Origin of the sequence: Nocardia sp. NPDC058640 (genome assembly GCF_042716995.1) — a bacterium.
In the GTDB taxonomy this organism is placed as follows: Bacteria; Actinomycetota; Actinomycetes; order Mycobacteriales; family Mycobacteriaceae; genus Nocardia.
Window position 1 is genome coordinate 37,643 of sequence record NZ_JBHXRG010000004.1, and the last position, 111,472, is coordinate 149,114.

The following is a 111,472-nucleotide window of genomic DNA, read 5'->3' on the forward strand; positions in this document are numbered from 1 at the left end:
TTTTTAAAAAAAAAAAAACAAAAAACTTATTTTGCCCCAATATATCTCACCCCAACCACCGCGTTTTTTTTTTTTTTTATTGTTTTTTTTTTTAAAACTCGGGGGGGGGCCGCGGGGGGGGCCCCCCCCCGCCGGGTAGATCAGTAGCAGTAGGTGTGCCGGTAGCCCTGGTAGCAAGTGGGGGTGTACTCACGCCGGTCGGGCACATCGGAGTTCGGGATCGAGGCGCCCAGGACCCCACCGATCGCCGCGCCGCCGAGGATGCCGACGATCAGGCCGACCGGGACGGTGATGGGCAGCAGCAGGCCCATGGTGGCGGCGCCGATCGCGATGCCGACGATCAGGCCCGCGATGCCGCCCAGTGCGCTGCCGATCGAGGCGCCGGTCTCCGTGCTGCGCGACTTGGGCGAGGTGGTGCGCCAGGTGCCGATCGGATCGGCGGTGAGTACCTTGCCGTTCTCACTGACCTGCGGCTGCAAGGCAACCTCCCCACCATCGAATTCGACGGTCAGCGGCAGGCCGGCGATCTGCTTGCCGGCACCGTCGACCACGGCGATCGAATCGGCCGTCCGCACGAAGGTGCCACCGTCGAGCTTCGCGATCAGCGACGTGACGCCACCGTGCTGCGTCTGCGAAACCTCATACGCCACACCCTGATCCACGTTCTTGTACGTAGGCGCGGATGCCGGATCCGCGTAACTCGTTCCCCCGGCAACACCGAGCATGGCCACGGTGAGCAGCGCAGCAGCGGTGAAGGACTTGTACTTCATGTGATGAACCCCCGTTATCTGACGGACGCCTGATTGCGTCACGTTTGAGAACGCTAGCAATGGGTACCGACAAGTCCCGCAACATGTCTCGGCAACCGTGCAACCGACTCGCCCAGCCGGTGCAGCACCGCCTCGGCGGCCAGTCGGAGGTTCTGATCGGCGTCATACGCTTCCTTGCCGCCGATGATGAGGTGCGCTGCCATGTCGCTGAACAGACCTAGCTGCGGTGTTCGCTGATGTCGGGGCGACTGCGCGGATGTGTCGGTCAGAGGGGACGCGAGCGTCTGTCCATGGCAGGGCGCAGTTCCTCGAAAGCTGGGGCGAAACGCTTGCGCTCACTGGTCGAGATGCCGTTCACTGCGGCGACATCGACCCAATTTGCAGTTGCCGCCAGAACCTCACCGAGAATGTCGGCGGCGTCGTCGGGGGGCAAGTCGAAGGCGTCCGCAGCGGCCATCAGTGCCTCGACTTCGTCGTCGCGCCCCGTGACTCCGGCAATAGATGTAGTTCGGTGCTCTGCGATCTCAGGGTTCGGGTTCACGTCGAAAAGCGGGGCAAGGCGCCACCCGCCCGCGTTGCGGATGAAGCCATGATTGCGGAGGTGGTCGTCGGTGTTGTGGATGGCGACGCTGAAGGCGATACGGCGCCACAGGTCGCGTAGGTCCAGCTTCGCCTGTGCGCTGTGTTCAGGAATTGTCTCGGCGAGGTCGAGATAGTCGTGGCCCTGCCCGTCGCGTGCTTGCAGCATGGTCATGGCGCTGATGTAGCCGAGTCGCTGTCCGTGTACCCGATCGAAACGGTCGAGGATGAGCACTCCTCGACCGTCGATCCGGCGCAGAGTGCGAGCGGGGGTCGTGATGCCCGCGGCCTCGGCGAGGTCGAGAACGGTTTTCTCCCAGGCCATGACATCCCAGGAATCGGCGTGATGTGGAAACTTGGCGATACACAACCGGTCCTCGTCACGAACCGACGCTTTCGGGCGGGCACCACCCAAAGTCGCTGTTCCGGCGGCGAGCAGAATTTTTAGGTCGCTGAAGTCGGCATCATCTCGAGCGATGTGGTCCGAAGCCCTGAGTAGCGAGGGCAATTCGATCAATTTCGGGACAGTGGCGTCAGGATTCAGGAACTCGTCGGTATTCGGCTCGGCGAAGCGGAGTGCCCCTTGGCGGGTGAGGTCGCTGACACCCACCAAGAAGTCGACGGGTGTGAGCGCGCGGGGCATCGACTTGTTCGCCTGATCCAGTATCTGGAGGCGTCGCTTGACAAGGTTCTGCCCCCACCGGTCAGGTGCACAGTCAGCGAACGCACCGGGCAGACCGGACACGTGGTGCTGTCCTTGATACAGAGGCAGCGCGGGGTCGAGTTCGTAGGCTCCCGGCATCCGAAGGTAGTCGGAGCTGTATTGGAACGAGGTGGCGAGGCTGCCTCGGTGGGTGAAGTAGGCGGTGCCTGCCTGGATGGTCCGGCCGTTGATATCGACGGAGACGATCAGCTCGTCTGGCATCAGCGCACTCGCTTCGGGAGCTGCTGGTCTGCGCGAGCGCGGCCTAGATCGGTCTCGTACGGGTCGATGGCGGTGACGACGTTGTCGAGTTGTCCCAGTGCGCGCAGCACGTTGAGATAGGTATCCATCGAGACCCCCAGTTCGCCCTGTTCGAGGCGCCGGTAGGTGGATCTGGCGACGCCTGCCCGTTCGGAGACCTGCTCGGCGGTGAGGCCGAGAAGTTTTCGCCACGTGACCAGGTGTTCGCCGATGTCGCGTGCCGCTCGGGTGACCCGCGCGGGGGTTCGTCGCTTCACTGGCAGCTCCTGATAATGGCGCGTATATAAATCATTATAGGCTCCTATGGAGCAGATACGCTCCATTGAAGCGAGGCTATTTGATGAGGTAGGGGGAGACCGAGCTGCGGTGTTCGCTGATATCCAGGGCTTTGCCCAGTGGTGGGAAGGCTCGTTGGGGGCAGTGGGAGCGGACGCAGACTCGGCAGCCTGCGCCGATGGGGGTGGCGGTGGCTTCGCCGAGGTCTATGCCGTCGGCGTAGATGACGCGGGCGGCGTGGCGCAGTTCGCAGCCGAGGCCGATGGCGAAGGTTTTGCCGGGTTGGCCGTAGCGGGTGGCGCGGCGTTCTACGGTGCGGGCTACCCAGAGGTATTTGCGGCCGTCGGGCATCTGGGCGATCTGGGTCATGATCTTGCCGGGGTAGGCGAAGGTCTCGTAGACGTTCCACAGAGGGCAGGTGCCGCCGCTGGCGGAGAAGTGGAAACCGGTGGCGGACTGGCGTTTCGACATGTTTCCGGCGCGGTCCACGCGGACGAAGGAGAAGGGGACGCCGCGCAGGGTGGGGCGTTGCAGGGTGGACAGGCGGTGGCAGATGGTCTCGAAACTCTGCGAGAAGAAGGCTGACAGGCGTTCGATGTCGTAGCGGAAGTTCTCGGCGACTTCGTGAAAGTGTGTGTAGGGCAACACCATTGCGGCGGCGAAGTAGTTGGCAAGGCCGAGCATGGCGAGCTTGCGTGACGACTCGGACGCGAAATTGCCTTCGTCGACCAGCTTTTCGAGCAGAGTGTCGCATTCGAGGTAGGCGAGTTCGGCGGCGAGTTTGAAGGTGCGTTGGCCGCCGGACAGGTGCGGGGAGATCTCGAGCTGTTTGGTGTCGGGGTCGAAGTTGTGCAGCACCCCTTCGCCCAGGTCGATCCGCTCGCTGATCCGGACACCGTGCGAACGCAGCAGTCGCACGATCTCGGTGCTCACCTCGCCGCCGTGGAAGCGGATGCGGGCGGTGAGTTCCTCTGCGGCGGTGTCCAATTCGTGAATGTAGTTCTGCCGCTGATAGAAGTAGTCGCGCACTTCCTCGTGCGGTTTGCTGATCGCGGCACTACCGGAACCGTCGGCGAACCGGTCCTCGGTGGCGGCGGCCAGCTGGGCGCTGGTGTTGCGGTATCGGTTGTGCATGACCACCAGCGCGCGCGCCATCGACGGATGCGCGGAGACCATGTCGGCGATCTGCTGGGTGTCGGCCTCGATGCCCAGCTCGGCGTCCATCACGACTTCGGACAGCTCGGCGATCAGGCGCGTGTCGTCCTGGGCGGAGAAGAAGGTGGGGTCGACGCCGAAGACTTCGTTGATGCGGGTGAGCACCGGCACGGTCAGCGGTCGCACGTCGTGTTCGATCTGGTTGAGGTAACTGGCGGAGATCTCCAGTTTCTGCGCCAGCGCCACCTGGCTCAGCCCACGTTCGGTGCGCAGCTGACGCAGGCGCGCCCCGACATAGGTTTTGGCCATATGTCCAGTTTAGGGGCGGTTTCGCAACCTTGCCAAGCAATGCTTAACACCACGGACTTGTCACACCCCCGCGTTAGGGTCGACAGGTGCTGTTCAGCGATGTCGTGCACGCCTCCGAGGCCGTGCGAGCCACCCGGTCGCGCAAGGCGAAAACCGCCGCGCTGGCCGAACTTTTCGCGGCTACGGGACCGGCGGAGATCGGGACGGTGGTGGCGTGGCTGTCCGGTGAGTTGGTGCAGGGCCGGATCGGCGCGGGCTGGCGCACGGTAACCGGGCTGGATACCCCGCCCAGCAGCGTCGCGAGCCTGACGGTCGGCGAGGTGGACGACATCTTCTCCCAGTTCATCGGGCTGAGCGGCAAGGGCTCGATCCTGAAACGTCGCGAACTGCTGACTGCTCTGTTCACCGCCGCCACGCAGGACGAACAGCACTTCCTGATCCGCCTGCTCACCGGCGAACTGCGCCAGGGCGCGCTCACCGCGATCGTCGTGGACGCCCTCGCGCAATCCACCGGCATCCCCGTCGACGTGGTCCGCCGCGCCCACATGCTCTCGGGCCAACTCCCCGCCACCGCGATCGCCGCACTCGCGGGCGGCGAACAAGCACTAGAAGCCTTCCGCCTCGAAATAGGCCGCCCGATCGCCCCCATGCTCGCTTCACCCGGCGGCTCACTCGACCAGGCACTGGCCGAACTGGGCCCGCAGGTCAGCGTCGAACACAAACTCGACGGCGCACGCATTCAGGTGCACCGCGACGGCGACCAGGTCTGGGTGTTCACCCGAACCCTGCGCGACATCACCGAAGGCGTCCCCGAACTCGTCGAGCTGGTCAAAAGCCTCGACTGCGAAAGCGTTGTTCTCGACGGCGAAACCCTGGCGCTCACCGACGCGGGCCGCCCCCGCCCGTTCCAGGAAACGATGAGCCGCTTCGCCACCATCGGCGACCCGCGCCAGTTACACCCCTACTTCTTCGACTGCCTGCACCTGAACGGCACCGACCTCATCGACGAACCACTGCGCGTGCGCCGCGCCGCCTTGGCGCAGGTAGCAGGCGAACACAGCATCCCCGCCCTGCTCACTCCGACACCGGAGGAAGCCGCTGACGCCTACGACGACGCCCTCGCGGTGGGCAACGAAGGCATCATGGTCAAGTCCCTTGACGCCCCCTACGCCGCCGGTCGACGCGGCAAGGCCTGGCAGAAGATCAAACCCGCACACACCCTCGACCTGCTGGTGATCGGCGCGGAATGGGGTTCGGGCCGCCGCACCGGCTTCCTGTCGAACCTGCACCTGGCAGCCCTCGACCCGGACACCGGCGAACCGGTGATGGTCGGCAAAACGTTCAAAGGCCTCACCGACGAACTACTGCGCTGGCAGACCGAACAGTTTCCGCTCCACGAAACCCACCGTGACAACCACACCGTGTACATGCGCCCCGACCTCGTCGTCGAGATCGCGCTCGACGGGATCCAGACCAGCACCCGATATCCCGGCGGTGTCGCGCTGCGCTTCGCCAGAGTGGTCCGATATCGCCCCGACAAGGAGCCGGCGCAGGCCGACACGATCGAGGCCGTGCGCGCGTTGGGCTGAGGTCGCACCGGGTTCGGCGACTTTCCCGCAACAGTGCGCCGATCCGACGCGGGTATACGACACACTGTTCGGGTGAGCGCCGAACTAGTGGTCCTGTTGATCGTCATCGTCACCGCTCTGGTCTTCGACTTCACCAACGGCTTCCACGACACGGCCAACGCCATGGCGACCTCGATCGCCACCGGTGCGTTGAAGCCGAAGACGGCGGTGGCCATCTCGGGTGCGTTGAACCTGGTCGGCGCGTTTCTGTCGGTCGCGGTGGCGGCCACGGTCGCCAAGGGCATCGTGCGACTGGACGAAGTGCACGGGCAGGACCTGCTGGTGATCGTGTTCGCCGGACTCGTCGGCGGCATCCTGTGGAACCTGTTCACCTGGCTGCTGGGTCTGCCGTCGAGCTCCTCGCACGCGCTGTTCGGCGGCTTGATCGGGGCGACGATCGCCGCGCTGGGCTGGAGCGGGGTGATCTGGGTGGCGGGCACCGACGGGGTGCTGGTCAAGATCGTGCTGCCCGCCGTGCTGGCGCCGGTGGTGGCCGCGCTGGTCGCCGCGATCGGCACCTTCCTGGTCTATCGGATCACCCGCGGGGTCAGCCGGGACAAGACCGACGAGGGCTTCCGCTGGGGTCAGATCGGGTCGGCTTCGCTGGTCTCGCTCGCGCACGGCACCAACGACGCGCAGAAGACCATGGGCGTGATCTTCCTGGCATTGGTGGCCTACGGCTCGATCGAATCCACCGATCACATGCCGCTGTGGGTGATGGCCAGCTGTGCGTTCGCGATCGCCCTTGGCACCTATCTGGGCGGGTGGCGGATCATCCGCACCCTCGGCAAGGGGCTGGTCGAGATCGAGTCGCCGCAGGGGTTGGCCGCGGAATCGACCTCGGCGGCGATCATCCTGACCTCGGCGCACTTCGGGCTGCCGCTGTCGACCACGCAGACCGCGACCGGCGCGATTCTCGGCACGGGCCTCGGCAAGGGCGCGGAGGTGCGGTGGCCGGTGATGGGTCGCATGGCGGTGGCCTGGATGTTGACCCTGCCCGCGGCAGGCATCGTCGGCGCGATCTGCTGGGCGGTGGCGCATCTGATCGGCGGGCTACCCGGTGTGCTCGTGGTGTTCGCGGTGCTGATCTTCGGCGCGCTGGCCATCTGGTTGCGGTCCCGGCGCGACATCGTGGGCCATCACAATGTGAACGAGGAATGGGAATCGGTCGAACCGGAGCACACCGATGATCAGAACAAGACGGGTTAGGAGGCGGACCGGATGCACACACTGTGGCTGAATCTGCGCGAACTGTGGGACGTACTGATTGCCGCGCTGATCCTGGGCGCGGGCGTGCCGATGGTGTTCGCCTTCGCGGTGCGCTGGTGGGCGCACGCCGAGACCGTCGACGCGCAGGGGCAGGTGAAGCGCAATTACGTGGCATACAGCGGCGCGGTGCTGTGCATGATCTTGATCATCGCCGTGGTGGTGTCCGGAATCCTGTTCACCGCAAAGGCTTTCATCGCCCATCAGTTCGGAATCCACCTGTTCGGCCAAAAGTGAGCGAGGACCGATGACCGACCCCACACCCCCGGTACGCCCCACCCTGCTCACCCGGGTGCTGGGCTGGTTGCGCGCGGGATATCCGCAGGGCATTCCGCAATCGGACTACGTCGCGTTGTTCGCGGTGTTGCACCGACACCTCACCGATTACGAGGTGGTGGTGATCGGCGAGCGATTGGCCGAGGCCAGCCGTGAAGGCGAAAAGATCAGCGAGGCAGACATTTCCGCCGCCATCGCCGATTTCGCCAAGCAACAACCCGCGGCCGCGGACGTGTCACGGGTGGCTTCGCATCTGGCCGCCGGTGGTTGGCCGCTGGCCGAACCGCTGGACGATACCGAGCCCACCGCCGAACAGAATTGAACCGCAACCTTTTTCGACAATGGCGAATCGCCTGGCTGTGCGGGAAATGCGCGCTAGCATGCATCCGTGGTTCGGCGTGTGGATGTAACCGATAGTGGTCGTAGTTACGGTGGATTGTCGCGCCAGCAGCGAGTAGCGCTACGCCGCAACAGATTGACCGACGCGGCCCTGGAACTATTCGGCACCCAGGGATATTCGTCGACCTCGATCGAACGACTGTGTGCCACCGCGAATGTGTCCACGCGCAGTTTCTACGAAGACATCGGTAGCCGTGAGGCATTACTGATCGCACTGGTGGACCGATTGAACGCCGCGGCACTGCGACGCCTGGACGAAGCATTGGAACGCACCAGCGAACAACCACTGGTGGTGCGCGTGGTGGAAAGTTTCCGTGCGTTTCTCGCGGTGACCTGTCGGGATCGCCGCGCCGCCCGCGTTTTCTATGTCGAAGTCGTCGGTGTGAGCCCGGTGGTGGAGGAGTGGCGACGCGCGCAACGGCGGTCCATTTCCACGCTGCTGACTCGCGAAGCCCAACGTGCGGCGGAACGCGGCGAAGCGGAATCGCGCAGCCTGCACCTGTTCGGGCTGGCGGTGATCGGCGCGGTGAATTCGCTGGCGCAGGAAATGGTGCACGCCACGGTGCCCGGTGACGCGATCTCGGTCGACGAGATCTGCGACGAGATCGCCTACTTCATTCGGTCCGGACTCACCGTGCGCACCGCGATCGTCCCCACATAGAAAACGGGAGGCATCCAGTTCGGATGCCTCCCGTTTCAGGGGAAAATCAGATGCCCATGCCGGCGGCCAGCAGCGGCCACGACTCGTGCAGTGCCTGCTCCCAGTAGGGCCAGTAGTGCGTGCCCATCGGGGTGAACTGGTAGGTCGCGGGGATGCCCAGCGAGTCCAGCTTGGCCTTCAGGTTCTGGCTGCACGCGTTGGTGGCGGCCTCGATGCCGATGCCGAGACCCAGGTTGATCACGCCCATCGGGCCGGGCGAACCGTTGAGGTAGTACGCGGCGTCGGCGTTGGTGGGCATGCCGCTACCGCTGGAGATGTAGAGGTTGGTGCCACGCAGCTTCTCGGCGTTGATGACCGGGTCGTTCTCGACCCACGCCGGATCGTTGTCCGGGCCGTACATGTTCACGGTCTTGCCACCGGCCCAGGTCTCCACGGAGAACTTCACGGCCTGCTTGCCCAGCGGGTCGGCGATCTGCGCGCAGCCACTGTAGGCGGCCACGGACTTGAACAGACCCGGCTTGGCCTCGGCCAGCTGCAGCACCGAGGTGCCGGAGGTGGACAGGCCGGCCAGCGAGTTCAGGCCGGTGGAGTTCAGGGCGCCGTCCAGCAGCGACGGGAGCTCCTGCGTGAAGAAGGTGCTCCACTTGTTCAGGCCCAGCTTGGGGTCGGCCTGCTTCCAGTCGGCGTAGTAGCTGCCGCGGCCGCCGATCGGCTGGATCACGTTGACCTGCTTGTCGGCGAGGAATTCCAGCGCCTGGGTCTGCGCGGCCCAGCTCGCGGAGCCTTCGCCGCCGTCGAGACCGTTGAGCATGTAGAAGTTGGGGGCGGGCTTGGACTCGTCCACGGGACGCTGCACGTCGATGGTGATGTCCTGCTTCATCGCCGCCGAGTACACCTTCAGGTGCCACACGCGTCCGTCTTTGACGATGGACGACACGGCCGAGGCCTTCTCAGGTGCGGCGGACGCGGCGCCACCGGCGACAACGGCCACCGACAACGCGGCGGTCAGAGCCATGGCGGTGGTACGCAGCCCGGCCACGGTACGTAGTGCAGAAAGCTTCATCGAAAAGTCGGTCCCAGTCCACGGCCCTGTCGGGCACGTCATCGCAGTGCTTCCCCGGTCGTCGAGCAGCATATGTGCTCGACCCCCAATGGGCTGTCAGATCCTCCGATAGTCTATGTCCTCTCACGAGACAGAATCGTTACTGATTCAACTTTCTACGGTGACCTCGAGCACGCTGGAAGTTTGCTGGCGTGTCGGTTAACGGCAGCGCAATACAAGCCGCGATCAGGAAATGCCCCCGCAACCGGCCGCTCTTATGGTGACGAGCATGGGTAAGGAAATCCCCGGTAGCGTGACCACCGGGATCGAGATCAGCGGTTTGAGCAAGACGTTCAAGGTCGGCCGCACCACCGTCAACGCACTCGACTCGGTCGACCTGCATACTTCGCACGGCGCATTCCTGTCACTGCTGGGCCCCTCGGGCTGCGGTAAATCCACGGTGCTGCGGATTCTGGCCGGCCTCGACGATCCCACCGCGGGCACCGCGCGGATCAACGGCATGACCCCCGAACAATTGCGCGGCGGCCATCAGTTGGGAATCGCGTTCCAGGATTCGGCACTGCTGCCGTGGCGCAGCGTGGAATCCAATATCGCGCTGCCGTTGCAGGTGGCGGGGCTGCCCGCCGAACCCGAGCGGATCGCGGAACTGATCGCGCTGGTGGGGTTGGAAGGGTTCGAGAAGGCCAAGCCCGCGCAGTTGTCCGGCGGTATGCGGCAACGGGTTTCGATCGCGCGGGCGCTGGTGGTGCAGCCGTCGGTGCTGCTGCTGGACGAGCCCTTCGGTGCTCTCGACGACATGACCAGGCAGCGGCTGAATCTGGAACTGCTGCGGATCTGGACCGAGAAGCCCGCCACGACGCTGATGGTCACGCACGGCATCGGCGAAGCCGTGTTCCTGTCCGATGTGGTCGCGGTGATGAGTCCGCGACCGGGGCGGGTGCTGGAACTGGTCGAGATCGACCTGCCGCGGCCGCGCACGCCCGAGATGATGCGGACGCCGGAATTCCACAAGCTCTGCGATTACCTTTCTGAACTGCTGTTCGGGCGGGGTGGGGTGGCATGAGTACGGCTATCGCCGGGCGCATCGGCATGGGCCGGGCTGCGGGGGCGCTGGGCATCGTGGCGTTGATCGCGCTGTGGTGGGGTATGGCTGCCGCCGGAGTTGCGGGTGGGACGATTCCCACACCGTGGGTCGTGCTGTCCACCATGTGGTCGGACGGGTGGGGGCTGTACGGACCGAACTTCCAGGTCACCGCCATGGGCGCGCTGCAGGGCTTCCTGTGGGGGAACGTGCTGGCGATCGGGATCGCGGCGCTGATCATGCTGGTGCCGCGCATCGAACCGCTGGCCACCCAGCTGGCGATCCTGAGCTACTGCACGCCGCTGGTGGCGCTGGGCCCGATCATTCTGGTGGTTTTCGGCGGGCGCACCCCGACGGTGTTCCTGGCCGCGATGTACTGCTTCTTCACCACGATGGTCGGTGCGGTGAGCGGGTTGCGTTCGGCCGATCCGGCGAGTCTGGATCTGGTGCGCGCCTACGGCGGTGGGCGTTGGCAGCAGCTGTACCGGGTGCAAGCCATTGCGGCACTGCCGAATACGTTCGCGGCGTTGAAGATCGCCGCGCCGTCGGCGGTGCTCGGCGCGATCATCGGTGAGTATCTCGGCGGTGTCGACAGCGGTATCGGGGTCGCTTTGACTGCCGCGCAAACCGCGTACAACGTGCCGCGCACCTGGGGCATGGCGCTGGCCGCCGCGGCCCTGGCGGGGTTGGGTTACCTGCTGGTGGCGGGTGTCGCACGACTGGTCACGCCGTGGACGGCGACCGCGGAAGAGGGACGATGACAACCACAGTTCTGCGCCGGATCGGCCGTTTCCTGCTGCCGCTGGCGACTTCGCTGATCCTGCTCCTCGTCATTTGGACGCTGTTTCTTCGCATGTTCCCGCAGATCGGACCGCGGGTGGGCAAGACGCCATCGGACGTGTGGACCTACCTGGTGACCTCCGCCGGTGCGCCCAACGCGCGGCAGGCGATCTTCGACGACCTGGCGATCACCCTCGGTGACGCGGCATCGGGTTTCCTGGTCGGCATGTTCGGCGCACTCGGTGTCGCGGCGATGTTCGTGCTGTATTCCGCTGTGCAACAGACGTTTATGCCGGTGGCGATGCTGCTGCGCTCGGTGCCGCTGGTGGCACTGAGTCCGATTGTCGTGCTGGTCTTCGGACGTGGCACCGCGGGCGTGACCGTGCTGACGGCGATCGTGGTGTTCTTCCCCGCCCTGGTGATGATCATGACCGGACTGCGCGAAGCACCAAGGCAGGCAATGGAACTGGTGACCGCCTATGGCGGGTCACGATGGACCAGGCTGCGCATGGTCGCGATCCCCGCCGCGCTGCCGTCGGTGTTCGCCGCGGCCAGGGTCTCGGTTCCGGGTGCGCTGATCGGCGCGCTGCTGGGTGAATGGCTCGGCAGTGGAACAGGATTGGGCGCGAGCCTGGTGCGCGCCATTCCGATGTTCCAGTACAACCGGCTGTGGGCATCGATCGTGGTCGTCACGGTGGTGTCGGTGCTGCTGTACGCGATCGTGGGCGTGATCGAGAACCTGGTGCTCGCCCGATTCGGGCCGAAAGCGGGATCGTAATACCACGATCCGTTCTCGGCGCGCCTCCGCCGATGGACTGACTGGAGGGTGCGACGAAGGAGTGCCCGGAGGGAGGGAAGAGGTGGAGTTCAGCGCCGAGAACCGCGGCACCAGCCGCAATATCGCGGCAAAGAGAACGAAACTTTGCGAATCTACATTCGCGCTATGAACAATATCGACCGTCGTTCCTTTCTCCGCTATTCCGCACTGACCGGCGCCGCACTCGGCGGCGCCGGATTGCTCGCCGCCTGCGGCGGTGGTTCGGGTACCTCCTCGAACGGTTCGACCGACGACGGCTCGAAATACGGCAAGGTCGCTATCCAGTTGTCCTGGATCAAGAACATCGAATTCGCGGGTGAGTATTTCGCGGATTCGAAGGGCTATTTCAAGGATGCGGGATTCGGTGCGGTAGACCTCGTCGCGGGTGGTGCGGCCTCGACCTCGGTGGAAGCCGGCCTGGACACCGGCAAGATCTGGCTGGGCTATTCCGCCCCGCAGACCACCGCCCCCGCCGTGCTCGAGGGCCTGCCCGCCAAGATCGTCGGCGCGACCTTCCAGAAGAACCCGTTCTCCATCGTCAGCTCCGCGGGCAAGCCGATCCGCACGCCCGCGGACATGAAGGGCCGCAAGATCGGCGTGCAGGACACCAACCAGTTGATCTTCAGCGCGCTGCTGGCCGCCAACGGCATCAACCCCGGCGACGTGACCGTGGTGCCCGCGCAGTTCGATCCGACTCCGCTGGCCAACGGCGAGGTCGACGGCTGGGTCAGCTACGTGACCAACGAGCCGATCACCCTGGCCGCCAAGGGCTTCGCCAACACGAACTTCCTGTTCGCCGACTACGGCCTGCCGCTGGTGGCCGAGACGCTGACCGTCAGCCAGAACACCATCGACAACGAGCGCGACAAGCTCAAGGCATTCCTGATCGCGGAGATCAAGGGCTGGAAGGACGCTGTCGCCAGCCCGGCGGAGTCCGCGCGCCTGGCCGTGGAGGTCTACGGCAAGGACCTGAAACTGGATGTGGCCGAGCAGACCCTGGAGGCCACCGCGCAGAACGACCTGGTCGTGTCCGCGGGGACCAAGTCCGACGGTCTGCTGTCGATGTCCGACGCGCTGATCGAGCAGAACATCGCCGCGCTGCGCACCGCCAAGATCGACATCAAGGCCGAGCAGCTGTTCGACCTGTCGATCCTGCGTGAGGTCTACGCCGAGAACCCGGGCCTGAAGTAGGAACACAGAAGCCGGCGTCGCGAACTTCGCGACGCCGGCTTCGGCAATTCACATCGCCTAAATCGCCATACCTACCGCGGCAGGAGAGCCGTAGTCGCGGTGGGCCGCAAGGCGCAGGCCCGCGCGCGAGGCGAGGAAATCGGCGGTGATGAACACCGCGGTCTCGGCCGGTGTGCGCGGACCCGATTCCAGGCCGGCGGGCACGTGGATGCGCGACAGGGTCGCTTCGTCGAAACCACCCGCACGCAGGTCGTCCAGGCGACGTGCCTGGTCGGCGGGAGTGCCAAGCGCCGCAAGGTAACCCAGCTCGGGCTGGCGCAATGCCACGGTGAGCAGCGGGATCTCGAAGCGCGGCTCGTTGGCCAGCACCACGATCGCGGTGGTGCTGTCGATCTCGCCGGCGGCGGCGAGGGTGTTGAGGTAGCGGTGCGGCCAGTCCACGACCACTTCGGCGCCGGGGAACGAGTTCGGATCGGCGAATTCGGGGCGCGAATCGCAGATGCTGACCCGGTAGCCGATCATCCGCGCCTGCGCCACCAGGGTGGCCGCGTAGGCGTTGGCGCCGAAGATGATCAGGCGCGGCGGCGGGCAGTACGAGGCGACGAACAGGTCCGATTCGGGCAGCGCGACAAGCTCGGTGGCGTGCTTGCGATCGGTGACCAGATGCTGGCCGATGACGTCGGGGTCCTGATTCCACACCACGGTGAACACGGTGACCCGGCGATGGGCCTGAATGTCGGCGGCGATGGTGGGGAATTCGGGGAAATCGCGGCAGGAGAACGGCTCGACGAAAATGTCGACCAGCGTGCCGTCGTCGGCGCTGGATTCCAGGCCGGTGAGCATGCTGTAGCGACGCAGTTGCCGGATGCCGGTGCGGCCCGCTTCCAGCGCCGCCTCGTAGACGGTCTCTTCCAGTCGACCCGAGGCGATGGATCCGAAGACACCACCATTGGGGGTCACCAGCATCGACGAGCCGATGGGCAGGGAATTGGTACCGATGGTGCGGACCACGGTGGCCAGGCCGCCCGTGCGGCCCGAATGCCACACTCTCAGAAGGTCATCAACGATATCGCGCATATCTCAAATCTCCGATCATCGTGCGCCGACCTCTGGGAAATCGCGATCGTTCCCTGCCGCCAAGTCGTCGCACGTGACGCACACCATATCCTGTCGACCGGACAAATAGGAACTGGCCCCCATATCGCCTGCGCATAACTCCGAAATGGCTTCCCAGTGCTTGTTCTCGATCACAACGGGATGCCCAGGTGTGTCGGAGAACACAGCACGTGCGAGTCCGCTCTGGCTCGAACGGGCCGCGGCGAGCACGCGGGCGACGACATCGGGTCCGATATCGGGGATATCGACGGGCAGGAACGCCACGTAGCGCGAGTTCGCCGCGTGCAGTGCGGCGCGCACCGTCGCGGACAGTCCGGTCGCCCAGTCCGCGACCCACAACCACTCGGTGTCGGCGGGTAGGGCGACCGCGGTCGGATCGGGTCCGGTCGCGCCGAGCAACACGATCACCCGATCGCAACCGCCGTCGCGCAGGGCGGTGATCGCCGAGCGCAACCAGGTGCCGTTCTCGGCGAGTGCCTTGGGTTTGCCGTAGCGCGTTCCGGCACCGGCCGCGAGGACGAAGCCCGTGCACGAGGAGTGCGCGGCGGGGTCGGCTGAGGGCATGTGAGCGAAGGTAATGACGTTATGTTGCGGGTCGATTACGGCAGGGCGGCTCGGCGACGACGACACGCCGACGTGATGGATTGCACATCGGTGGCGACAGGGCGGGGATCGCGCGATGCTGGACCGATGACAAGCGAAGGGATCGGCCTGGCGGGCTTCAACAAACTGCCCGCCGACGCTGCCGAACAGGCGTTGCTTGCCTGTTGCTCCGCGCCACGCTGGGCACGGGCGATCGCGGCCGCGCGCCCGTATGCGAGCACGGAATCGCTGTTGGAGGCGGCCGATGCGGCGTTGGAGGCTCTGGACGATGCCGACATCGACCAGGCGCTGGCCGGGCATCCGCGCATCGGCGACCGGCCGACCTCGGCGGCCTCGGCGCGCGAGCAGGCGGGCGTCTCCGGCGATGACGTGCGGGCCGGGCTAGCGCAGGGCAACCTGGACTACGAGGCGAAGTTCGGGCACATCTACCTGGTCTGTGCGGCCGGGCGCAGCGGCGAGGAGCTGCTCGCGGTATTGCGCGCGCGCCTGGACAACGACCCTTCGACCGAAAGGCACGTCATGCGAACCGAATTGGCGAAGATCAACGCGTTGCGACTGGCGCAGGTGGTGGCATGACCAGCCTGAGTACGCACGTGCTCGACGCCGTGAGCGGGGTGCCCGCCGCGGGGGTGGCTGTGTGGCTGACTCGGGGCGACGACCGGCTCACCGAGGCGCTCACCGACGCCGACGGCCGCGTGAAAGAACTTGCCGCGGGCCTGAATCCGGGCGACTACCGTTTGTTCTTCGACACCGGCAGCTACTTCGCCGCACAGGGAACCGAGACCTTCTACCCGGAGGTCTGTGTCACTTTCACGGTGGGTGAGCAGGCGCATCTGCATGTGCCACTGCTGCTTTCGCCGTTCGCCTATTCCACCTACCGAGGGAGCTGACCATGGCACTGAGTGGTCCGATCGTGCTGACCGATAACCGCTACGGCAAGGCCGAGAATCGGGTGGTGCGCTTCTACAAGGAGAACGCGCGTCACGAGATCCGCGACGTGAACGTGTCGACCGCCCTGCGCGGCGATTTCGAGGCGGCCTACACCGACGGTGACCAGCGTCACGTGCTGCCCACCGACACCCAGAAACACACGGCGTTCGTGTATGCGAAGAAGCCGGGCCTGGACACCATCGAGGAGTACGCGATGGCGCTTGCGAAGCACTTCGTCGACACGGTCGACCCGGTGTCCAGCGCGCGGATCGACGTGGATTCCTATGGGTGGCAGCGAGTCTCGATCGACGGCAGCGAGCACGACCACACCTGGGTGCGGCAGGGGCCCGAGGTGCGCACCGCCGCGGTGACCGTGTCGGGCAAGGGCGACCAGCAGCAGACCTGGGTGATCGGCGGGATCAAGGACCTGGTGCTGCTGAAGTCGACCGGGTCGGAGTTCGCGGACTTCCTCACCGACGAGTACACGACTTTGGCGCCCACCAACGATCGCGTGCTGGCCAGTGCGCTGGTGGTGCAGTGGCGGTTCGCCGAGATCGACGGCGTGGACTGGGATCAGGTGTACGCGGGGATCCGCGCCACGCTGCTGGAACTGTTCGCGACCACCTATTCCAAGGCGCTGCAGCAGACGCTGTACGCGATGGGAACGGCTGTGCTGGAACGTTTTCCGATGCTGGCCGAGATCCGCCTTTCGGCGCCGAACAAGCACCACTTCGACTACGACCTGGCGCAGTTCGAGATCGAGAACGCCGGTGAGGTGTTCTGGGCCGCCGACCGTCCCTACGGTTCGATCCACGCCACGTTGGAGCGTGCGGACGCACCCGATGCGGGGATCGCGTGGCAGCCGTGAGTGCGCCCGATCTGCTGATCCACGGGTGCGCGGTGGTGACCGTCGACGCGGCGGGCACCGAGTACCGCGACGGCTGGGTCACGGTGCGGGGCAACAGGATCGACGCGGTCGGCGAAGGTGTGCCGCCGGAGTTCGGGCCGGAGGTGGCGCGGATCGACGGGCGCGGGTGTGTGCTCACGCCCGGTCTGGTCAACACCCACCACCACCTGTACCAGTGGATCACCCGCGGGCTGGCCGCGGACAACACCCTGTTCGAATGGCTGACCACGCTGTACCCGGTGTGGGCGCGCATCGACGAGAAGTCGGTGCGCACGGCGGCCACCGGCGCGCTGGTGTCGCTGGCGCGCAGTGGGTGCACGACGTCGTCGGATCACCATTACCTGTTCCCGCGTGGGGGCGGTGATCTGCTCGCGGCGGAGATCGGGGCGGCGGCCGACGTCGGGCTGCGGTTCCATCCGGCACGCGGGTCGATGGACCTGGGGCAGAGCAAGGGTGGGTTGCCGCCGGACAATGTGGTCGAGTCCATCGACGACATTCTCGCGGCCAGTGCTGCGGCGATTACGGACTGGCACGACCCGTCGTTCGATTCGATGGTGCGGATCGCGCTGGCGCCCTGCTCGCCGTTCTCGGTGACTGCCGATCTCATGCGCGAGTCCGCTGCATTGGCGCGTTCGTCGGGGGTGCGGTTGCATACGCATCTCGCGGAAACGCTGGATGAGCAGGAGTTCTGTCAGGACAAGTTCGGCTGCACGCCTGCTGAGTACATGGAGCAGCTGGGGTGGATGGGCGACGACGTCTGGTACGCGCACGCCGTGCATCTCGACGATCCGGCGATCGCGGCGATGGCGCGGACCGGGACCGGGATCGCGCACTGCCCGACGTCGAACGGGCGGTTGGGGGCGGGGATCGCGCGCACGGCTGACCTGGTGGCGGCGGGGGTTCCGGTCGGGCTCGGCGTCGACGGTGCGGCCAGTAACGAGTCGAGTTCGATGATCGAGGAACCGCGCAATGCGCTGCTGTACGCGCGGGCGGTCGGTGGGCCGCGGGCGATGACGGTGCGGACCGCGTTGGAGTTGGCGACCATGGGTGGAGCTCGGGTGCTCGGGCGGGCCGAGGAGATCGGGTCGATCGAGCCGGGCAAGTTGGCGGATCTTGCACTGTGGCGCCTCGACACCGCCGCGCATGCCGGTATCGAGGATCCGGTGGTGGCGTTGGTTCTCGGGTCGGCGCCGCCGTTGGCCGCGCTGTTGGTGAACGGGCGCGAGGTTGTTCGCGACGATGTGGTGTTGACCGTGGACGAAGCGGCGGTCGGCGCCGATGTGGCTCAGGCGCAGGCGACGCTGTTGGCCGGTGCGTGAGCGCGATCTTTCTGGGTGGGTGCTGATGGTGTCGGCGCGTGCGCGCGTCCGCGACGCCGTCGACGTGCGGCGTGCTGAACTGCGGTTTTGTTCGGATCGGCGCACACTGGAGGGCGTACACCGGGTTAACCGCGGCGCAATCTGGCGCGGGTTTCGTGCAACATCGTGGCAACTCCCGGCCCCTACTGTGGCCGGAGAGGGTAGCGAGGTGAACGTGGATCTGGATACTGTTTCCGAGGTGGTTCTCGCCCGCGAACGCGCCGATTTGGCGCAGGTCGGGGCGGGTAGTGCGGTGCTGGCGGGCGGCACCTTCTTGTTCTCCGAACCGCACGATCATCTCGACCGGTTGGTCGACATCACCACGCTGGGATGGGCGCCGCTGACGGCGACCGCGCAGGGGTTGGAGATCGCGGCGACGTGCACGCTGGCGGAGTTCGCCGGTGCGCGGGTTGGGCGAGAACTCGGGTCGGCTGTGTTGCGGAAGGAATGGCCGGGGACCGCTTTGTTCGCGCAGGCTTGTCGGGCGCTGTTGGCTTCGCACAAGATCTGGCGGACGGCCACTGTTGGTGGGAATGTGTGTCTGTCTTTGCCAGCCGGGGCGGTGCTGGGTGCGCTGGTGGCTTTGGATGCGACCGCGGTGGTGTGGCCGCGTGGTGGTGGTGAGCGGCGAATTGTGCTGCGTGACTTCGTGACTGGGCCTGGGGATAACGTGCTGGCCGCAGGTGCTGTCGTTCGTTCCTTTGTGGTGCCGATGGCGAGTCTGGTGGCGCAGACCAGTTTTCGGAAGATCGCGCTTGCTCCGCTCGGTCGGTCCGGGGCTGTGGTGATGGGTAGGCGCGAGGCTGACGGCCGGTGTGCGATCACGATCACCGCATCTACCGTGCGGCCGATTGTGCTCGACTTCGACTTTCCCCCTTCCGATTCCGACCTGAACGATGCGCTGGCCGACATCGATGCCGACGTGTGGTTCGACGACCCGCACGGTGCGCCGGACTGGCGTGAGCATGTGACCGGGCTGCTGGCTGCCGAAGTGGCTGCCGAGTTACGGGGGGCGCGGTTATGAGGCTGGATATCGACGGCGTCTCGGCCGAAGTCGACGCCCGCCCCGGCCAGTGCCTGCGCACAGTCCTGCGGGAACACGGCGAGCTGGCGGTCAAAAAGGGTTGTGACTCAGGGGATTGCGGTGCTTGCTCGGTGTTGCTCGATGGCGAGCCGGTTCATTCCTGCTTGATTCCGGCGCACCGTGCCGCCGACCGTTCGGTGACTACGGCGGCTGGATTGGGCGACGGCGACGGACCCAATTCTGTGCAGCGGCGCTTTGTGGAGAACGCTGGATTTCAGTGTGGGTTCTGCACGGCGGGCATGGTGGTGACGGCGTCCGGGTTGGCTGCGGGTAGGGCCGACACTGCTGTGGATAACCTGTCGGCGCAGGACGTCACCGGTGCCGAGCGGGCCGAGTTGATGAAGGGGAACCTGTGCCGGTGCACGGGGTACCGGTCGATTGCCGATTCGCTCGCCGCGCCCTGTGCATCGCTGTGCACAACTGGTGAAACCGACTCGGCTGCGCACGGAGGAACCTCGTGCGGTGAAACGCCGGCCGTGGAGTCACGGGTCGGTGGGGTGATGCGGCGCAAGTATGGGGCCGGGCAGATCGGGGACGGGGTTCGGGCTCCTGCGGGGTCGCGGATCGTGCGGGGTGGGGAAGCGTTCACCATGGATGTGGTGCCGGGGGCGGGGGAGCAGATGCCGCCGACGGCGCCGTGGCATCTGGCGGTGCTGACCAGTCCGCATCCGCACGCACGGATCGTTTCCATTGATGTGGCTGCGGCGCAGGCTGTTCCGGGCGTGCGTGCGGTGTTGACGCAGGGGGATGCGCCGAAGACGGCGTTTTCCACGGCCCGACACGAACTGCGGCAGGACGATCCCGACGACACGTTCGTGCTCGATACCACCGTGCGGTTCGTGGGTCAGCGAGTGGCCGCGGTCGTGGGGGAGACCCTCGATGCCGCGCGGGCTGGGGTGCGGGCTTTGTCCGTCGAATATGAGCTTTTGCCAGTGGTATTCGAGCCTGAGGCCGCGCTCGCTGAGGGTGCGCCGAAGCTGCACGGCGACAAGCCGGAGTCGGCACGTATCGCCGATCCCGAACGCAACTTGATCGCCGAGATCCACGGCGGTATCGGTGATTTCGACGCCGGTCTCGAACAGGCGGCGAAAGTGGTGAGTGGCGTGTGGAATTCGCCGCGCGTGCAGCACGTGCACCTCGAGACCCACGGCGGCATCGGCTGGTTCGATGACGCAGGCAGGCTCGTCATCCGCTCGAGCACCCAGGTCCCGTTCCTCGTGCGCGACGAACTGTGCCACGTCTTCGGCCTCGACCGAGACCGCGTGCGAGTCTTCGCCACTCGTCTCGGCGGCGGCTTCGGCGCCAAGCAGGAAATGCTGGCCGAAGACCTCATCGCACTGGCCGTTCTACGCACCGGCCACCCGGTGCAATACGAGTTCACCCGCACCGACGAATTCACCTCGGCCACCTGCCGTCACCCGATGCGCGTAGCCGTCACCGCGGCCGCCGACGCGTCCGGTATCCTCACCGCCCTCTCGGTCGACGTCCTCGCCGACGCGGGCGCCTACGGCAACCACAGCGCGGGCGTGCTGTTCCATTCCGTCGGCGAATCCGTGGCCGTCTACCGCTGCCCGAACAAACGCGTCGACGCACAAGCGGTGTACACCAACAACATTCCCTCCGGCGCCTTCCGCGGCTACGGCCTCGGCCAGGTGAGCTTCGGCGTCGAATCCGCCATCGACGAACTCGCCCGCGAACTCGACATCGACCCCTTCGAATTCCGTCGCCGCAACGTGGTGATCCCCGGTGACCAGTTCACCGGCGCCGAAATCGACGAATCAGACCTGACTTTCGGCAGCTACGGTCTCGACCAGTGCCTCGATACCGCCCAGCACGCCCTGCGGCGAGGAAACGGAGCCGAGGCACCGAGCGCGGAATGGCAAGTGGGCGAAGGGATGGCGGTCGCGATGATCGCCACCGTCCCGCCGAACGGACACCACGCCGATGCGACCGCACGACTTCTGCCGGACGGCCGCTACGAAATGAGCGTCGGGACAGCCGAATTCGGCAACGGCACCACCACCGTGCACGCCCAACTCGCGGCAACGGCGCTGGCCACCGCCGCCGAACGGATCATCATTCGCCAGTCCGATACCGACCTGGTCGGCCACGACACCGGCGCGTTCGGCTCCACCGGCACGATGGTCGCGGGCAAAGCCTCCTACGCGGCGGCGCTGGAACTGCACGCGATGCTGCTGGCCAGGGCCGCGAAGGTCAGCGGTCATCCCGAACGCGACTGTCTGCTCGAAGCCGGCGGCGTGCGCTGCGGCGCGGAGCTGATCACCGCCACCCAACTGCTGGCCGACGGCGAACTCCTCGCCCACGGCACCCATGCGGGCACCCCACGCTCGGTCAGCTTCAACGTCCACGCGTTCCGGGTCGCGGTGCAGCCGTCGACCGGCGTGGTGAAGATTCTGCAGTCGATCCAGGTCGCCGACGCGGGTACCGTGCTGAACCCGGTCCAGCTGCGCGGGCAGGTCGAAGGCGGCGTCGCGCAGGCCCTCGGAACTGCCCTCTACGAGGACATGCGGTCCGAGAACGGCATCGTGACCACCAAGACACTGCGGCACTATCACATCCCGCAGTTCGCGGATTTGCCCCGCACCGAGGTCTATTTTGCCGAAACCAGTGACGAACTGGGCCCGCTGGGTGCCAAATCGATGAGTGAGTCCCCCTACAACCCGGTGGCACCGGCCCTGGCGAACGCGATCCGCGACGCCGTCGGCGCCCGCCCGAACCGATTACCGATGACCGCCGACCGTGTGTGGCGGACCATCCAGGAAGGAACCGCCGGGTGAATACCCGTATCCCCGAACACATTCGGGCTCGGATCGATTCCGTGCTCGACTCCGTCGACGCCGAACTGCGCGTGCGCTATCCCGGAGCGGGTGACCGGGTGCAGCCCGTGCACACCGCGTACGTGCCCGCCGACCGCGCCAGCGCTGACACCCCCGCCGAATGGGGCGCCACGGCCCTCGACCTGCTGCATCGACACGCCGACTTCCTCGTCGGTCTCGACGCGACCGGTGCCCTGCCCGCCGTCCGCCGCCGTCTCACCGATTCGCCGGTGCAGGACATGCGCATCGACTTCGAAGACGGTTACGGATTCCGGGCCGATGACGTAGAGGACGCGGCGGCAACCGCTGCGGGCGAAGCTTTGGCTGCGTGGGCCGGAAAGCCCGGTGCGCCTGAGTCATTCGGAGTTCGCACCAAGGGGCTGGCGGCGAACGAGCGGCGGCGCGCACTGCGCACATTGGAGTTGGTTCTCGACGGGGCGGGTGGCGTTCTGCCCGGGTTCGTGTTCACGGTGCCGAAGATCCGTGCGGCCGAACAGGTTTCAGCACTCGTCGATCTGTGCACTGGTCTCGAGCGCGCTCACGGCCTGCCTGATCGCTCGCTGCGTTTCGAACTGCAGATCGAGAGCCCGCAGGCGATCATCGCCCCCGACGGCACCGCCCCTATCGCCAAGATGATCCACCTTGCCGAGGGCCGTTGCAGTGCATTGCATTTCGGCACCTACGACTACACCGCCGCCTGCGGCATCGCCGCCACCGACCAAACCCTCGACCACCCGGCCGCCGACTTCGCCAAGTCCGTCATGCAGGTCGCGGCCGCGCAAACCGGCGTCTGGATCTGCGACGGGTCCACTCAGATCACCCCCGACGTCGACCCCGAAGGCGCCTTCCGCAACCACCACCGCCTGGTCGAACGCGCCCTGCGTCGCGGCTACTACCAGGGCTGGGACATGCACCCCGGCCACCTGGTCACCCGCTGGCTGGCCACCTACGATTTCTTCCGCACCGCCACCGACGTGGCCGTGCCGCGCCTGCAGGCCTACCTCGATCGCCGCTCCGGCGGCGTTGTCGACGAGCCCGCCACCGCGGAAGCGCTGGCCACCACGGTCCTGCGCGGACTGCGCTGCGGGGCGACCACCGACGACGAATTGGTCGCGCGCGCACCGGAACTCACCGTTCCCGTGCTCGAGGCGCTGGTCGCTCGGCGCACCCCACCGCAGGCGCCGTGATGTGGTCGAACAGGTCCGGCTTCGGCCGATGTCGCACCATGGAGGTATGACGACGCGATAGTGAATCCAGCCGGGCGCGCGGCGACAGCAGTAGCAGTACACAACGGGGTGCACAGCGGATAGTTCGCGCGCACCCGAGCAGAGGAGACACGGTGAGCACACACCCCGGCGGCGACGATTTCACGCTGCTACCCGACCTGGCGGTTCGATCCCTCGGCGGTTCGGTGATCTGGGCGAACGACGAGTTCTTCGCGGAGAAGGAGAACCTGGTCAGCCCTGGCCCGTCGGAGTATCAGCCGTCGACCTTCGGCCACAAAGGCCAGGTGTACGACGGCTGGGAGACCCGCCGTCACCGTGGCAAGCCCGGCGACGACTCGGCCATCGTGCGACTGGGTGTGCCGGGCGTGATTCGTGGCGTCGTGGTGGACACCGCCTGGTTCAAGGGCAACTTTCCGCCGGAGGTGTCGCTGTCGGCGCTGGTCGTGGAGGGTTATCCGCCCGCCGAGGAGATCGCCGCCCGCACCGACTGGGTGACCCTGCTCGACCGCGTGAAAGTCGGGGGCGACAGCCGCAACCCCTTCGCCATCGACGACGAAAACCGTTGGACCCATGTGAAACTCACCATGCACCCCGACGGCGGCGTTGCCCGGTTGCGCGTGCACGGTGAAGGTCGCCCCGACCCCGCGCTGCTCGGGTTAGGCCCGCTAGACCTGGCCGCGCTGGAAAACGGTGCGATCGTGCTGGACTGCTCCAACCGCTTCTACAGCTCGCCCAACCAGATGCTGTACCCCGGCCTGGCCCGCGAAATGGGCGACGGTTGGGAGACCTCGCGCCGCCGCGACGACGGAAACGACTGGGTCCGCATCAAATTGGCCGGACCCGGCGCGATCCGCCTCGCCGAGATCGACACCTCCTGCTTCCTCGGCAACAGCCCCGGCTCGGCCTCGCTGACCGGATTCGCCAGCGACGGAACAGAAGTCGAGCTGATGCCACGCACTGACCTGCTCCCCGACACCCGCCACCGCTTCGCCCTGACCCCCGCGGCCGCCTCGGTGGAAGAAGTGCGCCTGGACATCTACCCCGACGGCGGCCTCGCCCGCCTTCGCCTGTTCGGGGAGCTGAGCGCATGACCGAGACACGCGATTTCATCGGCTACGGCCCCACCCCACCCGACCCGCAGTGGCCCGGCGGCGCCCGGATCGCGGTGCAGTTCGTGCTCAATTACGAAGAGGGCGGGGAGAACAACGTCCTCGACGGCTCGCCACACTCGGAAACCTTCCTGTCCGAGATGACGCCCGCCGAAGCGTTCCCGAACCGGCACATGAGCATGGAATCGCTGTACGAATACGGGTCCCGCGCGGGCCTGTGGCGAGTACTGCGCGCCTTCGAACGACGCGGCATCCCCCTCACCATCTTCGCCGTCGCCCACGCCATGCAACGCAATCCCGAAGCGGTAGCGGCCTTTTCGGAACTGGGCTACGAAATCGCCAGCCACGGACTGCGCTGGAAGTCCTACCAGCTGGCCGACGAGGAAACCGAACGCGCCGACATGGCCGAGGCCGTGCGCATCCTCACCGAACTCACCGGCGCGGCGCCGCTCGGTTGGTACACCGGCCGCGACTCACCCCGCACCCGCGAATTGGTCGTCGAACACGGCGGTTTCGTCTACGACTCCGACTCCTACGCCGACGACCTGCCCTACTGGACCGAAGTCCGAGGCCAGAACCACCTGGTAGTCCCGTACACCCTCGACACCAACGACATGCGCTACGCCTCCCCGGCAGGCTTCGCCAACGGCGACGAGTTCTACGCCCACCTGCGCGACGCCTTCGACGTCCTCTACCGGGAAGGCACCGAAGGCGCCCCCAAAATGCTCTCCGTCGGCCTGCACTGCCGCATCGCGGGCCGCCCCGCCCGCACCGCAGCCCTGGAACGCTTCCTCGACCACGTCCAATCCCACGACAAGGTGTGGATAACCCGCCGCATCGACATCGCCGAACACTGGCACAAGGTCCACCCGGCGGGCGAGCAATCGCTTGGCGGCTGACCCGAGCGGGGGCGGATACGCAAACCTCGGGGCTGGGGGATGCCCGTGGGTGTCACACGCTCTGAATCGCGCGTGAGTCCGGCGTAATCGCCCAATCGGCCGCTTCAGAATCAGTTTTCTGACTTTTTGAAGGCGAAGTGGGCGATTACGCCGGTTGGTCCGGCGGTGTGGACCGGCTCAGGCGAACAGGGTCCGCACGAACGGCACCGAATCGACCAGGGAGGCGTTGACGGTGGCGTCGTGGTCGGTGGGGTAGGCGTGGAAGGTGAGGGGTTGGTTGTTGGCTGCCAGGACGGCGGCGTAGCGGAGGGTTTCGGGGGTTACCACGTCGGTGTCGTAGAGGCCTTGGCCCATGAAAAGTGGGCGGTCGTAGCCGGATTCGGGCAGGCCCATGTAGGTGGTGAGCAGGCCGTGGATGTCGGGGATCGAGGCGAGGGGGCGGGTGAAGAAGCTGCCTACCGGCGGTTCGGTGGCGGACAGTTCGTCGCCGAGGGGCGTGATGCAGGTGGTTTGGGCTCGGGCCAGCCAGGTGCGGCCGGAATCGGTGAGGAAGCTGTCGATGTCCAGGTGCGGGTAGGTGGTTCGGAGGCCGCTGAGGATGTAGAGGACATAGGCCGTGAGGTGGGAGCTCAGGTGGATCGGCGGCATTTCGGGGCCTACGAGTTGGATGACGTCTTCGATGTAGGCGGGCACACCGGTACCTACCGCGCCGCGGTAATCCAGTGTGGGGCCGCCGAATTCGGTGGCGTAGCGGGCGGTGGTGATCGCCGCGCCGCCGCCTTGGGACTGGCCGACCACGGCCCACTTGTTCGACAGGGTGGGGTACTGCTGGGTCGCGGCCTTGACCGCGTCGACCACGTTGTGGGCTTCGGCGATACCGTTCAGATACGGATGCTCGCCGGGACCGCCGAGGCCCGCGTAGTCGGCGGCGACGATCGCGTACCCCTGGTCCAGCCAGGTGCCCAGGTAAGCCCAATCGCGCTCGACGGCCGCGGGGCCCGCCACGCTGTACGCGCAGTCGTCGCCGAGACCGACGGTGCCGTGCGCCCACGCGATCACCGGCCAACCGCCTTCGGGTGCCTCGCCCGCGGGGAAGTAGACGGCCGCGCTGGTGGTGGTCGGCTGGTCGTTCGCGGTGGTCGAGCGGTAGAGCAGGCGCTGCGCGTTCGCCGAACCGGGCAGGGTCGCCGCGGCGGACAGCGGCTCGACGCCGACGACGGTGCCTGCCGGCTGCGCGGCGGCCACCGGCACCACGCTCAGTGTCGCGGCCAGCACGATCAGCGAAGTCGCCGCGATCCTCGAAATCCTCATGGACCTACTCTTCCTTCTTGATGGACGTGCGTCCAGGATCTGGGCGCGCTCATCTCGGGGGTGAGTGTCTCGTATGCGAGGCGATGCACCCACTTCTGGGGGCTACCCGCACCGTGACCGAAACGAGTGACGACACGCACACCGTTCGTGTCCGGCGTGGTGGGTGAAACCGATCACACCCTGGAAGGGTCGGGGGTGTCGGAGCTCGCCCACCCGATGATCTCTAACAGTACGAGCGTTATGCTAAAACTCCTGGTCAGCACTACCCCTCGGTAGGCGGGGCCCTTGCAATTAACCCGCTAATTTCGCAAAGTTAGCAAACGGGCCTGCAAAACTAGCTGAGATTCACACAACCAACAGGTAGACGGCCATTTCTGGGTGTGCCATTGTTTGGAAGTACACCCCTTGGGCCCTAGTAAGTCCTAGCAAGCCTGCAAATTGCTCCAGCAGTACGAGATGTGCAACCGAAAGCGTTCAGCCGCCGGTTGATTCGCACGCCGACTGCTGCGAGTACCGACCACACGAGGAAGTGGAGTCAAGAGATGTCTCTCCCCGGCACCCCGAAGACCGCAGCGGAAATCCAGCAGGATTGGGACACCAACCCGCGTTGGAAGGGCCTGACCCGCACCTACTCCGCCGAGCAGGTTTCCAAGCTGCAGGGCAACGTCGTCGAGGAGCACACCCTCGCCCGTCGCGGTTCGGAGATCCTGTGGGACCTCGTGAACAACGAGGACTACATCAACTCGCTGGGCGCCCTCACCGGCAACCAGGCCGTGCAGCAGGTTCGCGCCGGCCTGAAGGCCATCTACCTGTCCGGTTGGCAGGTCGCCGGTGACGCCAACCTGTCCGGCCACACCTACCCGGACCAGTCGCTGTACCCGGCGAACTCGGTTCCCGCGGTCGTGCGTCGCATCAACAACGCCCTGTCGCGTGCCGACGAGATCTCCAAGGTCGAAGGCGACGAGTCCGTCAAGAACTGGCTCGCCCCGATCGTGGCCGACGCCGAAGCCGGCTTCGGTGGCGCCCTGAACGCCTACGAGCTGCAGAAGGCCATGATCGTGGCCGGCGCCGCCGGTGTGCACTGGGAAGACCAGCTCGCCTCGGAGAAGAAGTGCGGCCACCTCGGTGGCAAGGTGCTGATCCCCACCCAGCAGCACATCCGCACCCTGACCTCCGCGCGTCTGGCCGCCGACGTCGCCGACGTGCCCTCGGTGATCATCGCCCGCACCGACGCCGAGGCCGCCACCCTCATCACCTCCGATGTGGACGAGCGCGACCGTGAGTTCCTGGACGGCACCCGTACCGCCGAGGGCTTCTTCGGTGTGAAGAACGGCATCGAGCCCTGCATCGCGCGTGCCAAGGCCTACGCCCCCTTCGCCGACCTCATCTGGATGGAGACCGGTATCCCCGATCTCGAGGTCGCCCGCAAGTTCGCCGAGTCGGTTCGCAGCGAGTTCCCGGACCAGCTGCTGGCCTACAACTGCTCGCCTTCCTTCAACTGGAAGCAGCACCTGGACGACGCGACCATCGCGAAGTTCCAGCGTGAGCTCGGCGCGATGGGCTTCAAGTTCCAGTTCATCACCCTGGCGGGCTTCCACTCGCTCAACTACGGCATGTTCGACCTGGCGCACGGCTACGCTCGCGAGGGCATGACCGCGTTCGTCGACCTGCAGGAGCGCGAGTTCAAGGCCGCTGCCGAGCGTGGCTTCACCGCCATCAAGCACCAGCGTGAGGTCGGTGCCGGCTACTTCGACACCATCGCCACCACCGTCGACCCCAACACGTCGACCGCCGCCCTGAAGGGCTCCACCGAAGAGGGTCAGTTCCACTGATCCGCCCGTGTTGCTTTGACTAGCAACACAATTCCTCTGCAGTAGTAGGGGTGTACGCCCTCCCCTGTCGATCAGCCCCGACAGGGGAGGGCATCCCTATATTGTGGGTCGCAAACCCGGCGCCAGCCGCCAAAAAGTACAGGAGCGGAACGTGAGCAGCGAGAAGATTCAGCGCGTTGGCATCATCGGCGCCGGACAGATGGGCGCTGGTATCGCCGAAGTGTGCGCACGCGCGCATGTCGATGTCCTCGTCTACGAGACCACCCGTGAACTCGCTGCCGCGGGTCGCGCACGCATCCTGCGTTCGCTGGATCGTGGTGTGAGCAGTGGCAAGATCACCGAGCGTGAGCGGGAGCAGGCCGCATGGCGGCTGCGCTTCACCTCCGATTTGAGCGACTTCGCCGACCGTCAGCTGGTGGTCGAGGCCGTTGTCGAGAACGAAGAGGTCAAGACGGCCATCTTCGCCGAGCTGGACAAGGTCGTCACCGACCCCGACGCCGTGCTCGCCTCCAACACCTCCTCGATCCCGATCATGAAGATCGCCGTCGCCACCGCCAACCCCGAGCGCGTGGTCGGTCTGCACTTCTTCAACCCGGTGCCGGTGCTGCCGCTGGTCGAGCTGGTCACCACCCTGAAGACGAGCGAGCCGGTCGCCAAGCGCGCCGAGCAGTTCGCCGCCGAGATCCTGGGTAAGCAGATCGTGCGTTCGGCGGACCGTTCCGGATTCGTGGTCAACGCGCTGCTGGTGCCGTACCTGCTCTCGGCCATTCGCATGGTCGAGTCGGGCTTCGCCACCAAGGACGATGTCGACAAGGCGATGGTGCTCGGCTGTGCGCACCCGATGGGCCCGCTGGCGCTGACCGACCTGGTCGGCCTGGACACGGTGAAGTCGATCGCGGACTCGATGTACTCCGAGTTCAAGGAGCCGCTGTACTCCGCCCCGCCGCTGCTGATGCGCATGGTCGAAGCCGGGCTGCTCGGTAAGAAGACCGGCGCCGGCTTCTACCAGTACGGCAAATAAGAGTTTGCTACCCGGAGGCCACCGACATCAGCTGCGACGCGATGCCGGTGGCCTTCGGCCTTTTCCTGGGTGTTTGCAGGGGGAACGGCGAAGGGTCGGGGTTGCGGCCTAAGCTGCTGTAGCCGGACGCGCTCGCGCATCCGGTGTTATGTCGAGCGCAGCGTGTGATCGAAAGGGAGTATCGGCGGTCATGGTCAACGTCACCGATGGATTCGGGTCGAGCGTTCTCGGATACCCGAGGATCGGTCCGCACCGAGAGCTCAAGCGTGCGCTCGAGTCGTACTGGCGCGGATCGATGGAACGCGAGGAATTGCGCCAGGTTGGCCGCGATATCCAGGAGCGTCAGTTCAACGAGCTGGCCGCCACCGGACTCACGCAGGTGCCGGGCAACACCTTCTCCTTCTACGATCACATCCTCGACAACGCGCTGCTGTTCGGTGCGGTGCCGTCGCGATTCAAGCAGTTCCAGGAGGGCCTGGACCCGCTGGACTTCTACTTCTTGATGGCGCGCGGCAACCCGGACACCCCGCCGCTGGAACTGGTGCGTTTCTTCGGCACCAACTACCACTACCGGCAGCCCGAACTCGACGCCGACACCACGTTCTCGCTGCACCCCGAAGCCCTGCTCGACGAGTGGGACCGGGCCGCGCAGCGCGGGATCGAACTGCGTCCGGTGGTGCTGGGGCCGGTGTCGCTGCTGCTGCTGTCCAAGGCCGGGCACGTGCCGGGCGAGGCCGAGTTCGACACGTTGAGCCTGCTCGACCAGCTGCTGCCGTTCTACGAGGAACTGTTCTCGATCCTGGCCAAGCGCGGGTCGACCTGCGTGCAGCTGGACGAACCGTGCTTCACCGGGGAACGCACGCCCGAGGAACTGGCCGCGTTCGAGAAGGCGTACACCCAGCTGTCGAAGGCGCCGCTGCGCCCGCGCATCCTGGTCACCGGGCAGTACGGCGACTTCGGTGAGGCGCTGCGGATTCTGGCCGCCAGCAATGTCGAGGCCATCGGCCTGGATCTGGCGTCGTACCGGATGCAGCCCGAGGAACTGGCGGCCATTCCGGGGATCAAGCGCAAGCGGATCTACGCGGGTGTCATCAGCGGTCAGAACGTGTGGCGCGCGGACCGTGTCGTCACGCTGAACTACCTGAACTCGATCGCCGAGGTGTGCCCGGATCTGGTGGTGTCCACCGGCACCACGCTGCTGCACGTGCCCTACGACGTGCTCGCCGAGTACGACATCGAAGGCAACGTCGCCGACCGGCTCGCCTTCGCGAAACAGAAAGTGGGCGAGGTTGTTTCGCTCGCGAAGGCCCTGACCGAGGGCCCCTCGGAGAACTGGCGCAAGCGGCCCACCGAGGTGCACTTCAAGCAGAAGCACGCGGTGCGCCAGCGGGTGTACGCGGTGACGCCGCAGATGCGCGAACGCGCCCCCTACGACGTGCGCGCGGCCGCGCAGCAGCAGCGGTTGAACCTGCCGCTGGTGCCCGCCACCACGCTGGGCTCGTTCCCGCAGAGCTCCAAGCTGCGCCAAGCCCGCCACGAGGTGGCCTCGGGTCGGCTGTCCGACGACGACTACCGCAAGCTGGTCGAAGCCGAGATCGAAGCCACGATCGCGCTGCAGGAAGACATCGGCCTGGACGTGTTCGTGCACGGTGAGCACGAGCGCAACGACATGATCCAGTTCTTCGCCGAACAGCTCGACGGCTTCGCCACCACCCGCTTCGGCTGGGTGCAGGTGTACGGATCCCGTTGCGTGCGACCGCCTATCGTCTACGGCGACGTGGCCCGGCCCGCGCCGATGTCGGTGGAATGGACCGCCTACGCGCAGTCACTGACCGACAAACCGGTCAAGGGCATGGTCACCGGGCCGGTCACGATGTTGGCGCGCTCGTTCGTGCGCCAGGATCAGCCGCTCTACGAGACCGCCGACCAGGTGGCACTTGCCATTCGGGACGAAGTGGTCGACCTGGAGAAGGCAGGCATCGCGATCATCCAGGTCGACGAACCCGCCATCCGCGAACTGCTCCCCGCCCGCCCCGGCGGCCGCGAAGAGTACCTGCGCTGGGCCGTCGGCGCGTTCAAGCTGGCCACCTCCGGCGTGCGCCCCGACACCCAAATCCACACGCACATCGGCTATTCCGGCCGCACCGAGGTGGTCGACGCGATCGATCAACTCGACGCCGACGTCACCGCGATCGTGGCCACCCGCTCCATCGAATGGGTCATCGAGGCGCTCACCGAGGACCTGTCCACCGGCCACGGACTCACCCACGGCGTGGGGCCGGGTGTGTACGAGAGCCGTTCGGCACGCATCCCCGATATCGACGAGTTCGACGAACTGCTCACGCAGGCGGCGAATGCTGTTACGCCACAACGGTTGTGGGCCAATCCTGACGGTGGGCTCAAGACTCGGCACTACTGGCAGTTGGAGCCTTCGTTGCGGAACATGGTTGCCGCGGCTCGCCGGGTTCGTCGGCGGGCGTTGGCTGCTCTGGAAGCATCCGCTAGCGCGGAATAGGCGAACAAGACGAAGGGGTACACCGGCTGCGGTGTACCCCTTTCGTCGTTCACTGGACTCGACCTCGGCTGCACTGGCGTCCCGTACCGTTCAGGTATGGATGCGCAGACCTGGCCGGACTCCCTACGCGTGGCGCAGGTTCGGATCGCGCGCCCGACCGATCAGCTCGACGAGGTGGTTCGGTTCTACGTCGAGGGGCTCGGGCTGCACGAGCTGCATCGGTTCGAGAACCATGCCGGGTACGACGGGGTGATGGTCGGACTGCCGGGCACCGACTACCACCTGGAATTCACCAGCCACGTCGACCGCAGTCCGGGCACCGCGCCCAGCGCCGAGAATCTGCTGGTGCTCTATTTCGACGGTGAAGCGCCGATGTTCGAAGTGGTGCGGCGGCTCGGCGAGTTCGGTGCCGAACCGGTTACGGTGGAGAACCCGTACTGGGCGGCCAACGGCGGCATGGGTTTTGCCGATCCTGACGGGTGGATCGTCATGCTCGTCCCGCGGCCGGTGGTTCTGATGCCGGGATGCGCCCGCGAGGGCGAGGACACCCCGCAGACGCACCGGGAAGCCGAAGGACGCGCTGAAGGTCTGTCCGAGCTGACCAGAATCTCCGAGGATCTAGGTCTCTACGACGACATCCCCGGCGAGCCGTTGAAGCGACAGTAACCCCGTATCTCAGTGGCTGAGTGCGGCCACGACGAACATCGCGGCCACGCCGAGGATGGTGCACAGCAGGGTCAGGCGGGAGGGGTGGCCTGCGTGGGCTTCGGGGAGGATGTCGGCGGTGGCCAGGTAGAGCAGGAAGCCGGCGAAGTAGCCCATGTACAGGCCGATCCAGTTTTCCGGGACGTGGATGATGGTGCCGAGGATAGCGCCCACGACGGGGGCGATGGCGTCCATGGCCAGCAGGATCAGGGCGCGTTTGCGGGCGTTGCCGTAGACGGTGGGGATGGTGAAGGTGTTGAAGCCGTCGGCGAAGTCGTGGCAGATCACCGCGATCGCCACCGACATGCCGACGGCCGCGCCCGCCTGGTAGCCGAGGCCGATGCCGAAACCGTCCAGGGTGCTGTGGAAGATCAGGCCGCCCGCGGCGAGCAGGCCCACGGACTCGAAACCGTGCTTGTGCGAACCGAATTCGTGCTCGTGGCCTTTGTGGATCGCGACCGCGCGTTCGATGATGTGCAGGCTGAGGAAGCCGATGACCGCGGCGATGAGCACCACGGGGATGCCGTGGAACTGGCCGTCGGACTGTTCCAGCGCCTCCGGGATCAGGTCGAAGGCGACCACGCCCAGCATCACGCCCGCGGCCAAGCCGAGGACCAGGTGTTTGCGGTCGCCGATGCGCATAGCGACGAATCCGCCGAACAGGGTCGACAGCATCGACACCAGGGACAACAGGATCGCCATGGTCCGCCTATTCGTCGGTGGGTTCGGGCTTGCGGGGCTTGCGCTTCTTCTTCGAAGGTGTGGCTTCGGGCTCTTCGGCCACGGCATAGCGCCGCACGTAGGCGCCCGCGAAACCCTGCAGGGTGGCGGTGACCGGGATCGCCAGCAGCGCACCGGTCGGCCCGAGTAACGCGGCGCCCGCGATCACCGCCCCGAACGCCACCGCCGGGTGCATGTCCAGGGTGGTCGCGGTGATGCGCGGCTGCAGCACATAGTTCTCGAACTGCTGATAGGCGGCGATGAACAGCAGGATCCACAGCGCGGTGATCGGGTCGTGCACCAACGCGACCAGTACCGGCAGCGCACCGGCCATGTACGTGCCCACGGTCGGAATGAACTGGGACACAACGCCTACCCACAGCGCCAACGCGAACGCCGACGGCACGTCGAGCACGCGCAGCGCGACGTAGTGCGCGATCGCCGAGCACAGCGCCAACAGTGCGCGCGAATAGATGTAGCCGCCGGTTTTCTCGACCGCGATGTCCCAGGCTCGCAGCACATGTTTCTGCTGTCTGGGCGGCAGCAGCGAGCACACCCAAGTGCGAAAACGCGGGCCGTCGGCGGCGAAGTAGAACGTGAACAGCAGTACTCCGAGCAGCTGGAACAGCGCCCCGATCGCGACAGTGCCTATGCCCCACACGTTTCCGGCCATGCTCACCAGGTACTTCTCGATCGTGGAACTCCACTCCGAGGCGTACTTGGTCAGGTCCTCACCCGAAATCGTTTGGTGGAAGGTGACATTGACCCAATCGACCAGGTCTTGCACGTAACCGGGCGCGTTCTGCACCAGCATGGTCACCTGGTTGATCAGCAACGCGCCCAACGTCCACACGAACGCGACGATCACCACCAACACCAACCCGAATACCAGCCCGGTGCCCGCCCCGCGCCGAACACCGCGCGCGGCAAGCCAATTCACCGCGGGCTCGATCGCGAACGCCAGGAACAACGAGACCAGCAGCACGGTCAGCAGGCCCTGCATCTTGCCCAGCACCCAGAACGCCGCGATCAACCCGGCCACCGCGAGCACCGCGTACAGCAGCGCCCGCGGCAGCCACCGCGGCGGGGTGCGCACCGACCAGGAGGCGGGCAGCGCTCTCACGTCGACGGCGGGTTCAGCGGATTCGTCCTCGGCGACCACGAACTCACGGTACCCAGCGCGGGCGCCTCCGGCCGGTCGGCGCGCGTGCCACCGACCCGAACAACTACACGGTGGCGGTGTCGATGACGAACCGGTACTGCACGTCGCTGGCGACCACCCGTTCGTACGCGGAGTCGATCTCATCGGCGGAGATCAGTTCGATCTCCGCGCCGATGCCGTGTGAGGCGCAGAAGTTCAGCATCTCCTGGGTCTGCGCGATGCCGCCGATCATCGAACCGGCCAGCGACCGGCGGTACCCGGCGAGGTTGCGGCCGGACACGCTCATCGGGTTCTCCGGCAGGCCGAGGATGACCAGGGTGCCGTCGAGGGCGAGCAGGCGCAGGTAGTTGTCGATGGGCAGGTCGGCCGACACGGTGTTGATGATCAGGTCGAACTGGCCGCGCAGTTGGCGGAAGGTCTGCTTGTCGCTGGTGGCGTAGTAGTGGTCCGCGCCCATGCGCAGGCCGTCGTCGCGTTTGCGCAGCGACTGGCTGAGCACGGTGACTTCCGCGCCCAGCGCCGAGGCGATCTTCACACCGACGTGCCCGAGACCGCCCATTCCGATGATGGCGACCTTCTTGCCGGGGCCCGCATTCCAGTGTCGCAGAGGCGAATACAGCGTGATGCCCGCGCACAGCAGCGGTGCGGCGACGTCGAGGCCGATACCTTCGGGGATCGCGACGACGAAGCTCTCGTCGACCACGATCTGGGTGGAATAGCCGCCCATCGTGTACCCGCCGGGCTGCGCGGTTTCGGGGACCGGCGAGTTGTAGGTCCAGGTGGCACCGTTGGCGCAGTACTGCTCCTCGCCCGCCAAACACGGCACGCACTTACCGCACGAGTTCACCAGGCAGCCCACGCCCACCCGGTCGCCCACCTTGTACTTGCGCACCGACGAACCGACCGCGGCGACGATGCCCGCGATCTCGTGGCCGGGCACGCACGGGTACTGCGCGCCACCCCATTCGTCGCGCGCGGTGTGGATATCGGAGTGGCAGATGCCCGCGTACTTGATGTCGATCAACACATCGTCGGGGCCGACCTCGCGACGTTCGATGGTGACCTTCTCGAAGGGCCCTTCGGGCGAAGGCTTGGCGTAGGCGGCAGCAGTGCTCATGGCTACATGCCTACAGCCGCATACGGGCTTTGCCAACAGTCGGGTCCGGATCGAGACCAGCGGACGGCGAAATCACGTCACAATGGATTGGTCGGCTCGTGAGAGAGGACATGTGCGGTGAGACGTGTCAGTCGATTACTGGTGACGATGGTTGTCGCGCTGCTCGGGGTGTGCGCGTTTCTCGGGTATCGCGGAGAGTTCGCCCTGGTCGAACCCCAATTCGTGGCGCAAGCGCAGGCTCCGGTGTTGGTACCGATGGACCCGGTGGTGGTGGCCGACCAGGTGGAGGCGGCGCTGGTCAATATCGATGTCGAGACCGCGGGTTTCGGGGGCGGAGCGGCGGGTTCGGGGATCGTGCTCACCGCAGACGGGCAGATTCTGACCAGTCATCACGTGATCAAGGGTGCCGACGAACTGCGCGTCACCGATATCGCCAACGGGCTGGTCTACGAGGCCACCGTGCTCGGTTACGACTCCGGCGCCGACATCGCGCTGCTGTCGCTGGCAGGCGCGTCGGGTTTACCGGTCGCGCGCCTGGGCACCTCAGCCGACCTGCGCATCACCCAGGATGTGTTGGCCATCGGCGACGCGGGTGGCGACGGCGGCGAACCCACTGCGGTCACCGGCCCGATCACCGACCTGAACGCCACGATCGTGGCCATGAACTCCGCCGACCTGACCCGCAAGGCACTGAACGGCATGGTCGAAGTCGCCGCGCCGGTGATGGGCGGACAATCCGGCGGCGCGCTGGCTGACGCGACGGGCGCGGTAATCGGCGTGATCACCGCAGCTTCAGGCGAAGCATCCCGCACCGAAGGCAACCCACCCAATGGCTACGCCGTCCCGATCGACACCGCCATGCGCATCGTGACCCAGATCCGCTCGGGCACGCCCACCGATACCGTCCACATCGGGCCCACAGCGACGTTGGGCGTCCAGGTGATCGACGGAAGACCAGCCGGAGCCCAGGTGAGCTGGGCCTTCTACGGCCAACCCGCCCGCGAAGCCGGCATCACCATCGGCGACGTGATCACCGCCATCGACGGCGTCTCGATCACCACCGCCAAAGCCCTGAGCGCCGCCATCAACCTCCGCAAACCCGCCGACCCCGTCCGCCTCGACGTCACCTCTCCCGACGGCGTCACCCGAACGGTCGAAGCGGTATTGGCACAGGGCACCCCGACCTAGCAGTCAGCGCTCTCCTCCACGTTGTACGCGGTCGAGTCGATCATTCGATGGTTTGGAGCAGTTCGACCAAGGTCAGGCGTAGTTTTTCCATTTGGGTTCGGCTGTACAGGGTGGTGTCGTATTCGAGTTGGAGGGTGAGGCGGGCGGCGAGGGTGAAGGCGGTGATTTTGGGGGGCATCGCGGGGCCCATGGCGTAGATGTCGTCGCGGAGGAAGGCGATGTCGTCGGGGAGGGTGTGGGGTGGGAGTTTGCCGATGTTGGAGAGGGCGAGGGTGGGGGGTGCGGAGAGTAGGGCTGTGGTGAGGTCGTCGTGGGGTAGTTGTGCGGCGAGGGGGAAGATCGCGGGTTCGCGGCGGGACAGGGCTGCGTGGAGGGCGGTTTCGACTTGGTGGGCGAGGTCCAGTTGGGTGGCGTCGTCGGCTACTTGGATGAGGATGCCTGCGCCGGAGGCGTAATTGGCCAGGGTGTCGGCGGGGACCGGGGGATCGAATTCCGCGCGGACGTCGGCGGCTTGGCCGCAGAACATCGTTACGGTGCCTGTTTCGGGGAAGCGGGTTCGCAGGGCTGCCAGGGCCGTCGCGGTGAGCACGCTGTTCACCGACAGGCCCTCGGTGCGGGCGATCGCCACGAGGGCGGCGGTCTCCTGGGCGGTCAGTTCCACGCGCTGCATCGCGAATCTGCCCAGTGGATCGTCGTCGCCACCGTCGCGAGGTAGGTTGCGCGGCGCGGACTCTGGGCCCATCGTCGCCGCGCCCGCTCTGATCTGGTTCAGCCATTCTTGTGCGCTTGCGGTCGAAACTTGTTCGGCTAGGCGGGTATCCAAGGCTGCGGGCAGTTCGGACCTCGAAACGGCTTCTGGAGCAACATCTCCGGTGGCTCGCGCGGTATAGAGCTGCCACATCTGGGCGAGCAACGCGAATCCTGATCTGCCGTCGGAGATTCCGTGATGCACGACCAGCACTACCTGCTGACGCTGGCCGGAGCGCAGGAGATACGCGCGAAACAGCCCGTCGCTCCAATCTCGAACATCGTTGACCAGTGCGAGGTACTCCGCTTCGCCACCTTCGACGATGTCGAATCGGGGTCGGAACTCGTCGTCGCGAACGAAGTACCGCACTCCGTCCTCGGTCACCACCCGACTGCGCAGCAGTGGGTGCGCGGCGGTCAGGTCGTCCAGGACTGTGCGCAGGATCGTGGGGTCGAGGGTGCCGAACACGGTGGTGCCGATGAACAGGGGCATTCCGGCCGTCGGCACGCTGCCGAGGGCTGTGTCGATGCCGAAGTAGTTGGATTCGAACGGGGAGATACGTCGTCGCGCGGTCATATTCTGACGGTACCTGCGATTCAAACGCTTGTCACTGACGTTTGTTTGAAACAGCTGTCAGAAACAGGTGTTTGCTATCGTGCGCAGGTGGGAACCCGCGAAGATCTCCTCGAAGCCGCCAAACAGTGCCTGGCCGACCGTGGCTACGCCCGCACCACCGTGCGCGACATTGTCGCAGCGTCGGGCACCAATCTCGCGGCCATCAACTACCACTTCGGCACCCGCGACAAGCTGCTGCAGCAGGCGATGTTGGAAGCCAGCGCGGCCGCGGTGACGCAGATCCTGGACTCACTGCCGGCCGACGATCCCGCCGATCCGACCGCCCGGCTCGAGGCCTTCTGGCGGAATCTGCTCGACTCGTTCGCCCAGAACCCGCCGCTGTGGCGCGCCAACGCGCAGTGTCTGACGCAGGCGCTGCACTCGCCGGAACTGCGCGCCGAACTCGCCGCCGCGCAGCAGCAGGCCCGTCGCGGACTGGCGGATTCGTTCGGGGACGGCGACGACACTGTCGGGGCGGTGCTACAGACGATGATCGGTGGGCTGCTGTTGCAGTGGCTGATCGACCCCGTCAACACGCCGACGCCCACCGATCTCACGGCGGGCGCCAGAGCACTGCTGGCCTGAAGTCGGCCACCGCCCGCATGGCACCGTCCGGGCCGGACCTGGCGACATCGGCGGGCAGCCTGACCGTTCACGCTGCGTGACGGCGGTAGCGTCGGGCTATGGACACGCTGAACTCGGTGATCGTGGATATCAACGATGTCTTCTGGAATTGGTTGTTGATTCCGTTGGTCGTGGTGGCCGGGGTGTATTTCACCGCGCGTAGTGGTGTTGTGCAGTTGCGGATGTTGCCGGAGATGTTTCGGGTGGTGGCGGAGAAGGGGCCCGTCGCGGCGGACGGGAAGAAGTCGGTGTCGGCGTTCGGGGCGTTCAGTATTTCGGCGGCGGCTCGGGTGGGGACGGGCAATATCGCGGGGGTGGCCACCGCGATCAGTGTCGGGGGGCCGGGGGCGGTGTTCTGGATGTGGACGATGGCGACCGTGGGGGCGGCTTCGGCGTTCGTGGAGTCGACGTTGGCACAGCTGTACAAGCGGCGCGAGAGTGAGCCGGGGACGTTTCGGGGTGGGCCCGCGTACTACATGGAGTACGGGTTGCGGCGGCGGTGGCAGGGGTTGCTTTTCGCGGTGATCATCACCGTGACCTTCGGGTTCGTGTTCAACGCGGTGCAGTCGAACACGATCGTGGCGACCAGTCGGGTGTCGCTGTCGGCGCTGGACGGCGACTGGTACGCGCCGGTTGTCGGGCTCGGGTTGGTGGTGCTGTTGGGGTTGGTGATCTTCGGTGGGGTGCGGCGGATCAGTCACATCACCGAGGTGTTGGTTCCGGTGATGGCATTGGTGTATCTGCTGTTGGGAATTGCGGTGGTGGCGTTGAACATCGGTGATCTGCCGCGCGTGGTGGCCGATATCGTCGGTGGGGCGTTCGGGTTGCGGGAAGTGGTCGGTGGCGGGATCGGGGTCGCGATCGCGCAGGGGATTCGGCGGGGGATGTTCTCGAACGAGGCCGGGTTGGGGTCGGCGCCCAATGCTGCTGCGGCGGCGGATGTTTCGCACCCGGTGAAGCAGGGGTTGGTGCAGGCGCTGGGCGTGTACTTCGACACGCTGCTGATCTGTTCGATCACCGCGTTCATCATCTTGACCAGTGACCCGGATCTGTCCGAACGGCGCAGTGCCGACCTCACGCAGAGCGCGCTGACCAGCACCCTCGGTGGCTGGGCCGGGCATGTGCTCACCGCGGTGGTGTTCATGCTGGCGTTCAGTTCGATGATCGGCAATTTCTACTACGGGCGCACCAACATCGAATTCATCACCACCCGTCCCCAGGTGCTCACCGCGTTCCGGGTACTGGTGCTGTTGGCGGTGTTCGGCGGGGCGTTGGGGTCGGTGGCGCTGGTGTGGAATCTGGCCGACGTGTTCATGGGCGTGATGGCGCTGGTCAATATGGCCGCGATCATTCCGTTGGGGGTGATCGCGTTCCGGCTGCTCACCGACTACCGGGCGCAGCAGCGGGCGGGCAAGGATCCGGTGTACGTGCACAGTGCCGATGTCGCGGACCCGGCGGGCGTGCAGTGCTGGTCGGAGGCCGAAAGTCAGACCAGGCTCAGCCAGTAGTCCTGGAACTTCAGGAACACCAGCAGCAGCACCACGGCGTAGAACACCACGACCAGCGTCCAACGCCATTCCGCGAGAATCCCCAGCGGCCCGCGCGAGCGACCCCACAGTTCCTGCGTGGTCACCGCGAACAGCACCGGCACCGACACCCACACCACCATGCAGTACGGGCACAGGGCGTTGATCCGGTACAGGCTCTGGAAGATCAACCAGCACAACCCGGCGATGCCGAGCACGGTGCCGATCCACATCCCGCCCCAGATCCAGCGCGGGAAACCGACGCCGACCACCGACAGCAGACCGAGTGTCACCACGACGGAGAACCCGACCACGCCGAGTAGCGGGTTGGGGAAGCCGAACACCGCGGCCTGGTCGGTCTTCATGATCGACCCGCACGACAGCACCGAGTTGATGCTGCACGAGGTGACGTAATCCGGGTCGACGAACAGTTTGAACCGTTCGACGGTGAGCGTGAACGACGCCAGCCAGCCCGCCAGCCCGGCGATCAACAGCAGCCAGGCCGAGCGGGCGGGGGCGGTGATCATTTGGCCGCGTCAGCGATCACGGAGGTCAGGCCGTTCTCGGTGAAGATCGCGTCGGACTGTTCGAGCTTGCCGTTGATGTACACCGACGGAGTGGACTCGACGCCGCTCTTGAGCGTGGCCTGGGTGACCTGCTTGATGTAGTCGTTGTACGGCTTGTCCTTGATGCAGGTGGCCACGGCCGGGTCGGTGTACCCGGCACCCTGGGCGATCGCGACCAGTTCGTCGTTGCTCAGACCGGCACTGCCCTCGGCGGGCTGCTTGTCGAACATGGTCTGCAACCAGCCCTGGTATTTGGTCGTATCGGCCTTGGCCACGCAGAACGACGCGTTGGCCGCGCGCGAGGAGTACTGGGTGCTCGACGCCTTGTCGAGGAACGAGATGATCTGGTATTCGACCGACGCGGTGCCGTCGGCGGCGGCCTTGGCCAGCGCTTCACCGTTGGCGGCCTCGAACTGCTGGCAGGCGGGGCACTGCAGGTCGGCCACGACGCGGACCTTGACCTTGGCGTCGGGATTGCCGATGAGGACCGTGCCCGAATCGGTGACCGATCCGCCGGTCGCGGGAAGTTGTGCCACAGAGCTCGCCGTCCCCTCGTTGTCGGAGTCTGACTTCTTCACCGCGATGCCGATGCCGATGGCGGCGACCAGGGCGACCAGTACCGCGGCCACCCCGACCTGGATCGCGATCTTGCGCTTCTTGTCCGCGGCCTCAGCCGCCGCGAGCGGATTCTTGCCCGTCAGCTTCTTGTCCGAGGGATTGTTACCCGTGCTCACCGTGGTCACACGCCTTTCGCTCGAGGGCCCCCCATCTGCGAACATCATGCGGGCCGAACCTGAGAGTTTGCGCAAAGCGCGACGTCAGGACTGGTCGAGTCGCCGCAACTGCTCGGCGATATCGAAGTTGGCGGGCGGCCAGTCCAGGTTCAGCCCGGCCAACGCGCCGATCAACAGCTCGGTCACGGCCAGGCGCGCGTACCACTTGTGGTCCGACGGCAGCACGTACCAGGGGGCGTAATCGGTGTTCGTGCGGTCGAGAACGGCCTGGTAGGCCTGCTGATACTGGGGCCAGTACGCGCGTTCGGTGATGTCGGCGGGGTTGAACTTCCAGTATTTGTCCGGGCGTTCCAGACGTTCGCGCAGCCGGATTTTCTGTTCTTCCAGGGACACGAACATGGCGACCTTGACGATGACGGTGCCCGTTTCGGCCAGCTCCTTCTCGAAAGCGTTGATCTGGTCGTAGCGTTGCTCCCATTCGGCCTGCGGGACGAGGTTGTGCACGCGAACCACCAGCACGTCCTCGTATTGGGAGCGGTCGAACACGCCGATCTGCCCGTGCGCGGGCAGTCGCTTGCTGATCCGCCACAGGAAGTCGTGCTGCTTCTCCAGCTCGGTGGGCACGCCGAACGACGCGTGATCCACACCCTGCGGGTCCACCGACCCGATCACGTGCCGCACGATGCCGCCCTTGCCCGCGGTGTCCATGCCCTGCAGGATCAGCAGCACATTGAGGTGACCGCCGGTGCGACCGTGCGCGAACAGCTTCTCCTGCAGCACCGACAGCACCGTCGCCCGCTCGGCGAGCAAGTCCTTGCCCGCACGCTTGCCACCGGTGAAACCGGGCGTGCTCGACGTGTCGAGATCAGCGACCCGCACCCCACCGGCCCGCAGCGCGACATCGGCCGGTTCGGTCCACAGATTCGCCATTTCCCATGCCTACCACCTGCGCACCGGTTTACCGCCCAAGCTCGACGCAATCGTTGCGGACCTGTCAGACGGGCTTGGTGGCGTCCACGTACTGCATGAAACGGTGGATCCGCTGGTCGATTTCGGTCAGGCCCGCTCTGGCGAACAGCTTCGGGAAGACATCGCCGTCGAACGCGCGCAGGCCGCTCAGGCTCGCGGCCATGCTGGCGGCGCTGCCGAACAGGTTGTCCTCGCGGAAGCTGGTGCTGATCGCGATGCGACCACCGGGGGCGAGCACCCGGATCATTTCGCGGGCGGCGACCAGCGGGTCGGGGATCAGGTACAGGGCACCGAAGCAGCACACCGCGTCGAAGCTGCCATCGGCGAACGGCAGGGTGCGGGCGTCGCCGCGCACGTAACCCACGCGCGGACTCGCGTTGTCGGTGGCGGCCTTGGCCAGCATCGGCGCGGAGTAGTCGATGCCGGTGACGAAGCCGCCACGGGTCAGGTACTCGCTGAGATACTTGGTGAAATTGCCTGGGCCGCAGGCGATATCGAGGACCTTCATGGGCCCGCTCAGGCGCAGGGTGTCCACGGCATCGCGGCGGTCGGTGCCGGTGGTGCGGCCGCTGGCGAGGTAGAACATCGTGGGTCGCCACGCGTGTTCGTAGACCGCGGCCAGCGCGGGGGCGTTCATGGTCTTGCGGGCGAGATTCACGAGCGGGTGACCTCGATGGTCATGCCCGCGTCGCGCAGCCGCTGCGTGAGCGCTTCGCCCATCGCGGAGGCGGGGGTGAGCACGCCCGAACGGTCGGGCAGGGTGTCGTAGGCCAGGCACAGGCCGCTTTGGCCCAGCAGCACGGCGGTGGCCTGGTAGCCGGGGTCGCCGCTGCCGGAGAAGGTGGCCTGATACTTGGCGCCGGAGCTGGTGCGCGCGAAGGTCTTCATGGTGAACCAGCCGGCCAGCCGAGCCGCTTCGCTGGGGCCGGTGCCGGGCTTGGGCAGGATCCGGTCGAGCAGTTTGCGACCAAGAGATACGCGCGAAAGCACTGCGCCCGAAGCCATTCCGGCCACGATGCCGCCCGCGATACCGGCGGCCACCAGCGGCGCGGCGGGGGAGGTGCCCGCGTTCATCACCTCGCGGTAGCGGAACTGCTTGCCGTACGCCCAGCCGAGCAGGCCGTTGGTGCGGCGCACGACCTTGGTGTTGTGCGAGGCCATGATGAACGTGGTGACCCAGCCGCTCAGGCTCGCGTCGATGCTGTCCGCGCGGGCCAGCGCCTGATCGGACTGGCGGCCCACATTCGGTTCCATGCTGCGGTCCGGGCTCAGCGAGTACGGGTGCGCCAGGATCTTGCCGCGGGCGGAATCGCCTGCCACGTCTTCCATCATCGCGCGCCCGGAATCGATGGTGCCGCCGCTCATGCCGCCCTTGAGGTAGGCGACCAGGGTGGTGCTCTCGAGCTCGCCGGTGTCGTCGGCGAGGCTGGCGCGGTAGATCTCGTACACGCTCAGGTCCGACGGAATCGAGTCGTAGCCACAGGAATTCACGATCTTGGCGCCGGAGTCGACTGCGGTCTGCTCGAACTTCTCGATGGCGTCGTGGATGAACAGCGGCTCACCGGTGAGGTCGGCGTAGTGGGTGCCGGCCGCGGCGCAGGCGCCCAGCAGCGGCATGCCGTAGCGCAGGTACGGGCCGACCGTGGTGACCACGACCTTCGTGCGTTCGGCCATGGCCGCAAGCGACGCGGGATCGCTCGAATCCGCCACTACCAGTTCCCAATTCGCGGCGACCGGGCCCAGTGCGGCGCGGGTGGCGGCGAGCTTGTCCGCCGAACGTCCGGCCAGTGCGATCCTGGCGTCGGCGGGGGCGGCGGTGGTCAGGTACTGGGCGGTGAGCTTGCCGACGAAACCTGTTGCGCCGAACAGGATCAGGTCGAACTCGCGGTGCTGCGGCATTGCGGGCCTTTCGAAAACAGGGAAATCAGGATTTGGTGGTCGCGGCCTTGCGGGCGCGCGATTTCTTCACCGGCTTGGGGGGATGGGTGGCCAGCCAATCGCGGTGGGCCACACCGAGTTCGGTGACCGGCGGTTCGTCGTAGAGCCATTCGCGGGCGATCGAATGCCAGTTGTTGGTGCTGTCGAGCTGGCCGAGCATGCCGAAGGTGAGGAAGTCCGCGCGCCGGGAGAACAGGTGCTCGGGCGGCAGATTCTGCTGCTTCATGCCGGTGAACTCGCTGGCGCGAGGGTCGACCGCGAGCAGGAACGCGCCGCTGGCCAGCTCGGGGGTGATGGTGAGTTCCTCGTCGACCAGGCACCACTCCGAGGCCGCCAGGACGTATTCCAGGCACTCCTCGGCGCCGATCTCCTCGGGCGAATCGATCACGCCACGCTCGATCATCAACTGCCGCAGGTCTTCCGCGCGATCCTCGGCCGCGGCGCGCAGGCACTGGATCTCGAAAGCGACCAGCTTGGGGTCCATGCGGTTGAACAGGCCGAAGTCCAGGAACGCGACCCGGCCGTCGCGCGCGAGCAACACATTGCCCGGATGCGGGTCGCCGCAGAACTCGTGGAAGGTGAACAGTGAGCCGACGTAGAAGCGGTAGATGATCTCGCCGAGGCGATTCCGTTGCGCCGCAGGCATTTCCCGCATCTGCTCGAAGCCGTCGCCGTCGATGAACTCGCTGACCAGCACGCGCGTGGTCGACAGTTCCGGTACCGAGGACGGCACCACGATGAACGGGTGGTCGCGGTACAGGTGCGCGATGTCGGCCTGGGTGGCGGCCTCGGCCCGGTAGTCCAGCTCGCTTTCCATGTTCAGTTTCAGCTCGTCGAGCACCGCGGGGGTGATCCACGGCATCGCCGAGGCCAGCACGCGACGAAACATGGTGAGGTTCTTCAGGTCCGCGCGCACCGCGGCGTCGACACCGGGGTACTGGACCTTCACCGCGACCGACCGGCCGTCGTGCAGGGTGGCCCGGTAGACCTGGCCGATCGAGGCGGCGGCGATCGGCTCGGGATCGAACTCGGCGAAGACCTCCTGCAGCGGCGCGCCGAAGTCCTGCTCGATCACCGCGCGCATGGACTCGAACGAGACTGTCGGCGCGGCGTTTCGCAAGACCGCCAGCCGCTGCTGGAACCGTTCACGATGATTCTCGGGCACCAGGTCCAGATCCAGCACCGACATCATCTGGCCCAGCTTCATGGCCACGCCCTTCATGGTGCCCAGCACCATGACCACCTGCTCGGTGGTGCGGATCATCGACTCCTCGGCCATCCGCTCGCGCACAGCCTCGGACCGGCCCCGCATCGACAGCCTGGTCTTCTTCGATCGGATGACCGAACTCGCCGCGACCGCCCCGAGCTTCGTCCCGCGGGCAAGCCGAGAAGTCGGCACGTTCTTCGCCATCGAGGTACCTCCGTTGGTGCGCACGTGCACGGCGACACCCAGCCGCCAGCGGTGACGCAAGCCACAGCGTCACGCTCGGTTCAGCGTAGCCAACTGTGTTGCGCTGTCGAGTCCGGCTCCCCAGATCGTGAGAACGGGCAGGTCAGGACTGCGGCATCTCCGGCATCGGGTGTTCTGCGGCGCTGAAGATCTCGGGCGAACCACCCGCGCGGGCGATGCCCTCGATCGCGCTCCAGGCCATCATCGTGAGGTAGTCGATCACGTCCTGGCGCGGCATGGCCTTGTCGGTGGTGGTCCACCAGTGCGTGGCCAGCTGAATGCCGCCGACCAGCACATACGACCACAGCATCGCGCCGTCGGTGCGCATGCCCTTGCCGCCCGCCCGGTCGATCAACACGGTGGTGACCACCTCGGCGAACAGCCGCTCGAACTCCGCCAGCGAGGACTTGTCGCCGGAGGCGTTGCTCATGATGAACCGGTAGACCTCGGGGTCGTCGTCGACGGTGCCCACGTACTCGGTCATCGCGGCGCGCACGAGCTGGTACTCGTCGGCGTCGAGGCTGATCGCGCCGTACACGCGCGGCAGCAGGGTGGTCTCGATGAAGCGCTGCATGGTGGCGTGGACCAGGTCGTTCTTGTCCGCGAAATAGCGGTACAGCACGGTCTTGGACACGCCGATCTCGGTGGCGATCTCGTCCATGCCCGCCTGGCTGCCGCGCGTGCGGATGGCGTTGAGCGTGCCGTCGACGAGCTCTTCGCGGCGGTCGATCTTGTGCTGGCGCCACCGCCGTTTACGGCCGTCGGCCGGGCCGTTGCCGCGCACCGCGGCTCGGCTGCCCTGCTCGCCGATCTCGACAAGGTCTTCGGTGGACAACAGCAGGCCCCCTTGTGATCGATATGGCGTGTCTCGCGATACAGCTTAGGCGGGCGAGTGTGGGGTGGCACTCGTTTGGGTGCCGATGCGGCATTTACCACACTCGCGTACTTACCCGCGCGTATGACCGAAGGGCCGATTCAGCGTGTCCGACGGCAGCCACGCGGGGTTGGCGGCGGCGCACTCGGCGCGCGCACAGCAGAATGGGGGCTATGGAGAAAGCTCCCGGCACCACGGCGGTTCTCACGCCGCGCACCGAGCCCGCCTCGCCGCCCGGCGGTTTCGGCTTGATGACCGACGAGGCGGCCAAGAAACGCGACCTGTTCAAGATGAAGGCGCTGGCGACCAGCTTCCTGGTGGTTGCCAGCGTGATCTACCTGCTGTGCCGCTGGCTCGAATCGCGCGGTGGGGGTGGCGAGTGGGTGGGCTATGTGCGCGCGGCGTCGGAGGCCGGCATGGTCGGCGCGCTGGCCGACTGGTTCGCGGTCACGGCGCTGTTCAAACATCCGCTGGGCCTGCCGATTCCGCACACCGCGATCATTCGGAAGAAGAAGGACCAGCTCGGCGAGAGTCTGGGTGCGTTCGTGGGCACCAACTTCCTCGCGCCCGATGTGGTGTCGGCGCGGCTGGAATCGGCGCAGATCTCGCTGCGGGTGGGTCGATGGATGGCCGATCCGGGGCACGCGGCGCGGGTGGCGCAGGAGAGCGCCACGATTCTGACCGCGGTGGTGAACACGCTGCGCGACGAGGACGTCGAGCAGATCATCGACAACACCATCGTGAAGCGGATCGCCGAACCGCTGTGGGGACCGCCGCTGGGGCGGGTGCTGTCGGAGATGATCGCCGACAACCGGCAGCGGCCGCTGATCGATCTGCTGGCCGAGCGCGCGCATCAGTGGGCGTTGGGTTCGCAGGACACCATCGACCGGATCGTGCTGCGTGATTCGCCGCAGTGGGCGCCGAAATTCGTCAATACGTTGCTTTCCGAGCGAATCTATCGGGAATTGGTGGAGTTCACCTGGAAGGTGCGCTCCGATCCCGATCATGAATTGCGGCGGGCCGCGGATCGCTTTCTGCAGGATTTCGCCGAGGACCTGCAACACGACGACGCGATGATCGCGAAGGCGGAAAAGGTCAAGGCCGAGATCATGGGCCGCGAACAGATCACCGGAATGGCCGAGGCCACCTGGCGCGCGGCGAAACGGTTGATCTTGGAGTCCGCGCACGATCCCGATTCCACGTTGCGTCGCAAGGTCGCGGAGAATGTGCAACAGCTGGGCGAGCGTCTGCGTGACGATCCGGCGATGCGTGGCAAGGTGGACGGGTGGATCGATCGCGGCGCGCGCTATCTGGTCGGTAACTACTCCGGTGAGATCTCGACCTTGGTCACCGACACGGTGGCACGCTGGGATGCCGACGAGGCGAGCAAGAAGATCGAATTGCAGGTGGGTCGGGATCTGCAATTCATCCGGATCAACGGCACGGTGGTCGGGTCGCTCGCGGGCCTGGCGATCTACGCGATCTCGCAGCTGCTGTTCCACTGAAAGACCTGGTAGCCGGGGCTACGCGAGTGTCAGCCGACCGGGTGCTAACTGTAGTGCTTGCAATAGCTAGCACCCTGTTCTAGTATTGGCCTTACAACGCCAGAAGGTGAGCGATGACAGACCAACCCGAGAGTCGTGTAGCGCACGCGGCTCAAGATATCGGAGGTTTCATCAGGGCACAGCGCGAAGGCGCGCAGGTGTCCCTGCGTCAGCTCGCCGCTCTGGCGGGGGTGAGTAATCCGTACCTGAGCCAAATCGAACGCGGATTGCGTAATCCCTCCGCCGAAGTACTCGCGCAGATCGCCAAGGCACTGCGTGTTTCCTCGGAGGTGTTGTATGTGCGGGCCGGATTTCTGGAACAGCGTCCGCACAGCCCGGTCCGCGATGCCCTGCTCGCCGACACTTCGGTGTCGGAGCGGCAGAAACAGGTGTTGTTGGAAATCTATGAGTCGTTTCGCCGGGAAAACGGGGAAGACACCGGCTCAGGGGGGACCGAACGGAACAGCGACGTTTCGTTCACGACAACTGACACTCCGCCACACCAGGAGAATGAAGACTGATGACCGAGAAGACCGCCACTGTGACCAAGCCGCTGTTCGCCACCGTCGGCGCCGGTGACGCCATCTACGCCGCCGTGAACGACGTGGTCGCCGACGTGCGTGACCGCGTTGCCACCGCCGACCCCAAGGCCCGCGTCGAAGAGGCCCGTGAGCGCATCGCGAACGTGCCCGCCGACGTGCAGGCCCAGTTCGACACCCTGCGTGAGCGCATCTCCGGCCTGCCGTCCGAGCTGCCGGAGGACCTCGCCGAGCTGCGCGAGAAGTTCACCACCGAAGAGCTGCGCAAGCTGGCCGAGCAGTACTACCGCCAGGCGCTGGACATCTACGCCGACCTCGCCGTGCGCGGCGAGGAGACCGTCGACCGGCTGCGTGCCAACGAGGCCGTCGAAGAGCAGATCGGTCGCGTGGAGACCCTCTACAAGGATGCTTCGGCTCGCGCCGAGGATGCCCTGACCAAGGTCAACGACCTGCTGGGCCGTGGCAAGGTCGAGGCCGAGGCTGTGGCCGACGAGGTCGCCGCCGTGGTCGAGGCCGAGGTTGTGGCCGTGACCACCGAGCCGGCTCCGGCCAAGGCTCCCGCCGCCAAGAAGGCCGCTCCGGCCAAGAAGGCTGCTCCGGCCGCCAAGAAAGCTGCTGCGCCCAAGAAGGTGTAATCAGCATCTGCTACTGACAGCGACCCCGTACACCACGTGTGCGGGGTCGCTGTTCGTATGATGGGGGTGTGAATATGGTGAATAACCTGACGATGCTGATCATGCTGGTCATCTGGGTGGCCGCCTTCGGCGCGACGGTGTTCGCCTTGATCCATGCGGTGCGCCAACGGTCGGACGCGTTCACCGCGGTGGACAAGATGACCAAGCCGATCTGGTTGGCGATTCTGGGCGGGGCGCTGGTGTTCCTGTTGATCGCCGCGGGTGGGCTGGGGTTGCTGTCGTTCATCGCGATCATCGCCACCGGGGTGTATCTGGCTGATGTGCGGCCGAAGGTGGACGAGGTGCAGCGCGGTCCGCGCTGGTAACAGTCTTTTAGTAGGGCCTCGCGTTGTGTGATACTCGGTGTTACTGTATCGAGCAGTAACACAAAGGAGTGTGCCGATGCGTGCAATGCTGCCCACGGCCCTGGGGAACCTGATCGATCAGGCGTCCACCGTGGTCAAGACCACCCTGGCGGCCCACCGTGCCGACCTGCGGACCAGGTCGCACGGGATCGAGGCGTTGGATCCGCCGCGGATGCCGTACGACGTGATCCCGGTGGTCACCGCCGACGGTGCCCGGCTGCGGGTGCACGCCTACGGCCCGGTCGATGCGCCGGTGATCGTGTTCGCGCACGGCTGGACGTGTTCGCTCGAATACTGGAACGCCCAGATCAACGCCTTCGCCGGTGAGTACCGCGTGGTCGCCTACGACCAGCGCGGCCACGGCGAGAGCACCAACGGATACGCGCGGCCCAGCACCAATCTGCTCGCCGACGACCTGTGCGATGTGCTCGACGCGGTGCTGCTGCCGGGTCAGCGCGCGGTGCTCGCGGGCCACAGCATGGGCGGGATGACGCTGATCGCGTGGGCCGGTCGCTACCCCGAGCGGGTCGCCGAACAGGCCGCCGCGGTGCTGCTGACCAATACCGGCGCGCACTCGCTGGTCTCGGTGTCGACGATGGTTCCCGGTTTGAACAAGCCGCTGCGACTGCTGGGTGGGCGCACGCTGCCCTCGCCGGACTGGGTCGGCAAGCTCATCCTCGGTACCCCGGTGGTGATGCCGCCGATCAAGCCGGTGCGCTGGATCTTCGCCCGTCAGGTGATGACCCTCGACACCTCGCGCGAAAAGCTGGACTACGCGCTGTCGGTGGTGCGTGGTTGCCCGATGATGACGCGTTCGCGGTACGGATTCCTGCTCACCGCACTGCATCTGGGCGATGACGCGAAGAACTTCTCGGTGCCGACCACGGTGCTGGCCGGCGATCGCGACGACATGACGCCGGTGCTGCACGCGCAGCGATTGGCCGCGCTGCTGGCCGACGCGGGCACGCTGGCCGGGTTCAAGGTGCTGCCGACCGGGCATCTGGGCAATGTCGAGCGCTACGACCTGTTCAATGCCGAACTGGCCGAAGTACTCGCCGCCGTGCGCGAGCCCGTGCGCGCTTCGGCCTGACCTCGGTGCGAAGATGGCCGGATGAGTTCTACCGCTGTGACCTCGGACGACCGTCGCTTCGTACTGACGCTGGGCTGCCCTGACCGACCGGGCATCATCGCTGCGATCTCCTCGTTCATCGCCGATTTCGGCGGGTCGATCGTGGAGGCCGGCTACCACTCCGACGGTGACATCGGCTGGTTCTTCACCCGTCAGGCCGTGAAAGCGTCGACGGTGCCGTTCTCGATCGACGAGCTGCGGCAGCGCTTCGCCCGGGTGGCCGCGGAGTTCGGGCCCGAGACCGACTGGCAGCTGCACGATTCCGGGGCGCCGAGTCGGGTGGTGTTGCTGGTCAGCAAGGACGGCCACTGCCTGCACGACCTGCTCGGGCGGGCGCAGGCCGGGGAGCTACCGGCCAATATCGAGGCGGTGATCGGTAATCATCCCGATCTGGCCGGGATGACCGAGGCGCACGGGGTGAAGTTCCACTACGTGCCGTTTCCGAAGGATCCGGCCGAGCGTGGGCCTGCGTTCGAGCAGGTGCGGGAGCTGGTGGACTCCTATGATCCGCAGGCGGTGGTGCTCGCCCGGTTCATGCAGGTGCTGCCCGCGTCACTGTGTGAGCACTGGGCGGGGCGGGCGATCAATATCCACCACAGCTTCCTGCCCTCGTTCGTCGGCGCGCGGCCCTATCACCAGGCGTATGCGCGCGGGGTGAAGCTGATCGGGGCGACCTGCCATTACGTCACCGCGGAGTTGGACGCGGGGCCCATCATCGAACAGGACGTGATCCGGGTCGATCACGCCGACGACGTGCGCGACATGGTGCGGCAGGGGCGTGACATCGAACGGGTGGTGCTCGCGCGCGGACTGCGCTGGCACCTGGAAGGCCGGGTGCTGGTGCACGGGCGGCGCACGGTGGTCTTCGAGTGAGTTATAGGTCGTAAAACGGTGCGGGATAACGGAATTCGCCGGTGACTGCCGGGTCGTAGGCGGTGAGTGGGCGGACCTGGAAATGGGACGCCCAGTCCGGTTCGTCGGGGACGATGCCCAGGCGCAGGCCAGGGACGAAACCGAAGCGGGCGTAGTAGTCGGGGTCGCCGACCAGGCCGACCACTGATTCGTCGAGGGCGTCGGCGGCGCCGAGGGCGGCGTGGACCAGGGCCGAGCCGATGCCGGATTTCTGGTTTTCCGGGTCCACGCCCAGGGGTCCCAGTGCCAGTACGGGGAACGGGCCGATGCCGGCTCTGGTGAGGCAGATGTGGCCCACGACCGTGTCGTATTCCAGCGCTACCAGTGACAGGGTCGGCATCCACGACTCGTCGGTGCGTAGCTTTTCGACGAGCGCGGGTTCGGGTGGAAGGGCATCGTCGGCGTAGTGGGGGGCGAAGGCGGCCTGGTGGATCGCGGCGATCGCCGGGGCGTCCGCTGGGGTCTCGCGACGAATCAGCACAGGGTTAAGTGTCCAGGATTTGGGTAGCGCAGCGCAATGATGTGCGACGTCCTCTTTGCCGGACTACTTTGTCGGACTTCGCCGTGAATGTGACATGCTCGGAAAATGACTTCCGCTGCGCTGACTCGGGCCGCCGTGGCCGACATGATCGACCACACCCTGCTCGCACCGGAGGCCACCGCGGCCGAGGTCGACGCGCTGATCGCCGACGCGCGGAAGCTGGGGGTGTACGCGATCTGCATTTCGCCCTCGATGCTGCCCGTTCGGGCGCCGGGGCTGGTGGTCGCGACCGTGGCGGGGTTCCCGTCGGGTAAGCATCATTCGCTGGTGAAGGGTGCCGAGGCGCGCTTGGCCGTGGATCAGGGGGCTGCCGAGGTCGACATGGTGATCGACGTCGGTGCGGCTTTGGCGGGGGATTTCAATGCGGTGCTCGCCGACATCATCACCGTGCGCGAGGCGACTGCTGATCGGGCTGTGCTCAAGGTGATCATCGAGTCGGCGGCGTTGACCGATGAGGCGATCGTCGGGGCGTGCCGGGCGGCTGAGCAGGCCGGTGCCGATTTCGTGAAGACGTCCACCGGGTTCCATCCGGCCGGTGGGGCGAGTGTGCACGCGGTGTCGCTGATGGCCGAGACCGTCGGTGGACGGTTGGGGGTGAAGGCCAGTGGTGGGATTCGTACCGCTGAGGACGCCGCCGCGATGATCGCCGCCGGGGCTACGCGGCTGGGATTGTCGAAGTCCGCCGTGGTGTTGGACGGGTTTCCCGACTGATCAGCAGCGGTATTCGACCTGCTGACCGGTTCGGGTGTCGGTGGTGTCGAGAGAGGTCTTGCCGCCGGAAAGGTGCACGGCCACACCGTCATCGGTGACCTTTACTTCTTGGGCGCGCAAGCCCAGTGGGTAGCTCTGCAGGCTCTGGGTGAAGGTTTCGACGATGCCCTGCACCAGGTCGGTGGGCAGGCCGATGCCCAGCAGCTGGGCCGACTTGGTTTCGACGGTGATATTGCCGTCGCGGACCAGCGGTTGGACCTCCAACTGGGCCAGGCCGCCGAGCACGTCCAGGGTCAGAACGCCGGTGCTCGCCGAGGAACGCACGCCGCTGACCATGGTGCCCAGCGTTTCCTGGATGCCGGCGTTGTTCCAGGTCACGTCGGCGGACGAGCTGCCGACCGTGCCGCCGCCGCGACCGCGGTCGACCAGTTCGATGTCGTTGAATTTCGCGTGCACGACCATGCCGATCGCGGGACCGAACTTGTTGTCCTCGCTGTCGACCGTGAGTGAACCGACCTTGCCGTCGACATACGACAGCAGGATGGGTCTGAGGCCGAAGCCCACATCGATATTCGAACCCATCTGCTGCTCGAACGCGCCGCTGATACAGCGGGAGATCTTGTGCCGGGCATAGGCCTCGGTGCCGCCGATGGCCGCCACGAGCAACACGGCGACCACGGCCAACGCGATCACCAGCGGGCGCGCACCGATCCTGGGGGGCTTGTTCGTGGTCATGGCATCGGATTCTTCCGCACGTTTCTGTGTTCGCTCTGAGGACGTAGTGAAAGCCTTCCCATCGATCTGTGACCTGGAACACGTACGCGGCGTAACCTCGTATTCATGACTGGCGAGGTTGCGCGCCGGGTGGCGGGGACAGCGGACCACCGATGGCGGGTGCTGCGGCGCCTAGCCGGGCGGCACGCGGGATACTTCACGACCCGGCAGGTGTTGCGGACCGGGTGCGAGCTGCAGGTCAGGGCCGCCCTGGGGGACGGGTCGGTGACCAGGGCCGGGGTCGGGATGATGCGGCTGGGGCAATGGCGGGCGGGGCCGCTGGACGAATACGCGATGTGGGCGGCCTGGTTCGACGGGGCGGCGGCGGTCTCGTATCAGAGCGCGGCGGAACTGCACGGGATCGGACGGTTGGCGCCGCGGTTCCTGCACCTGTCGGTGTCGGCGGGGCGGCCACCGGTCACGCCGCGGTTGGTGTTGACGCGGCGCAAGCTCGGCGACGGGGATGTGGAGTCGGCGGGGCCGTTTCTGGTGACCACGCCGGTGCGCACGGTGTTGGATCTGGCCGAGACCGAGATCTCGCAGTCGGCGTTGGACGAGGTGGTGGCCGACGCGGTGGCCATCCACCGGTGCGATATCGACGAGATCTGGTGGGGCGGACAGCAATTGGGGCCGCGGGCGGTTACTCGGGTGCGGCGGGCGTTAAGTCGGGTGTGAGGGGGCTACTACGTCCCAGGGGACCGACAGGACGCAGTCGCGCATTCTCCGGTTGTAGGTGCGGACAGGGAAGCCGTTGGCGCGCAACATGTTCGCGGCTTCTCGCCAGCGGGTTCGCGGGCCGTAGGGTGCCATGGCGGCGGAGCGTTCCCAGGCTTGGTCGGCCTCTTTGAGGAGGGTGTGGATGCGTTCGCCGGGAATGTTGCGGTGGATCAACGCTTTCGGCAGGCGCTCGGCGATGTCGGAGGGGCGGTCTACGGTGAAGGGATCCCAGGCCAGGGTCAGGGAGAGGGGGCGGTGGCGGTCGAGTAGTACCCAGGCGCAGCGGCGGCCGAGCTCGTCGCAGGTGCCGTCCACTAGTAGGCCGTCGGGGGCCAGGTTTTCCTGGATGCGGGACCAGGCTTCGGGGACGGCGTGTTCGGGGTATTGGCGCAGGACGTTGAAGGCTCGGACCAGGGTGGGGCGCAGGCCCGCCAGTTCGAAACCGCCGCGGGCGAAGCGGACGCCGTCGCGGGGTTCGACCACGCGCGCGGGATCGATTTCGAGACCGACCACCTCGAGATCGGGGCGCACGGTGCGCAGGCGTGCGGCCAGCTCGAACGTGGTCCACGGGGCCGCGCCGTAGCCCAGATCCACGGCCAACGGGTGGGTGGCCTCGCGCAACGTGGTACTGACCAGGTCGTCGTTGACCAGCCAGCGGTCGCTGCGGCGCAGCCGGTTCACGCCCGTGGTGCCGCGGGTGATCGTGCCGACCGGCGGGATGGCCTTGCGGCTGGGGGCCACTACTTCTCGGCGGACTGGCGGTCCAGGTAGCGCAGGGTCTCCTCCTGCTCGGCGCGGAACAGGTCGACCAGGTTCACCAGCATCAACTGCTCCAAGCGCGGGCCAACCATCGGGATGAAGACCTTGGCGGTGGGGGAGAAACGCATGGTGGCGCCGGTTTCGGTCGGGAAAAGGCGGATGGTGCCGTTGAGGCTGCCCGGACCCGCCGGGATCGAGGCGGAGAACTTGCCCTCGGTCTCTTCGTGATCGAACGGACCCCAGCTCTCCTTGCGGGTGATCACCATGTCCTTGCGCATGACCGTCTGGGCGATCTCGGGCAGCATCTCGCGCGGGAGCGTGTGGTGCAGGACCACGTCGATGCCGTCATCGGAGACGTCCAGCGACACGACTTCGTTGTTGGGCGCGTACTTGCGCATCTCCGCGACACGGGCTTCCCAGTAGTCCCTGCGCTGCATCGCCGCGTACAGCTCTTCGGTGGTGTGCAGGGGGTAGCGGGCGGAGTAGTCGAGTCTGCGTGCCATGGCAGGACACGTTACGGGGTTGAGGTGGGGGCGCACGGAAGAGGTGGGGATGTTGTTGGGGGTCCCAATGGGGTGGGACCGCGTTCTAGAGGGTGAGGCCGACGGTGACCGGCTCTGGTTCCAGGGTTACGCCGAAGCGTTCCTGGACGCCTGCTCGGACGGTGCGGGCCAAGGCGACGATGTCGGCGGCGGTGGCGGTGCCTCGGTTGGTCAGGGCGAGGGTGTGTTTGGTGGACAGGCGGGCGGGGGCTGCTTCGTCGGGGAAGCCTTTGGCGAAGCCGGCGCGTTCGATGAGCCAGCCCGCGGAGAGCTTGGTGCCGTCGGGGGCGGGGTAGGTGGGGACTTTGACGTCGTCGCCGACGTGGGCGGCGATGGCGGCCAGGACCTGGGGGAGTTGTGCGTCGGTGACCACCGGGTTGGTGAAAAACGAACCGGCACTCCAGGTGTCGTGATCGGTGGGGTTCAGGACCATGCCCTTGCCCGCGCGCAGGCGCAGGACTTCCGCGCGGACCTGGTCGACCGGGCGGGTTTCGCCGTCTTTCGCGTCGAGGACTTTGGCCAGTTCGCCGTAGCGCAGCGGCGCGCTCATCCCGCTCGGGTCCAGCGCGAAATCCACCGCCAGGATCACGCCGTCGTTGCTGTGCTTGAGCACGCTGGTGCGGTAGCCGAAACCCAATTCGGCGGGTTCGGCCCAGCGCACCTCGCCGGTCTTGCGGTCGAGCAGACGCACCCGGCGCAACAGCGACGCCACCTCGACGCCGTACGCGCCGACGTTCTGCACCGGGGTCGCACCGGCGGAACCGGGAATGCCGGACAGGCACTCGAGCCCGCCCAGGCCTGCCGCCACGGTCGCCGCGACGACGGAATCCCAGTTCGCGCCCGCCTCGGCCACCACGCCGTCGGCGCGCAGTTCGACACCGGTCGTGTTCACCGCGACGACCACGCCGTCGAAGCCCGCGTCGTCGATGAGTAGGTTCGACCCGCCCGCGATCAGCAGGATGTCGATCCCGGCCGCGTCGAGGGTTCGCACCGTGGCCACCAGGGCGTCGGTGGTCGCGCAGTCGGCGACCAGGGCGGGCCCGCCGACCCGCAACGTCGTCAATTCGGACAAACGCACCGAATCTCGAACCGTCGCGCCGGTCTCGGCAAGCAGTTCACGCAGCTGATCGGAGGACACCACCCGTGTTGTACGCACGTTCGCAGACGGTACCGTGTCGGGCATGGCTACACCTCTGGCGTTCACTGCCGGCTACACGCATTCCGTCGATGCGGTGCGCGCCGCGTACTCCGACGAGCAGTACTGGAAGGCCCGGATCGCCGAGGTCGGCGGCCCCGGCGCGCGACTGTACTCCTTCGCCGTCGACGGTGACCAGGTCCGCGTCCAGATGGTGCAGTCCATCCCCGCCGACCAGCTGCCCCCCGCCATCACCGCGGTGCGCCCCGGCGACCTGGTCATCCCGCGCACCGAGACCTACACCGGCACCGGCGGCATCTTCGAAGCCCACGTCGACGGCGCCCCCGCGGTGGTCCGCGGCACGGTGACCATGGCGCCCGACGGCGGCACCGGCTCCACCACCGCCATCAACGGCACCATCGAGGTGAAGATCCCGCTGTTCGGCGGCAAGATCGAAGCGGCCATCTCCGAGCGGCTGATCGAACTGCTGGGCAACGAGGCGACGTTCACCGAAGAGTGGCTCAACCGCCAGTAGGTCGGTGGCACCGGCGTAATCACGCACAACGGCTCGTTTCAGTCAGAATTCTGATTCGAGCGAGGCCGATTGTGTGATTTCGCCGGACTCGAGTCGGCTGGGTGCGCTCACGCGGCGGCGGACGTACACGTGGGTCGGCTGCGCCGTGAGCACGCTCACGGGGTGCGGGTCGGTAGCTCGGCGTACATTCGATGCGTGAGCAAACATTCGGTAACCGGGCTGTTGCGTGCGCGTGATAGGGCGGTACGCGGTAGACGGCGGGTTTCGGCCGTTCCGGGGTCTGAGAAGGGCGTTCGGGGTGGGCGGTCCGCGGTTGCGGTGATCTTGCTGGCGGTGCTCGTTGTGCTGACCGGGTGTTCATCCGGTGGGCTCGGCGGGGGTGCCGAGCCTGCTGGGCCGGTCGCGCAGGTGACCATCGCGCCCACGCCGGGAGCTACCGATGTCGACCCGGTCGCGCCCGTTTCGGTGAGGGTCGCGCACGGCACCATCGATCAGATCGCGCTCACCAATGCCGCGGGCAAGCAGATCACCGGCGAACTCAGCGCCGATCGCACGACCTATGAGGTGTCCGAACCGCTGGGCTACGGCGCGTCTTACACCTGGGCCGGCACGGCCATCGGCGCCGATGCGAAGCCGATTCCGATCGACGGCACCTTCACCACGATCAGTCCGCAGTCCACGATTCCGGCCACGATCAATATCGGCGACGGCCAGGAGGTCGGCATCGCGGCGCCGATCATTCTGAAGTTCGCGGGGCCCGTCGCCAACAAAGCTGCCGTGGAGAAGGCGCTCACCGTGACCACCGACCGGGAAACGGAAGGGTCGTGGGCGTGGCTGCCCGACGACGGGGGCTCGCGGGTGCACTGGCGTCCGAAGAACTACTGGACGCCGGGCACCACCGTGCACGTCGCGGCGAAGTTGTACGGCGTGGACCTGGGTGGTGGCGCGTACGGCGACTCCGATGTGACTTCCGATTTCACCATCGGCCGCAGTCAGATCGTCATCGCGAACGCCGCGAGCCATCGGATGCAGGTGGTGCGCGACGGGGCCACGATCTTCGACTTCGCGGTCTCCTATGGTGAGGGCAATGAGCCGCGCAATGTCACTCGGTCGGGCGTGCATGTGGTCACCGAGAAGTACGAAGACTTCATGATGTCGAACCCGCCGTACTACACCAACGTGCGCGAACGCTGGGCCGTGCGGATCTCCAACAACGGCGAGTTCATCCACGCCAATCCCGAATCCCTGTCGGCGCAGGGCTCGTCGAATGTCACCAACGGGTGCATCAATCTGTCACCCAGTGATGCGCAGGCCTACTTCCCGACCGCTCGGTACGGCGATCCGGTCGAGGTGACCGGGACGTCCATCGAGTTGTCCCAGGCTGATGGGGATATCTACGACTGGGCCATCGATTGGTCCACGTGGCAGTCGATGTCCGCGTTGGCGGATGGATCGGGCGTCGCGCAGCCGCGCTAGTCCGACGACACCGGCGTAATCGACCACTTCGCCTCGTTCAGGTCGGATTTCCGACTTTTCGAAGGCGAATTGGTCGATTACGCCGGGCTTGTGGTGGGTCAGGCGTAGGCGGGGGTCGGCCAGCGGGGGTGGTTGGTGTCGATGACGTAGGCGTGGGTGTGTTGGTAGTGGCGGGGGCCGACTTTGATGGCGTCGGCGAGGATCGCGGGGTCGACCGTGCCGAGTTCGTGGACGTGGGTGATTTCAGCCGGGTCGTGCCGGGGCCAGAAGCGGATTGCGGCGGCGGTGCCCAGGGCCGCGATGACGGCCAGGGCTGCCCAGGTAGTGGTGAAGCCCGCGGTGGTGGCCAGCCAGCCGGTGATCGGGTAGGTGATCAGCCAGGCCACGTGGGACAGGGAGAACTGGGCGGCGAACAGGGCCGGGCGGTCTTGGGGGCGGGCGGAGCGGCGTAGGACGCGGCCGGTGGGGGTGAGGATCAGGGCGGTGCCCGCGCCGATGGTGGCCCAGGTGGTCAGGGCCGCGGGCCAGTGCCAGGTGCCGGTCGGCAGGGTGGACAGGGTCAGTGCGGCGGTCAGGCCGGTGATGAGAACTGTTGCGCCGGTGAGCATGACGGTGCGTTCGCTGCGGCGGTCCAGGACGGCGGGCAGGGTCAGGGCCATGAGCATGGTGCCCGCGCCGTTGGCGGCCAGGAGCAGGGCGACGCCGGACTGGTTGCCGCCCAGCACATCTCGGGCGTAGTTCACGGTGTTGACCATGACCACCGAACCCGCGGCGGCGACGACCAGGTTCAAGCCGAGCAGGCCGCGCAGGCGGGGAGTCGCCGCGAACAGACGCAGGCCGGCGACCAGTCGTTCCTTGATCGCGCCGTCGCCGACCACCGCGTTCGGGATGCGGGCGGACATCACCAGGGCGACCGAGACCGCGAAACCCAGGCCCGTGCCCACGAACAGCCAGTGGAAACTGATCAGGCTCAGGGCCAGCGCTGCCAGCATCGGGCTGAGCAGGGTTTCCATGGTCGCGGCGAGTTGGGCGGCCGACAGGGCCTTGGTGTAGTCGCGCTCGTCGGGGAGGAGGTCGGGCAGGATCGCCTGGTAGGTGGGGGTGTAGGCGGCGGAGGCGATCTGCAGCAGCGTGATGAGCACGTAGATCTGCCAGATCTGGTCGACGAAGGGCAGGGCGAGCACGATCGCGCCGCGAATGCCGTTGAGGGTCATCAGGAATTGTCGGCGGGGGAGTTTGCCCGCGTAGGCGCCTGCGATCGGGGCGATGGTTACGTAGGCGACCATCTTCAGCGTCAGCGCGGTGCTGAGGACGAGGGCCGCGTCGGCGCCTGCCAGGTCGTAGGCGAGCAGGCCCAGGGCCACGGTGGTGAGTCCGGTGCCGAACAGGGCCGCGATCTGGGCGGTGAACAGCAGGCGGTAGTCGCGGTGGGCGAACAGTGAGGTGGTCATGGTGCCTGCTCCTTCGAGGCTGCTTATCTGCGTATGAATGCAATAAGCGGGATATGGCTCGAAGTATTCCCGGAACGGATCGCGGGGCAGGAGGACGTACGTAGTGAAAGCCCGGCCAGCGGTTGGCGGTCCCGGCCCGGCTCGGCCGGTGGGGCTAGGCCGCAGCCCGGCCGGTCGGTGGACGTTGTGCAGTCAGCCCGGCCGGTGACTCGGTGCCACCGGCCGGAGTGTGGATCAGGCTTCGACGGACTCGTTCGCGCGTTCCTTGCTCAGCTCGACGGCCTGGTCGGTGGTCAGGCCCTGCTGCTTGGCGAGCAGGTCGCGGATCTCGATGAGCAGTTCGGTCTCGGTGGGCTCGGCGTCCTTGGTGGTGCCGAACTTGTTCTTCAGGGTCTTCATGGGCAGCATCAGCACGAAGTACAGCACCGCCGCGACCATGGCGAAGTCGATGAGGCCGGTGATGATCGGGCCGACGGCGATGAAGGTGGCCGGCTTGTCCGCCACCAGCTGGAAGCCCAGGCCCAGTTCGTTGGTGGAACCGAAGACCGCGAGCAGCGGGCTGACGATGCCCTTGGTCACCGAGGTGACCACCGCGGTGAAGGCGGTGCCCATGACGACAGCGACCGCGAGGTCGATGACGTTGCCGCGCATCAGAAAATCTTTGAAACCACTGAAAACGGACTTCAGACCGAGCATCGCTGAACGACTCCTTAGGCTGGCTAATAGCAAACGGTTATGTTAACGGCCATTAGCCGATCGCGGCAAACTTTGGGCAACGCCTGAACGGCCCGTCCTCAGTATCGAGTCCAGCCGCCCGGCTCGCCACTCGAGCAGCAGTCGGTCCGGGTTCGCCTGTGGCGTCGTCGAATTCAGCGTTCGCGATCAGGAAGTTCGGTGAACAAGCTGGTCAGGCCCTTCACCCTGGCAGTGTCGAGCCTCACGTTTAACGCCGCGCGAAGGAACCCGGACCCGCCTGATCTCGCGGCTTCACCACGATCGTGTCGAGGTTGACGTGCGACGGGCGCGACGCCACGAAGCCGACGATCTCGGCGATGTCCTGGGCGTAGAGCGGGTCGATGCCCTCGTAGACCTTGGCGGCGCGGTCGGCGTCGCCGTCGAAACGGACCAGGGAGAACTCGGTCTCCACCGCCCCGGGGGCGATCTCGGTCAGGCGCACCGGTTGGCCGAGCAGTTCACCGCGCAGGGTGCGGTGGACCACGGCTTGGGCGTGTTTGGCGGAGGTGTAGCCGGACCCGTTGTCGTAGGTGAGCATGGCGGCGATGGAGGTGACGGTGACGATCAGGCCGTCGCCCGACGCGACCAGTTTCGGCAGCAGCGCCTTGGTCACGCGCAGGGTGCCCAGGACATTGGTTTCCCACATCCAGCGCCAGTCGTCGAGGTCGGCGTCGGCGACCGAGGCCAGGCCTTTCGCGCCGCCCGCGTTGTTGACCAGCACGTCGACGTGTTCGATCGCGTCGGTGAAGGCGCGCACCGATTCGTCGGAGGTGACGTCGAGTTCCAGCGCGGTGCCGCCGATCTCCGACGCCAGGGCCTGCACCCGCTCGAACCGGCGGGCACCCACATAGACGTGATAGCCCTGCTTGGCCAGTTCCCGGGCGGTGGCTTCGCCGATGCCCGAGCTGGCTCCGGTGACGACGGCGGTGCGAATGCTCATGGTGGTCGATCCTATTCGCCCCGGAGATGGCGTCACCACGGCTGGGATCACGGTGACGATTAGGCGTGGGTTCGTGGCCGTGCGTGGCTGAGGGGGTGCGCCGTTACCCTGTCGGCATGGCTATTCGTGATGCTGTCAGTGCCGATGGAACGACGATCGTCTACCGGGTCGGTGGTGCCGGTCGGCCGCTGGTGTTGTTGCACGGGTGGGCCGGGAATCTGCGGTGTTGGGGTGCGGCCGCGGACGAGTTGGCGCAGTGGTATCGGGTGATCGCGGTGGATCTGCGGGGGCACGGGTATTCCGATGATCCGGGTGCGGGATACGACGATCCGAAGGCGTGGGCGGGGGATGTGGCGGCGGTGTTGGCCGCGGAGGGGATCGACTCGGGGGCGGTGCTGTTGGGGTGGTCTTATGGCGGGATCGTGGCTACCGATTACCTGGCTACCCATGGGACCTCGGCTGTCGCGGGGGTGATCTATTGCGGGGCGCCCGCTCATATCGGTCGCGATGTGCCCGGTGCGGCGCCGGGGCCCGCGATGGAGAAGGCGATTCCCGGGGTGTTCGACGAGGCGGCGGGGCGGGCGGTGCGCGCGTTCTCAGTGTTCGGCAATGCCAATACCGGGCCCGGCGCCGATAAGGGGGTCGACGCGCAGCGGTTGTTCGGTGGCAGTCTGGCGACCGCACCTTCGGTGCGTAAGGCGCTGTTCTATCGCACGATCGACAACACCGAAACCCTTCGTGCCCTTGATGTTCCGGTGTTGGTCATGCACGGCACCGAGGATCCGGTGGTGCCCGCGGCCAACGGTCAGTACATCGTCGACACTGCACCGAACGTGTCCGCTTCGTTTTGGAAGGGTGCGCAGCACGGGTTGTTCATCGAGGATCGTGCGCGGTTCGTTGCCGAGGTCAGCGCGTTCATCGATGGTCTGGAGTGAGTCCGATCTGCCCGTTCGACTGTGAATGGGCAATGTTTCAGAAACACGTCCGGGACGTGTGAGGGCGACCTACTCTGAGCTCGACGGCCATGTCCTGCGGCCGGGCATGGAGGTGGCGCATGGGCGTCTTGACGCGATGTGTGCTGGTCCTGACCGCCGGGTTGGCGTGTGTCGCGCCGGTCGCGAACGCGAGTCCTGATGTCGCGCAGGTGATTTCCGCCGCGCCCGGTCCCGGACGTGCGGTGGAACTGGTCGTGCACTCGGCCGCCATGGGGAAAGCGGTGACCGTGGCGGTGCTGCCCGCGGCCGATCGCGCGGCGAAAGCGCCGGTGCTGTACCTGCTCAACGGTGTCGACGGGGGCGGGGCGCGCAGCGGGGACTGGCGCGAGGGCGGTAACTGGCTCACTCGCACCGACGCCGACCCGTTCTTCGCCGACAAGCAGGTCACCGTCGTGATGCCGATCGGTGGCGCGGGCAGTTACTACGCCGACTGGCGGGCCGACGATCCTGTGCTCGGTCGGCAACGCTGGACCACTTTTCTCACTCGTGAACTGCCGCGTCTGATCGATGCCGAGTTCCATGGCAGTGGCGCCAATGCTGTTGCGGGCGTGTCGATGGCGGGCACCGCGGCGTTTCAGTTGGCGTTGGCCGCGCCGCAGTTGTACCGGGCCGTCGGCTCGTACAGTGGTTGCGTTTCCACCAGTGGGCCGCAGGGGCACGCGATCGTCAATACCGTTGTCTCCGGTCAGAACGGCGACCCTGTGAACATGTGGGGACAACCCGGCGACCCGCTCTGGGCGGCCAACGACCCGTTTCTGCACGCCGAGCGGCTGCGCGGACTGGCCATCTATGTGTCGTCCGGGAACGGTCTGCCCGGCGGGCTCGACACCGTGAATGGTCCTGGGGTGCACGGTGATTCGATGAAGCTGGTGGATCAGTTGGTGATCGGCGGTGCGCTCGACGCGGTGACCGCGCTGTGTACGCAGCAGTTGGCTACCCGGTTCGGCGAGTTGAAGATTCCCGCCACCGTTGATCTTCGACCCGACGGCACGCACTCGTGGGGTTACTGGCGCGAGGATCTGCGCAAGTCGTGGCCGGTGTTCGCGCAGGCGTTGCGCGTCGGCTGAATTTCCGCTGTGCGAACAAGTTCGCAGAGTCGGTGTGAATGTTTTCGCAAGAGGTAATGGTGGCTCGGCGGGCCTGATTGGTCCTTTTCGCTTGCTGAAATGCGGTCGGCAGAACCCTGCGTCGATGTCGATCGAGTGGGTATACACGCAGGTAGAACTATCAGTGTGATTGTTCTGCGGCACCGATGTGATACGTCCGTGATTGTAGTTGCGCACCAACTGCATCGAACGGACAAATTCGCGTGAAATCTTCTGGTAACCGTCACAGACATTCGGTGAATTCGTGTGTAGCGTTCGGGAATGTCGTTGGATCGTTGGTGGAGAGAAGGATTCGGCGTCGAGATCGGAGTTCGATGATGTTCGGTCGGGCAATAGGCGCTCGAGTACTGGTGGCCGTGTCGGCACTGGTGGCCGGTGCCGTGATCGGGGTGCCCGCGGTGGCGCAGCCCGAGAGCGCGCGGATCGAGGATCAGCGGGTCGAAGCGGATCGCACCATCGCCGTGGGCGTGTACTCGCCGGCCATGGACATCGTCACGCGCGTGCGCGTACTGCGCGCCGCGGACCCGAATTCGCCCGCGCCCACGCTGTATCTGCTCAACGGGGTCGGCGGCGGCAGCGACGGGAACTGGCTCGACCGCACCGATGTCGTGGAGTTCTTCCGCGACAAACAGGTCAATGTGGTGATCCCGTTCGGCGGGGCGGGCAGCTATTTCGCGGACTGGCGCACCGACGATCCGGTGTTGGGCAAACAGCGGTGGACCACGTTTCTCACCAAGGAACTGCCGCCGGTGATCGACGCGGAATTCGACGGCACCGGCGCCAATGCCATTGCGGGACTGTCGATGGCGGGCACCTCGGTGTTCCAGCTCGCGCTGTCGGAACCGGGACTGTATCGGGCGATCGGGTCCTACAGCGGGTGCGTGCGCACCAGTGATCCACGCGGACAAGCGATCGTGCGCACCGTGGTCGGCAGCAGGCTGGGCAACGCGGGCAACATGTGGGGTCCGCCCACCGACCCGCAATGGTCGGCCAACGACCCCTACCTGCACGCGGAATCGTTCCGCGGCACCGATGTGTACATCTCGTCGGGCAACGGGCTGCCGGGACCGTTCGACACCATCGCCGCCCAGGGCGACCCGGCGCAGCTGGCGATGCAGTTGGTGTTCGGTGCGTCGCTGGAAGCCGTCACCAACGTATGCACGCAACAGTTGCGTGACCGGCTGCAACAGCTGGGCATCCCCGCCACGGTCGACATGCGACCCAACGGCACCCACTCGTGGGGCTACTGGGAACAGGACATGCACAAATCGTGGCCCGTGTTCGAAGCGGCACTGCGTCGACCGTGATCGCGCTGCATCGATTGTGATGTCGAAAATCCGCTCGCGCTTCGTCGGCGAATCGGGCAGGCTGACCTGCGACGAGCACGTGAACTCACTCACGAATGCGCTGTGACGGCCGTCACCGATCCCGGTAGGGGCTTCGGGGGCGGCGTCGCGGCGTGCACACTGGAGAGTGTGAGCCAGCGTCGTCCCGAACTTTTGCCGCACCGGATAGCGGTGTTGTCGGTGCATACCTCGCCGCTGGCGCAGCCGGGCACCGGGGACGCGGGCGGGATGAACGTCTACGTGCTGCAAACCGCGCTCGAGCTGGCCAAACGGGGCACCGAGGTGGAGATTTTCACGCGGGCGACGTCGTCGGAACTGCCGCCGGTGGCCGAGGCCGGGCCGGGCGTGATCGTGCGTCATGTGGTCGCGGGGCCGTTCGAAGGGTTGGACAAGCACGAGCTGCCCACGCAGTTGTGTCCGTTCACCGCCGAGGTGTTGCGGCAGGAAGCACGGCATCTGCCGGGGCACTACGACCTCGTGCACTCGCATTACTGGCTGTCGGGGCAGGTCGGGTGGCTCGCGCGGGATCGGTGGCGGGTGCCGCTGGTGCACACCGCGCACACGCTTGCCGCGGTGAAGAACGCGGCGTTGGCGCAGGGGGATACTCCTGAACCCGAGACCAGGGTGATCGGCGAGAAGCAGGTGATCGCCGAAGCTGATCGGCTCGTGGCCAATACCGATGACGAGGCCCGTCAGCTGGTCGATCTCTACGGTGCCTCGCGCGATCGCATCGACGTGGTGCCGCCCGGTGCGGATCTGTCGCGCTACCAGCCCGGTGACAAGCTGGCCGCGCGCGCGGAACTGGGACTGCGGGCCGACGAGCAGATCGTCGCGTTCATCGGTCGGATCCAGCCGCTCAAGGCTCCCGATGTGCTCGTGCGGGCCGCCGCCGAACTGATTTCGCGCGATCCTGCGCGCAAGCTGCGGGTGTTGATCGTGGGCGGGCCGTCCGGTTCCGGGCTGGCCAGGCCCGACGCGTTGATCGAACTGGCCGCCGACCTCGGCATCGCCGACCAGGTCACCTTCCTGCCGCCGCAACCCGCGCACAAGCTCGTGCAGGTGTACCGCGCGGCCGACGTGGTCGCGGTGCCCAGTTACAACGAATCCTTCGGCCTGGTCGCCATCGAGGCGCAGGCCAGCGGCACCCCCGTGCTCGCCGCCGACGTCGGCGGCCTGGGGACCGCGGTGCGCAATCACGAATCCGGGCTGCTGGTTCCCGGCCATCGCACGCCCGACTGGGCCGACGCGCTGGGCTCGCTGCTCGACGACACCGACCGCCTGACGCGCATGGGCCTTACCGCCGTGCAGCACGCCAGCCGGTTCTCCTGGGCGCACACCGCCGACGGCCTGCTCGACAGTTACGCTGCCGCGATGGCCGGATTCCGCGCCGAACGCGGTCCCATCGCCCTGCACGCGGGCGATACCCGACAGGCCAGATCGCGGGCGCTGCTGCGGCGCCGGACAGGAGTGCGCCGGTGAGCGCCGTTTCGCAGATCATCGACGACACACTGCGCGATCGCGAGATCGAATACACCCGGCACGGCGACGACACGTTCATCGTCGTGCTGCCGGGAGAACGCAAGCTGAAAACCACCGTGATGCTGACGGCCGGCAAGCACGGGGTTCGCATCGAATCGTTCGTGTGCCGCAAGCCCGACGAGAACTTCGAAGGGGTCTACAAGTACCTGCTTCGGCGCAACCGTCGGCTCTACGGGGTGGCGTACACCCTGGACAATGTCGGCGACATCTATCTGGTCGGGCGTATGGCGGCCGAATCGGTCACCGCCGACGAACTCGACCGGATCTTCGGTCAGACGCTGGAAGCCGTCGACAACGACTTCAACATCCTGCTCGAACTGGGGTTCGCGGAATCCATTCGCAAGGAATGGAAGTGGCGGGTCTCGCGCGGGGAATCGTTGAAGAACCTGCGTGCGTTCGAACACCTCATCGACGACGACGAGCTCGACAAGGCATGAAAAAACCCGGTACCGCGTTGTGCGGCACCGGGTTTCAGGTCAGCAGTTCGACGGCACCGGTTCGTTGCGGAACCGGGACTCGACGTAGTTCCACGCATCAGGGAAGCCCGCCACCGCGGCGGTCATGTGCTCGGAGATCTCCACGGTGTTCAACTGCACCGGGGTACCCGACTTGCACCAGTGCGCGATGGTGTCCGCGACCGGCGCGTACGGGGTGAGGATGTCGTACTTACCCTGCCAGATGTAGGTGGGAGCGGTCGGCGCGCCCTGGAAGTGCACCAGGCTGTTCTCACGCAGCACACCGCGCGCGACCTCGCTGGTCAGCAGTTCCTTCGACGCCGCCATCTGGTCGGCGTTGCGCAGGGCACCGTGGAACAGCAGGAAGCGACGGCACGCGTCCTTGGTGAAATCGCGGAACCACAGGCCGTTCTCGTTGAGCTGATCCGACACCGGCACGCGATCGGGGTACTCACGCTCGATGCCCATCGCGGCGGCGAACGCCAGACCGAAACCGGGGTGCGGTGCGAAACCCAGTGCGTCGGCCATCAATTCGAGGTCGGCGGGGATACCGCCCGACACCACCGCGGCCAGCTTCAGCTCCGGCGCGTAGGTGGGCTGCAGTGCCGCCGCCCACGCGGTCGCCATGCCACCGCCGGAGTAACCCGCGATCGCCACCGGTGAGGAACCCACACCCAATTCGGCGACCTTCTGCACCGCGCGCACGCTGTCCAGAGTGACCATGCCGCTGAGCTTGGCCGCACCGTAGGCCACCGTCGGGCCCAGGTAGTCGGGCACCGAGATCGCCCAGCCGCGCGCCAACGGCAACATCGCGCCCGCGGCATCTTGCAGCTCACCGTTGAACATCGACTGCGACGGGTTGCAGCGCGTGCCGATGGAGTTGATCAGCGCCTGGTACGACACCAACGGCGGGTTCTTCACACCGACCGGCAGCAGCACCGTGGTCACGCCCATGATCGCGTCGCCCGCGGAGTTGGTGGAGCGGAACGCGACCTGGTGGCCCTGCGTGCCCGGGTACATCCAGGTGTCGATGTGGCGGCTGCGCACCACGTCGCCGGGAGCCAGCGCGCCGATGTTCGCCGGTGCGGCGAAGAACGGATCCGGATCAGGCGTCGGATACAGCGGATTCGCACCCGCGGGAGCGGCGAACAAGCCCACAGACAGCAGACTCAACACCAAGACAACTATTTTCGACACAGCTTTCCTTCATCAACAGTAGTGCTGCCCAACTAAGACGACCCGACCCGAGACGAAGTATCTAACGAAAACCGGTGAAATGTACCGACCAGTAGTCAAAGTGTCGTGTGCCACATGTTGTGATCGTTCACATCGACTTCGGGCCGTTCAGGTGGCACGGTATCCCGACGCGGCAGGTAGGAGGAGTGATGACGGCGCTCGCGCTCGACATCGGGGCGACGAAATTCGCTGCGGGGCTTGTGGACCCGCACTACCGGGTGCACGAGGTGCGGCAGGTGGCCGCCGCCACCGACGATCCTTGGGCCACCTGCCGGGACCTTTTGCTGGCTGTGGCAGGTGACAATCGGGTGCGCTCGATCGGGATCGGCTCGGCGGGGCCCGTCGATGTGCGCGCGGGAGTGACCCGGCCGTTGAACCTGGCGGCGTGGCGGGACGGGTTCGCGATCGTCGACCATGTGCGGGCGTTGTTCCCGGACGCGGAGGTGCGGTTCGCGATCGACGGGGCGTGTCTGGTGTTGGCCGAGCATCGGGTCGGCGGGTTGCGTGGGGTGGACAACGGGTTGGCTTTGACCGTGTCGTCGGGGGTTGGTGGGGGGATCATCGCCGATGGACGAGTTGTGGTGGGGCGCACCGGGAATGCGGGGCACATCGGGCACATTGTGGTGCCCGGTGATGACACACCGTGTCCCTGTGGGGGATTCGGGTGCGTGGAAGCGGTGGCCAGTGGGATGTCGTCGGTGCGGTGGGCGCGTTCGCGCGGGTGGATGGGATCGAACGGTCTGGAGCTCGCGGCGGCCGCTCACGCTGGGGACGCGATCGCGGTGGCGGCGATGGCGCGGGCGGGAACTGCGTTGGGACAAGCGGTTTCGTCGGCCGCGGCCTTGTTGGATGTGGATCGGGTGGTGATCAGTGGCGGGTTCGCGCAGTCGGGGCAACCGCTGTGGGGGCCGTTGCGGGCTGCGGTGGCACGGCATTGTGGGCTCGAGTTCGTTCGCGGGTTGCGGGTGGAACTGTCGAGATTGAGCGACGGGGCGACACTGGTGGGTGCGGGGGTGCTCGCGGTCGACGGTGGGGGACAGGTCAGTTCGGCATGAGGGGGACTCTTCGGTCCGAACTGTGGTGTGCTCGGGCGCGTTCGGGCGAGTAGCACGTTTGCGGGCGTAGCCTCGATGAGGTGGCTGCCGACTATGTGCCGGGCGATGTCGTCCATATTCCGCAGGGTCCGTTCCAAGGGGTGTGCGCCGTCGTGCGCGAGGTCGACTCCGTGGCGTCGCGATTACAGGTCGACGCGCTGGTCAAAGGCGGAACGCACGGCCTGAACCTCGGGTTCGACGAGGTGGAGTGGGCCTGACATCTCCGCAATGTCAGAATGGCCTCTATGACCTACACCCTCGTGCTGCTGCGCCACGGCGAGAGCGAATGGAACGCCCTCAACCTGTTCACCGGCTGGGTGGACGTGCAACTGACCGACAAGGGCATCGCCGAGGGTAAACGGGCCGGTGAACTGCTCAAAGAAGCAGGCATCCTGCCCGACATCGTCTACACCTCGCTGCTGCGCCGCGCCATCAGCACCGCCGACAACGCGCTGGGCACCGCCGACCGGCTGTGGATCCCGGTCGTGCGTGACTGGCGCCTCAACGAACGCCACTACGGCAACCTGCAGGGCAAGAACAAGGAGCAGGTCCGCGAGGAATACGGCCAGGAGCAGTTCATGCTCTGGCGTCGCAGCTACGACACCCCGCCGCCGCCGATCCAGCCCGACAACCCGTACAGCCAGGCCGACGACCCGCGCTACGCCGGCATCCAGGTCCCCAAGACCGAATGCCTCAAAGACGTTGTCGAGCGGATGGTCCCGTACTGGGAGACCGCCATCGCGCCCGAACTGCGCACCGGCAAGACCGTGCTGGTCGCCGCCCACGGCAACTCGCTGCGCGCGCTGGTCAAGCACCTCGACGGCATCTCCGACGAGGACATCTCCAGCCTGAACATCCCCACCGGTATCCCGCTGGTTTATGAACTGGACGAGAACATGCGTCCGGTGAAGGCCGCGGAATACCTGGACCCGGCCGCTGCCGCTGCCGGTGCTGCCGCTGTCGCCAACCAGGGCGGTAAGTAACCCTTTTCGTTCGGTCGGCCCCACACCGTTGCGCGGTGTGGGGCCGTTTTGCGCTGCTGGACGCGTTTCACCGGCGACGCGGCGTCGATCCGACCATGATCCGCAGGTCGGCCCGGCCGCGATGTCACACTCGCGCCGGTTATGTCGTCACTTCTGTAGACGCCGCGAAAAACGTGGCCGCCGAAGGAGTTACGCGCATGAATACCGCCTACGTCATCGTCACCGTCGTCGCCGCACTGTGGGTCGGGTTCTCGGCGTTCTCGCTGCTGCGTCGGGCACCGTTCGTGGTGGAACCGCTGGTGGAATACGGCGTTCCGCAGACGTGGTGGGCACCGCTGGGGATCGCCAAGGCGCTCGGCTCGATCGGGCTGCTGATCGGGTTGTTCGTGCCGGTGATCGGGGTTCTCGCCGCGATCGGGCTGATCCTGTACTTCGCCGGTGCGGTGGTGACGGTGCTGCGGGCGCGGTCGTACAAGACCGTCGCGTTCCCGGTGCTGTACCTGGCCCCGGTCGCCGTCGCCTTGGGTCTCGGCCTCGCGGTGTGAACCGTTGCGGGCCGCCCGAGCCCGGCGTAATCACCCAATTCGCCTCGAAATAATCAGAAAACTGATTTTCGAGCGTCGTTTTGGACGATTACGCCGGGCTGTCCGTTGTTCAGGCGTCGGCCACGGCGAAAGCGGCCGACAGCGGCGGAAGCATGGCGCGGGCGTCGCAGCCCGCGAACCACAGGCCCACGGTGAAGACCGAGGTGGCCTCCAGGTATCTGGCTCGGTGCAGTCCGCCTGCCAGGAATGGTTGCAGGGCAAGGTCTTCGGCGAGTTGGGCCACTGTTCGGACGGCTTCGGGATCGTCGCCGCAGATCGGGACGGCCAAACGCACACCGTCGAAGACTCGGTCAGTGCCTGCCCAGACTTCGGCGGCGATCAGGTTGAAAGCCTTGACCACGTGGGCTTTCGGTGCGGCTGCCGCGATCCGCTCGGCCACCGCGTCCTCGCTCAGCACGAACGCGGTGACGCCTTCGGGGGCGGATTCGTCGGGGAGAAACGCGTTGGTGCAATCGATGACGACCTTCCCGGCCAGGTCGTGGCCGTGTGCGCTGAGCAGTTCGGTGAGAGCACTCACCGGCACCGCGAGCAGCACCACATCGGCGAAGGCGATCGCCGCGTCGATGGTCGTCGCGTCGACCGGGGTGCTGCCCAGCACTGTGGCAGGGTCGGCGGGATGTAGACCCGCGGCGGGCGTTCCGTTCGCGTCGACCTGCCGATGGTCGTGCGGCAAGCTCCCGCCGCGTACCGCGTTGATCTCGGCCGCGAGCGCGCGCGCCGAGTCTGCCGAGCGGGCGCCGATCCGTACCTCGTGACCCGCCGCGGCCCAACCGCCGCCCAGGGCAGACGCCATCGCGCCCGCGCCGATGATTCCGATTCGCATGAGAACTCCTGTGATGGGCATGTCGTGCCCGATGGCATCGACCACACCGACGCTAGAAAGTTCGAAAGGCACTTCCGGGTGCCTATCGACGGTGGCACGCTGGAACACGTGACCACCGCGGCGCAGTTCCCGCCCTACGGCGACTATGAGGCCGACTGTCCCGCGCGGATGGCGGTGGATCTGTTCGCGAATTCGTGGCTGCCGGTGATCGTGTATCTGCTGCGCGATGGTCCGCAACGTCACAGCGAACTTCTCGCAGGCTCGGGCGGGATCAGTCAGAAGATGCTCACCCAGACCTTGCGGCGGATGCAGGCGATGACGCTGGTACGCAGGCGGCGGTATGCCGAAGCGCCGCCGCGGGTGGAGTACGAACTCACCGAAGCGGGGCGGGATCTGCTGGTTCCGATTTATGCGCTCGGTGCATGGGTCGACCGGCATGGGGCCGCGGTGAGTGCCGCGATGTACGGCGAATCGACCGGCTGACACGCCCGGCGGATGTGAAAGTGCCTGCTGGGTGAACGGCAAACCAACGCCGTGCCAAGTGCCCGTGACCTGCGTTGAACTTCGTCGACCCGGCGCCGGGATGTCGGTGCGCACTCGTACGATCAATGGTGTGAGTGTTCCGCAGGCCGTGCTGTTGGCAGTCCTCGCGGCTGTCGTGGGACTGGCAGTCGGTGGCTTGCTGATCCCGTACGTCAACGCCAGACAGGCCGCTCGAACCCAGGAAGACACCGGGCTGACCATGTCGCAGGTGCTCGACCTGATCGTGCTCGCGTCGGAGTCCGGGATCGCGGTGGTCGACGAGTATCGCGATGTGGTGCTGGTCAATCCGCGCGCGGAAGAGCTCGGACTGGTTCGTAATCGGTTGCTCGACGAACGGGCTTGGGCCGCGGTGGAGAAAGTGCTGGCCACCGGCGAATCCGCGGAATACGACCTCACCGCCAAGAACCCGCTGCCCGGTCGCGGCCGGATCGCGGTGCGTGGCGTGGCCCGCAAACTGTCTCGTGAGGAAACCAGCTTCGTCGTGCTGTTCGCCGACGACGATTCCGAGCAGGCCCGCATGGAAGCCACCCGACGCGACTTCGTCGCCAATGTCAGCCACGAACTCAAGACTCCCGTCGGCGCGATGAGCCTGCTGGCCGAGGCCATGCTGGAATCCGCCGACGATCCCGACGCGGTGCGCCACTTCGGTTCGCGGGTGCTGGGGGAATCGCGGCGGCTGGGCAAGATGGTCACCGAGCTGATCGCGCTGTCGCGGCTGCAGGGTGCGGAGAAACTGCCCGACCTGGCCGTGGTCGATGTCGACACGGTGGTGCAGCAGGCGGTCGACCGCTCGCGCACCGCCGCCGAGGCCGCTGGCATCACCGTGAGCACCGACCGGCCCAGCGGGCTGGAAGTGCTCGGTGACGAAACGTTGCTGGTGACCGCGCTGTCGAATCTGGTGGAGAATGCGATCGCGTATTCACCCCAGGGCTCGCACGTGTCGGTGAGCCGGTCGCTGCGCGGCGATCATGTCGCGATGGCGGTCACCGACCGTGGCATCGGCATCGCCAAGGAAGACCAGGAACGGGTGTTCGAACGGTTCTTCCGCTCGGACAAGGCCCGCTCGCGGTCCACCGGCGGCACCGGCCTCGGCCTGGCGATCGTCAAACACGTGGCGGCCAACCACAACGGCGAGATCACCCTGTGGAGCAAACTGGGCACCGGTTCGACGTTCACGTTGCGCATCCCCGCCCATCTGGAAACCGATGGGGACGAGGACGTGGAGCAGACGCCCGAGCCCAGCACGAGAGAAACCAACGTCGCGCGCACTCTCGCGGGACGAACGAACGGTGTGGAGGCACGCAGATGACGAGTGTGTTGATCGTCGAAGACGAGGATTCGCTGGCCGAACCGCTGGCGTTCCTGCTTCGCAAGGAAGGCTTCGACGTCACCGTCGTGGGCGACGGCCCGTCCGCACTGGCCGAATTCGACCGCTCCGGCGCCGATATCGTGCTGCTGGACCTGATGCTGCCCGGCATGAGCGGCACCGACGTGTGCAAGCAGCTGCGCACCCGCAGCGGCGTGCCGGTGATCATGGTGACCGCGCGCGACAGCGAGATCGACAAGGTCGTGGGGCTGGAACTGGGCGCCGACGACTACGTCACCAAGCCGTACTCCGCGCGCGAACTGATCGCGCGCATCCGGGCCGTGCTGCGCCGCGGTGCGGGCGACGAGCTGGACTCGGGCAGCGAGAACGGTGTGCTCGAGGCCGGGCCGGTGCGCATGGATGTGGATCGGCACACTGTGCACGTCAACGGTGCGCAGGTCACGTTGCCGCTCAAGGAGTTCGACCTGCTCGAATACCTGCTGCGCAACTCCGGTCGCGTGCTCACCCGTGGACAGTTGATCGACCGGGTGTGGGGTGCGGACTACGTGGGCGACACCAAGACCCTGGACGTGCATGTGAAGCGTCTGCGTTCGAAGATCGAAGCCGACCCGGCCAAGCCCGAGCACCTGGTGACCGTGCGAGGCCTCGGCTACAAGCTCGAGGCCTGACTCAGACACGAAAAAACCCGGCATCGAGGTGATGCCGGGTTTTGTGTATTTCCAGGCTTACACGGCCGACCAGGCGACGCCGATGGGGGTGTCCATCTTCTTCAGCGAGACCCAGCCGAAGGCGTCTTCCTGCATGCAGTCGTAGATCGGCACGTCGGCGCCGTTGCCACGGCAGGCGATCGTGGAGGAGGTGCCCATGGTGGACACGATGATGAACTTGCCGTCCTTGATCGCGTTCAGTGCCGCGGGATCGGTGTAGTTCACGAAGCTCGAGGTGAAGTCGGCGTACTGCGCCGGATCGCCGTTGGGTTCGGCATTTGCCAGGCCGGTCATGGTGAGGGTGGCGCCGATCACGAGCGTCGCCAGGGAAAGCGCTTTCTTCGACATGAACCGATACTCAACCCGATCTCGGTGTCGAACGCATGGCGAGCAGGTGAACCGGACTGTTGCGAGGGTCTCACTGCGCGTGATTCGGGGTGTGAGCCTCGGGGTGCAGCCGCTCTGCCTCCACCGTGGCCGGATGCACCGCGACCAGGCCCAGACCCTCGCGTCGTCGGCAATGCCGCGACAGTTCGTCGTAGGCGGGCGCACCGAGCAGCTCACGCAGCTCCGGGCCGTAGGACTGCCACACCGGCTTGGTGCCCACGTGCGCGTCGGGGGAGCCGGTGCAATACCAGTCCAGATCCAGCCCGCCCGGACCCCAGCCGCGCCGGTCGTACTCGGTGACCACGGTGCGCAGGATCTGCACGCCGTCGGGGCGTTCCACCCAGTCCTGGGTGCGGCGGATCGGCAGCTGCCAGCACACGTCCGGCTTCACTTCCAGGGGCTCGATGCCCTTGCGGACGGCCATGATGTGCAGCGCGCAGCCGGGGCCCGCGGCGAAACCGGGGCGGTTGAGGAAGATGCAGGCGCCGTCGAAGCGGCGGGTGCGCAGGGCCGGTTCGTCCTCCAGCTCGTCGAGTTCGAGGTAACCCTTCTTGACGACTTTGCCGTTCTCGGTGGCCTCGCCCATGAGCTGCCAGTCGTCGGGTGTGAGCATCTTCACAGCACCGTTGAGGCGCTTGCGATCGTCCTTGTCGGCGAGGAAAGCGCCGTGCGAACAGCACCCGTCGTCGGGGCGTTCGGCGATGATGCCCTGGCACGCGGGCGTGCCGAACACGCAGGTCCAGCGCGACAGCAACCAGGTCAGATCGGCCACGATCTGGTGCTCGTCGTTTGCTGGGTCGGTGAACTCGATCCACTCGCGCGGGAAATCGAACTCGACTTCCGGGGCCGGATCGATCTTATTCGCAGGTCGGAGCCGGGTCTGTGCGGTGCCAGATACGCCTTCGGTCACAATCGCAGACGCTAACAGTTCAGTCGCCTGGCCTGTTGTACCGGATCACCAAGTACCGTATTCGTGTGCGGCTTGGTGTTCTCGATGTCGGAAGCAATACCGTCCACCTGCTCGTGGTGGACGCGCATCGTGGTGGCCACCCGATGCCCATGAGCTCGTCGAAGTCGGCGTTGCGCCTGTCGGAGAGCATGGACTCGATGGGCCGGATCACCGAGGAAGGCGAGGCGCGACTGATCGCGACCATCGCCGAATTCGCTGACCTGGCCCGCAATTCCAAATGCGTGGAGCTGATGCCGTTCGCGACGTCGGCGCTGCGCGAGGCGACCAATTCCGAGGAAGTGCTGGCCCGAGTGCGGTCCATGACCGGGGTCGATCTGCAGGTGCTGTCCGGCGACGACGAAGCTCGCCTGACGTTCCTGGCGGTGCGCCGGTGGTTCGGTTGGAGCGCGGGCCGGATCATCAACCTCGACATCGGTGGCGGCTCGCTCGAGCTGTCCAACGGCGGCGACGAGGAACCCGACGTGGCGCTGTCGCTGCAACTGGGCGCGGGCAGGCTCACGCGGGAGTGGCTGCGCGACGACCCGCCGGGCAAGCGCAAGATCGCGGTGCTGCGCGACTGGCTCGACGCCGAACTGGTCGCCCCGTCCAAGATCATGATCGAGGCGGGCAAGCCCGACCTGGCCGTCGGCACTTCCAAAACCTTCCGTTCGCTGGCCCGCCTGACCGGTGCCGCACCCTCGGCCGCCGGACCGCGTGTGCGCCGGACACTGACCAGCTCCGGTCTGCGCCAGCTGATCGCGTTCATCTCCCGGATGACCGCCTCGGACCGCGCGGAACTGGAAGGCGTGAGCTCCGACCGCTCCCAACAACTGGTAGCCGGTGCGCTGGTCGCGGAGGCGAGCATGCGGGCGTTATCGCTGGACAGCATCGAAATCTGTCCCTGGGCGCTGCGCGAAGGACTTATCCTGCGCAAACTGGACTCCGAACCCAATGGCGGAGGACCGGTCGAACAACCGCCGGTGACCCCGGTCGCAGAGGTGGAGACGGCATGAACGGGCAGGTTCGCACGACCAGGCCGGAGGCGGTGGCTCGCGTGCGTTCGCGAGGCAGTAGAGCGTGCCGGAAGGACGCAGTATGAGTGGCGAGGATTCCAAGCAGTTATCGGTGGCGGAGCTGCTGGCTCGCAATGCCGCACAGGGTGCCGCACCCGCGGCCTCCGGTGGTGGCGGCCGACGGCGGCGCAGTGGGCGTGGGGTGTCGGTCAATGATCTGACCGGCGAGAACGCGGCTGTGAAGCCGAACTCCCATGCAGCGCCCGCGGCACCTCCCGCGCCGGCCGCTTATGCGCCCGCGCCGAGCTACGAACCCGCGCCGAGCTACCCGCCTGAGCCCAGTTACGAACCGCCCGCGAGTTACCAGCCCGCGCCGTACCCGCCGCCCGGTCCGGCTGAGCCGGCTTTCTCGCCGATGTCGGGGCCGATCACTCGCTTCGATCCCCATGCTTCGACGCCGGATCCGCTGGGCTTGGGCGAGCAGCGGCCGTCGTCTGATCCGTTCGGGCCGTTCCGGGCCGAGGCGCGTGACGCCGGTGCCCGTGGGCGTGGACCGAATCGGCTCGGGGTGCCCGGTGGTGCTTCGCAACCGGTTGATCCGGCCATCGCCGAAGCTTTCGGGTCGGGTGCGATGCCGGCTGTCGGTGGGGGTCGTCGGCATCGGCCCGAGGAGTCTGAGGTCGCGCAGCCCTCGCCGCCGGTGAGTGGTGGGCGGGCGGCTCGTCGGCGGGCTGCCGAGGCTGCGGAAGAGGCTGTGGAGCCGCCTGCGGCTCGGTCGTTCGACGCTCCGCTGTACGAGTCGGGGATCGATGCGCCGCGGGCGTTCATGGGGCGGCCGGGGCAGAGTTCGGGGTTCGACAGTCTTCCTGATCCTGGGTTCGATGGTGGGTTCGGTCAGGGCGGTGGGGCGTTCGACGGGCGGCCCGCGTCGGGGTTCAATGGGCCGCCGGGTGAGTCTTTCGACGGGCGGCCTGCTTCGGGTGCGCGAGGTTTCAACGGGCGCAACGGTTCTGGTGAGGCCGTGCCGGGGTTCCCTGCTGCTGGTTTCGACCAGCCTGCTCCTGGTTTCGAGTCTGCGCCGGGGTTCGATGCGCCCGCGCCGAGCGGATTCGAGCCCAACGCCACGCAGGCCTACAACGTCGCGCCGAGTGTCGATGTGCCCACGCGTGGTGCCGCACCGGCGGACAAGCGGCCGTCGCTGGATCGTCGGCGGGGGTCGGCGGAGCCGAAGTCCGGTGGGTTGCCGTCGTGGTCCGCGCGTCGGCATCGGCCCGACAAGGCCGCGCCCGAGAGCGGCGGGTTCCCGACTGCGGCGTGGTCGCCGGTCAGCCAGGAGCAGCCGCTGGTTTCCGGGCAGTCCGTGGCCGGGGATCTGCTGCGGCAGCGCGCCGATCGTGCGGCCGACGCGCACACCGAGGTGCATCGCCTCGACGTCGACCCGATCACCGGCGACGAGCCCGACACCGACGACTACGCCGAATCCGAGTACGACGACCGCGACTACGTCGACAACGACTACTCCGACGGTGACTACGTCGAGTACGACGACGACTACGACGACTACGAACCGGAACCGAAGCCGACCAGAGCCGGCAGGCGGGCCGCGACCAAGGCCGCCGCGTCGAAGGTCGCGGGTCGGGCGAAGTCGAAGGTGGCCGGTCGCGGCAAGTCCGGCGAGTCGAAAGTTGCGAGCCGGAAGACGGGCAATCGGGCCGGTGGGTCGTTGGCCGACCGGGCCGCACGCGTGTCGAGCATGGCGCGTGGCTCCGACGAGAACGACAACCGTCGACAGTGGATGATTCTGGGCGCGCAGAGCGTCGGCGCGGCGATCGCCGGGATGTTGCTGTTCAAGGGTTTCGAGGTCATGTGGGAGACCATGCCGTGGGTCGCGCTGGCCCTGGCCACGGTGGTGATTCTCGGTCTGGTCGCGCTGGTGCGCATCCTGCGCCGCACCGATGACATCTTCAGCACCGTGATCGCGGTGTTCGTGGGCGTCTTCGTGACGCTGGGACCGCTAGCCTTTCTCCTCAGTACCAGCTGAATACAGGGAGTGGGCTGTGGGGAACGCACGAGCGGACATCGCGATCGGGCTGTCGACGGCCTCGGTGTATCCGGAGAACACGCAGGCCGCGTTCCGATACGCGGCCGAATTAGGGTACGACGGTGTGGAATTGATGGTCTGGGCCGAACCGGCCAGCCAGGACATCGCCACCGTGCAGTCCTACGCCAAGCGCTACGGCGTTCCGGTGTTGGCCGTGCACGCGCCGTGTCTGCTGATCTCGCAACGGGTCTGGGGCGCCGACCCGGTGGCCAAGCTGGAACGCAGCGTGCGCACCGCCGAGGCGCTGGGCGCGGACACGGTCGTGGTGCACCCGCCGTTTCGCTGGCAGCGTCGCTACGCCAAGGGTTTCGCCGATCAGGTCGGTGAGCTCGAGGCGCATCACCCGGTGAAGGTCGCGGTGGAGAACATGTTCCCGATGCGCGCGGACACCCTGTTCCGCGAGGGCGCGGTGCGCAGGCTGGAACGCCGCGCGGGCCCTGGACGTGCGGTGAGCGCATTCAGCCCGTCGTACGACCCGACCGACATCGGCTTCGACCACTACACCCTCGACCTGTCGCACACCGCCACCGCGGGCACCGACGCCCTCGAGCTGGCCCGCCGCATGGGCAGCGGCCTGGTCCACCTGCACCTGGCCGACGGCCGCGGCGCCGCCCACGACGAACACCTGGTCCCCGGCGACGGCACCCAACCCTGCGCGCAACTGTGTGAACACTTGGTGCACACGGGTTTCCGCGGCCACGCCGTCGCGGAGATCAACACCCAGAACGCGCGAACCACCACCCAACGCGCAGCCCAACTGTCGCGCACCCTGGATTTCGCCCGCCGCCACCTCACCGGCGCATCGCCCGACCCCCAGCCGCACCACGCCGACCTGCCGTGACCGGGGGAATAGTGGGGGCGCGTGCAGGCTTGTACGCTGTACGAATCCCGCTGGGCCCCTTCGACCAGGAGTGACGATGACGCGAGAGCTCGCGACCGATGCGCCGTTCAGCCAGGTCCTGGACCTGACCGAGCTGACCACCACCGACGCCGAGACCGGGCGCTTCGCCGGCGTCATCGGCGATACCTGGACCATCGGACCCAAGGTGCACGGCGGCACCATGGTCGCCGCGACCGCCGCCGCGGCCACCCGCTGGCTCACCGAGACCGACGAGTCTCTCGCCCAGATGGCACCCATCGCGGCCAGCACCGACTTCCTCGGCGCCCCGGACCCCGGCGAGGTCGAATACGCGGTCCACATTCGCAAGAAGGGCCGCCAGATCTGCCTGGCCGACGTGGACCTGATCCAGAACGGCCGCACCCTGGTGCGCACCGCGTTCACCTTCGGGTACCTCGACTCCACCGAAACCAGCTGGACCGGCCCCGAAACCGACATGCCCGCCGAACCCAGCGACGAAGCCATCCGGTACAGCCCGGATTCGCCGATGGGCAAGATCGTGCACGTCAGCCAGGGTGCGCACCTGCTGATCGACCCCACCTGGGGTGAATTCCTACGCGGCGAGACCGGTCCGCCCCGGCTGCGGCTGTGGATCCGTCCGTTCGACGGCGACGAAACCGATCCGCGCGCCCGCGCCGCCTTCGCGATGATGGCCGCCGACATCAGCCCGCCGGTGCCGATGAACCTGGGCCACTTCGGTTGGTCGCCCACGGTCCAGATGACCACCTACCTGCGCCGCATCCCCGCCCCCGGCTGGTTGCGCGTGATCGCCACCGCCCGTGAGGTCGGCGAGCGCATGTTCGACGAGGACCACCTGGTCATCGACTCCACCGGTGCCGTGGTGGCGCAGAGTCGCCAGCTGGCTTTGATCCCGGCGGCGCGCTGAGGCTGTCCGGCCCACTAATCTTGTTGTCATGACGAGAATTGCGGTGGTCGGTGGCGGTCGGATCGGTGAGGCGCTGGTGGCCGGATTGCTGGAATCCGGTCGGGCGACCAAGGATCTGGTCGTGGTCGAGCCGGTCGCCGCCCGCGCCGCGCAGCTGGCCGAGCGGTTCAAGGTGCGGGTGAGCGGGTCGGTCGCCGACGCGGTCGAGGGCGCCGACATCGTGGTCATCGCGGTCAAGCCCGGCGTGGTCGACTCCGTGCTCACCGACCTGTCCAAGGCCGATCTGGACAACGGTCGCGACCAGGTGCTGGTGTCGCTGGCCGCGGGTGTGTCCACCGCCCGGCTCGAGTCGAAACTGCCCGCCGGTTTCCCGGTCGTTCGGGTGATGCCGAATACGCCCATGCTGGTCGGGCAGGGGATGAGCGTGCAGTCGCCGGGCCGCTACGCCAAGCCCGAGCAGCTGGAACTGGTCGGCGACATGCTCGAAGCCGTCGGCAAGGTCGTCACCGTGCCCGAGGCGCAGATGGACGCGGTCACCGCGGTGTCCGGTTCGGGTCCGGCCTATTTCTTCCTGGTCGTGGAGGCCATGATCGACGCCGGCGTGGGCCTCGGGCTCACGCACGATGTGGCCAGCGAACTGGTCGTGCAGACCATGATCGGCTCGGCCGCGCTGCTGGACGAGACCGGGCAGAGCGCCGCGGAATTGCGCGTCGCGGTCACCTCACCCGGTGGCACCACCGCCGCCGCCCTGCGCGAACTCGAACGTGGCGCGCTGCGTTCGACCTTCATCGAAGCCCTGCACGCGGCCAAGCGACGCTCGGCCGAACACGGCGCAACGAACGAGTGACGAACGGGTACTCGGTTTGAAAACCGATTTCTCCCACCCGTCGCAGTAATCCCACTGGTCCCGCTAAGCTCGTAGAAGCACGTGCGTGTCTGTTCCGCTGGTGGGGAAGCCGGCGGCGCGGGCGTGCCGGAGGTCAATGGTGCCATGATGTCTGCGAACAGAATGTCCAGTAATCCATCGGCGTCGGGCGGTGGTTCGGGTTCGCCCGCGCCGCGGGTCGGCGCCACCCCGCAAACGGTGATCGGCGGCGGCACACAGTTTCTCACCGTCGCCGAAGTCGCCGATCTCATGCGGGTCTCCAAAATGACGGTGTACCGGCTCGTGCATTCGGGTGAACTGCCCGCGGTGCGTGTCGGACGCTCGTTCCGAGTGCACGCGAAGGCGGTGCACGACTACCTGGAGACGTCGTATTTCGACGCCGGATAGATGTAGTTCGGCCAGGTACAAGGGCGGTTTCGTTGCTGCTCGGGTGCCCCGGTAGCATGGACCACTGGTTCGTGTCCGCCTGCCGGTGGCACCGTTCGTGGTGTCCGGTTGCCCCGGCGGCGCGGGCGCCAAACGACGCACGTGAAGACCGCGTGTGTATGCCGAGTAGAGAGAACGCGAGGAAACCCTATGGGTTCTGTGATCAAGAAGCGCCGCAAGCGTATGTCGAAGAAGAAGCACCGCAAGCTGCTTCGCCGCACGCGTGTTCAGCGTCGCAAACTCGGCAAGTAAGCCTGCGTGCCTGCGACGAGCCCGTCACCTTCGAGGTGGCGGGCTCTCGCTGTGAAAATGGCCGGGTTTGTGACCGGTACCGGGCGAGGACGGGTCGCCAGTGTTAAAAGCTTGTAGATCGTGACGGCCAGTGGCAGGAATGCGGCTACTCTGGTACGCGAAACACGATGAGCAGGGGGCTTTGAGTGGGGTCAGGTTCGAGTTCCGATACGCGGGAACGACACGCGCCGAAAGTTGTGCTGGTCACGGGTGCCAGCCGGTTCTTCGGTGGCAACGTCGCGGCACGTCTGGCTGCCGAACCCGGCGTCGAACGTGTCATCGCCGTGGATACCGTGACGCCCAGTCGCGAGTTGCGTCGCAAGATGGGCCGCGCCGAATTCGTGCGCGCCGACATCAGGAATCCGCTGATTCGCAAGGTGGTCGAGGGCAACAACGTCGACACCGTGGTGCACGCGGCCGTGCTCACCCGTCCGCCCGCCGGTGGTGGGCGCGCGGTGATGAAGGACCTCAATGTGCTGGGCACGATGCAGTTGCTGGCCGTGTGCCAGAAGGCGTCGTCGGTGCGGCGGGTCGTGGTGCGCTCGTCGTCGGCGGTGTACGGCTGCAGCGCCAAGGATCCGGCGAAATTCACCGAGGAAATGGGTGCGCGCACCCCGCCCGCGGGATGGTTCGCGCGCGACATGATCGATATCGAGGCGTTGGTGCGCGGAATGGCGCGGCGCAGGCCCGATATCTCCGCGTCGATTCTGCGTTTCGCGCCGATCGTGGGCCCGCGCCTGGCCGATCGTGGCGTGCAATATCTGCGTTCGCCGATCACCCCGACCGTGCTGGGTCGTGAAGCGCGCCTGCAATTGCTGCACGAGGAGGACGCGGTCGCGGTGCTCGTGCACGCGGCGCAGCGGGCGCACGGCGGCACCGTGAATATCGCCGGCGATGGCGCGTTGGCGATGTCGCAGGCGATTCGCCGGGCCGGGCGGATCGTGGCTCCGGTTCCCTTCTTCCTGTTCCGCACGGTCGGTCGCTCGCTGATGGGGCCGATCATGCGCGGATTCAGCGGCGAACAACCCGACTATTTCTACTTCGGCTGCGGCCTGGACACCACCCGGATGCGCACCGAACTCGGTTTCACCCCACGCTGGACCACGGTTCAGGCATTCGACGACTTCATCGCGGGCGCAGCGTTGCGGCCCGTCTTCGATCCGACTTGGATCGACGCCGCGGAAAACAAACTGCTCGGTCTCATAGGGGCCGGTTCGGGAGCGCGTACATGAACGAGGGAGCGAAAGTCATTCGTCTCGACGTGAATGTCGAGGCCCGACAGCGACCGCAGACCCGGCGATGGCCGGATCAGCCCATGGCGGCGATGCCGGTGACCTCCCTGAGCGAACGTCGCCCCGGAATGCCCGCCCGGCCACCGAAGTCGCTGACCGACATCGTGCGCGACGCCGTCGGCGAACAGATCGAACGCACCGCGGAATTCGCGCGGCGCAGGCTCACCGGCGATTACCAGATCGACGAGTTCGGCTACGACCGACACCTGCTCGAATCGGTCATCCTGCCCGCCCTGCGACCCCTGTCGGATTTCTGGTTCCGGGTCGAGGTCAGTGGCATCGAGAACATTCCCGCGGTCGGTGGCGCGCTGCTGGTGGCCAACCACGCGGGCACCGTGCCGTTGGACGGGCTGATGCTGCAACTGGCCGTGCACGACAAACACCCGCATCACCGGGCCCTGCGACTACTGGCCGCGGACCTGATCTTCGAATTACCGGTGCTCGGCGCGTTGGCGCGCAAGGCCGGGCACACCCTGGCCTGCCATCCCGATGCCGAGCGACTGCTGCGCGCCGGACATATCGCCGGCGTGTTCCCGGAAGGGTTCAAGGGCGTGGGCAAGAGCTACGCCGACCGGTACAAGCTGCAGCGCTTCGGTCGCGGCGGGTTCGTGTCGGCGGCGGTGCGCGCGGGGGTGCCGATCATTCCGGTGTCGATCGTGGGCTCGGAGGAGATCTACCCGAAGCTGGCCGACATCAAGCCCCTTGCGCGTCTGCTCGGGCTGCCGTACTTCCCGGTGACGCCGCTGTTCCCGCATCTCGGACTGCTCGGCGCGGTGCCGATGCCGTCGAAGTGGTACATCGAGTTCGGTGAGCCGATCGCGACCACGGCGTTCGAACCCGAAGAGGCCGATGACCCGATGACGATGTTCGAGGTCACCGACCAGGTCCGCGAAACCATCCAGCAGACGCTGTACAAGCTGCTGGCCAAGCGCCGGAACGTGGTGCTGGGGTAGGCAGTTCAGTGTTCGCGGTGGCGGGCGACGACCGCCGCGACCGCTCCGCCTGCCGCGCCGATCGCCAGTGCGGTGGGCACGCCGATCTTGGCTGCCTTGCGACCCGTGCGGAAGTCGCGGATCTCCCAGCCCCGGTTCTTCGCCACTTCGCGTAGGTCCGAGTCGGGGTTGATGGCCACGGCAGTGCCGACCAGCGACAGCATGGGGACGTCGTTGTGGCTGTCGGAGTAGGCGGTACAGCGTTTGAGGTTCAGGCCCTCGCGGATGGCGAGGGTGCGCACCGCGTGTGCCTTGCCCAGACCGTGCAGGATGTCGCCGACCAGGCGGCCGGTGAACTTGCCGTCGACACTTTCCGCGACCGTGCCCAACGCGCCGGTCAGGCCCAGACGTTTGGCGATCACGTTGGCCAGTTCCACCGGGGTCGCGGTGACCAGCCAGACCTGCTGACCCGCGTCCAGGTGCATCTGCGCCAGCGCGCGGGTGCCCGGCCAGATCTTGTCGGCGATGATCTCGTCGTAGATCTCCTCGCCCAGCGCGGCGAGTTCGGCGGTGGGGCGGCCCGCGATGAAGCTCAGGGCCTTCTCCCGGCCCGAGACCATGTCCGAGGAGTTCTCCTTGCCGGTGACCCGGAACTTCACCTGCTTCCAGGCGACATCGACCAGGTCGGAGGTCTTGAAGTACTTGCGCGCGGCCAGACCGCGAGCGAAATGCACGATCGAGGCACCCTGCACGAGGGTGTTGTCCACGTCGAAGAACGCCGCGGCGGTGAGGTCGCGGGGGACCTCAGGACCGGCGTCGGTGCCCTGCTCGGCGAGCTCGGCGTCGTGTAACTCGAGCGCGGCGTCGGCACTGGCCTCACCGGCCAGATTGGCGCGCAGCTCTTCCTCGCTCGGCCCGAACGGGCTGCGTGGCAGCCGTGCGAACTGTTCCTGCAGTTCCTGACCCAGGCGGCTCGGTTGCCACCGCGCAGGGAACTCCCCGAATCGCCCTGCGACGAATCCGGCCCTAGTCACCTTCGAACGTTCCGGCACCAGTACCCTCCGCTAGTCGCGCGAACCATGTCCACAGTAACCGGATACACCGACAACCCGCGCCGGGCTCGAGGATTAAATAGAGCTCATGACCAATCCCACACCCACCGTGACCCTGTTGACCCGCGCCGGTTGCGGCATGTGCACCACGGCACTGACGCAATTGCAGAGTATCTGTGGTGATTTCGGTCTCCCGGTCGCCACGGTCGATGTCGACGAAGCCGCGGTCAACGACCCCGCACTGCGGGCGGAATACGGTGATCGACTGCCGGTGGTGCTGTTGAACGGCCGTGAACACAGCTATTTCGACGTCGATGAGCCCCGTTTGCGGGCCGACTTGAGCCGCATCGCTGGTCGCGACGGAAAATGAGGCCCAATTCACCGACTTTGTGAACGCCTGCACAAGCGGTTACGGTGGTGACACGCAATCCGCACCGCCCCTGGCACGCAGCGGCGGTGGCCGGGTTTGTACCGCCCCTATGGCACCGGTCGCGCTCTCTTTCCCGCAGCGACCCACACCGGTGAACGACACAGAGGAACCGGACCGCGATCAGGCCCGGAACGAGGAGCCGACGACGTGACAGAGCAGCACGAGACGCCAAGTGGCGCCTCCGGCAAGCCTGTCGTGCGCGATATTCCGCAAGCCACGGTGACTCGTCTGGCCACCTATCTCCGTGTTCTGTCCGGACTGGCCGACTCCGGTGTTGCCATCGTATCGAGTGAGGAACTCGCTGTCGCGGCGGGTGTCAATTCCGCCAAGCTGCGCAAGGATCTTTCCTTCCTCGGACCCAACGGTGTGCGGGGTGTCGGCTATGACGTAGCCAAGTTGCGCACCAGGATCGAAGATGTGCTCGGACTGTCGCAGGGACATCGAGTGGTGCTGGTCGGCGCGGGCAATCTCGGTCGCGCGCTGGTCGGTTACGGCGGATTCGGGGTACGAGGCTTCACCGTGGTCGGGATCTTCGACAACGACCCCGCGGTGATCGGTGCGTCGTACGCCGGTCTCGTCGTGCGCGATGTCGAACAGCTGTCCGCGCAGATTCCGGCGTTGGCGCCCACGATCGCGGTGGTGGCCGTGCCCGACGAGGCCGCCCAGGATGTGTGTGACCGGCTGGTCGCGGCCGGTCTGCCGTCGATTCTGAGCTTCGCCCCGCTGGAACTGCGCGCGCCCGCGCACGTGCAGGTCCGCCGCGTCGACCTGGCGATGGAACTGCAGATGCTGTCGTTCGACGCCGCCCGCAACGACGCGCTGCCCGAGATCGCCCAGATCGGTTCCGGCCGGATCGCGCGCCGGGTACCGCCACCGACCCACCTCACACACGCCGCACCGGTCGAACCGGCGCGCGGCAGGCCAGCGCGACGCACCGCGCCGCATGCGGCCACCCCCCACTCGGCAACGGAGCCAAGCACCAAGGGATCGGTGATTACGCCATGAGCGAGCGTCAGCGAGCGAATCAGCATTTCAGCGCTAGCGGGGTGTGGTCATGAGCGTTCTTCTGGTGGGGATTTCGCATCGCAGCGCCCCGGTGTCGGTGTTGGAGAAGGTCGCTATCAGCGATGCCGATCGGCCGAAGTTGGTGGACCGGCTGTTGGAATCCAGCCATGTGTCCGAGGCGATGATCGTTTCCACCTGTAACCGCGTCGAGGTCTACGCCGTGGTCGACGCCTTCCACGGCGGACTCGGCGAGGTGAGCGACCTGCTCACCAAGCATTCCGGGCTGCCGCTGGGCGATCTGACCAAGCACGCGTACGTCCGGTACAGCGAGGCCGCGGCCGAGCATCTGTTCGCGGTGGCCAGTGGTCTGGACTCGATGGTGGTCGGTGAGCAGCAGGTGCTCAGCCAGATCCGTACGGCCTATGCCAGCGCCGATGGGCAGCAGGCGGTCGGGCGCACCCTGCACGAACTGGCGCAGCACGGGTTGCGGGTGGGCAAGCGGGTGCATTCGGAGACCGGGATCGACCGGGCCGGTGCGTCGGTGGTGTCGGTGGCGCTGGATCGGGCCCGCGCGGTGGTCGGTGATCTGGCCGGGCGGACCGCGGTGGTCGTCGGTGCCGGTGCGATGGGCGGGCTGGCTGTGGCGCATCTGTCGCGGGCCGGGATCGGGCGGATCGTGGTGGTCAACCGGACGCTGGAACGCGCGCAGCGGCTGGCCGAAACCGGGCGGACCATGCACGGTGTCGATGCCGAGGCGGTCGAGATGTCGCGGCTGACCGAGGCCATGGCGGGCACCGATGTCGTGATCACCTGTACCGGCGCGGTCGGGTCCGTGGTGACTCTGGCCGACACCCATCGCGCGCTCGCGGGCCGTGCGCGCACCGAGGCCGCCGAACGTCCGCTGGTCTTCTGCGATCTGGGCCTGCCCCGCGATGTGGAGCACGCCGTGGCCGGTCTGCCCGGCGTGGCCGTGATCGACATCGAGTCGCTGCAGCGCGATCCGGCCGCGGGTGCCGCGGCCGACGACACCGCCGCCGCGCGCTTGATCGTCGCCGACGAACTCGCCAAATACCTTGCCGGACAACGCATGGCCGAGGTCACCCCCACGGTGGCCGCACTGCGTCAGCGGGCCGCCGACGTGGTGGAAGCCGAACTGCTGCGGCTGGATTCGCGCCTGCCCGACCTGGCCGACCCGGCGCGCGACGAGGTGGCACGCACTGTGCGCCGCGTGGTGGACAAGCTGCTGCACGCGCCGACCGTGCGCGTGAAACAGCTGGCATCCACACCCGGCGGTGACAGCTACGCCGAGGCGTTGCGTGAGCTGTTCGAACTCAAACCCGGTGCGGTGCAAGCGGTTGCCGCTCCGATGGAGGTCGCCGCGGGGGAGTCGGCGCTGGCCGACGACTTCACCGCGGGACACTTCGGCGAGTCGCCCCAACGCTTGACCGAGTCGCCCCAACGCTTGACCGAGTCGAGGCCCGATACCGGCAGCTTGCGAAACCACGCAGCGCCGTTCGGGCATGCGCAGGAGGAAACCGCATGACCACGACAGTGCAGGAAGAGGACACCGTGACCGCAGGCAGCACCAGTGCGCCGTGGCGGATCGGCACGCGCGGCAGTCTGCTCGCGCTGACACAGGCGGGCACCATCCGTGATGCGCTGATCGCGACGGGGCAGCCCGCCGAACTGGTGGTCATCAAGACACCCGGCGACCTGTCGTCGGATCCGGTGCAGAAGATCGGTGTCGGGGTGTTCACGTCCGCGCTGCGCGACGAACTGGCCGCGGGCACCATCGATATCGCGGTGCACTCCTATAAAGACCTCCCCACCGCGCAGGACCCGCGCTTCACCATCGCCGCTGTGCCGCCGCGCGAGGACCCGCGCGACGCGCTGGTGGCTCGCGACGGACTGGTGCTCGGCGAACTACCCGCCGGTGCCCGCGTCGGCACCTCCGCACCGCGCCGCGCTGCCCAGTTGCGAGCGCTGGGCCTCGGCCTGGAGATCGCACCCCTGCGCGGAAATATCGACACCCGCCTGCGCAAGGTCATCGACGGCGAACTCGATGCCATCGTGATCGCCCGCGCCGGCCTGTGCCGGATCGGGCGCACCGACGCGATCACCGAATCGCTCGAGCCGGTGCAGATGCTGCCCGCCCCCTCACAGGGTGCTCTGGCGGTCGAATGCCGCAGTGACGACCCGCAATTGATCGAGGTACTCGCCGGTCTGGACGATGCCGCGACCAGAGCCGCGGTGCTCGCCGAGCGTTCGCTGCTGGGTGAGCTCGAGGCAGGCTGCACCGCACCGATCGGGGCATTGGCCGAGATCGTCGAGTCGATCGACGAGGACGGCCGGATCTTCGACGAACTCTCGCTGCGCGCGTGTGCCGCCGCGATCGACGGCTCCGACGTGTTGCGCGCCTCGATCGTCGGCGCACCGAGCGACGCGGCCGAACTCGGCCGCACGCTGGCGCGCGAACTGCTGGACCTGGGGGCTCGCGCATTGCTGAGCGTCACAGACGAACCGGCGCCCACCGACTTCACTAATTCCAGCCCGATGGAGAACAACCGATGAGCAGCAGCCGAGCGACCAAGAAGCAACCAGGGCGGATCCTTTTCGTCGGATCCGGCCCAGGCGACCCGGCCCTGCTGACAGTGCGCGCCCGTGAGGTGCTCGAGCGGGCGATGCTGGCGTTCACCGACCCCGACGTCGACAAGGGCGTGCTCGCCCTGATCGGTATCGCCCACGAGGTGGACGAGAACGGTGTGAGCCCGGTCGACGTGCGCCCGGCCCTTGGTGAACCGGCCGAGGTCGCCAAGACGCTGATCGCCGAGGCCCGCAACGGTCACGACGTGGTCCGCATCGTCACCGGCGATCCGCTGACCACCGATTCGGTGATCAGCGAGGTCAACGCCGTGACCCGTTCGCACATGGTGTTCGAGGTGCTGCCGGGCCTGCCCAACGGTTCCGCGGTGCCCAGCTACGCCGGCATCGCACTGGGCTCGGGGCACACCGAGGCCGACGTGCGCGGCGAGGTCGACTGGTCGGCGCTGGCCGCCGCCCCCGGCCCGCTGGTGTTGCACGCCACCTCCGGCCACCTGGCCGAGACCGCGAGCGCGCTGGTCGAACACGGCATGGCCCCGCAGACGCCGGTCGCGGTGACCGTGCGCGGCACCACCCGTCAGCAGCGCACCATCGAGGCCACGCTGGCGTCGTTGAACAACGCCGCGTCGGAACTGGTCGGCCCGCTGGTCGTGACCGTGGGCAAGGAAGTCGACAAGCGCGCCAAGATGTCGTGGTGGGAATCGCGGGCGCTGTACGGCTGGACCGTGCTGGTGCCGCGCACCAAGGATCAGGCCGGCGAGATGAGCGAGCGCCTGGTCACCCACGGCGCGATCCCGATCGAGGTACCCACGATCGCGGTGGAGCCGCCGCGCAGCCCGGCCCAGATGGAACGGGCCGTGAAGGGCCTGGTCGACGGCCGCTACCAGTGGGTGGTGTTCACCTCCACCAACGCGGTGCGCGCGGTGTGGGAGAAGTTCGCCGAGTTCGGTCTGGACGCCCGCGCGTTCTCCGGTGTGAAGATCGCCTGCGTCGGTGAGGCCACCGCGGAGCGGGTGCGCTCGTTCGGCATCAACCCCGAGCTGGTGCCCAGCGGCGAGCAGTCCTCCGAGGGCCTGCTCGCGGACTTCCCGCCCTACGACGACGTGTTCGACCCGGTGAACCGGGTACTGCTGCCGCGCGCGGACATCGCCACCGAAACCCTGGCCGAGGGCCTGCGCGAGCGCGGCTGGGAGATCGACGACGTCACCGCGTACCGCACGGTGCGCGCCTCGCCGCCGCCCGCGGAGACCCGCGAGATGATCAAGACCGGCGGTTTCGACGCGGTGCTGTTCACCTCGTCCTCCACGGTGCGCAACCTGGTGGGTATCGCGGGCAAGCCGCATGCGCGCACCATCGTGGCCTGCATCGGCCCGAAGACCGCCGAGACCGCGATCGAGTTCGGCTTGCGCGTGGACGTGCAGCCCGAGTTCGCGCAGGTGGGTCCGCTGGTGGAGGCACTGGCCGAGCACGCGTCGCGCTTGCGCGCCGAGGGCCTGCTGCCCCCGCCGCGTAAGAAGAGCCGCCGCAGCAGCAGTCGCTAGTCGCCGCAGATACCCCGAAAGCCCGCCCGCAACGGCGGGCTTTCGGCGTATCAGGGTCATCGGCTATAGCGCAGCAGGGTGCGCACGAGTCGACAGGTGGCATCCGAGGGCGGTCGGATGTCGATCTTCTCGGCGGTGCGGCGGATCGTGTCGTTGGTGGCTTGATTGGGTAGGTACACACCGGAATCCAGCAGTGCGATGGTCAACCGCATGGCCTTGAGCCGGCGATTGTGCGCCACGTACCAGCGGCGCGGCCGGCCCGTAGGCAGGCGCTTCTTCTCGAGCGGCACGTATGGCGCGGTGATGAAAGTGGACTTGGTGGTGATGGCATTCATTCGGCGTCCTCCCGTCGCGTGTGGGTTCCGTCCCCCGTTCGGTTTCGACGAACCGAGCGGAACCCTCGAACACGCTTTCGATTATATCGAGGGGTACCGACAGGTTTCGGTGCGCGAGCGGCACAGGCGTATTCTGCGGGCTATGACCGCTTTCGACCGCCCGCGGCGGTTGCGCAGGACACCGGCGTTGCGCCGACTCGTCGCCGAGACCACGTTGCAGCCGCGGCAGCTGGTGCTGCCGATGTTCGTGGCCGACGGGCTGGACGAGCCGCGCGAGATCAGCTCGATGCCGGGGGTGTACCAGCACTCGTTGGACTCGCTGCGCAAGGCCGCCGTGGAATCGGTGGCCGCGGGGGTGGGCGGGCTGATGCTGTTCGGGGTGCCGCTGCCAGAAGACAAGGATGCCACCGGAAGTCACGCCAGTGACCCGAACGGGATTCTCAATCGCGGCCTGCGCGCGCTGGCCGAAGAGGTCGGCGGCGCGACGGTCATCATGGCCGACACCTGCCTGGACGAGTTCACCGATCACGGCCACTGCGGCGTGCTGGGCGCCGACGGCACGGTCGACAACGACGCCACCCTGCACCGCTACGTCGAAATGGCGCTGTCACAGGCCGACGCGGGCGCTGACCTGCTGGGCACCAGCGGGATGATGGACGGCCAGGTCGGCGCGATCCGGCGCGGGCTGGACGCGGTGGGCAGCACCGACACCGCCATCCTGGCCTACGCGGCCAAGTACGCCTCGGCGTTCTACGGCCCGTTCCGCGAGGCCGTCGGCTCGTCGCTGGTCGGCGATCGTCGCACCTACCAACAGGATCCGGCCAACCGCCGCGAGTCGATGCGCGAGCTCGAACTGGATCTGGCCGAGGGCGCCGACATCGTGATGGTCAAGCCCGCGATGTCGTATTTGGACATCCTGCGCGACGTCGCCGACCGTTCGACCGTTCCGGTCGCGGCCTATCAGATCTCGGGCGAGTACGCGATGATCACCGCCGCCGCCGACCGCGGCTGGATCGACCGTCGGGCCTCGATTCTGGAGTCGCTGATCGGCATCCGGCGGGCGGGCGCGGACATCGTGCTCACCTACTGGGCGACCGAGGCAGCACACTGGCTGTCGTGATCGTTCCACCGAACAAACCAGAAACCCTGCCCATGCCCGAAGACGTCGGCACCGCCCGCCAATTGTGGTGGGGCGTCGCGGGCCTCGGCGTTGTCTACATGGGCGCCGGAATCGCGACCATGACCGGCGAACGCGACGCGATGGCGAAGCAGTTCCTCGACGAGATCCACAAGTCCGATCCCGCCTTCCCCGCGTCGACCGTCGACCTGATCCTGACCGTGGCTTTCGTGCTGACCGCGCTGGTCGGGCTGGTGATGGCCGGGATCACCGTGCTGATCGCGCAGCAGTTGGGCCGGGGCAGATCGTGGGCGCGCACGGTGCTCACGGTGGTCGCGGTCTGGCTGGCGATGGGCGCGTTCGCCACCATGTTCACCTTCTCCGCGGTCGCGGGTCCGGCGACGATCATCGCGGGCGGCACGGCGATCGTGCAGGGTGTGTTGGCCGCGGGCGCGGCGTACCTGTCGTACCGGCCGGATTCGACGAAGTACTTTCTGTCCCACCGAAAGTGACCCCACACAGTGTATGGTGAGGATTATCACACCCGGTGGGCGGAGGCAATGATGCGAGTGGTGATTCAACAACCACACAGCCTGCGACGCGACCTGCTCGGCATCGGGTTGATGGTGGTGCTCACCCTCGTGGTCATCGGGCTGATTCTGCTACCGCGCCTGGTCGGCTGATCCGCACCTGCCCTGGCAGGATCGCACGCATGAAACGCTGGATCGTGCTGTGGGAACTGGGTCTTGCGGTGCTCTGCTCGTTGTGTGCCGTGCTCAGTTGGCGTGCCGCGCGGCGCACGACCGAGTTCCCCGACACCGAAGACCATCCCGGCTTCACGGCGGTGCGGTACGTCCCGCCGATGCTGTTGCTGGCGTGCGCGCTGGTGATCCTCAGCGGCATCCTGCTGATCGATATCGCCGCCAGGATCTACAGCAGATCCGCGACGCGCCGCCCCGCTGCGACCGTCGACAGTTTCGTGGCGTAGTCGCAGGCCAACGGCCCTAGATCGAATTCTTTCGCGCACGGGGGCGGCGTGTCGGGCGTGTCGTCGGTGGGTCGCTGCGGTCTGGGTCACTGTGCTCCACCCTGTCGTCCGGCGCGCCGAGGCGAACTGAGACACTGGAATCCGTGAGTCCTACGCAGGTACCGGTTTCCGCCCAGCTCTTCCAGCGGGCAGCTTCGGTGATTCCGGGTGGTGTCAATTCCCCGGTTCGTGCGTTCAACTCGGTCGGCGGCACGCCCCGGTTCATCAAATCCGCCAGCGGCTACACGCTCATCGACGCCGACGGCAACGACTACGTCGATCTGGTCTGCTCCTGGGGTCCGATGATCCTGGGCCACGCCCACCCCGCCGTCGTGGAAGCTGTGCAGACGGCCGCCACCAGCGGACTGTCGTTCGGCGCCCCGACCGAGGCCGAGATCGAGCTCGCCGAGGCCATCGCCGCCCGCGTCGATCCGGTCGAACGGGTCCGCTTGGTGAACTCCGGCACCGAGGCCACCATGAGCGCGGTGCGCCTGGCTCGCGGCTTCACCGGTCGCTCCAAGATCATCAAGTTCTCCGGTTGCTATCACGGCCACGTCGACGCGCTGCTGGCCGACGCGGGCTCCGGCGTCGCGACGCTCGGCCTGCCGACTTCGCCCGGCGTCACCGGCGCGCAAGCCGCCGACACCATCGTGCTGCCCTACAACGACCTCCCCGCCGTCGCCGCCGCCTTCGAAGCCCATCCCGGCCAGATCGCGTGCGTGATCACCGAAGCCGCCGCAGGCAATATGGGCGCGGTCGCCCCGCTGCCCGGCTTCAACGCGGGCCTGCGCGACCTCGCCCACGACAACGGCGCGTTGCTGATCATGGACGAGGTGATGACCGGTTTCCGTGTCAGCGCGTCGGGTTGGTACGGACTCGAAGGTGTCGCGGGCGACCTCTACACCTTCGGCAAGGTGATGAGCGGTGGCCTGCCCGCCGCCGCGTTCGGTGGTCGCGCCGAGATCATGAACAACCTCGCCCCGCTGGGCCCGGTCTATCAGGCGGGCACACTGTCGGGTAATCCCGTCGCCGTGGCCGCGGGCCTGGCGACGCTGCGTGCGGCCGACGAGCAGGTGTACGCGGCGCTGGATCGTAACGCCGATCGCCTCGGCTCGCTGTTCGCGAAGGCACTGACCGAGGCGGGCGTGCAGCACCAAGTCCAGTTCGCAGGCAATATGGTGAGCGTGTTCTTCGCCGAGCAGCCGGTGACCGACTATGCAGCCGCCAAAGCGAGCCAGACCTGGCGCTACCCCGCCTTCTTCCACGCCTTGCTCGACGCGGGCGTGTACGCGCCGCCCAGCGCGTACGAGGCATGGTTCGTCTCCGCGGCACTCGACGAGGACGCGTTCGACCGTATCGCCGCCGCTCTGCCCGCCGCCGCCCTCGCGGCCGCGGCCGCAACCCCCGAAGGATCGCCAGCGTGAGCTCCGACCAGCCCGACGCAGAATTCGCCCCAGTTCCCACTGACGGCGACGAGGCGCCGCATCCCGCGCCTGCCGCCGCGCCGCCTGTTCTCGACGTCGATTCCGATGTCGAAACCATCGTGCACGTGCTGCGCCACGGCGAGGTGCACAACCCCAACGGCATCCTCTACGGACGTCTGCCCGGCTTCAGCCTGTCGGTGACCGGTCGCTCGCAGGCCGGTGCGGTCGCGCGTTCGCTGGCCGATCACGACATCGCGATGGTGATCGCCTCCCCGCTGCAGCGCGCCCAGGAGACTGCGGCGCCGATCGCGGCCGCGCACGACCTGATCGTGCGCACCGACGAGAACCTGATCGAAGCGGGCAACACTTTCGAGGGCCTGCGCGTGTCCGTCGGTGACGGTGCCCTGCGCAAGCCGCGGCACTGGTGGAAGCTGCGCGACCCGTTCACCCCGTCGTGGGGCGAGCCGTACCTGCAGATCGCCCACCGGATGCTCGCCGCGGTGAACAAGGCCCGCGTGGAAGCCGCCGGTCATGAGGTCGTTCTGGTCTCACATCAGCTGCCGGTGTGGACGCTGCGTCGTTTCCTGCAGGGTCAGCGGTTGTGGCACGACCCGCGCAACCGTCAGTGCTCGCTCGCGTCGCTGACCTCGCTGGTCTACCACGGCGACACGCTGGTCGACATCGTCTATTCCGAGCCCGCGGGCGCGTCGGATCCGTCGGTTCACGGCGCATGACACGCTTCACCTCGTCGGGAACCGCCCGTGGCTATCTGCCGCGGGCGCTGACCGCCGTCCTCTCCGCCCTGCTGGTGATCGCTGCCGCGGCGGGGTGTTCGACGGGTACCGATGCGGTGGCGACCGGGGGCGGGACCTTCGAATTCGTCTCACCCGGTGGTAAAACGGAGATCTACTACGATCCGCCCGCCACTCGCGGGACGATCGGCACGCTGTCGGGGCCCGATCTGATGAACGAGGGAAAGACCCTTTCGGTCGACGATTTCCCGAACCAGATCGTGGTCGTGAACCTGTGGGGACAGTGGTGTGGCCCGTGCCGCGCCGAGTCGCCCGCCTTGGAAAAAGTCTTCGCGGCGACCAGAGATCAAGGCGTCGCGTTCCTGGGAATCAATGTCCGCGACTACCAGCGCGACAAAGCCCAGGACTTCGTGGTGGACAACAAGATCGAATACCCGTCCATCTACGACCCGTCGATGCGGACACTGCTCGCTCTCGGCGGAAACTTTCCCACCAGTGTCATCCCGACCACGTTGATCCTGGATCGTCAGCACCGGGTCGCCGCGGTCTTCCTTCGCTCGTTATTGGCCGAAGACCTTCAACCAGTAGTCGAGCGCATCGCCGCCGAGGAGAAACAGTGAGCAGCCGTCGTCGTCCAGGAAATCTGACCGCGTGTCGTCCCCGTCAGGGCGCGAGCCGAATGGGTGCGGGGTGGACGGTCGATGACCGTTGGGCCGGCATCGCGACCGTGCCGCGCAGTGTCGCCGGTGCCGGTCTGTTCGATTTCGGCCCCGCTGAAACAGCCGAAACCGAGCGTAAATTGTCGTTGCCGCGCGACGAGCAGCAGGATACGGACACCGACGAGTGATGCCGCTCGCCGCAGTCGGGGATTCCTTCCAGCAGACGGCGGCATCGGGTCCGCTTTTGCTGGCGCTGGGAGCCTGCCTGTTAGCGGGCCTGGTGTCGTTCGCTTCACCGTGTGTCGTGCCGCTGGTGCCCGGCTATCTGTCGTATCTGGCCGGTCTGGTCGGTGCCGAGGCGCCGCCTGCCACCAGTACTGCGGCCACGCTCACCGCGCAACGTCGTAGCGCGAAGCTGCGGGTCGCCGGTGCCGCCGGGCTGTTCGTGGCCGGGTTCACCGTGGTGTTCGTGCTGGCCACGGCCACTGTTTTCGGTGTCATCCAGACGTTGAACGTGAATCGGGAACTGCTGCAGCGCATCGGCGGTGTGGTGACGATCCTGATGGGTCTGGTGTTCATCGGCTTGGTCCCCGCCCTGCAACGCGACACGCGGATGGAGCCGCGCAGGCTCACCAGCATCGTCGGCGCGCCGCTGCTGGGTGGCGTGTTCGCGCTGGGCTGGACGCCGTGTCTGGGCCCGACGCTGTCGGGTGTGATGGCGGTATCCGCGGGCACCGAGGGCACCACCGCCGCGCGCGGGGTGACGTTGATCGTGGCCTACTGCCTCGGTCTCGGACTGCCTTTCATCGTGCTGGCCTTCGGGTCGGCCGGTGCGCTGCGCGGGGTCGGTTGGCTGCGGCGCAATTCGCGCACCATTCAAGTTGTCGGGGGTGTTCTGCTCGTTGCCGTCGGCATCGCGCTGGTCACGGGGGCATGGGATCAGTTCGTTGGCTGGGTGCGTGACGGGTTCGTCTCCGAGGTGACTCTTCCGATCTGATGACTGACACGCTGACCACACCGACCACCCCCACCCCGCCCGTCCGGCAATCGCTGCCGGGCCGGGCCTGGGCCCTGGTCCGGAATTCCTGGCGCGGCCTCACGAGCATGCGCACCGCCCTGGTGCTGCTGTTCCTGCTCGCGCTGGCCGCCATCCCCGGCGCGCTGCTGCCGCAACGCAGCCTCAACACGCAGAAGGTCGAGCAGTACATCGCCGACCGGCCGACGCTGGGCCCGTGGATGGACCGGTTCGAACTGTTCGACGTGTTCGGCAGCTTCTGGTTCACCGCCATCTACGCGCTGCTGTTCATCTCGCTGGTGGGCTGCATCCTGCCGCGCTGCTGGGACCACTACCGCGCCCTGCGCACCCCGCCCGTGCCCGCGCCGCGCAATCTGGGTCGCCTGCCGCACCACGTCCGCGAGACCGACGATCGCACGCCCGACGAGGTGATCTCCGCCGCTCGAAGCGCGCTTCGTGGCTGGCGCACCGAGGTTCGCCCCGGTCAGCGCGACGGTGAGGTGACGCTGTCGGCGGAGAAGGGGTACCTGCGCGAGTTCGGCAACCTGGTGTTCCACCTGTCGCTGGTGGGTCTGCTGGTCGCGATCGCACTGGGCAAGCTGCTCGGGTACGAGGGCAATGTCATCGTGATCGCCAACAACGGTCCCGGCTTCTGCACCACCTCGCCCGCGGTGTTCGACTCGTTCCGCGCGGGCAACACCAACGACGGCACCGGCATGACGCCGCTGTGCATCAAGGTCAAGGATTTCAAAGCCGACTACCTGCCCACCGGTCAGGCCGAGATGTTCCACTCCAACATCGAGTACCAGGCAGGCGCGGACCTCGCGACCGACACCTGGCGCAGTACCGAGCTGCGGGTGAACCATCCGTTGCGCGTCGCCGGTGACCGCGTCTACCTGCAGGGACACGGTTTCGCGCCGACCTTCACGGTCACCTTCCCCAACGGTCAGACCCGCACCGAGACCATCCAGTGGCGGCCCGACGACGCCCAGACCTTCCTGTCCAGCGGTGTGCTGCGCATCGACCCGCCCGGTGGCATGTACGCCACCGACGAGGAACGCCGCCAGAACCAGATCGCCATCGAGGGCCTGTTCGCGCCGACCGCGATGTTCCACGGCAGCCTGCTCACCTCCTCGTTCCCGAAGATGGACGATCCGGCCGTCGCGGTGGACATCTACCGCGGCAACACCGGTCTGGACACCGGTCGTTCGCAGTCGCTGTTCGCGCTGGATCCGGAGATGATCAAGCAGGGTCGGCTGACGAAGGAAGCGCGGGTCAACCTGCGTCCGGGTGAGTCGACGTCGCTGCCCAACGGCACGAAGGTCACCTTCGACGGTGCGCAGGAATTCGTCAATCTGCAGGTTTCGCACGACCCCGCCCAGCAGTGGGTGCTGGTCAGCGCGCTGACGATGATGGCCGGGTTGCTGGTGTCGCTGCTGCTGAAACGGCGTCGGATCTGGATCCGGACGTACCCGGCGTCGGACACGGCAGGTACCGTGGATCAACGACGCACCGTAGTAGAAATGGGCGGTCTCGCCCGCAGCGACCAAGCCGGGTGGGGCGCCGAATTCGACCGACTACGGGCACGGCTGCTGGGAGCGGACAAGTGACGCGCGCATTCGACAGGGAGACGGAATCCTGATGCAGATCGACGAAACGCTGGCACGCTACAGCGACTTCGCCTTCATGTCGGCCATCGCCGTCTACGCGCTGGCGACGGTCCTGCTGATCGTGCAGTACGCCTCGGCGCGCGCCAAGCAGGTCGTGGGCCGCGAGTCGGCAACCACCGACCCGGCACTGCCCGGCCGGATCGCCGCGCCCGTCGAGAAGTCGCGCGCGGAACGCTTCGGCGACATGGCCTTCTCGGTGCTGTCGGTCGGCGCGGTCCTGCACATCACCTCGATCGTGCTGCGCGGCTTCGCCACCCACCGCTTCCCGCTGGGCAACATGTACGAGTTCACCACCATGGCCACCGCCGCCGCCGTGGTGATCGGCCTGATCTTCCTGCGCGACCAGCGCTACCGCTCCATGTGGGCGTTCCTGCTGGTCCCCGTCCTGATCCTGATGTTCCTGGCAGGCACGGTCCTGTACGCCGACGCCGCCCCCGTGGTCCCCGCGCTGCGCTCGTTCTGGCTGCCCATCCACGTCACCATCGTCAGCATCGGCAGCGGCGTGTTCCTGGTCTCCGGCGTAGCCAGCCTGCTCTACCTGTTCCGCATGCGCGAACCCGCAGGCGAAGAGTCCTCGAACCTGCTCGGCACCATCGCCCGCCGCCTCCCCGACGCCCGCACCCTCGACCAACTGGCCTACAAAACCACCATCATCGGCTTCCCCCTCTTCGGCGCAGGCGTAATCCTCGGCGCCATCTGGGCCGAAGCCGCCTGGGGCCGCTTCTGGGGCTGGGACCCCAAAGAAACCTGCTCCTTCATCGCCTGGGTCCTCTACGCCGCCTACCTCCACGCCCGAGCCACCTCCGGCTGGCGAGACACCAAGGCAGCCTGGATCAACATCGCCGGCTTCGTCGCGATGCTGTTCAACTTGTTCATCATCAACATGGTGATCAGCGGGTTGCACAGCTACGCCGGTCTGAACTGACCGTGCCCGTCTCGGCTTCGCTCCTGAGCCACGAGTCGAGCGTCGTGCAGCGGTCTGTAGGACAATTCGGTTGTGCCAACATTGCGGGGGACGGCCGTTCGGTGGGTGTGCGATGACAGCAGCGCCGGAGGCGTCATCGAGGTCCAATTCGCCGACGCCGACGGCGACGTACATTCCGTGATCGACAAGCTGCCGACCTTCTTTGGACCGGACGACGATGACATCTGGCCCGAGTCTCCCTACCCGATGCCATGCCGGATCGGCGTGGTCATCGTCGAAAACCTCGATGGCGGACGCACCGTAATCGACCTTCGTTGGTCGGAATCGACCAACGAAGAGGTTCGATTCATCGTGCCTAGCAACAACATTGCGGCGTGACAGGCAATCGAAGTCCTCGCCCGCGCGGGTAGCATCGCGCGGTGCGACCGCGTTGGCTGATTGATCTCCATGAGGACTTCCCTGGGTCTGCCGTTGTCGCGGCCGCACTCGACGATGCGCTGATCGTCGAGCCGCGTGACGTGATGATGGGACGCTGGCCGGTCGTCGAGGACGGCCGTGCGGTGGTCGGATACGGGACGATGCCCACGATGACGAACCTGCGTCGCGTGCCGCGACTCGGGGAAGCGGTGTTCGACGACTACGCCACGCTGCGCTGCTCGTCGTACTACCGATACGTATACGACTTCCTCGGACGCACCGCCGTGCTCGTGCCGTTCGCTGCGGTTCCAGGGCTTCCGCTGCGGCGCATGTTCGGGAGTGATCAGGTCTTCGTTCGCAGCGATACGAACTACAAACTGTTTCCCGCGGGCGTGCATACCGTCGAGGAGTTGGGTCGGTGGGTCCAGATCTACGACAAGCATCGCGACGAGCTCGTTGTCGTGTCCGAGGTCGTGACCTTCGAACACGAGTACCGCTGCTTCTGCCGTAACGGCCGATTCTTCTGCGGAAGCTCGTATCCGCTCGAGCCATACCTCCCCGTCCCCGACCACGTCCGTACCTACGCAGAGGCCGTGGCGGCGCGCCTGCTCGCTCACGGAGCCTCGGTGATCACCGTCGATGTCGGCATCGGGCACGACGGCGACCTTCGACTTGTGGAAATCGGCGGTGTGAACAGTTGGGGAATCTACGGCTCGAACGTCGGCGACTTCATTGCCGCGATGGAGGCTGAGGTGCTCGCTCGCGCGGACGTGTGACGGAGGGAGACGACCGGTTGGCCGGGGGCTGGGCGCTGAAAATTATTCTGGGGCAACGGGATTGACGCGGCATGGGTCAACCGGCGATGATATTCGGTTCGGCTCGACGTGGGCCGGTTATCAGCTGGAGGATCCCGGTGGGGAAGAAGTTTTCGATGGTTTTGATGGTTGCCGGTGCGGTTTTCGCTGGGGGAGCGGGGCAGGCGGGGGCTGAGGCCGGTGATGATGGGCGGCTTTACGGGGTTTTGGTGATGGGGGCCGCTGATTCTTCGTACGTGGTGACGGCCACGAATTACCCGAGCTGGGATGCGGCCGAGGAGGCGGCGCGCGAACTGTGTGAACGGCCGACCTGTGTGGTCGTCGCGCGTTTCGTCGACGAGTGTGTGTCGTTGGGGATGACCGAGCTGGACAGGAATGGGCGCAGCGGCGACTATCGCATCCGGATGGCACCGACTGCGCAGGAGGCGGAAGCTGCTGCGGTCGCGGCTGCCGGGAAGCTCGGCCCGGGTCGCGTTCACGCGAAGACTGTGTGCACCGCCAACGCGGGCTGAGATCTACGTCCGGATGCCCGCAAGGGCGCACCCGGACCCGCGGCTGGTCAGCAGTAGTAGCAGATCTTGTTCGCCGGGAGTTCTACGTGGCAGTTCAGGCAGACCGGTTTGCGGACCGGTTCGGGCTTGGGGACTGCGGTGCTGGTGCGGCGGGCGGCGGTGGAGCGTTTGACGGCTGCCTCGGCGGCTTCGGCGGTGGCCAGGTCCGCGGAGGTGGACTGACGGATGGCGGCGACCTTCGGGGGGAGGGTGGGGAGGCCGCCGTCGGCGGGGAGGTCGGTGGCGTAGTGCTGGTAGCACTGCCAGCGGGCGGCGGCGGCGTGCATCTCGAGGTCGTCGGGGATGGGCAGGCCCGCGAGTTCGAGGATGTAGCGGTAGCCGGTGCCCACCGTCTGGTTCTTGCGCACACACAACGCGCTCAGCGGCGGTTCGTTGTTCTTGTGACAGTGCTCGGCGACCTTGTCCAACACCACGGGCAGCCAGTGTTGCCACTTCACCGCGGTCCGGATACCGGACTCTTCCTGGACCAGTTCGGCCAGTTCGGTGTTGACGATGAAGTTGTTGAAGCGGGTGGCGGTATCGGCCAGCACCTCGTGTGCGGCACGGGTCCATTCCGACCGTGCCTCGGTGAACGTCACGGCGCTGCCGTCGGCCGCGCGCCAAGTGGTCGGGACAGAACCCTGCTGCACATCAATCACCGGAATACGTTATCTACCCAGCTGTTTCGCCGCGCAACGGGGGTATGTGGGTCAACTCACGCGAACCAACATCGCGGGGCTATTCGGTGGGCCCGGAGTCGTCGCGGGGTTGTTTACCGAGACGCCAGAGAAATTCCGGGTCGTCGTCGGGACCCAGTACCGGTCTGCGCGGCGGTGGCCCGGATTGCGGGCGGGGCTTTTGAGGGCCGAACGCCTTCCAGCACAACACCGCGATGGCCACGATCGCGATCAGTGCCAACAGGTACGTCACGTCGCTCACCTCCTGCTATCGAGGGTAGCCGTGTCCGCGCCGTGTGCACATGCGCAACGGGAGGGAAATTCTCGGCGAACGCGAGCCCGTGCTGGGCTCGCGCCTGCCGGTGAGTCAGCGCGGAGCTGCCTCGGTGGTGAGTGATCTGAGCAACTGCAGAACCTCGGACTCGCGGAATCGGCGATGTCCGCCCGGCGTGCGAAGCGAACCCAGTCGACCCGCATGGGCCCACCGGGTGACGGTCTTGGGGTCTACGTGGAACATGGCGGCCACTTGGCCTGGTGTCAGCAGAGTGTCCTGAAGGCCGACGGTGATCGCAGTCATAGCTAACCTCTCCGTTCTCGACAGTTCCCTCATCAGTGGCGTCATCGTCGCACTGTGACCCCCATGTAGTCGAACCACCTACTGTTGGTAAAGGGGAAGTAATAGACAAAAGCCGCGAACGGGGCCGCGTCAGAGGCGATCGTTGGCGCGCGCCAGCGCCAGTTACGCTGTTGTCGTGAGTGAAGCAACAGGTCAGCAGGGTTCTGGCGCCGGGAAGCGACTGGTACGCAATCTGGCGCTCTACACGCTGGCTCGGATCGGGCTGGTGGTGGTGATCGCCGCGCTGATCGTGGGCATCGCCAAGGTGATCGGCGTGGATGTGCCGATCATCGTCGCGGCGCTGTTCGCGTTGCTGGTGGCGATGCCGCTGTCGCTGACCTTGTTCAAGAAACTGCGCGTGAAGGTGAACGAGGACATCGCCGTGGTCGACGCGCGCCGCCGCCAGGACAAGGCGCAGCTGCGGGCTCGCCTGCGGGGTGACGACGACAGCACGTCGGCGTGAAGTACCTCGACCGCAGCGCACCCCGTGACTGGGTCGACAACGCCGTGCGGCTGATCGACGCCGACACGCAGCGTTCCGCCGACACCCACCTACTGCGGTACCCACTGCCCGCCGACTGGCCGGTGCAGCTGTACCTCAAGGACGAGTCGACCCACATCACCGGCAGCCTGAAGCACCGGCTGGCGCGGTCGCTGTTCCTGTACGCGATCTGCAACGGCTGGGTCACCGAGGGCACGACGGTGGTCGAGGCGTCGTCGGGTTCCACGGCGGTGAGCGAGGCCTATTTCGCCAAGCTGCTCGGCTTGGATTTCGTCGCGGTGATGCCGGCGAGCACGTCGCCGCAGAAGGTCGCGCTGATCGAAGCGCAGGGTGGCCGTTGCCATTTCGTGGATCGACCGCCGGACATGTACACCGAAGCCAAGCGCCTGGCCGCGGAGTCGGGCGGGCATTTCATGGACCAGTTCACCCACGCCGAGCGGGCGACCGACTGGCGCGGCAACAACAACATCGCCGAGTCGATTTTCGATCAGCTGGCGCTCGAGAATCACCCGATCCCCGAGTGGATCGTGGTCGGCGCCGGCACCGGCGGCACCAGCGCGACGATCGGCCGCTACATCCGCTACCGCCGACACGCGACCCGCTTGGCCGTGGTCGACCCGGAACACTCGGCGTTCTACGGCGGCTACGAAACCGGCGACGCGGGCTACGAAACCGGAATGCCTTCGCGCATCGAGGGAATCGGGCGTCCCCGCGTGGAACCGTCGTTCGTCGGCCAGGTCGTCGACCGCATGATCGTGGTCCCCGACGCCGCCTCGATCGCCACCGCCCGCCACGCCAGCACCGCGCTGGGCCGTCGCGTCGGCGGTTCGACCGGCACCAACCTGTGGGGCGCGTTCCACCTCGTCGCCGAACTGATGGCCGCGGGAAAAAGTGGCAGCGTGGTGACCCTGCTGTGCGACGGCGGCGACCGCTACGCGGGCACCTACTTCAACGACGACTGGGTAGCTGCCCAGAACATCGACCTGACCGGCCCGACGGCGATCCTGGACGAGTTCACCACCACCGGCCGCTGGAACGGCTGACAGTGGTTCCGGCGGTTGCATGATCGCTATGCGACGCTGGACCGCGCCACGTGAATTCTGTGCCGGGTGTGTGTCGGACCCGACGCAATGTCCGTTTTCGGGCCTAGCATTGCCTGTATGCAACTAGCTATACGGTTGGTCATCAACGCCATAGCCATCTGGGCCGCGGTCGCGTGGATCGACAAGATCGATGTCATCGTGCCGGCCGAGTGGCAATCGGAGTGGGGTAACTGGGGTAAGGCCCTGGTCCTGCTCATCGTCGCGGTCGTGTTCACCGCGGTCAACGCTGTGATCAAGCCGATCGTGAAACTGCTGTCCCTGCCGTTCGTGATCCTCACGTTGGGCCTGTTCCTGCTGGTGGTGAACGCGGGAATGCTGTGGCTCACGGCCAAGATCACCGAGTTCACCGACTACGGCCTGCGCGTGGACGGCTTCTGGGCCGCGCTGTGGGGTGGCGTGATCATCATGTTGGTGAACTGGGTGCTCGGTATCCTGGTGCCCGACGGCGACTAGGCCAGTCCGACGGCCAGCGCACTCAGCGCTGACCACGCGAGCAACGCCAAGCCGGAATCGCGAAGGGCGGGAATCAGTTCCAGCCCGCCCTTCCCGGTGCGCACGGGGGCGTTGGCCCGGATCGCCAGCGGCAACGCGAGCAGTCCGGCCAGCGCCCACGGCGTGCGCGCCATCAGCGCGAGGCTGATCACGAACGGCGCCGCGAGCAACACCATGTGCAGGGTGCGGGTGCGTGCGTCGCCGAGTTTCACCGCGAGGGTGACCTTCCCGGACTCGGTGTCGGTGGGGATGTCACGCAGGTTGTTGGCCACCAGCACCGCGCTGGAGAACGCGCCGACACCGATCGCGAGCAGCAGACCCACCCAGTCGACCCGCAGCGCCTGCACGTACTGGGTGCCCAGCACCGCGATCAACCCGAAGAACACGAACACCGCGATCTCACCGAAACCGCTGTAGCCGTAGGGCTTACTGCCGCCGGTGTAGAACCAGGCACCCGCCAGGCACAGTGCCCCGATCAGCACCAGCCACCAGGCCGTGGTCGCCGCCAACACCAGGCCCGCGACCGCGCCGATCGCCAGGCTCAGCACGGCAGCGGTGCGAACGGCCTCGGGGGAGGCCAACTTCGAACCGACCAGCCGCAACGGTCCCACGCGCACGTCATCGGTGCCGCGAATACCGTCGGAGTAATCGTTGGCGTAGTTCACCCCGACGATCAGCGCCAGCGAAACCAGCAGTGCCAGTATCGCTTTCCACCACACGGCCCCGTCGATGGATGCGGCGGCGCCGGTGCCCGCCAGTACCGGCGCGATCGCGTTGGGCAACGTCCGCGGTCGGGCGCCCTCGATCCATTCCGCTGCTGTAGCCATGGTTCGAAGCCTAATCCGATACCGGCACCATTGGCTCCTCGGTGCCTCAGGCCGGACTGGATTCGGCGATCGTCTTGAGCCGGGCCAGACCCTTGTCGAAGTCCTTGCCGATGAAGTTGTCGATCGGAAAAACCTTGCCGAGCACGCCCATCAGACCGGAATGGGTGCCGGTCATCGTCCAGGTCACCTCGGTGCCGCCCGCGGCGGGGGACAGGGTGAAGGTGACGAAATTGGTGGCCTTGAACGGCTTTTCGAAGGTGAGCTCCACGCCGATCTCCCGTTCGGCGTCGGCTTTGATCTCCATCACGCCCGCACCGGCTTTCCGGTTGCCGCGCCAGGCGTAGCGGGCGCCGACACCGGATTCGGGGCCGGTGTAGGTGCGGGCGAGCTGCGGGTCGGATTCTTCCCAGGGCGACCACAGCCGCCATTGCCGGAAGTTGTCGATCAGTGCGTGGATGCGTGCCGGTTCGGCGGCGATGACGGTGCGCCGCGACACCTCGAAATTGCCCATGCGCGTGAGCCTATGCCGTGGGTACGACAATTCCGGGGAGCTACTGGGCCAGCAGCCTGCGCAGCGCCGCGCGATCGGGCTTCCCTGGTCCGCGCAACGGGATCTCGTCCAGCACGGCGAGTTCGCGCGGTGCCGCGATCGAGTCGAGTTCGGCCACCACGTGTGCGCGGATGTCGTCCAATGTCGGTGTCGCACCCGAGGCGGGCACGATCGCGACCGCGACCCGCTGACCCAGCCGTTCGTCGGGCAGGCCGAGCACGATGCATTCGCGGATGCCGGGATGGTTGGCCAGCACGGCTTCCACCACCTGCGGAATCACCAGCAGCCCACCGGTCATGATCGCCTCGTCGAGGCGACCGGTGATCGACAGCACGCCGTCGTCGAACGACCCCCCGTCCTCGGTGCGGAACCAGCCGGGTTCGGCGAAGGCCGGATGGTCGGGCAGGTTGCGGTAGCCGCGCGCGACCATCGCACCGCCCAGCACCACGCGACCGTCTTCGATCCGCACCCGCGTGCCTTCCAGCGGCACGCCCTCGTACACGCACCCGCCGCAGGTCTCGCTCATCCCGTAGGTCCGCACGACGGTGATGCCGGCGTCGCGCGCCCGGTCCAGGATGGGCGCGGGCGTGGCCGCACCGCCGACGAGCACACCGTCGAGTTCGGCCAGCGCCTTGGACGCGATCGGCGAATCCAGCGACTTGATCAGCTGGGTGGGCACCAGCGCGGTGTAGCGCCGCGGCCCGCGCATCGCGCTGACGGCACCGGCGAGCGCCTCGGGCAGGAACCCGCCCGACACGTCGAGCACCGTCGGGTCGGTCCCGGCCAGGATGCTGCGCAGCAACACCTGGATGCCGGCGATGTGATGGGTGGGCAGTGCCAGCAGCCAACTGCCCGGTCCGCCGAGTCGATCGTGGGTGGCGGTGCCGCTGGCCCGCAGGGCTTCCGCGCCCAGCAGCGCGCCCTTGGGGATGCCGGTGGTGCCCGAGGTCGTCACGACCAGCGAGACGTCGTCATCGATCGGGTCGCCGGGTTTGAGCGCGTCGGACAGTCGGCGTGCCTCGCGACGATCGGTGGTCGGGATCGGCAACCACGCAGGTCCGGTGCCGTCGAGGGCTTGGCGCAGGTGGGGCATCACTTCGCTGACCCCGGCACCGGTGGGCATCTGCAGCGTCCGCAGGGTTTTGCTCACGCCACAGCCTCGCCGGTGTTCGACCGCATCGTGTGCGGGCACAGGATCGCTTCGCTGCGCTGGCTCACGCCCACCACCTCCGGATACAGCTTGCGCGCCCTCACGGCTTCGATCGTGTCATGTGAACGGGAGGACCCGGCCAACGGGTCGGTTTGCCGGGGTGGGATATGCCAGACATAGCGACTGCGATTCAGTAGATGGACACAACTGGCACTGCGGTCCAAACGTCGGCGGTCGGGCGCTAGCTCGTTGTCATCGTGCTCGGCGCGGCCCGCATCGGCAAGTCGGCCGCGCCCCGCACGACTCAGAAATACCAGGGGTACGGCGTCCAGTCCGGCTTGCGCTTCTCCAGGAACGAGTCCCGGCCCTCGACCGCTTCGTCGGTCATGTACGCCATGCGGGTCGCCTCACCCGCGAACAACTGCTGACCGACCAGACCGTCGTCGAGCAGGTTGAACGCGTACTTCAACATCCGCTGCGCCTGCGGCGATTTGCCGTTGATATCCGCGGTCCACTCGAGCGCCACGTTCTCGAGCTCGGCATGGTCCACGACCTTGTTCACCGCACCCATCTGATGCATCTCCTCGGCGGTGTAGGGCCTGCCGAGGAAGAAGATCTCGCGGGCGAACTTCTGGCCCACCATCTTCGCCAGATACGCGCTGCCGTAACCACCGTCGAACGAGCCGACATCGGCGTCGGTCTGCTTGAACTTCGCGTGCTCGCGCGAGGCCAACGTCAGGTCGCAGACCACGTGCAGGCTGTGTCCGCCACCGGCTGCCCAGCCGTTGACCAGCGCGATCACCACCTTGGGCATGAACCGGATCAGCCGCTGAACTTCCAGGATGTGCAACCGGCCCGCGCGGGCGGCGTCGACGGTGTCGGCGGTCTCGCCGTCGGCGTACTGGTAGCCGTTGCGCCCGCGAATGCGTTGGTCGCCACCGGAACAGAACGCCCAGCCGCCGTCCTTCTCACTGGGCCCGTTGCCGGTGAGCAGCACCGCGCCCACGTCGGGGGTCATCCGCGCGTGGTCCAGCGCGCGGTAGAGCTCGTCGACGGTGTGGGGGCGGAACGCGTTGCGCACTTCGGGCCGGTCGAACGCCACCCGCACCGTGCCCTGGTCGATATGCCGGTGATAGGTGATGTCGGTCAGGTCCTCGAACCCCGGAACGGTCTGCCACAGCTTCGGATCGAAAGTCACGACCACGATTATTGCCCTATGGTCCGACATCCCGGTACGAGGACGTAACACCGCAGCTCGAGCAGTCGCCGCGTGCGTGCAAGCCCCGATGCGTATAGTTGCGCCTGCTCGTACATCGAACCGATCCGGAGGAACCTGAAAGTGGTTGCAGCACTGTCTGAATCCCTGCTCGACGACGCCAAGCGTCCGGCTTTCCTTGCTGACGCCGTCGAGGTGCTCGACGCCGAGGTCTCGGACAAAGGTGGGGCGTCCGGCCTTGCGGTGAAGGGTGGCTACGCGGCGGTCAAGAAGATCAGCCCGACCATCGTTCCCGACGGTCTGGCGTCGCTGGCGCCGAAGCTGCTCGATCAGCTCCAGCCGTACTGGGCCGAGTTCACCACCTCCGGCACCGGCACCTTCGCCGATCTGCTGGCCGCGAAGTCCGATCAGGTCGCCGAGTCGCTGCTGGCCGTCACCGACGCCCGCGCCGAGTCGTCCACCCGGCCCGCACTGAAGAAGGTGTACTCGTCGATGCGTGGTTCGGCGAAGAAGCACGTGATCGAGGCGCTGCCGCGCGTGGGCGACCTGGTGCAGAAGCACGCGGGCTGACCGTTTCGCGTCACGGGGGCGAGTCGCAGGTTCGGGCTCGCCTCCGACCGTGAGTGGATGTTCTCCAGGCCGTACACCCGCTGGGTGTGCGGCCTGGAGTGCTTCCGGTCGCGAACCCGCTGTTCGGCGTGGGATCCGACGATGCCGTGCGTCACACGCGGGTAGTTAACATTGGTAACTTTTCGACGGGGGTATCCGGGGACGGTGCCCAGAGTTAGCCAGGGATATCGCCGGGTGATAGCCATGTTTCCCGATCGATTGTGCAGCCCGTCACTATCGCAGAATTAACGTGCAGAAAATATAGGGTTAGCACGATATTCATGGTGATAATCGACACGTGTAACGGATTAGCAACTGGGCTCAGGAATCGATTACCTTTCGGGTTGTCCGCAGATCGCAGCGAAAAGCGGATAGTCGTTCGGATCACCACATTGCATTCCGCCACATTGCAATTCAGCCCTGCGGCGGGCCTGGAAGGAACTCTCATGATTCGCAAGTCTCTCGTCGTCGCCGGTGCCATCGCGATCGCCGTGGCCGGCCCGGCCGCCGCTGCCAACGCGTTCGCCGGTTCTGCCGCTGGTTCGGCTGCCGCCGGTACCGGCTCCGCCGCTCTCGCCGCCGCTGGTGGCGGCACCGGTTCGGCCGCCCTCGGCGCCACCGCCGCCGGTGGCACCGGTTCCGCCGCCCTGGGTGCGGGCTCGGCTGCTCTGGGTGGCCTCGCCACCGGTTCGGCCGCCCTGTCCGACGGCGTCGGCATCCTCGACACCGGCAGCTCGGCCCTGAACAACATGACCGGCACCGGCGTCAATGTCATCGACATCCTGCTCGGCCTGAAGGACCTCAACGCTGCCGGCTGAATAAGCTAGGGCAGTAAGAGAATTCACAGCGGCGGCGAACTTCGGTTCGTCGCCGCTTTCTTTTGTTTTCGATCAAGATCAATTGCCAATTCAATTGCGGTGCAATTGCTGCTTCTCTGTGATCGAGTGAATGAATCGATTCGATTGTGCCGCAGCGCTTTATCGGCTCCGGCCCGGTTCGGTGCCGTGGGGGTGTTCGGGCTAACAGGGGGCAGCAGCAGCGCAAGACCGCCAGGTCTGTCACGCTGGTAGTTGTGAATCCCTCAACAGCCCAGGCGCGAGTGGTCGTCGACGAACTCGTGCGCGGCGGCGTCCGCGAGGTGGTGCTGTGCCCCGGATCGCGCAACGCCCCACTGGCCTTCGCGCTGCAGGCCGCCG

121 protein-coding genes (1 of these 121 only partly in view) are annotated in these 111,472 nt (G+C 66.8%); 80 read left to right on the forward strand and 41 right to left on the reverse strand.

Features of this window, described 5'->3' with window-relative positions:
- Window positions 1–140: 140 nt before the first annotated feature.
- The 5 genes from ACFWU5_RS08130 to ramB form a co-directional block, all read right to left on the reverse strand.
- Window positions 141–770 carry a hypothetical protein gene (locus tag ACFWU5_RS08130; RefSeq protein WP_379266570.1) on the reverse strand — a complete coding sequence of 210 codons (630 nt, stop codon included), beginning with the start codon at window positions 768–770 and terminating at the stop codon, window positions 141–143.
- Between the two features lie 53 nt (window positions 771–823).
- Window positions 824–973, reverse strand: a complete 150-nt coding sequence (locus ACFWU5_RS08135) for a hypothetical protein (RefSeq protein WP_379266571.1) — start codon at window positions 971–973, stop codon at window positions 824–826.
- 62 nt (window positions 974–1,035) lie between these two features.
- Window positions 1,036–2,274, reverse strand: a complete 1,239-nt coding sequence (locus tag ACFWU5_RS08140) for a type II toxin-antitoxin system HipA family toxin (protein WP_379266572.1) — start codon at window positions 2,272–2,274, stop codon at window positions 1,036–1,038.
- Window positions 2,274–2,570, reverse strand: coding sequence for a helix-turn-helix domain-containing protein (locus ACFWU5_RS08145; protein ID WP_379243587.1), 297 nt, complete (start codon window positions 2,568–2,570; stop codon window positions 2,274–2,276). Before ACFWU5_RS08145 ends, ACFWU5_RS08140 begins: the two co-directional genes overlap by 1 nt.
- 76 nt (window positions 2,571–2,646) lie before the next feature.
- Window positions 2,647–4,053, reverse strand: coding sequence for an acetate metabolism transcriptional regulator RamB (ramB, locus tag ACFWU5_RS08150; RefSeq protein ID WP_379266573.1), 1,407 nt, complete (start codon window positions 4,051–4,053; stop codon window positions 2,647–2,649).
- 86 nt (window positions 4,054–4,139) lie between these two features.
- On the opposite strand from ramB, the gene ACFWU5_RS08155 reads away from it, so the two are divergent.
- The 5 genes from ACFWU5_RS08155 to ACFWU5_RS08175 all read left to right on the forward strand — a co-directional run bounded on the left by ACFWU5_RS08155 (window position 4,140) and on the right by ACFWU5_RS08175 (window position 8,283).
- Window positions 4,140–5,642, forward strand: coding sequence for an ATP-dependent DNA ligase (locus ACFWU5_RS08155; RefSeq protein WP_379266574.1), 1,503 nt, complete (start codon window positions 4,140–4,142; stop codon window positions 5,640–5,642).
- A 72-nt stretch (window positions 5,643–5,714) separates the two neighbouring features.
- Window positions 5,715–6,890, forward strand: coding sequence for an anion permease (locus ACFWU5_RS08160; RefSeq protein ID WP_379243581.1), 1,176 nt, complete (start codon window positions 5,715–5,717; stop codon window positions 6,888–6,890).
- A 12-nt stretch (window positions 6,891–6,902) separates the two neighbouring features.
- Window positions 6,903–7,184, forward strand: coding sequence for a hypothetical protein (locus tag ACFWU5_RS08165; RefSeq protein ID WP_379266575.1), 282 nt, complete (start codon window positions 6,903–6,905; stop codon window positions 7,182–7,184).
- A 10-nt stretch (window positions 7,185–7,194) separates the two neighbouring features.
- Window positions 7,195–7,545 (forward strand): DUF3349 domain-containing protein, encoded by a 351-nt coding sequence (locus tag ACFWU5_RS08170; RefSeq protein WP_379243577.1) that lies wholly within the window; start codon window positions 7,195–7,197, stop codon window positions 7,543–7,545.
- 78 nt (window positions 7,546–7,623) lie between these two features.
- On the forward strand, window positions 7,624–8,283 hold the full coding sequence (locus ACFWU5_RS08175) for a TetR/AcrR family transcriptional regulator (protein WP_379243575.1): 660 nt from the start codon (window positions 7,624–7,626) through the stop codon (window positions 8,281–8,283).
- 46 nt (window positions 8,284–8,329) lie between these two features.
- Here the strand turns inward: ACFWU5_RS08175 and ACFWU5_RS08180 are convergent, their stop codons facing one another.
- A complete protein-coding gene (locus tag ACFWU5_RS08180) occupies window positions 8,330–9,346 on the reverse strand; it encodes an alpha/beta hydrolase (protein ID WP_379243573.1) in 1,017 nt (338 codons plus the stop codon).
- A gap of 268 nt (window positions 9,347–9,614) precedes the next feature.
- On the opposite strand from ACFWU5_RS08180, the gene ACFWU5_RS08185 reads away from it, so the two are divergent.
- The 4 genes from ACFWU5_RS08185 (at window position 9,615) to ACFWU5_RS08200 (ending at window position 13,215) form a co-directional block, all read left to right on the forward strand.
- Entirely contained in the window at window positions 9,615–10,409 is a 795-nt protein-coding gene (locus tag ACFWU5_RS08185) for an ABC transporter ATP-binding protein (RefSeq protein ID WP_379266576.1), read from the forward strand.
- Window positions 10,406–11,188 carry an ABC transporter permease gene (locus tag ACFWU5_RS08190; RefSeq protein ID WP_379266577.1) on the forward strand — a complete coding sequence of 261 codons (783 nt, stop codon included), beginning with the start codon at window positions 10,406–10,408 and terminating at the stop codon, window positions 11,186–11,188. Before ACFWU5_RS08185 ends, ACFWU5_RS08190 begins: the two co-directional genes overlap by 4 nt.
- Window positions 11,185–11,985, forward strand: coding sequence for an ABC transporter permease (locus ACFWU5_RS08195; protein ID WP_379266578.1), 801 nt, complete (start codon window positions 11,185–11,187; stop codon window positions 11,983–11,985). The genes ACFWU5_RS08190 and ACFWU5_RS08195 overlap by 4 nt, the downstream gene beginning before the upstream one ends.
- A 165-nt stretch (window positions 11,986–12,150) precedes the next feature.
- Window positions 12,151–13,215 (forward strand): ABC transporter substrate-binding protein, encoded by a 1,065-nt coding sequence (locus tag ACFWU5_RS08200; protein ID WP_379243565.1) that lies wholly within the window; start codon window positions 12,151–12,153, stop codon window positions 13,213–13,215.
- Window positions 13,216–13,272: 57 nt separating this feature from the next.
- Here ACFWU5_RS08200 and ACFWU5_RS08205 read toward each other — a convergent pair whose 3' ends face one another.
- Window positions 13,273–14,292 carry an XdhC family protein gene (locus tag ACFWU5_RS08205; RefSeq protein ID WP_379243563.1) on the reverse strand — a complete coding sequence of 340 codons (1,020 nt, stop codon included), beginning with the start codon at window positions 14,290–14,292 and terminating at the stop codon, window positions 13,273–13,275.
- Between the two features lie 15 nt (window positions 14,293–14,307).
- Window positions 14,308–14,895 carry an NTP transferase domain-containing protein gene (locus ACFWU5_RS08210; RefSeq protein ID WP_379266579.1) on the reverse strand — a complete coding sequence of 196 codons (588 nt, stop codon included), beginning with the start codon at window positions 14,893–14,895 and terminating at the stop codon, window positions 14,308–14,310.
- 126 nt (window positions 14,896–15,021) lie between these two features.
- Between ACFWU5_RS08210 and uraD the strand changes: the two genes are divergently transcribed.
- From uraD to puuE, 9 genes are all read left to right on the forward strand, one after another.
- Window positions 15,022–15,510: a 2-oxo-4-hydroxy-4-carboxy-5-ureidoimidazoline decarboxylase gene (uraD, locus tag ACFWU5_RS08215; RefSeq protein WP_379266580.1), complete on the forward strand. Its 489-nt coding sequence runs from the start codon at window positions 15,022–15,024 to the stop codon at window positions 15,508–15,510.
- Window positions 15,507–15,824 carry a hydroxyisourate hydrolase gene (uraH, locus tag ACFWU5_RS08220; RefSeq protein WP_379266581.1) on the forward strand — a complete coding sequence of 106 codons (318 nt, stop codon included), beginning with the start codon at window positions 15,507–15,509 and terminating at the stop codon, window positions 15,822–15,824. The genes uraD and uraH overlap by 4 nt, the downstream gene beginning before the upstream one ends.
- A 2-nt stretch (window positions 15,825–15,826) precedes the next feature.
- Window positions 15,827–16,732: a factor-independent urate hydroxylase gene (pucL, locus tag ACFWU5_RS08225; RefSeq protein WP_379266582.1), complete on the forward strand. Its 906-nt coding sequence runs from the start codon at window positions 15,827–15,829 to the stop codon at window positions 16,730–16,732.
- On the forward strand, window positions 16,720–18,090 hold the full coding sequence (locus tag ACFWU5_RS08230) for an 8-oxoguanine deaminase (RefSeq protein WP_379266583.1): 1,371 nt from the start codon (window positions 16,720–16,722) through the stop codon (window positions 18,088–18,090). Before pucL ends, ACFWU5_RS08230 begins: the two co-directional genes overlap by 13 nt.
- Window positions 18,091–18,304: 214 nt before the next feature.
- A complete protein-coding gene (locus tag ACFWU5_RS08235) occupies window positions 18,305–19,153 on the forward strand; it encodes an FAD binding domain-containing protein (protein WP_379266701.1) in 849 nt (282 codons plus the stop codon).
- A complete protein-coding gene (locus tag ACFWU5_RS08240) occupies window positions 19,150–22,011 on the forward strand; it encodes a molybdopterin-dependent oxidoreductase (protein ID WP_379266584.1) in 2,862 nt (953 codons plus the stop codon). The genes ACFWU5_RS08235 and ACFWU5_RS08240 overlap by 4 nt, the downstream gene beginning before the upstream one ends.
- Window positions 22,008–23,237, forward strand: coding sequence for a DUF6986 family protein (locus ACFWU5_RS08245; RefSeq protein ID WP_379243549.1), 1,230 nt, complete (start codon window positions 22,008–22,010; stop codon window positions 23,235–23,237). Before ACFWU5_RS08240 ends, ACFWU5_RS08245 begins: the two co-directional genes overlap by 4 nt.
- A gap of 152 nt (window positions 23,238–23,389) precedes the next feature.
- Window positions 23,390–24,367 (forward strand): allantoicase, encoded by a 978-nt coding sequence (alc, locus tag ACFWU5_RS08250; protein WP_379266585.1) that lies wholly within the window; start codon window positions 23,390–23,392, stop codon window positions 24,365–24,367.
- Window positions 24,364–25,284, forward strand: coding sequence for an allantoinase PuuE (gene puuE, locus ACFWU5_RS08255; RefSeq protein ID WP_379266586.1), 921 nt, complete (start codon window positions 24,364–24,366; stop codon window positions 25,282–25,284). The genes alc and puuE overlap by 4 nt, the downstream gene beginning before the upstream one ends.
- A gap of 177 nt (window positions 25,285–25,461) precedes the next feature.
- On the opposite strand, the gene ACFWU5_RS08260 is transcribed toward puuE, so the two are convergent.
- Window positions 25,462–26,595, reverse strand: a complete 1,134-nt coding sequence (locus ACFWU5_RS08260) for a lipase family protein (protein WP_379266587.1) — start codon at window positions 26,593–26,595, stop codon at window positions 25,462–25,464.
- Between the two features lie 542 nt (window positions 26,596–27,137).
- On the opposite strand from ACFWU5_RS08260, the gene aceA reads away from it, so the two are divergent.
- The 4 genes from aceA to ACFWU5_RS08280 all read left to right on the forward strand — a co-directional run bounded on the left by aceA (window position 27,138) and on the right by ACFWU5_RS08280 (window position 32,629).
- The gene (gene aceA, locus ACFWU5_RS08265) at window positions 27,138–28,427 is read left to right on the forward strand and encodes an isocitrate lyase (protein ID WP_378709799.1); all 1,290 of its coding nucleotides are present in this window, start codon (window positions 27,138–27,140) and stop codon (window positions 28,425–28,427) included.
- 151 nt (window positions 28,428–28,578) lie between these two features.
- Entirely contained in the window at window positions 28,579–29,448 is an 870-nt protein-coding gene (locus tag ACFWU5_RS08270) for a 3-hydroxybutyryl-CoA dehydrogenase (RefSeq protein ID WP_379266588.1), read from the forward strand.
- Between the two features lie 190 nt (window positions 29,449–29,638).
- Window positions 29,639–31,963: a 5-methyltetrahydropteroyltriglutamate--homocysteine S-methyltransferase gene (metE, locus tag ACFWU5_RS08275; protein ID WP_379266589.1), complete on the forward strand. Its 2,325-nt coding sequence runs from the start codon at window positions 29,639–29,641 to the stop codon at window positions 31,961–31,963.
- A 96-nt stretch (window positions 31,964–32,059) separates the two neighbouring features.
- Window positions 32,060–32,629 carry a VOC family protein gene (locus ACFWU5_RS08280; protein WP_379266590.1) on the forward strand — a complete coding sequence of 190 codons (570 nt, stop codon included), beginning with the start codon at window positions 32,060–32,062 and terminating at the stop codon, window positions 32,627–32,629.
- 9 nt (window positions 32,630–32,638) lie between these two features.
- Here ACFWU5_RS08280 and ACFWU5_RS08285 read toward each other — a convergent pair whose 3' ends face one another.
- The 3 genes from ACFWU5_RS08285 to ACFWU5_RS08295 form a co-directional block, all read right to left on the reverse strand.
- On the reverse strand, window positions 32,639–33,370 hold the full coding sequence (locus ACFWU5_RS08285; protein WP_379266591.1) for a ZIP family metal transporter: 732 nt from the start codon (window positions 33,368–33,370) through the stop codon (window positions 32,639–32,641).
- A 7-nt stretch (window positions 33,371–33,377) separates the two neighbouring features.
- Window positions 33,378–34,550 carry an AI-2E family transporter gene (locus ACFWU5_RS08290; protein WP_379266592.1) on the reverse strand — a complete coding sequence of 391 codons (1,173 nt, stop codon included), beginning with the start codon at window positions 34,548–34,550 and terminating at the stop codon, window positions 33,378–33,380.
- 64 nt (window positions 34,551–34,614) lie between these two features.
- Window positions 34,615–35,667 carry an NAD(P)-dependent alcohol dehydrogenase gene (locus tag ACFWU5_RS08295; RefSeq protein ID WP_379266593.1) on the reverse strand — a complete coding sequence of 351 codons (1,053 nt, stop codon included), beginning with the start codon at window positions 35,665–35,667 and terminating at the stop codon, window positions 34,615–34,617.
- Window positions 35,668–35,784: 117 nt separating this feature from the next.
- Here ACFWU5_RS08295 and ACFWU5_RS08300 point away from each other — a divergent pair, with 117 nt between their 5' ends.
- The gene (locus ACFWU5_RS08300; RefSeq protein ID WP_379266594.1) at window positions 35,785–36,855 is read left to right on the forward strand and encodes a S1C family serine protease; all 1,071 of its coding nucleotides are present in this window, start codon (window positions 35,785–35,787) and stop codon (window positions 36,853–36,855) included.
- 40 nt (window positions 36,856–36,895) lie between these two features.
- Here the strand turns inward: ACFWU5_RS08300 and ACFWU5_RS08305 are convergent, their stop codons facing one another.
- A complete protein-coding gene (locus ACFWU5_RS08305) occupies window positions 36,896–38,179 on the reverse strand; it encodes a condensation domain-containing protein (protein ID WP_379266595.1) in 1,284 nt (427 codons plus the stop codon).
- An 87-nt stretch (window positions 38,180–38,266) separates the two neighbouring features.
- Between ACFWU5_RS08305 and ACFWU5_RS08310 the strand changes: the two genes are divergently transcribed.
- The gene (locus ACFWU5_RS08310; RefSeq protein ID WP_379266596.1) at window positions 38,267–38,803 is read left to right on the forward strand and encodes a TetR/AcrR family transcriptional regulator; all 537 of its coding nucleotides are present in this window, start codon (window positions 38,267–38,269) and stop codon (window positions 38,801–38,803) included.
- A 98-nt stretch (window positions 38,804–38,901) separates the two neighbouring features.
- A complete protein-coding gene (locus ACFWU5_RS08315) occupies window positions 38,902–40,350 on the forward strand; it encodes an alanine/glycine:cation symporter family protein (protein WP_379266597.1) in 1,449 nt (482 codons plus the stop codon).
- Here ACFWU5_RS08315 and ACFWU5_RS08320 read toward each other — a convergent pair.
- The 7 genes from ACFWU5_RS08320 to ACFWU5_RS08350 all read right to left on the reverse strand — a co-directional run bounded on the left by ACFWU5_RS08320 (window position 40,329) and on the right by ACFWU5_RS08350 (window position 46,809).
- Window positions 40,329–40,895, reverse strand: a complete 567-nt coding sequence (locus tag ACFWU5_RS08320) for a vitamin K epoxide reductase family protein (protein WP_379243512.1) — start codon at window positions 40,893–40,895, stop codon at window positions 40,329–40,331. The two genes, ACFWU5_RS08315 and ACFWU5_RS08320, sit on opposite strands and share 22 nt — an antisense overlap.
- The gene (locus tag ACFWU5_RS08325) at window positions 40,892–41,668 is read right to left on the reverse strand and encodes a DsbA family protein (protein WP_379266598.1); all 777 of its coding nucleotides are present in this window, start codon (window positions 41,666–41,668) and stop codon (window positions 40,892–40,894) included. Before ACFWU5_RS08325 ends, ACFWU5_RS08320 begins: the two co-directional genes overlap by 4 nt.
- A gap of 84 nt (window positions 41,669–41,752) precedes the next feature.
- Window positions 41,753–42,598 carry a polyphosphate kinase 2 family protein gene (locus ACFWU5_RS08330; protein WP_379266599.1) on the reverse strand — a complete coding sequence of 282 codons (846 nt, stop codon included), beginning with the start codon at window positions 42,596–42,598 and terminating at the stop codon, window positions 41,753–41,755.
- A 64-nt stretch (window positions 42,599–42,662) separates the two neighbouring features.
- Complete coding sequence (locus ACFWU5_RS08335; protein WP_379266600.1) at window positions 42,663–43,295, reverse strand: class I SAM-dependent methyltransferase; 633 nt, start codon at window positions 43,293–43,295, stop codon at window positions 42,663–42,665.
- Window positions 43,292–44,536, reverse strand: coding sequence for a saccharopine dehydrogenase family protein (locus ACFWU5_RS08340; RefSeq protein ID WP_379266601.1), 1,245 nt, complete (start codon window positions 44,534–44,536; stop codon window positions 43,292–43,294). The genes ACFWU5_RS08335 and ACFWU5_RS08340 overlap by 4 nt, the downstream gene beginning before the upstream one ends.
- A gap of 25 nt (window positions 44,537–44,561) precedes the next feature.
- Window positions 44,562–45,986 (reverse strand): ABC1 kinase family protein, encoded by a 1,425-nt coding sequence (locus ACFWU5_RS08345; protein WP_379266602.1) that lies wholly within the window; start codon window positions 45,984–45,986, stop codon window positions 44,562–44,564.
- Window positions 45,987–46,128: 142 nt separating this feature from the next.
- Window positions 46,129–46,809, reverse strand: coding sequence for a TetR/AcrR family transcriptional regulator (locus ACFWU5_RS08350; protein WP_379266702.1), 681 nt, complete (start codon window positions 46,807–46,809; stop codon window positions 46,129–46,131).
- A 263-nt stretch (window positions 46,810–47,072) separates the two neighbouring features.
- Between ACFWU5_RS08350 and ACFWU5_RS08355 the strand changes: the two genes are divergently transcribed.
- The 6 genes from ACFWU5_RS08355 to purU all read left to right on the forward strand — a co-directional run bounded on the left by ACFWU5_RS08355 (window position 47,073) and on the right by purU (window position 52,023).
- Window positions 47,073–48,404 (forward strand): DUF445 domain-containing protein, encoded by a 1,332-nt coding sequence (locus tag ACFWU5_RS08355; RefSeq protein WP_379243500.1) that lies wholly within the window; start codon window positions 47,073–47,075, stop codon window positions 48,402–48,404.
- Between the two features lie 113 nt (window positions 48,405–48,517).
- The gene (locus tag ACFWU5_RS08360) at window positions 48,518–48,964 is read left to right on the forward strand and encodes a helix-turn-helix domain-containing protein (protein WP_379243498.1); all 447 of its coding nucleotides are present in this window, start codon (window positions 48,518–48,520) and stop codon (window positions 48,962–48,964) included.
- Window positions 48,964–49,617, forward strand: a complete 654-nt coding sequence (locus ACFWU5_RS08365; RefSeq protein WP_379266603.1) for a heparin-binding hemagglutinin — start codon at window positions 48,964–48,966, stop codon at window positions 49,615–49,617. Before ACFWU5_RS08360 ends, ACFWU5_RS08365 begins: the two co-directional genes overlap by 1 nt.
- 74 nt (window positions 49,618–49,691) lie before the next feature.
- Complete coding sequence (locus tag ACFWU5_RS08370) at window positions 49,692–49,982, forward strand: DUF2516 family protein (protein ID WP_379243941.1); 291 nt, start codon at window positions 49,692–49,694, stop codon at window positions 49,980–49,982.
- Window positions 49,983–50,058: 76 nt separating this feature from the next.
- Complete coding sequence (locus tag ACFWU5_RS08375; RefSeq protein WP_379266604.1) at window positions 50,059–51,111, forward strand: alpha/beta fold hydrolase; 1,053 nt, start codon at window positions 50,059–50,061, stop codon at window positions 51,109–51,111.
- 21 nt (window positions 51,112–51,132) lie between these two features.
- Window positions 51,133–52,023 (forward strand): formyltetrahydrofolate deformylase, encoded by an 891-nt coding sequence (gene purU, locus ACFWU5_RS08380; protein ID WP_379266605.1) that lies wholly within the window; start codon window positions 51,133–51,135, stop codon window positions 52,021–52,023.
- 1 nt (window position 52,024) lies between these two features.
- Here the strand turns inward: purU and ACFWU5_RS08385 are convergent, their stop codons facing one another.
- Complete coding sequence (locus ACFWU5_RS08385) at window positions 52,025–52,543, reverse strand: GNAT family N-acetyltransferase (RefSeq protein ID WP_379266606.1); 519 nt, start codon at window positions 52,541–52,543, stop codon at window positions 52,025–52,027.
- Window positions 52,544–52,648: 105 nt separating this feature from the next.
- Here ACFWU5_RS08385 and deoC point away from each other — a divergent pair, with 105 nt between their 5' ends.
- Entirely contained in the window at window positions 52,649–53,314 is a 666-nt protein-coding gene (gene deoC, locus ACFWU5_RS08390; protein WP_379266607.1) for a deoxyribose-phosphate aldolase, read from the forward strand.
- Here deoC and ACFWU5_RS08395 read toward each other — a convergent pair whose 3' ends face one another.
- Complete coding sequence (locus ACFWU5_RS08395; RefSeq protein ID WP_379266608.1) at window positions 53,315–54,049, reverse strand: DUF2993 domain-containing protein; 735 nt, start codon at window positions 54,047–54,049, stop codon at window positions 53,315–53,317.
- Window positions 54,050–54,154: 105 nt separating this feature from the next.
- On the opposite strand from ACFWU5_RS08395, the gene ACFWU5_RS08400 reads away from it, so the two are divergent.
- Window positions 54,155–54,763, forward strand: coding sequence for a hypothetical protein (locus ACFWU5_RS08400; protein ID WP_379243484.1), 609 nt, complete (start codon window positions 54,155–54,157; stop codon window positions 54,761–54,763).
- Here the strand turns inward: ACFWU5_RS08400 and ACFWU5_RS08405 are convergent.
- From ACFWU5_RS08405 to ACFWU5_RS08415, 3 genes are all read right to left on the reverse strand, one after another.
- Entirely contained in the window at window positions 54,749–55,546 is a 798-nt protein-coding gene (locus ACFWU5_RS08405; protein WP_379266610.1) for a class I SAM-dependent methyltransferase, read from the reverse strand. The two genes, ACFWU5_RS08400 and ACFWU5_RS08405, sit on opposite strands and share 15 nt — an antisense overlap.
- Complete coding sequence (locus ACFWU5_RS08410) at window positions 55,546–56,067, reverse strand: DUF2505 domain-containing protein (protein ID WP_379266611.1); 522 nt, start codon at window positions 56,065–56,067, stop codon at window positions 55,546–55,548. Before ACFWU5_RS08410 ends, ACFWU5_RS08405 begins: the two co-directional genes overlap by 1 nt.
- A gap of 85 nt (window positions 56,068–56,152) precedes the next feature.
- Entirely contained in the window at window positions 56,153–57,244 is a 1,092-nt protein-coding gene (locus tag ACFWU5_RS08415) for a UDP-N-acetylmuramate dehydrogenase (RefSeq protein WP_379266703.1), read from the reverse strand.
- A 43-nt stretch (window positions 57,245–57,287) separates the two neighbouring features.
- Here ACFWU5_RS08415 and ACFWU5_RS08420 point away from each other — a divergent pair, with 43 nt between their 5' ends.
- Window positions 57,288–57,776, forward strand: a complete 489-nt coding sequence (locus ACFWU5_RS08420) for a DUF2505 domain-containing protein (protein ID WP_379266612.1) — start codon at window positions 57,288–57,290, stop codon at window positions 57,774–57,776.
- Between the two features lie 342 nt (window positions 57,777–58,118).
- A complete protein-coding gene (locus ACFWU5_RS08425) occupies window positions 58,119–59,252 on the forward strand; it encodes an Ig-like domain-containing protein (protein WP_379266704.1) in 1,134 nt (377 codons plus the stop codon).
- A gap of 98 nt (window positions 59,253–59,350) precedes the next feature.
- Here ACFWU5_RS08425 and ACFWU5_RS08430 read toward each other — a convergent pair whose 3' ends face one another.
- The 3 genes from ACFWU5_RS08430 to ACFWU5_RS08440 all read right to left on the reverse strand — a co-directional run bounded on the left by ACFWU5_RS08430 (window position 59,351) and on the right by ACFWU5_RS08440 (window position 62,378).
- Entirely contained in the window at window positions 59,351–60,703 is a 1,353-nt protein-coding gene (locus tag ACFWU5_RS08430) for an MFS transporter (RefSeq protein WP_379266613.1), read from the reverse strand.
- 234 nt (window positions 60,704–60,937) lie between these two features.
- The gene (locus tag ACFWU5_RS08435; protein WP_379266614.1) at window positions 60,938–61,354 is read right to left on the reverse strand and encodes an MscL family protein; all 417 of its coding nucleotides are present in this window, start codon (window positions 61,352–61,354) and stop codon (window positions 60,938–60,940) included.
- Window positions 61,355–61,646: 292 nt separating this feature from the next.
- Window positions 61,647–62,378 (reverse strand): SDR family NAD(P)-dependent oxidoreductase, encoded by a 732-nt coding sequence (locus tag ACFWU5_RS08440; RefSeq protein WP_379266615.1) that lies wholly within the window; start codon window positions 62,376–62,378, stop codon window positions 61,647–61,649.
- A gap of 116 nt (window positions 62,379–62,494) precedes the next feature.
- Here ACFWU5_RS08440 and ACFWU5_RS08445 point away from each other — a divergent pair, with 116 nt between their 5' ends.
- The 5 genes from ACFWU5_RS08445 to ACFWU5_RS08465 all read left to right on the forward strand — a co-directional run bounded on the left by ACFWU5_RS08445 (window position 62,495) and on the right by ACFWU5_RS08465 (window position 67,801).
- The gene (locus ACFWU5_RS08445; protein ID WP_379266616.1) at window positions 62,495–63,313 is read left to right on the forward strand and encodes an alpha/beta fold hydrolase; all 819 of its coding nucleotides are present in this window, start codon (window positions 62,495–62,497) and stop codon (window positions 63,311–63,313) included.
- A 119-nt stretch (window positions 63,314–63,432) separates the two neighbouring features.
- Window positions 63,433–64,440, forward strand: coding sequence for an alpha/beta hydrolase (locus tag ACFWU5_RS08450; protein ID WP_379266617.1), 1,008 nt, complete (start codon window positions 63,433–63,435; stop codon window positions 64,438–64,440).
- 356 nt (window positions 64,441–64,796) lie between these two features.
- Window positions 64,797–65,786 carry an alpha/beta hydrolase gene (locus tag ACFWU5_RS08455; protein WP_379266705.1) on the forward strand — a complete coding sequence of 330 codons (990 nt, stop codon included), beginning with the start codon at window positions 64,797–64,799 and terminating at the stop codon, window positions 65,784–65,786.
- Between the two features lie 159 nt (window positions 65,787–65,945).
- Complete coding sequence (gene mshA / locus ACFWU5_RS08460; RefSeq protein ID WP_379266706.1) at window positions 65,946–67,304, forward strand: D-inositol-3-phosphate glycosyltransferase; 1,359 nt, start codon at window positions 65,946–65,948, stop codon at window positions 67,302–67,304.
- A gap of 14 nt (window positions 67,305–67,318) precedes the next feature.
- Complete coding sequence (locus ACFWU5_RS08465) at window positions 67,319–67,801, forward strand: YbjN domain-containing protein (protein WP_379266707.1); 483 nt, start codon at window positions 67,319–67,321, stop codon at window positions 67,799–67,801.
- Between the two features lie 39 nt (window positions 67,802–67,840).
- On the opposite strand, the gene ACFWU5_RS08470 is transcribed toward ACFWU5_RS08465, so the two are convergent.
- Entirely contained in the window at window positions 67,841–69,016 is a 1,176-nt protein-coding gene (locus tag ACFWU5_RS08470; protein ID WP_379266618.1) for a lipase family protein, read from the reverse strand.
- Between the two features lie 188 nt (window positions 69,017–69,204).
- Between ACFWU5_RS08470 and ACFWU5_RS08475 the strand changes: the two genes are divergently transcribed.
- The 4 genes from ACFWU5_RS08475 (at window position 69,205) to ACFWU5_RS08490 (ending at window position 71,677) form a co-directional block, all read left to right on the forward strand.
- Entirely contained in the window at window positions 69,205–70,110 is a 906-nt protein-coding gene (locus ACFWU5_RS08475) for an ROK family protein (RefSeq protein ID WP_379266619.1), read from the forward strand.
- Between the two features lie 80 nt (window positions 70,111–70,190).
- On the forward strand, window positions 70,191–70,367 hold the full coding sequence (locus ACFWU5_RS08480) for a hypothetical protein (RefSeq protein ID WP_379266620.1): 177 nt from the start codon (window positions 70,191–70,193) through the stop codon (window positions 70,365–70,367).
- Between the two features lie 27 nt (window positions 70,368–70,394).
- Window positions 70,395–71,132, forward strand: coding sequence for a phosphoglyceromutase (locus ACFWU5_RS08485; RefSeq protein WP_379266621.1), 738 nt, complete (start codon window positions 70,395–70,397; stop codon window positions 71,130–71,132).
- 197 nt (window positions 71,133–71,329) lie between these two features.
- Window positions 71,330–71,677 (forward strand): DoxX family protein, encoded by a 348-nt coding sequence (locus ACFWU5_RS08490; protein WP_379266622.1) that lies wholly within the window; start codon window positions 71,330–71,332, stop codon window positions 71,675–71,677.
- 109 nt (window positions 71,678–71,786) lie between these two features.
- On the opposite strand, the gene ACFWU5_RS08495 is transcribed toward ACFWU5_RS08490, so the two are convergent.
- Window positions 71,787–72,560 (reverse strand): NADPH-dependent F420 reductase, encoded by a 774-nt coding sequence (locus ACFWU5_RS08495; RefSeq protein WP_379266623.1) that lies wholly within the window; start codon window positions 72,558–72,560, stop codon window positions 71,787–71,789.
- Between the two features lie 78 nt (window positions 72,561–72,638).
- On the opposite strand from ACFWU5_RS08495, the gene ACFWU5_RS08500 reads away from it, so the two are divergent.
- From ACFWU5_RS08500 to ACFWU5_RS08510, 3 genes are all read left to right on the forward strand, one after another.
- On the forward strand, window positions 72,639–73,043 hold the full coding sequence (locus ACFWU5_RS08500) for a winged helix-turn-helix transcriptional regulator (RefSeq protein ID WP_379266625.1): 405 nt from the start codon (window positions 72,639–72,641) through the stop codon (window positions 73,041–73,043).
- A 130-nt stretch (window positions 73,044–73,173) separates the two neighbouring features.
- The gene (locus ACFWU5_RS08505; protein WP_379243453.1) at window positions 73,174–74,412 is read left to right on the forward strand and encodes a sensor histidine kinase; all 1,239 of its coding nucleotides are present in this window, start codon (window positions 73,174–73,176) and stop codon (window positions 74,410–74,412) included.
- Window positions 74,409–75,098 carry a response regulator gene (locus ACFWU5_RS08510; protein WP_379243451.1) on the forward strand — a complete coding sequence of 230 codons (690 nt, stop codon included), beginning with the start codon at window positions 74,409–74,411 and terminating at the stop codon, window positions 75,096–75,098. The genes ACFWU5_RS08505 and ACFWU5_RS08510 overlap by 4 nt, the downstream gene beginning before the upstream one ends.
- A 57-nt stretch (window positions 75,099–75,155) precedes the next feature.
- On the opposite strand, the gene ACFWU5_RS08515 is transcribed toward ACFWU5_RS08510, so the two are convergent.
- Window positions 75,156–75,485, reverse strand: coding sequence for a hypothetical protein (locus ACFWU5_RS08515; RefSeq protein ID WP_379243449.1), 330 nt, complete (start codon window positions 75,483–75,485; stop codon window positions 75,156–75,158).
- 70 nt (window positions 75,486–75,555) lie between these two features.
- Window positions 75,556–76,434, reverse strand: a complete 879-nt coding sequence (locus tag ACFWU5_RS08520; protein WP_379266626.1) for a hypothetical protein — start codon at window positions 76,432–76,434, stop codon at window positions 75,556–75,558.
- A gap of 65 nt (window positions 76,435–76,499) precedes the next feature.
- On the opposite strand from ACFWU5_RS08520, the gene ACFWU5_RS08525 reads away from it, so the two are divergent.
- The 9 genes from ACFWU5_RS08525 (at window position 76,500) to ACFWU5_RS08565 (ending at window position 85,219) form a co-directional block, all read left to right on the forward strand.
- Entirely contained in the window at window positions 76,500–77,486 is a 987-nt protein-coding gene (locus ACFWU5_RS08525) for a hypothetical protein (RefSeq protein ID WP_379243445.1), read from the forward strand.
- Between the two features lie 82 nt (window positions 77,487–77,568).
- Window positions 77,569–79,527, forward strand: coding sequence for a hypothetical protein (locus tag ACFWU5_RS08530; RefSeq protein WP_379266627.1), 1,959 nt, complete (start codon window positions 77,569–77,571; stop codon window positions 79,525–79,527).
- A 16-nt stretch (window positions 79,528–79,543) separates the two neighbouring features.
- Window positions 79,544–80,428, forward strand: coding sequence for a sugar phosphate isomerase/epimerase family protein (locus ACFWU5_RS08535; protein WP_379243441.1), 885 nt, complete (start codon window positions 79,544–79,546; stop codon window positions 80,426–80,428).
- A 76-nt stretch (window positions 80,429–80,504) separates the two neighbouring features.
- The gene (locus ACFWU5_RS08540; protein WP_379243439.1) at window positions 80,505–81,371 is read left to right on the forward strand and encodes a thioesterase family protein; all 867 of its coding nucleotides are present in this window, start codon (window positions 80,505–80,507) and stop codon (window positions 81,369–81,371) included.
- Between the two features lie 28 nt (window positions 81,372–81,399).
- A complete protein-coding gene (proC, locus tag ACFWU5_RS08545; RefSeq protein WP_379243437.1) occupies window positions 81,400–82,218 on the forward strand; it encodes a pyrroline-5-carboxylate reductase in 819 nt (272 codons plus the stop codon).
- A 144-nt stretch (window positions 82,219–82,362) separates the two neighbouring features.
- Entirely contained in the window at window positions 82,363–82,644 is a 282-nt protein-coding gene (locus tag ACFWU5_RS08550) for a helix-turn-helix domain-containing protein (RefSeq protein ID WP_228537168.1), read from the forward strand.
- Window positions 82,645–82,833: 189 nt separating this feature from the next.
- On the forward strand, window positions 82,834–82,935 hold the full coding sequence (locus tag ACFWU5_RS08555) for a 30S ribosomal protein bS22 (protein ID WP_003402602.1): 102 nt from the start codon (window positions 82,834–82,836) through the stop codon (window positions 82,933–82,935).
- 185 nt (window positions 82,936–83,120) lie between these two features.
- Window positions 83,121–84,206: an NAD-dependent epimerase/dehydratase family protein gene (locus ACFWU5_RS08560; RefSeq protein WP_379243435.1), complete on the forward strand. Its 1,086-nt coding sequence runs from the start codon at window positions 83,121–83,123 to the stop codon at window positions 84,204–84,206.
- On the forward strand, window positions 84,203–85,219 hold the full coding sequence (locus ACFWU5_RS08565) for a lysophospholipid acyltransferase family protein (RefSeq protein WP_379243433.1): 1,017 nt from the start codon (window positions 84,203–84,205) through the stop codon (window positions 85,217–85,219). Before ACFWU5_RS08560 ends, ACFWU5_RS08565 begins: the two co-directional genes overlap by 4 nt.
- A 5-nt stretch (window positions 85,220–85,224) precedes the next feature.
- On the opposite strand, the gene ACFWU5_RS08570 is transcribed toward ACFWU5_RS08565, so the two are convergent.
- Window positions 85,225–86,250 carry an HAD family hydrolase gene (locus ACFWU5_RS08570; protein WP_379243431.1) on the reverse strand — a complete coding sequence of 342 codons (1,026 nt, stop codon included), beginning with the start codon at window positions 86,248–86,250 and terminating at the stop codon, window positions 85,225–85,227.
- Between the two features lie 88 nt (window positions 86,251–86,338).
- On the opposite strand from ACFWU5_RS08570, the gene ACFWU5_RS08575 reads away from it, so the two are divergent.
- The 5 genes from ACFWU5_RS08575 (at window position 86,339) to ACFWU5_RS08595 (ending at window position 91,827) form a co-directional block, all read left to right on the forward strand.
- On the forward strand, window positions 86,339–86,620 hold the full coding sequence (locus ACFWU5_RS08575) for a glutaredoxin family protein (protein ID WP_379243429.1): 282 nt from the start codon (window positions 86,339–86,341) through the stop codon (window positions 86,618–86,620).
- A 207-nt stretch (window positions 86,621–86,827) separates the two neighbouring features.
- A complete protein-coding gene (locus ACFWU5_RS08580; RefSeq protein ID WP_379243427.1) occupies window positions 86,828–87,685 on the forward strand; it encodes a redox-sensing transcriptional repressor Rex in 858 nt (285 codons plus the stop codon).
- A gap of 49 nt (window positions 87,686–87,734) precedes the next feature.
- Entirely contained in the window at window positions 87,735–89,228 is a 1,494-nt protein-coding gene (locus ACFWU5_RS08585) for a glutamyl-tRNA reductase (RefSeq protein WP_379266628.1), read from the forward strand.
- Window positions 89,225–90,256 carry a hydroxymethylbilane synthase gene (hemC, locus tag ACFWU5_RS08590; protein WP_379266629.1) on the forward strand — a complete coding sequence of 344 codons (1,032 nt, stop codon included), beginning with the start codon at window positions 89,225–89,227 and terminating at the stop codon, window positions 90,254–90,256. The genes ACFWU5_RS08585 and hemC overlap by 4 nt, the downstream gene beginning before the upstream one ends.
- The gene (locus ACFWU5_RS08595) at window positions 90,253–91,827 is read left to right on the forward strand and encodes a uroporphyrinogen-III synthase (RefSeq protein ID WP_379243421.1); all 1,575 of its coding nucleotides are present in this window, start codon (window positions 90,253–90,255) and stop codon (window positions 91,825–91,827) included. The genes hemC and ACFWU5_RS08595 overlap by 4 nt, the downstream gene beginning before the upstream one ends.
- Window positions 91,828–91,883: 56 nt before the next feature.
- Here ACFWU5_RS08595 and ACFWU5_RS08600 read toward each other — a convergent pair whose 3' ends face one another.
- A complete protein-coding gene (locus ACFWU5_RS08600; RefSeq protein WP_379243419.1) occupies window positions 91,884–92,162 on the reverse strand; it encodes a hypothetical protein in 279 nt (92 codons plus the stop codon).
- 142 nt (window positions 92,163–92,304) lie between these two features.
- Between ACFWU5_RS08600 and hemB the strand changes: the two genes are divergently transcribed.
- From hemB to ACFWU5_RS08665, 13 genes are all read left to right on the forward strand, one after another.
- Window positions 92,305–93,282, forward strand: a complete 978-nt coding sequence (hemB, locus tag ACFWU5_RS08605) for a porphobilinogen synthase (protein ID WP_379266630.1) — start codon at window positions 92,305–92,307, stop codon at window positions 93,280–93,282.
- Complete coding sequence (locus tag ACFWU5_RS08610) at window positions 93,279–93,791, forward strand: hypothetical protein (RefSeq protein WP_379266631.1); 513 nt, start codon at window positions 93,279–93,281, stop codon at window positions 93,789–93,791. Before hemB ends, ACFWU5_RS08610 begins: the two co-directional genes overlap by 4 nt.
- 200 nt (window positions 93,792–93,991) lie before the next feature.
- Complete coding sequence (locus ACFWU5_RS08615) at window positions 93,992–94,267, forward strand: hypothetical protein (protein ID WP_379266632.1); 276 nt, start codon at window positions 93,992–93,994, stop codon at window positions 94,265–94,267.
- 143 nt (window positions 94,268–94,410) lie between these two features.
- Window positions 94,411–95,730 (forward strand): glutamate-1-semialdehyde 2,1-aminomutase, encoded by a 1,320-nt coding sequence (gene hemL / locus ACFWU5_RS08620; RefSeq protein ID WP_379266633.1) that lies wholly within the window; start codon window positions 94,411–94,413, stop codon window positions 95,728–95,730.
- 116 nt (window positions 95,731–95,846) lie between these two features.
- On the forward strand, window positions 95,847–96,464 hold the full coding sequence (locus ACFWU5_RS08625; RefSeq protein WP_379266708.1) for a histidine phosphatase family protein: 618 nt from the start codon (window positions 95,847–95,849) through the stop codon (window positions 96,462–96,464).
- Window positions 96,461–97,102 carry a TlpA disulfide reductase family protein gene (locus tag ACFWU5_RS08630; RefSeq protein ID WP_379243412.1) on the forward strand — a complete coding sequence of 214 codons (642 nt, stop codon included), beginning with the start codon at window positions 96,461–96,463 and terminating at the stop codon, window positions 97,100–97,102. Before ACFWU5_RS08625 ends, ACFWU5_RS08630 begins: the two co-directional genes overlap by 4 nt.
- Window positions 97,099–97,329 (forward strand): hypothetical protein, encoded by a 231-nt coding sequence (locus ACFWU5_RS08635; protein ID WP_379266634.1) that lies wholly within the window; start codon window positions 97,099–97,101, stop codon window positions 97,327–97,329. The genes ACFWU5_RS08630 and ACFWU5_RS08635 overlap by 4 nt, the downstream gene beginning before the upstream one ends.
- Window positions 97,329–98,138, forward strand: a complete 810-nt coding sequence (locus ACFWU5_RS08640; RefSeq protein ID WP_379243408.1) for a cytochrome c biogenesis CcdA family protein — start codon at window positions 97,329–97,331, stop codon at window positions 98,136–98,138. Before ACFWU5_RS08635 ends, ACFWU5_RS08640 begins: the two co-directional genes overlap by 1 nt.
- The gene (locus tag ACFWU5_RS08645; RefSeq protein WP_379266635.1) at window positions 98,138–99,766 is read left to right on the forward strand and encodes a cytochrome c biogenesis protein ResB; all 1,629 of its coding nucleotides are present in this window, start codon (window positions 98,138–98,140) and stop codon (window positions 99,764–99,766) included. Before ACFWU5_RS08640 ends, ACFWU5_RS08645 begins: the two co-directional genes overlap by 1 nt.
- Before the next feature lie 31 nt (window positions 99,767–99,797).
- Window positions 99,798–100,751 carry a c-type cytochrome biogenesis protein CcsB gene (gene ccsB / locus ACFWU5_RS08650; RefSeq protein ID WP_379266636.1) on the forward strand — a complete coding sequence of 318 codons (954 nt, stop codon included), beginning with the start codon at window positions 99,798–99,800 and terminating at the stop codon, window positions 100,749–100,751.
- Between the two features lie 105 nt (window positions 100,752–100,856).
- Window positions 100,857–101,129 (forward strand): hypothetical protein, encoded by a 273-nt coding sequence (locus tag ACFWU5_RS08655; RefSeq protein WP_379243402.1) that lies wholly within the window; start codon window positions 100,857–100,859, stop codon window positions 101,127–101,129.
- A 41-nt stretch (window positions 101,130–101,170) separates the two neighbouring features.
- Entirely contained in the window at window positions 101,171–101,944 is a 774-nt protein-coding gene (locus tag ACFWU5_RS08660) for an ATP-grasp domain-containing protein (protein ID WP_379243401.1), read from the forward strand.
- 155 nt (window positions 101,945–102,099) lie between these two features.
- The gene (locus ACFWU5_RS08665) at window positions 102,100–102,495 is read left to right on the forward strand and encodes a DUF4189 domain-containing protein (protein WP_379266637.1); all 396 of its coding nucleotides are present in this window, start codon (window positions 102,100–102,102) and stop codon (window positions 102,493–102,495) included.
- Window positions 102,496–102,542: 47 nt separating this feature from the next.
- On the opposite strand, the gene ACFWU5_RS08670 is transcribed toward ACFWU5_RS08665, so the two are convergent.
- The 3 genes from ACFWU5_RS08670 to ACFWU5_RS08680 all read right to left on the reverse strand — a co-directional run bounded on the left by ACFWU5_RS08670 (window position 102,543) and on the right by ACFWU5_RS08680 (window position 103,788).
- Window positions 102,543–103,193, reverse strand: coding sequence for a hypothetical protein (locus tag ACFWU5_RS08670; RefSeq protein WP_379243398.1), 651 nt, complete (start codon window positions 103,191–103,193; stop codon window positions 102,543–102,545).
- 79 nt (window positions 103,194–103,272) lie between these two features.
- The gene (locus ACFWU5_RS08675; protein WP_379243397.1) at window positions 103,273–103,464 is read right to left on the reverse strand and encodes a hypothetical protein; all 192 of its coding nucleotides are present in this window, start codon (window positions 103,462–103,464) and stop codon (window positions 103,273–103,275) included.
- A gap of 114 nt (window positions 103,465–103,578) precedes the next feature.
- Window positions 103,579–103,788: a BldC family transcriptional regulator gene (locus tag ACFWU5_RS08680; RefSeq protein WP_056814442.1), complete on the reverse strand. Its 210-nt coding sequence runs from the start codon at window positions 103,786–103,788 to the stop codon at window positions 103,579–103,581.
- A gap of 175 nt (window positions 103,789–103,963) precedes the next feature.
- On the opposite strand from ACFWU5_RS08680, the gene ACFWU5_RS08685 reads away from it, so the two are divergent.
- The 3 genes from ACFWU5_RS08685 to ACFWU5_RS08695 all read left to right on the forward strand — a co-directional run bounded on the left by ACFWU5_RS08685 (window position 103,964) and on the right by ACFWU5_RS08695 (window position 105,885).
- Window positions 103,964–104,290 (forward strand): DUF4229 domain-containing protein, encoded by a 327-nt coding sequence (locus tag ACFWU5_RS08685; protein ID WP_379243395.1) that lies wholly within the window; start codon window positions 103,964–103,966, stop codon window positions 104,288–104,290.
- Window positions 104,287–105,372: a PLP-dependent cysteine synthase family protein gene (locus ACFWU5_RS08690; RefSeq protein WP_379266638.1), complete on the forward strand. Its 1,086-nt coding sequence runs from the start codon at window positions 104,287–104,289 to the stop codon at window positions 105,370–105,372. Before ACFWU5_RS08685 ends, ACFWU5_RS08690 begins: the two co-directional genes overlap by 4 nt.
- A gap of 117 nt (window positions 105,373–105,489) precedes the next feature.
- Window positions 105,490–105,885, forward strand: a complete 396-nt coding sequence (locus ACFWU5_RS08695) for a phage holin family protein (RefSeq protein ID WP_379243387.1) — start codon at window positions 105,490–105,492, stop codon at window positions 105,883–105,885.
- Here ACFWU5_RS08695 and ACFWU5_RS08700 read toward each other — a convergent pair.
- The 4 genes from ACFWU5_RS08700 to ACFWU5_RS08715 all read right to left on the reverse strand — a co-directional run bounded on the left by ACFWU5_RS08700 (window position 105,882) and on the right by ACFWU5_RS08715 (window position 109,679).
- Entirely contained in the window at window positions 105,882–106,751 is an 870-nt protein-coding gene (locus ACFWU5_RS08700) for a 1,4-dihydroxy-2-naphthoate polyprenyltransferase (protein ID WP_379266639.1), read from the reverse strand. The genes ACFWU5_RS08695 and ACFWU5_RS08700 overlap by 4 nt on opposite strands.
- Window positions 106,752–106,797: 46 nt before the next feature.
- Window positions 106,798–107,262: an SRPBCC family protein gene (locus ACFWU5_RS08705; RefSeq protein ID WP_379243384.1), complete on the reverse strand. Its 465-nt coding sequence runs from the start codon at window positions 107,260–107,262 to the stop codon at window positions 106,798–106,800.
- A gap of 40 nt (window positions 107,263–107,302) precedes the next feature.
- A complete protein-coding gene (menE, locus tag ACFWU5_RS08710; protein ID WP_379266709.1) occupies window positions 107,303–108,424 on the reverse strand; it encodes an o-succinylbenzoate--CoA ligase in 1,122 nt (373 codons plus the stop codon).
- A 331-nt stretch (window positions 108,425–108,755) separates the two neighbouring features.
- A complete protein-coding gene (locus tag ACFWU5_RS08715) occupies window positions 108,756–109,679 on the reverse strand; it encodes a 1,4-dihydroxy-2-naphthoyl-CoA synthase (protein WP_379266640.1) in 924 nt (307 codons plus the stop codon).
- A 111-nt stretch (window positions 109,680–109,790) separates the two neighbouring features.
- Here ACFWU5_RS08715 and ACFWU5_RS08720 point away from each other — a divergent pair, with 111 nt between their 5' ends.
- The 3 genes from ACFWU5_RS08720 to menD all read left to right on the forward strand — a co-directional run.
- Entirely contained in the window at window positions 109,791–110,237 is a 447-nt protein-coding gene (locus ACFWU5_RS08720; RefSeq protein WP_379243380.1) for a DUF6918 family protein, read from the forward strand.
- 485 nt (window positions 110,238–110,722) lie between these two features.
- The gene (locus ACFWU5_RS08725) at window positions 110,723–111,094 is read left to right on the forward strand and encodes a hypothetical protein (RefSeq protein WP_379243378.1); all 372 of its coding nucleotides are present in this window, start codon (window positions 110,723–110,725) and stop codon (window positions 111,092–111,094) included.
- 254 nt (window positions 111,095–111,348) lie between these two features.
- Window positions 111,349–111,472 carry the start of a 2-succinyl-5-enolpyruvyl-6-hydroxy-3-cyclohexene-1-carboxylic-acid synthase gene (gene menD, locus ACFWU5_RS08730; RefSeq protein ID WP_379266641.1) on the forward strand. It continues 1,508 nt past the right edge of the window, so only the first 124 of its 1,632 coding nucleotides appear in the window; its start codon is at window positions 111,349–111,351; its stop codon lies beyond the right edge, outside the window.

Coding starts and splice junctions, on each gene's coding strand:
- ACFWU5_RS08130 (WP_379266570.1), bottom strand. CDS start 770: ATGAAGTACAAGTCCTTCACCGCTGCTGCGCTGCTCACCGTGGCCATG.
- ACFWU5_RS08135 (WP_379266571.1), bottom strand. CDS start 973: ATGGCAGCGCACCTCATCATCGGCGGCAAGGAAGCGTATGACGCCGAT.
- ACFWU5_RS08140 (WP_379266572.1), bottom strand. CDS start 2,274: ATGCCAGACGAGCTGATCGTCTCCGTCGATATCAACGGCCGGACCATC.
- ramB (WP_379266573.1), bottom strand. CDS start 4,053: ATGGCCAAAACCTATGTCGGGGCGCGCCTGCGTCAGCTGCGCACCGAA.
- ACFWU5_RS08165 (WP_379266575.1), top strand. CDS start 6,903: ATGCACACACTGTGGCTGAATCTGCGCGAACTGTGGGACGTACTGATT.
- ACFWU5_RS08170 (WP_379243577.1), top strand. CDS start 7,195: ATGACCGACCCCACACCCCCGGTACGCCCCACCCTGCTCACCCGGGTG.
- ACFWU5_RS08180 (WP_379243573.1), bottom strand. CDS start 9,346: ATGAAGCTTTCTGCACTACGTACCGTGGCCGGGCTGCGTACCACCGCC.
- ACFWU5_RS08185 (WP_379266576.1), top strand. CDS start 9,615: ATGGGTAAGGAAATCCCCGGTAGCGTGACCACCGGGATCGAGATCAGC.
- ACFWU5_RS08190 (WP_379266577.1), top strand. CDS start 10,406: ATGAGTACGGCTATCGCCGGGCGCATCGGCATGGGCCGGGCTGCGGGG.
- ACFWU5_RS08195 (WP_379266578.1), top strand. CDS start 11,185: ATGACAACCACAGTTCTGCGCCGGATCGGCCGTTTCCTGCTGCCGCTG.
- ACFWU5_RS08200 (WP_379243565.1), top strand. CDS start 12,151: ATGAACAATATCGACCGTCGTTCCTTTCTCCGCTATTCCGCACTGACC.
- ACFWU5_RS08205 (WP_379243563.1), bottom strand. CDS start 14,292: ATGCGCGATATCGTTGATGACCTTCTGAGAGTGTGGCATTCGGGCCGC.
- ACFWU5_RS08210 (WP_379266579.1), bottom strand. CDS start 14,895: ATGCCCTCAGCCGACCCCGCCGCGCACTCCTCGTGCACGGGCTTCGTC.
- uraD (WP_379266580.1), top strand. CDS start 15,022: ATGACAAGCGAAGGGATCGGCCTGGCGGGCTTCAACAAACTGCCCGCC.
- uraH (WP_379266581.1), top strand. CDS start 15,507: ATGACCAGCCTGAGTACGCACGTGCTCGACGCCGTGAGCGGGGTGCCC.
- pucL (WP_379266582.1), top strand. CDS start 15,827: ATGGCACTGAGTGGTCCGATCGTGCTGACCGATAACCGCTACGGCAAG.
- ACFWU5_RS08240 (WP_379266584.1), top strand. CDS start 19,150: ATGAGGCTGGATATCGACGGCGTCTCGGCCGAAGTCGACGCCCGCCCC.
- puuE (WP_379266586.1), top strand. CDS start 24,364: ATGACCGAGACACGCGATTTCATCGGCTACGGCCCCACCCCACCCGAC.
- ACFWU5_RS08260 (WP_379266587.1), bottom strand. CDS start 26,595: ATGAGGATTTCGAGGATCGCGGCGACTTCGCTGATCGTGCTGGCCGCG.
- aceA (WP_378709799.1), top strand. CDS start 27,138: ATGTCTCTCCCCGGCACCCCGAAGACCGCAGCGGAAATCCAGCAGGAT.
- metE (WP_379266589.1), top strand. CDS start 29,639: ATGGTCAACGTCACCGATGGATTCGGGTCGAGCGTTCTCGGATACCCG.
- ACFWU5_RS08280 (WP_379266590.1), top strand. CDS start 32,060: ATGGATGCGCAGACCTGGCCGGACTCCCTACGCGTGGCGCAGGTTCGG.
- ACFWU5_RS08285 (WP_379266591.1), bottom strand. CDS start 33,370: ATGGCGATCCTGTTGTCCCTGGTGTCGATGCTGTCGACCCTGTTCGGC.
- ACFWU5_RS08295 (WP_379266593.1), bottom strand. CDS start 35,667: ATGAGCACTGCTGCCGCCTACGCCAAGCCTTCGCCCGAAGGGCCCTTC.
- ACFWU5_RS08305 (WP_379266595.1), bottom strand. CDS start 38,179: ATGACCGCGCGACGACGTATCTCCCCGTTCGAATCCAACTACTTCGGC.
- ACFWU5_RS08315 (WP_379266597.1), top strand. CDS start 38,902: ATGGACACGCTGAACTCGGTGATCGTGGATATCAACGATGTCTTCTGG.
- ACFWU5_RS08320 (WP_379243512.1), bottom strand. CDS start 40,895: ATGATCACCGCCCCCGCCCGCTCGGCCTGGCTGCTGTTGATCGCCGGG.
- ACFWU5_RS08330 (WP_379266599.1), bottom strand. CDS start 42,598: ATGGCGAATCTGTGGACCGAACCGGCCGATGTCGCGCTGCGGGCCGGT.
- ACFWU5_RS08340 (WP_379266601.1), bottom strand. CDS start 44,536: ATGCCGCAGCACCGCGAGTTCGACCTGATCCTGTTCGGCGCAACAGGT.
- ACFWU5_RS08345 (WP_379266602.1), bottom strand. CDS start 45,986: ATGGCGAAGAACGTGCCGACTTCTCGGCTTGCCCGCGGGACGAAGCTC.
- ACFWU5_RS08355 (WP_379243500.1), top strand. CDS start 47,073: ATGGAGAAAGCTCCCGGCACCACGGCGGTTCTCACGCCGCGCACCGAG.
- ACFWU5_RS08360 (WP_379243498.1), top strand. CDS start 48,518: ATGACAGACCAACCCGAGAGTCGTGTAGCGCACGCGGCTCAAGATATC.
- ACFWU5_RS08365 (WP_379266603.1), top strand. CDS start 48,964: ATGACCGAGAAGACCGCCACTGTGACCAAGCCGCTGTTCGCCACCGTC.
- ACFWU5_RS08370 (WP_379243941.1), top strand. CDS start 49,692: ATGGTGAATAACCTGACGATGCTGATCATGCTGGTCATCTGGGTGGCC.
- ACFWU5_RS08375 (WP_379266604.1), top strand. CDS start 50,059: ATGCGTGCAATGCTGCCCACGGCCCTGGGGAACCTGATCGATCAGGCG.
- purU (WP_379266605.1), top strand. CDS start 51,133: ATGAGTTCTACCGCTGTGACCTCGGACGACCGTCGCTTCGTACTGACG.
- deoC (WP_379266607.1), top strand. CDS start 52,649: ATGACTTCCGCTGCGCTGACTCGGGCCGCCGTGGCCGACATGATCGAC.
- ACFWU5_RS08395 (WP_379266608.1), bottom strand. CDS start 54,049: ATGACCACGAACAAGCCCCCCAGGATCGGTGCGCGCCCGCTGGTGATC.
- ACFWU5_RS08400 (WP_379243484.1), top strand. CDS start 54,155: ATGACTGGCGAGGTTGCGCGCCGGGTGGCGGGGACAGCGGACCACCGA.
- ACFWU5_RS08410 (WP_379266611.1), bottom strand. CDS start 56,067: ATGGCACGCAGACTCGACTACTCCGCCCGCTACCCCCTGCACACCACC.
- ACFWU5_RS08420 (WP_379266612.1), top strand. CDS start 57,288: ATGGCTACACCTCTGGCGTTCACTGCCGGCTACACGCATTCCGTCGAT.
- ACFWU5_RS08430 (WP_379266613.1), bottom strand. CDS start 60,703: ATGACCACCTCACTGTTCGCCCACCGCGACTACCGCCTGCTGTTCACC.
- ACFWU5_RS08435 (WP_379266614.1), bottom strand. CDS start 61,354: ATGCGCGGCAACGTCATCGACCTCGCGGTCGCTGTCGTCATGGGCACC.
- ACFWU5_RS08440 (WP_379266615.1), bottom strand. CDS start 62,378: ATGAGCATTCGCACCGCCGTCGTCACCGGAGCCAGCTCGGGCATCGGC.
- ACFWU5_RS08445 (WP_379266616.1), top strand. CDS start 62,495: ATGGCTATTCGTGATGCTGTCAGTGCCGATGGAACGACGATCGTCTAC.
- ACFWU5_RS08450 (WP_379266617.1), top strand. CDS start 63,433: ATGGGCGTCTTGACGCGATGTGTGCTGGTCCTGACCGCCGGGTTGGCG.
- ACFWU5_RS08455 (WP_379266705.1), top strand. CDS start 64,797: ATGTTCGGTCGGGCAATAGGCGCTCGAGTACTGGTGGCCGTGTCGGCA.
- ACFWU5_RS08475 (WP_379266619.1), top strand. CDS start 69,205: ATGACGGCGCTCGCGCTCGACATCGGGGCGACGAAATTCGCTGCGGGG.
- ACFWU5_RS08485 (WP_379266621.1), top strand. CDS start 70,395: ATGACCTACACCCTCGTGCTGCTGCGCCACGGCGAGAGCGAATGGAAC.
- ACFWU5_RS08490 (WP_379266622.1), top strand. CDS start 71,330: ATGAATACCGCCTACGTCATCGTCACCGTCGTCGCCGCACTGTGGGTC.
- ACFWU5_RS08495 (WP_379266623.1), bottom strand. CDS start 72,560: ATGCGAATCGGAATCATCGGCGCGGGCGCGATGGCGTCTGCCCTGGGC.
- ACFWU5_RS08510 (WP_379243451.1), top strand. CDS start 74,409: ATGACGAGTGTGTTGATCGTCGAAGACGAGGATTCGCTGGCCGAACCG.
- ACFWU5_RS08515 (WP_379243449.1), bottom strand. CDS start 75,485: ATGTCGAAGAAAGCGCTTTCCCTGGCGACGCTCGTGATCGGCGCCACC.
- ACFWU5_RS08530 (WP_379266627.1), top strand. CDS start 77,569: ATGAGTGGCGAGGATTCCAAGCAGTTATCGGTGGCGGAGCTGCTGGCT.
- ACFWU5_RS08540 (WP_379243439.1), top strand. CDS start 80,505: ATGACGCGAGAGCTCGCGACCGATGCGCCGTTCAGCCAGGTCCTGGAC.
- proC (WP_379243437.1), top strand. CDS start 81,400: ATGACGAGAATTGCGGTGGTCGGTGGCGGTCGGATCGGTGAGGCGCTG.
- ACFWU5_RS08550 (WP_228537168.1), top strand. CDS start 82,363: ATGATGTCTGCGAACAGAATGTCCAGTAATCCATCGGCGTCGGGCGGT.
- ACFWU5_RS08555 (WP_003402602.1), top strand. CDS start 82,834: ATGGGTTCTGTGATCAAGAAGCGCCGCAAGCGTATGTCGAAGAAGAAG.
- ACFWU5_RS08565 (WP_379243433.1), top strand. CDS start 84,203: ATGAACGAGGGAGCGAAAGTCATTCGTCTCGACGTGAATGTCGAGGCC.
- ACFWU5_RS08575 (WP_379243429.1), top strand. CDS start 86,339: ATGACCAATCCCACACCCACCGTGACCCTGTTGACCCGCGCCGGTTGC.
- ACFWU5_RS08585 (WP_379266628.1), top strand. CDS start 87,735: ATGAGCGTTCTTCTGGTGGGGATTTCGCATCGCAGCGCCCCGGTGTCG.
- hemC (WP_379266629.1), top strand. CDS start 89,225: ATGACCACGACAGTGCAGGAAGAGGACACCGTGACCGCAGGCAGCACC.
- ACFWU5_RS08595 (WP_379243421.1), top strand. CDS start 90,253: ATGAGCAGCAGCCGAGCGACCAAGAAGCAACCAGGGCGGATCCTTTTC.
- ACFWU5_RS08600 (WP_379243419.1), bottom strand. CDS start 92,162: ATGAATGCCATCACCACCAAGTCCACTTTCATCACCGCGCCATACGTG.
- hemB (WP_379266630.1), top strand. CDS start 92,305: ATGACCGCTTTCGACCGCCCGCGGCGGTTGCGCAGGACACCGGCGTTG.
- ACFWU5_RS08615 (WP_379266632.1), top strand. CDS start 93,992: ATGAAACGCTGGATCGTGCTGTGGGAACTGGGTCTTGCGGTGCTCTGC.
- ACFWU5_RS08630 (WP_379243412.1), top strand. CDS start 96,461: ATGACACGCTTCACCTCGTCGGGAACCGCCCGTGGCTATCTGCCGCGG.
- ACFWU5_RS08640 (WP_379243408.1), top strand. CDS start 97,329: ATGCCGCTCGCCGCAGTCGGGGATTCCTTCCAGCAGACGGCGGCATCG.
- ACFWU5_RS08645 (WP_379266635.1), top strand. CDS start 98,138: ATGACTGACACGCTGACCACACCGACCACCCCCACCCCGCCCGTCCGG.
- ccsB (WP_379266636.1), top strand. CDS start 99,798: ATGCAGATCGACGAAACGCTGGCACGCTACAGCGACTTCGCCTTCATG.
- ACFWU5_RS08665 (WP_379266637.1), top strand. CDS start 102,100: ATGGTTTTGATGGTTGCCGGTGCGGTTTTCGCTGGGGGAGCGGGGCAG.
- ACFWU5_RS08680 (WP_056814442.1), bottom strand. CDS start 103,788: ATGACTGCGATCACCGTCGGCCTTCAGGACACTCTGCTGACACCAGGC.
- ACFWU5_RS08695 (WP_379243387.1), top strand. CDS start 105,490: ATGCAACTAGCTATACGGTTGGTCATCAACGCCATAGCCATCTGGGCC.
- ACFWU5_RS08700 (WP_379266639.1), bottom strand. CDS start 106,751: ATGGCTACAGCAGCGGAATGGATCGAGGGCGCCCGACCGCGGACGTTG.
- ACFWU5_RS08705 (WP_379243384.1), bottom strand. CDS start 107,262: ATGGGCAATTTCGAGGTGTCGCGGCGCACCGTCATCGCCGCCGAACCG.
- menE (WP_379266709.1), bottom strand. CDS start 108,424: ATGCCCACCGGTGCCGGGGTCAGCGAAGTGATGCCCCACCTGCGCCAA.
- ACFWU5_RS08715 (WP_379266640.1), bottom strand. CDS start 109,679: ATGTCGGACCATAGGGCAATAATCGTGGTCGTGACTTTCGATCCGAAG.
- ACFWU5_RS08725 (WP_379243378.1), top strand. CDS start 110,723: ATGATTCGCAAGTCTCTCGTCGTCGCCGGTGCCATCGCGATCGCCGTG.